The sequence below is a fragment of the Hymenobacter sp. YIM 151858-1 genome (assembly GCF_025979705.1).
Lineage (GTDB): Bacteria > Bacteroidota > Bacteroidia > Cytophagales > Hymenobacteraceae > Solirubrum.
Genome location: NZ_CP110136.1, coordinates 1761623 through 1875699, shown reverse-complemented (window position 1 = coordinate 1875699; position 114077 = coordinate 1761623). Strand labels below are relative to the sequence as shown.

Below are 114077 nucleotides of genomic sequence, written 5' to 3'. Positions count from 1 at the left end.
CCACGGTGCCATCGGCATCGGCTGCCGTTGCCGACAGGGCCAGCGGCTGACCTAGGGTAAGGCTGGCCAAGGCCGAGAGGGTAACCGTAGGAGCCTGGTTGGCTACTGCCGTGTGCTTCCAGACCTCGATGCCCGAAAGGTTGGGGTGGCCGCCGGTGGTGCTCAGGGCAATGCTGCCGTTGCTCACCTCAACCTTAAAAGGACCCACGCGCTGCCAGTTGCCAGCCGAGCCGGTGCTCAGGCCCGACTTCACGGTCTGGCCGTTCAGTACGATGTCGGTGGTTTCCGGCGCGTTGTCTTCCCAGATGTAGGCGTACACCGAGTAGGTGCCAGCGGGCACGCTCGTCAGGGTAGCGCCTACGGTGCTCCCGCCTACAGCGGTGCGCAGCATGGTGGCGCGCTCAGGCTCGGTGTTGGGCGAAAGCGTAACCGAAGGGTTGCTGAAGTTGGTACCCGTTACCTGGAAGTTGGCAGCGCCCGTAGCAGCTTCCCACTTGTTGCCGTCGAGGGTTACGGCCGTGCCGTTGATATCGATGCCGCGGTAGAAAGCAGCGCCTACGGGGCCGGCCATGGGCGTGCTGCCCGTGTTGCCGCCGCCCTCAGTGGGGGCCGGAGCCGGAGTTGGTGCAGGAGCGGGCGAGGTAGGAGTAGTCGGGGTAGGCGAAGTGCCGGTGCCCGAACCACCCACACCTAGGGTGATGCTGTTCTGCTGCAGCTTCTGCTGCCACAGCGTCCACTCGTTTTTCTCCGTGTCAACCGTAATCGGGTTGGGCAGGTGGTTGGTGCTCGTGCAGTTGTTGCAGGCACCGGTGCTCAGGTCGTGGCGGTTGGCGAACGGTACGTTGTAGCCTTCGCGGTAATAACCGATGGTGTTGTTGTCCGTCTGGTTATTATAGAATACGTTGCTCGGTTGCTGGTAGGCGTTGAAGATAGCCGTAGCAGCCCAGGCCGAGGGCAGCTTGGTACCGTCGGGCAGGTAGCCGGCCGTTACCATGCGGTTGTGATGGAAGCGTACATCGTGGCCCGAGGCAATGTTCATCGCCGCGTTACACGTCGAGATGAACTGGTTGTTGTAGGCATCGATGAAGGCAGCCGTAGTCGAGGCCGACGAACCGTCGCCGTCGGTGGTCATGCCGGTGCCCGTGAACTTGCTGGCCGTAGCCGGGATGGGGTACGCACCCTGCACGTAGTTGTCGTGCACGCGCGCCGGGCTGCCCGACACACCACCCGAGTTGTAGAAGTTGATGTTGTCTTCTACCAGCGAGTTGTTGGGCTCGTTGATCACCTGGTTCCAGGCAACTTCGATGTTGCCCACGTTGCGCACCTGGTTCAGGCCCAGAAACTGCACGTACTCGCCACCGCCGTTGCGGAAGCGGCCGTCGATGTTCTTGGCCACGTTGCGGCGCACCGTGAGGGTTTGCGAAGGCGAACCGTCGCCGCTCCACTGGTAAGCTGCAACACCTGAGGTGTGTTCGAAATAGTTGTTTTCAACCAATACCGAACGACCCGAGTTTACCTCCACGAAACGGCCGTGGCGGCGGTTATCCACACTCTGATTCAGGCCGTAACCTTTGTTGTTGCGGATGATCAGCGTGCTACCGCCGTTCTTCGCGTCAATCAGGTCGCCAGCGCCTGCCAGGATACAGTTCTCGATAGTAACCGGTTGGGTAGTCTGGATTCGGATACACGGCGTGTTGGAGTCCGTGCTCTTGAAGTTACCAGAGTAGGTACCACCTTGCGTAATTACGAGGGGTGCCGAATACGTCACATTAGGGGCTTGGCCCTGCGCTAGCGATTCGCTAGGCTGCAGGCCAATCATCGACAGCACGAGCACCACTGAGGGCAGAAAGCGTGCACCAGAGTTTTCACGGTCAAACCGCGGCCGGAATCCAGAGGTTTTTTGCATTCTGTTTTTGTTAGAAAAAAAGGTCCTTTGCAGGAATTGTTGCGGTTTCAACCTGGGTCGGTCACAATTCGTTCCGAGCGCCAGATCTTTAATGTGCAATTGGCGGTTTCCGGATTCATTATCCTCGCACGAGGAAAGAATTCAACCAGAAAATCCATTTTGACCGCAATGCAAACCAGGTTATTGCTTCCGGGCCCAGAGGCTTCGCCTTGTTTGCTTTGTGTCGTTACCAAGCTAAGTAAGCTTTAATTAAAGCTTTTAACCCAACTTCACTACTCTCCGTACTTAGCAGGCAACCACTTATCACCTACTTCCTCCATCGCCCGAATACCCGCTGTACAATCCTGCTGATGCACGGTGTACGCCGTTTAATCAGGTCTTCAACTCAGCTATTACCTGTTAAAAGTGCAATTGCTGGTGCCGGTGTTCACTGCAAATGTATAAAAGTTTTGTAAACACCAAGGGCGGTCGAAAATAAAGTTGAATTGCACTATTTAGATGCGCAGTGGGGCGTTGGCCGTACCGATATAGCGAGTATGGCCCAAGAGGCGCAGATTTTGATAGACCGATTCTAAGTAAGCTCGGCCATAAAAAAAGCACTCCGAAAGGGAGTGCTGCCGAAAAAAAGTTGAAAAACCTTAAAAATCAGCCTAGTTCGGGGCGCAATGCCGGGGGTTTGGCGGTGGTCTGGGGCCCGACCTTGGTGCCCGAGCGGCTTAGCTTATCCAACCAAATCTGCCACTCCCGATTTTCTGTGGCGAGGGTTATCGGGTTGGGTAAGTGCGTGTTGGCAAAGCAAGTGGGGCAATGGCCGGTGCTCAGGTCGTGGCGGTTGGCAAACGGCACGTTGTAGCCGCGCTTGGCAAACCCGATGATGTTGTTATCGACCTTGTTGGCAAAGAACACGCTGCGCGGTTTGTTGTAGGCGTTGTAAACGGAGGTGGCCGCATACGTAGCCCTAAGCGCGCGGCCATCGGGCAACTGGCTGCTGCTTACCATGCGGTTGCGGTAATAGCGCACGTGGTGCCCGGCGGCAATGTTCATGGCCGCGTTGCAGGTAGATACCACCTGGTTCTGAAAGGCCTCGACGTAGGCCGTGCAGGTAAGCGGCGAGCTGCCGTCGCCGTCGGTGGTGATGCCACTGCCGGTAAAGGTATCGGCGGTGGCGGGCACGGGGTAGGCGCCCCGGATAAAGTTGTTGTGGATGCGGATCGGGCTCGTGGGCGTGCCCGAGGAGTTGTGGATGTTGATGTTGTCTTCGACCATCGACTGATCGGGCTCGTTGATGACCTGGTTCCAGGCAATTTCGACGTTGGGCACCCGAAGCACCTGATTCAGCAACACAAAATGCGCCTTGCGGCCGCCGCCGTTGCGGTAGCGCCCGGTTATGTTGTACACCTTGTTGCGAAGAATCCGCAAGGTTTGGCCAGCCGAGCCGTTGCCCTGCCATTTGTACACCACAATGCCGCTGGTTTGGCGCAGCTCGCAGTTGGTTACCGCAAGCGAGGTGGCGTCGTTAATTTCCAGAAACCGGCCCGGGGCTTCATCGTCGTTGGTGGGGGCCAGGGCCACGCCTATGCAGTTCTGCACCGTCAGGCGGGCGCCGCCGTTGCGGGCATCAATCAGCAGGCCGGGGCCTTCGAGCCGGCATTGGCGCAGCACCACGGGCTCGTCGGTATCGATGCGGACGCACGGCTTATCGGGGCTGGTGCTGCGGAACGTGCCCGTGTAAGTGCCGCCGCGTTTGATAACCAGCGTTTCGGCGCCGGGCACTCCGGCCTTCTCGGAGGCGGGCACAGCCAGGCACGAGCCAAACAAAGACCAGCAAATCAGACGAAAAGGCAGCATAGGGGTAGCGTGTGGGTGAAAGTGCGGGTAACATAATGGCTAACGGCACCTGCCGGCGCCGCTGGCAGCGTACCGCACCTAGGGCTTGGTACACTGGCCCATGCTTTTGCCCGCCTCACCACCTAGGGCTGCCTTTGGCGCGCGGTTAGTGCAGGAAATAGCCCACCAGCCGGCGGGCATAGCCATTAACCAAAAACAGCGGCACCAGCGGCGTGGGGCAGTTTTTCAGGGCGAAGTGGGTGAAGTTGCGCAGGTTGCCGCCGCCCCGGATGCCGAACAGGTGCTCGTAGTAGCCGCGCAGGCTTTTTTGCTTGCGGGTAATTTCCTGCCCGCTTTCCTCGGGGTAGGTAAGCAGGTGCGCATCGTAGTTGATGTAGACCGGAAAGCCGTGGCGGCGCGCCACGCTCGTAAAGTCGTAATCGGCCAGGTAGTGGGGCAGGCGCTTCTCATCGAACAAGCCGATGCTGGCAAACACCTGGGCCGGAATAAGCAGCCCCCGGCCGGGCAGGTAGGTTACGGGGTGCAGGCCGCGGCGCTGTTCGGGTTTCAGCACCTCCAGCAAGTCGCTGCGGCGGTGCGTAAGCCAGCTGAACACCTCGCCGCCGTAAATGGGCTGGGTGGTGGAGGCATCGAGCTCCAACGCACCCAGGAGCGCGTCGGGGTGCTTTTGGGCCCACTGCAGCATGCGCTCCACAAAGGCCGCGTCGCAGATTACGTCGTTGTTGAGCGTCATTACGCGGTCGGCGCCGTGCTCCAGGGCGCGGCGGATGCCCATGTTCACGCCGGCCGTCCAGAACAGGTTGCCGTCGCCGTGCAGCACCTCCACCTCCGGAAACTCGCGCGCCAGCACTTCGCTGGTGCCGTCGGTCGAGCCGTCGTCGACCACGATGGTGCGGAAACGGGTGGAGGTTTGCTGCCGCAACGACTGCAGGCAGGCGCGGGTATAGGCCAGGCGGTTGAATACCGGAATGACGATGTACAACATAAGCCTTGGGAGGAGAAAGGTGGAGAAGCTTAAGTGGAAGAGGTTGTGGGCCTGGCACTACCCTAGGGCAGCACCGGAGTATTCGAGGGCAGGGGCCGGCGTGGCGGGCTCGGCAGCTGGCTGCGTTGGCCGAACCGGTACCGGCTCGGCCAGCTCGGCAAAGGCGGGCTCCAGGGCGGCCAGGCGCCCTAGGTGGTGCGCCACCAGTTTGGGCCAGGTGTGCTGGCAGGCATAGGCGTAACTGGCCCGGCCCATGCGCTCCAGCTCGGTGGGGTGGTCGTAGAGGTACTCCACCTGGCGGGCCAGGGCTTCGGCGGTGGCCTCGGGGGTGGTTACGGGCACCTTAATGCCCGCATAGTCCGGAATGAAATCGGTGGCGCCGTGGTGGTCGAGGGTGAGAATGGGCAGGCCCAGGGCCATCGACTCGAGGTACTGCGAGGCGAAGGTGTCGCGCAGGCTGCAGAGCATAAACAGGTCGTGCTCGAGGTAAGCCTGCCGCACGGCACTAAAGGGCACGGCCCCGTGCCAGGTTACCTTGTCCTCGATGCCGGCCGCGGCAATCCAGCCCGGCAGCAGCGGGCCCACGGGCCCGTCGCCCAGAATGTCGAGGTGAAACTTGACGCGCGGATTCACCTTGCCCAAAGCTTCGATAACCAAATGCAGGCCTTTGCGCGGAAACAAACGGGCCAGCCACAAAATGCGCAGCTCGCCGTTGGTGCGTTGCGGCCGCACGGGGTACTCGGCCGGGTAAAACGCCGGAAACTGCCCGGTGCTCATGGCCAGCTCCACGCGTTTGGCACCTAGGCGGCGGGCCAGCTCGGCGGTTTCGCGGTTGGCGGCCAGCACCAGCTTGGCGTGGCGCAACGATTGCCGCACGTTGGGGTCGAAGGTGATGAGCAGCTTGCTGATGAGGTTGCGCATCGTTTCGGTTTTAAACCAATCGGGCAGGTAGCGGCGCAGCGAGGCCGGCGCCTGCATGCCGCCACCCAGCGGCCCCAGGAGCAGCGGCTTGCCCAGGCGCCACATCCAGGAGGCCATTTGCAGGCTGTTGTAGGTGATGTGGTACACCAGGTCGAACTCAACCTGCTTATCCAGCTCCTGCGCCTTGCGCCAGGCGCGGTATTGCCAGTAGATGTAGTGCACGTACACGCCAAACTGCCAGCGGTACAGGTAGTCCACAACCTTGGGCACGTGCACGTTCACCACCCGTATGCGCTGGGCAATGGGGTTGTCGGCGTGCTCGTGCAGGTATTTTTCGATGGAGCCGTTTTTGCCTAGGGGCGTGGTAAAGCACCACACCTGATGGCCCAGCGCGGCGGTTTCCCAAAGGGTATTGAAGCCGTGGCTGTCTTCGCCACCCGAGTTTGGCTGGCATCCGTAGGCTGAGAGCAGGATTTTCATGGGACTAAGCTTGGGGAGCCGGTGAAAGAAGCTCGGCATCGGGTGGAGCCAAGACGGAAGCAGGAGCGGGAGTGGGAGCGGCATGCGACGCGGCGGCGCGGCGCGGAAACAAACGGGACAGCTTGGCCCGGATGCGGCTTTGCAGGAACTCCTGGAAACGCCGCCGGTCGCGCGGCCGGTCGATGAGTACGTGGTGCGGGTGGTGCAGCGGAAACGGCAGCTCCAGGGTGGGCACATCGGCCTGGCTGTCGGCAGCATCCATGGTGTGCGTGCCCTGGGCGCCAAAACCAATGTTGCCCACCAAGTTCACGGCCGGCACAATGCACAGGCCCGAGTTGGCCGCAATGGCAAAGTGCCACTGGTAGTCCCACACATCGGGCGGCTGCGGCAGGCTGAGCACGCTGCGGATTTTGCTGAGGCGGTAGCGCTCCTCCAGCCACGAGCTGTAAATGCCTTTCAGCTTGCCCTGTGCCTCCAGCTCGGGCAGGCGCTGCATCCGAAAATCGAAGTGCTGCCAGGCGCGGCGCCACGTGGCCCAGCCCCAACTGTTCACTTGGTTGGAGAAGTGGTACGACTCGGTGCCCGGTCGGGGTACCTCGGCGGCTTCCGCAGCAAAGTTGTTGCCGCCGATGTGCATCACGCGGGTATCGTGGCGGTAGCGGGCCAGCAGCTCGGCGCAGAAAGGGAAAAAGGAGCGGGCCGGCACGCAGTCGTCTTCCAGGATAATGCCCTCCTCTTCGTGCTGAAAAAACCAGTCGATGGCCGTAGCCGGCGCCACGCCGCAGTTGAGGTTGCTGGCCCGAAACAGGGTTTGCACCGCGCAGGGCCAGTCTACCAGCTCGTGCACCAGGGCGCGGGTTTCGGCGCACAGGGCCTCGTCGGCGGGGCGGTGCGGGCGCGGGCCATCGGCGGCCACGTACAGGCGCGTGGGCCGCACCTGCCGAATGGCCTCCAGCACGCGGCGCGTGGTATCGGGGCGGTTAAAAATGAGGAGCAGCACCGGCGTCTCAAAGCCCGCGCTGGGGGAGTAGTTTTCAGGCATCTGCATGAGCTACGGCGGTGGAGGAAATGGCTTCCTCGGGGCGGCGCGTACGGCGCGGCATCCGAGGCTGGTAACTAACTGGCGCGGCTGCGGGCAAGGGGTCCATAATGGCCAGCGCAAACCCGTAAACGGAGTACATGTAATACGGCCAGTCGTAGGAGAAGCTGTAGAGCAGGCTGCTGCCCAGAAAGGCCAGAAAGGCGGCCGAGTTGGCATCGAGCGGCTCGGGGCTGCGCAGCCTTCGGATAATCAGCTTAACGGGCACCACCAGCACCAGCAGCACCCCGATAACGCCGAAGTAAAACAGGCGGTCGACGTACCAGCTGTGAAAGTGGTGGCCGGTGCCGTCTTTCCACACTTTCAGCTTCGATTCGGTGGAGTAAAACTGAATGGGCAGCTCAAACCCCTTCAGGCGCATGCCGGCCACGGGGTGCTCCAGAATAAAGGGCTCGTACGAGCGGAACTGCTGCAGGCGCCAGCTGCCGGTGCCTTGCTTGTCGGGGTTCTGGATGTCCTCGATGCTGGTTTCGAGGCGGGCCAGCACCTCGGGGTTGTTCAGCACCACGCCAATGCCGCCACCTAGGGCCACCACAATGGGCAGCACAAACAGCGGCGTAAAGCGCTGGAAGGAAAGCGTAACGCCCACCGTGCGGCGCAGCATCAGCACGTTGAGCGTGAGGGCCAGCACGGTGCAAAGCCACACCGTGCGGTGCTGCAGGAACACAATCATGCCCAGGGCCACAAAAAACACCAGCAACCTGGGCAGCCCGCCCTTGGCCATGTACTGGTTGAAGTAGTACAACGCCAGCAGCAGCAGCAGGTACGTCGACTCCACGTTGAAGCCGCGTTCGTTATCGACAAACGAAGCCAGGCTAAGCGCCTCCGGGAAGTTGATAACCAGGCTGGCCGCCAGCCCCACCAGCAAAAAGGCCATCAGCAGACCTAGGGGCGGCATGCCGTAGCGGCGGTAAAACCCGTACACCGCAAACAGCGGCATAATCACCAGCAGCTTGTTGAACACGTGCGGGTACACCATCCAGGTATCCCAGCCGATGCGCGACTCCAGGGCCAAGGCGGCCAGGCACGCCAGCATCACGAAATACCACGTGCGCATCGGGCGGCTGAAGTAGCGCAGGTACAGCGCGCTCAGCCCGATCATGCCGGCCGTAAGCAGCTGCATGCACATCCAAAGCACCGGGTCGTCGGCATCCTCGAACGCAAATGCCGTAAAGGCGCGGTCGGTGAGCAGCACAACCAGCAGTACAATCAGAAAGCGGAACCGCAGGCTGATGATCATGGCGGGTAAGCGGTGAAAAGGTGTTGGTTAGGTGAGTTCGAGCACCAGCGGCTCGGTTACAGCGTCGCGGTAGAGCTGGCGCGTCAGGGCCGTGGTGCGGGCCCAGGTAAAGTCCTGGCTGCGCAACTGGCCGGCTTCGCTGAGGCGCCGCCGCAAGGCTTTATCGGTAAGCACCTGCGCCAGCTGTTCGGCAAGCTGCTGCGGGGCATCGGGCCGGAAGTAAAGCGCCGCCTCCTGGGCAACCTCCGGAAAGCACGAGGCCGCGCTCAGCACCACCGGGCAGCCGTGGGCAAAGGCCTCCAGAATGGGCAGGCCAAAGCCTTCGTAGTGCGAGGGAAACACGAAAGCCGCCGCGTCGCGGTAGAGGTAGGCCAGCTCGGCGTCGGTAAGCGGGCCCAGCTGCAGTACCCGGTCGGTGAGGTGCAAGGTGCGCAACTGCTCCTGCTCGGGCAAGCTGAACGGCCCGCCGCCTGCGCATACGAAATACAGGTCGGGGTGTTGGCGGTGCAGCAGGCTGGCCGCTTCCAGAAAGCAGCCTAAGTTTTTGTACATGCCGCGCGTGCCGGTGTACAGCACGTAGCGCCCCGGCACCGCCGGCCTGGGGCCGGTGGCCTCGGTGGTGGTGGTGCCGTGCGGTATCACCACCACGCGCTCGGCGGGCAGGCCCAGCAAACGCATGGCATCGGCCCGGGTGTTTTCTGAAACCGTGATGATGCGGCTGGCGCGGTCGGCCACGCGCTTCAGATGACTCAGTTCCCGATCGGGGTAATACTCCGGATACAGGTACGGAATCATGTCGTGGATGGTGATGACGAAGGGCTTGCCCGCCGGCATCCGTTCCAGGAAGTAGTCGTCGTCGAACAGCGTGGGGTGAAACACATCAAACGCGGCCCGCTGCAGGGCTTTGCGCGCGGCCCAGTCGTTGCAGGCCTTAATGATGCGCCAGCCGCCCGGGAGGTTCGTGTTCGGGAAAAACGTGCGGTGGCGGGTGTGTTGCCCGTCGCGCAGGTACAGGTTGTTGCTGAACACCACCGGCAGCTCGCACTGCAGCTTGGGCCCGGCGTTGCGCATCAGCTCCCAGAAGTACCGCGACACGCCGCCGTAATTCTGGATGGTGAAGATCTGATGGTCGAATAGAACTCTGGTTCTCATACCAATTCAGCTTCAGGGTCGGGAGAAAGGGCTGCCCGGCGGTGCGCGGGGGCCGGGGCACCTAGGCGCTCAGCAGTTGCGGGGGCGGTAGCCTCGGTATCGGCAGGTGCCTCGGTAGCGGCGGCAGGGGTGGCACCTAGGCGCTGCATTAGCCAGGCGGCAGGCCCCGCGGCCCAGCCCGAGGTAGGCAACGAAAGCTTGCCCAGGATGCGGGCCAACAGCGCGCGCAGCGGCTCGGGCGGCCAGAACAGCAGCAGGCTGCCGGCCGTTACGGCCCCCGTGAGCAGGGCCATGCCAAACCGCACCGGCAACGGCGCGCCGGCCGTGCGCAGGCCGTACAGCACCAGGCCCAGCACCAGCGTCACCACGGCTGCCATGGTGAGGCCGGGCACGTAGGAGCGCAGCACCGCCAGCGGCGTCACGGCCAGCACCCGGTTCATCAGGCTCATGTACAGGATGGTGCGCACCACTTCGCCCATTACCACGGCCGAGGCCACGCCCACCAGGCCGTAGGGTGCCATCATCACAAACAGCAAGGGCAGCAAGGCCGTGTAGCCGATGTTCAGAACAAGCTTGGGCGAAAGCGTGGCCGTAGCATCGCACACCACGCCGGCAAACATGGTAACCATGCTCATCGAAAACGCGACGCACACCATTTGCAAAATGGGCGCGGCCTCCAGCCATTTCGGGCCCAGCATTACCAGCACAATTTCGGGCGCGGCCATGGCCGCGCCGGCGCAGGTAGGCATTACCACGGCCCCGATCAGCATAATGCTGCTCAGGTACACCTCGCGCAGCTTGGGGCGGTCGTGCTGCAGCTGGCTGAACGATGGGAAGATTACCTTGGCAATGCTGCTCGTGAGCAGGTAAATCGGGAGGCCGATGAGCATCCAGGCGCGGCTGTACAGACCCAGGGCTGCCGCGTTCAGCAACCGGCCGATGAGCAGAGTATCGAGCGAGCCGGTAAGAAACTCCAGAAAACTAATGGCCGACATGCGCGAGCCGTACGCCACCAGCGGGCGGTACACCTCCCACCGGAAAATCAGCAACAAGGAGTGGCGCGCCGCCGCGTAGGCCATAATGGTAAGCAGCAGCAGCTGGCCCACTTGCGCGCCCACCAGCGCCCACACGCCAAAACCGGCCCACGCCATTACGATGCCGATGCCGCCGTAGCTCAGCAAGTAAGCGGCTACCTCGATAATGGCCAAAATCTGAAAGCGCATTTGGCGGCGCAGCAAGCTCAGGGCAGTGGCATTCAGGCCCGTCAGCAGCAGACCCAGGGCCAGCACCCGCACCACCGGCACTACTTTGGGCTCGTGGAAAAAGGTAATGGCCAAGGGCGCACCCACCACCAGAATGGCCGCAAACAGCGCCCCCAGCAGGGCCGATGAAGTGAAGGCCGCCCGGACATCCTCGGTGGTGATGTCGGGCTTTTGGATGATGGCCTGCTCCATGCCCATTTGGGCGAAGTAGCTGCCGAACCGGAGAATGACGCCGGCCAAGGCCACCAGGCCAAACTCGGCCGGCGTAAGCAGGCGCGCCATTACGGCGGTGTAGCCTACCTGCAGCAGCGCAGTGGTAATGGAGGCGCCGGTGGTCCACTTCACACCGTGAACCGTGGCGGCAGTTAAACTGCGCGCCGGGGCAGCGGACGAGGCCATAAAGAAAGCAGTAAAAAGGTGGAGGCGGAGGAGCAGCCACGGCCAGCCGGCCGTGGCCTTCCCTAACTGCTATACCCGTAGGTATAGGCTTTCTTCTTGTAGCGGTACTCGTACGTTTTGTTGAAGTGCATGTCGTTGATGACGATGTAGACATGCTTGATCTTCCCCTGGTCGTAGAGCTCGTTGATCTGGCTGATGTACGAGGGGTCGGTGTAGTTCTGGCGCACCACGTAAATGTTGGCGTCGAGGTGGCGCAGCAGCACGAAGTACTCCGACACGTAGCCCACGGGCGGCGTATCGAGCAGCACGTAATCGTACTCCTCGCGCAGCTGCTCCATCAAACTCGTCATGCGCGTCGACTCGAGCAGCTCCATGGGGTTCGGCGGAATGTCGCCGCACATCAGCACATCGAGGTTGGGCACCGAGGAGGCGCGCAGGCACTCACCCAGCGGGCTTAGGTTGGCGAGGTAAGCCGCCAGGCCCGGCGCCTGCGGATCGTAGTTGAAGTAATTGGCCACGGTGGGGCGGCGCAGGTCCGTCTCGACGAGCACCACGCGGCGGCCCGAGTGGGCCAGCTCGGCGGCCAGGTTCACGGCGCAAAAGCTTTTGCCTTCGCCGGGTACCGAGGAGGTTACGCCAATCACTTTTTTATCGAGGCCGGCCGAGAGGTACTGCAGGTTCACCCGAATCGAGCGGAACGACTCGGCAATGGGGCCTTTCGGGTTGTGCAGCATCTCGTTGCGCTCCGCTTTGTTGCCGTGGGCTACCACGCCCAGCATCGGAATGTCGGTAATGCGCGACAGGTCTTCCTTGCTTTGAATACGGCGGTTGGCCTTGTCCATCAGCAACACAATACCCAGGGGCCCGAGCAGGCCGGCCAGCAGGGCCATAAAGCCCACAAACAGCGGCTGCGGGGCCGAGGGGCCGTTGCCGTTCATGGCAGCCCGGTCGATGATTTTTTTATCGGTGGTGTTGGTAGCCAGCTCAATGGCCGCTTCGGCGCGCTTGTCAACCAAAAAGCTGTAGTTCTTGTCGTTGAAATCCGACTTGCTCTTCAGCACGGCCAGCTGCCGCTCGTTTTCGGGCATGCGGCTCATTTCGGAGCGCACCTTGTTTAGCTGGGCCGTGAGGTCGGCCAGCTGAATATCCGTCGAGCGGATCATGCTGCTCAGGTTTTGCTCGAGCGAGGCCCGCGTGTTGCGGATGCGTTCGTCGAGCACCTCCACCAGCGGGTTGTTGGCGCTGGCATTCACCACCAGGCCCGAGCGCTCTTTGTAAAGCTCGGCCATCTGCAAAATCAGGCTGCTCAGCACGGGGTCGTTCACGCCCGAGGCCGAGGCGGCCGTAATGGCGCGGTCGTCGCGCAGCTGGCGTAGCATGCCCTGGTAAAAGCTGCGTTGCGAAGCCAGGCGGGTGCGCTCGGTTTCGAGGGTAGAGGTTTGCTGAATACCCGAGGCCGACTGAGCGTTGACATCGACCACGCCGCGCTCGGCCCGGAAGGTGCTCAGCTCTTCGGCCGATTTCTGGCGGGCCTGGGCCAGCTTGGCAATTTCGTTGTCCAGGAACTCCACCGTTTTCTGGCCCGTCTGGTTTTTCTCGCGCAGGTCAGCAGCGATGAACACGCTCATCAGCGTATCCAGAAACTGCTGCTCTTTTATGGGCACGTTGCCCTTGGTGCGCAGCTCAATAATGCGCGATTCCTGATCGATGGTGCGCACTTTCAGGCGGTCTTGGTAGGCCCCCACCAGGCTGCCCACGTCGTTCAGGGCGAAGAAGTACTTCTCGCCGGGCACCGCCGAGGCGCCGGGCTCGGGCTGGATGGTGATGTTGAGCAGGGCGTGGCGCAGCGGCTCGCCGGCCCGCAGCGTGTGGTCGAGCTCGGTGTCGATTACCTCGCGCACCAACGAGCCGCTTTGCAGGTCAGCGAGTTGGCCTTTGTCTACTTTGGCTTGCACGCGGTAGCGGCCATCGGGCAGCGGCTCCACGCTCACTTTGGTGCCCGTGAGCTGCGGGGCGCCTAGGTCGGGCACTACCCGGAAGGGCAAGGAGCCAGCCGGCCGCTCGCGCACTTGCAGGGTGGCCACCGAGTTGAGCCAGTTTTTGGGGGCCGCGTAGTAGCTTACTTTAAACTCGGGCAGCTTCTCGATGGCCTGGCGCACCATGCCGGCCGAGCTGATCAGCCCGATTTCGTCTTCCATCTGAATGCCGCGCTCCTTCACCTCCAGCAGATTCAGCAACTCCTGGGCTTGCTTGGAGCCTGTGCTTTGGTTGCCCAACAGCATGGTGGCGCGGTAATCGTACACCGGCGACTTTACCTTGAGGTACAAAAACGCCGCGGCACCGGCCAGCAGCAGGCCCAGCAGAAAGTACACCCAGCGGGCCCGCAGCTTGAAGAAAAGTTGATGTAAATCTAAATCGTCGGAGGTGGTAGCGCGTGATTCCATGCCGGTTGGGCTAGGTGTTTGTACGTATGGGAGCAAGCCGGTGCGGGCGCCGGTACCAGCAAACCTAGTTGGCGTTTATATAATTGAGAATCAGGGCCAAGGCCGAGATGCCCGAAAATACCAAGGCTAGGTTGGCCACGTTGGCGCGGTTGGTACGAGCAGCCAGGGGCTCCACGTACAGCGCATCGTTGGGCAACAAAAAGAAGTTGGGCGAGGACAGCAGCTTCGGGTCGGTGAGGTCGAGCAACAGCACCTCGTTGCCTTTGGGCGTGGTCCGGATCAGCTTGATGTTTCGGCGGTTGCCAAACTCGGTCAGGTCGCCGGCCAGCCCCAGGGCCTCCAGCACCGTCGCTTGGCCGTTATACACAAAATGGCGCCCAGGGTTTCTTACTTCGCCCAGCACCGTGATTTTAAACGACAGCAGCTTTACCAGCACGTTGGCATCGCGAACGTAGTTGGCCACCCCGCGCTGAATCTGGGCCTGCGTTTCCTCGATGGTGAGTCCCTGCACCTTCACTTTGCCCACGGTTGGTAGGTTGATGTGGCCGGTGGCGTCGACGTTGTAGCCGGCCAGAAACATGTTGCCCGGGTCGCCCTGAAACACCGCACGCGCATCCGTCACGTTAAAAATCTCGTTGAGCGCGGGCTGTACGCTCTGCACCCGCACCGATAGCACGTCGTTGGGCTGTATGCGGTAGGGTTGGGGCGTGTTGGCCGCCAGCACCGCCGTGCTGGTGTTGTACTTGCCTTGGAAATACGGCAGGTTGCGCTGCGGAACGCAGGCAGCAAACAAAAACGGCAGCACGAAAAGGCACAGCCGCACGCGGTGCAGTAGTAGGAGCATGGTGGTGGAGGAGTTACGCTTCGGTGCCGGCGTATACGCAGCAAACCAAAAGCTGGTGGCGCAGCCCTAGGTCGAAACGTACATCTGGACGAAAGAAGCAGTGGGAGAGCGTTGCCTATAGAATTTTTCCATAAACGTATAGGACGTAAATTTATTAGTCAAGTTAATCTTAAATTATTCTGATAATAATTTGTAATAAGTTTTGCTGCAATAATTCGACCAAACATTTTAAGCCGGGTTGCTATATGCTGTAGGAAAGCCGTAACCGGCTACCTTCGGACAAGTATTTTATCTGCCTATGAAGATTCTGTTGGTTGAAGACGAGCCGAAAGTGGCGGCGTTCCTGCAAAAGGGGCTTAGCGAGCAAACGCACCTGGTTGATATTGCGGCCGACGGCCTGTTGGGGCTGCGGCAGGCCCTCACAACGTCATACGATCTGATCATTCTCGACCAACTGCTGCCCGGGCTAAGCGGGCTGGAGGTGTGCCGGCAGGTGCGGGCCCACAACACGGCGGTGCCCATTCTCATGCTCACGGCCCTAGGTGAAACCGATGATAAGATTCGGGGGCTCGATGCCGGGGCCGACGATTACCTCGTGAAGCCCTTTGCTTTTCAGGAGCTGCTGGCGCGCATCCGGGCGTTGTCGCGGCGCCGGCAGGAGGCTCCCAGCCAGCCCGTGCTGCGCCTCGCCGACCTCGCCCTCGACCCCATGAGCAAGCAGGTAACGCGCGCCGGGCAAACCATTCAGCTAACGGCCCGCGAGTTTGCCTTGCTGCACTACCTGCTGCGCAACCAGGGCCGGGTAGTGTCGCGGGTTGATATTCTGGAGCACGTGTGGGAAACCAGCTTCGATACCGGCTCCAACGTCATCGACGTGTACATCAACTTCCTGCGCAAAAAAATCGACAAGGAGTTTACGCCCAAGCTCATACACACGCTCGTGGGCATGGGCTACGTGGCCAAAGTCAACGAAAGTTAAAGAGTTGGTGAATTAAGAGTTTTGAGTTTGGGAGTTGGTGAATTGGCGAGGTTGGTGGCCTGAGGCCATTGCGCCTACGGGCCCTAGGTGCCCGGCCTACGTTTTACCTAAAGCACCTCTCAACCCTGACCTTTCCAACTCCCAAACTCTTAAACTCCCCAACTCCCAAACTCCTATAACTGCCCCATGTCTATCCGCCTGCGCCTGGCGCTGCAGTTTGCGGCCATTGTGGCCTGCACCTTGCTGCTGTTTTCGGCGCTGATTTACCTTTTCACGTCCCTCTCGCGCAGCCAGTCGTTCGAGGAGAGTTTGCGCAACCGCGCGCTGGTGGTGGCGCACGTGTACTTCGACGGCAGCCAGCCTAAAAACGACGCGCGCAGCCGCGCCCACTACAGCCGCTACCTGCGCCAGTTCTACCGCACCCTCCCCGACGAGGAGGTGCGCATTTACGACCTAGGCGGGCGGTTGATGTTTCGGGAGGGCGAAACCACCAGCCGCGCCCTGCCCGACGGCTGGCTCGGGCAAACCGGCAAGCCCATGGTGCAGAAACTGCCCGACTGGCGCTACACCGTGGGCATGTACTTTGTGGTGCCCGGGCGCGGCCGCTTTTTAATTGTGGCCTGGTCGAAGGATGCCGATAGCGAGCAAAAGCTGGGCACCTTGCGCACGGTACTTATCACGGGCTTCCTGATTTCGCTAGTGGTGACGGGCATTGGCGGCTGGGTGTTTGCGGGGCAGGCGCTGCGGCCCATGCGCCTGGCCGTGCAGGAGATGAGCAGCATTACCGCCTCCGATATGTACCGCCGCCTCTCGGGCGCCGACGGGCAGGACGAGGTGTCGCAGCTGGCGCGCACGTTCAACAGCTTGCTCGACCGGCTGCAAACCGCGTTTGTGGGGCAGCGCACCTTCGTGCGCGATGCGTCGCATGAGCTGCGCACGCCGCTTACGGTGCTCATCGGAGAGCTGGAGGTAGCCCTGCTGCAACCACGCACCGCCGAGGAGTACCAGCAGGTATTACGCAACACCCTCGATGCCGCCCGCCTGCTTAAGGACCTCGCCAACGGGCTGCTGCAGATTGCCCGCGCCTCCGACGACCCCTCGCAGGTGCCCCTGGCTCCGTTGCGCCTCGATGAGCTGCTGCTGCAAGCCCACGAAGAGGTGCAGCGCCGGCACCAAACCTGCCGCATCGACCTCGATTTTCAGCTGCCCGCCGACATTGAGCCCGTGGTAAACGGCAACGAGGCGCTGCTGCTTTCGGCCGCGCTCAACGTGCTCGAAAACGCCTGCAAGTTTTCGCGCGGCGCCCCGCGGCCGGTGCTGGCTACCCTCAGTGCCTCGGCCCGCAAGGTGCGCCTGGAGGTGCAGGACTGGGGCGTGGGCATGCACGAAGCCGACCGGCAGCAGGTGTTCGTGCCCTTCTTCCGGGCCGACAACGCCCGCGGCGTACCCGGCCACGGCATTGGCCTGCCGCTTACCCACCAAATCATGGCACTGCACGGCGGTAGTATTCAGGTAGAAAGCCAGCTGGGCGAGGGCACAAAGGTGGTGCTGGAGCTGCCGCGGCTGTTGTAAGCCCGGCTTTAATTATTCTTTAACTATTTAACCGGGCTTTAATTCGGGTTTAACTCCGTCTTAACACGGGCAGGGGAAATTGCAGCAAATGGAAGTCGTGCGCGCGGTGTTGCGGCGGCGGCTTATCCGGTTGCTATTTATTTCGCCTTCCCCCATGGATACCACAACAGTATCAACCCCGCCCATGCCGGCCATTCCGCCCGCTACGGCTCCGCCGGCAGGCCCCACGCCGTCGTATAAGAATACACTGGCTAAAGATTTGCCGGCCGGTCTGGTCGTATTTCTGGTGGCATTGCCCTTGTGCCTGGGCATTTCGCTTGCCTCCGGAGCCCCGTTGCTCGCCGGCCTGATAGCCGGTATTGTGGGTGGGGTAGTGGTAAGCTGGGTTAGCGGCTCGGCCCTTAGCGTAAGCGGCCCGGCCGCCGGCCTCACCACCATCGTGCTGGCAGGCATTCAGCAAGCCGGCAGCTACGAGGCCTTTCTGGTAGCGGTGGTGCTGGCTGGGGTGCTCCAAATTGCCCTAGGTTCGCTGAAAGCCGGCGTCATCGGCATGTATTTTCCTACCTCGGTTATTCGGGGTATGCTGGCTGCCATCGGCCTCATCCTCATCCTGAAGCAGATTCCGCACTTTTTGGGCGGCGACGAGGACTTTTTCGAAGACCTCAACTTCTTCCAGCCCGATGGCATGAACACGTTCTCGTCGATTGGACGGGCTCTGGGCGAACTGCAGCCGGGCGCTTTGCTCATCGGCCTGTTCTCGCTAACGGTGCTGCTGCTCTGGGAGCGGCCCTTCATCAAGCGCAGCAAGGTGCTGGGCCTGGTGCCGGGGGCGCTCATCGTGGTGGTGTGCTCCATTCTCATCAACCTGGCCCTAGGTAGCCTGCGCCCCGAGTGGCAGGTGAAGACCACGCACCTGGTTAAACTGCCCGTTATCAGCTCCATCAACGATGTGCTGGGCTCCCTGCGCTTCCCCGATTGGAGCGTGCTGCTGAACGGCAACATCTACCTGCTGGCCCTTACCATTGGCATCGTTGCCTCGCTCGAGTCGCTGCTGAGCGTGGAGGCCGTGGATAAGCTCGATCCGCTGAAGCGCAACACGCCCACCAACCGCGAGCTGGTGGCGCAGGGCACGGGCAACATCATTTCGGGCTTGCTGGGCGGTTTGCCGCTCACGGCCGTAATCGTGCGCTCGTCGGCCAACATCAACGCCGGCGGCGCCACGCGCATCTCGGCCTTCTTCCACGGCACGCTGCTGCTGCTGGCGGTGCTGTTCCTCGAAGACGCGCTGAACCTGATTCCGCTCTCGGCGCTGGCCGCCGTGCTGCTGATGGTGGGCTACAAACTCACGAAGCCCGGCCTGTACCTCACGCAGTGGAAGCTAGGTTGGGCGCAGTTCCTGCCTTTCGTAATAACGGTGGGCGTCATCCTGTTCACCGACCTGCTGAAGGGCGTGGGCGTGGGCCTGGCCGTGGCCGCCTTCTTCATCCTGAAAGCCAACGCCGAATCGGCTTACTTCTTCCACTACGAGCCCGACCACCAGCCCGGCACCGTGCACCTCAAGCTGGCCGAGCACGTATCATTCCTGAACAAAGCGGCCATCACCACCACGCTCGACAACTTTAAGCCCGGCACGCGCGTGATTCTGGACGGCTCCGACTCGGTTTCCATCGACTACGACGTGCTCGAGGCCATCGAAAACTTCCGGCAGAGTGCCAAAGACCGCGGCATCGAGCTGGTCCTGCGCGACATCCCGCAGGTGCATGTTTTGGGCCACTAACCTAGGGCAAACACCCACGGTTATTTCCGCGTTACCACCCACTAACTCAGTTTCTCATTCCCGTTTATGCAACACATTCTTGATGGCAACCGCCGCTGGGTGGAGGCCCGCCTGGCCGAAGACCCGGAATACTTCCAAAAACTTTCGCAGGGCCAAAAGCCGCGCTACCTGTTCATCGGCTGCTCCGATTCGCGGGTGCCGGGCTCGGCCATCACCGGCACCAAGCCGGGCGAAATGTTCACGCACCGCAACATTGCCAACATGGTTGTAACCACCGACATGAACATGCTGTCGGTGCTGCAGTACGCGGTGGAAGTGCTTAAGGTAGAGGTGATTCTGGTGGTAGGCCACTACGGTTGCGGCGGCGTGGCTGCGGCCGCCTCCAACAAGCAGCACGGCCTCATCGACAGCTGGCTCACCAACATCCGCGACGTAATTCGCTTGCACGAAACGGAGCTGCTGCGCATTCAGGACGAGGACCAGCGCCTGCGCCGCCTCGTGGAGCTCAACGTGATTGAGCAGGTGCGCAACCTGGCCAAAACCAACATCATCCAGAACGCCCGCACCAAGCCCAACCCGCCGCAGCTGCACGGCCTGGTGTACGACATCAGCGAGGGCATTCTGCACGACCTGGAAGTGGACACCCGCGACATGGACGAGTTCAGCCACATCTACAGCACCATTTCGAAACCCAACGCCGCGCTCGATTCGGCAGTGCAGGCTGAGTTGCAGCAGCAACTGCAGCAGCAGCACGGCGCCGGCAAAGGCAAGAAACAAGAGGCCACGCCGGCCGCCGAACAAAACGGAGCCAAGCAAACCGCCTAGGTTTCGGCTTCGTCTTTTGGGTGCGGCTGATAGCTCGCCGACCCCCATGCAAAACCTCCGGGCCCTTAGCCCGGAGGTTTTTGCGTTTCGGGCAGTTCCGGGGCCTGGTTGGCCCGCCCCAAACGACTTTTTCTCGGCGTATCTTTGTTGATTGCTATGTCGCTGCCGCCCGCCGCGCAGCGGCAGCTTACCGAATCAGCGAGAACCTGCGATAGTGAAAGTCTGCATTGCCGAAAAACCCAGCGTAGCCCGCGAAATAGCCAACGTGCTAGGTGCCAACCGGCGCATGGACGGCTACTACGAGGGCAACGGTTACCAAGTCACCTGGACGTTCGGGCACTTCTGCACCCTGAAGGAGCCCGAGGATTACCGCCCCGAGTGGAAGCGCTGGAGCATTCACGACCTGCCCATGATGCCCGAGCAGTTTGGCATTAAGCTGATGCAGGACGACGGCGTGCGCAAGCAGTTCGCGGTTATCCGAAACTTGCTGAACAGTGCCGAGGAGGTAATCAACTGCGGCGACGCGGGCCAGGAGGGGGAGGTGATTCAGCGCTGGGTGCTTACCGAGGCCAAGTACCGCAAGCCCTTCAAGCGCCTCTGGATTTCGTCGCTCACCGAGGAAGCCATTCGGCAGGGCTTTGCCAACCTGCGCGAGGGGAAGGAGTTCGATCGTCTGTACATGGCCGGCAAGAGCCGCGCCATCGGCGACTGGCTGCTCGGCCTGAACGCCACCCGCCTGTTTACCCTGAAGTACGCCTCGGGCCGTGGGCAGGTGCTGAGCCTGGGCCGCGTGCAAACGCCCACGCTGGCCCTGCTCGTCGACCGCTACCACGAGATTCGCAACTTTAAGCCCGAGCCTTATTGGGTACTGCGCACCGAGTACCGCGGCACCTTGTTCAGCCACGTGGCGCCGCCCAAAAAAGGCAAAGCCGACGACGACGAGCCCGACGAAAAGGCCCGCCTGAAAGCGCGCGGCTACTTCGTAAGCCAGGAGGAAGCCGATGCCGCCATGGCCGCCGTAAAGGATGCGCCCCTGACGGTTACCGGCGTCGAAATTAAGAAGGCGCTGGAGTCGCCGCCTGCCTTGTTCGACCTTACCTCGCTGCAGGTGCAGTGCAACAACCAGCTGGGTCTCTCGGCCGAGGACACGCTCAAAACCGTGCAGAGCCTCTACGAGAAGAAGGTAGTCAGCTACCCGCGCGTGGATACCACCTTCTTGCCCGACGACCAGTACGCCAAAATTCCCGGCATTCTGCAGGGCATCAGCGGGCCGTACCGCACCTTGGTGCAGCCGCTGCTGGCCGACAAGATTCGGAAGTCCTCCAAGGTCTTCAACAACAACAAGGTTACCGACCACCACGCCATCATCCCGACGGGCAACGCGCCCGGCGGCCTCAGCCAGGCCGAGCACAACGTGTACGATATCATTGTGCGCCGTTTTCTGGCTGCGTTCTATCCGGATTGCGAAGTCTCGAACACCACCGTAACGGCCGAGGCGGCGGGGCACCCGTTCCGGGTGCGCGGCCGGCAGATCCTCAACCCCGGCTGGCGCATTGTGTACGGCGACCCCACGCAGCAGCAGGCACCTAGCACGGCCAAAGCCGGCGAGGGCGACGACGACGTGGTGAACACCGTGCTGCCCTCGTTCACGAAGGGCGAATCGGGCCCGCACAAGCCGCGCCTCGATCAGAAAGTAACCCAGCCGCCGCGCGAGTACACCGAGGCCATGCTGCTGCGCGGCATGGAAACCGCCGGCCGCAACGTGGAGGACGAGGAGCTGCGCCAGGCCATGAAGGAAAACGGCATCGGCCGCCCTTCTACCCGTGCCGCCATCATCGAAACACTGTTTAAGCGCGGCTACATCCAGCGCGAGAAAAAGCGCATTGTGCCCACGCCAACGGGGGTGGAGCTGATTGGCCTGATTCGGAACCCCACGCTGAAATCGGCGGAGCTGACGGGCCAGTGGGAGCGGAAGCTGCGCCAGATTGAAGGCGGCAACCTCGAGCCCGATCAGTTTCTGGCCGAGCTGAAAGGCTTGGTGCAGGAGATGGTGCAGGAGGTAAAGCAAGACCGCGCCCGCATGGTGGCCCCGCCGCCCACGGCCACCGAAGCCGCTGCTTCGGCCGCTAAAAACGGCGGCAGCAAACCCGCGCCCGCCAAGTCGGCGGCCCCCGCCACGCCCGGCCCCGATGGTGCCCTAGGTGGTTGTCCGGCTTGCGGCCAGGGCCACGTGCTGAAGGGCAAAACGGCCTTCGGTTGCTCGCGCTTCCGCGAGGGGTGCCAGTTCCGGTTGCCGCTGGTGTTCGAGGGCAAGAAGTTCACCGACAAGCAAGTGCAGGCGTTGCTGAGCAAAGGCCGCACTCCCGTCATCAAAGGCTTCATCGACGACCTAGGGCAGAAGTTCGACGCGGCCATTGGCCTGAACGCCAAGCACCAGCCCGAGCTGCAACGCGCCGCCGAAAGCAAGCCCGCCGCCGACGACAAGCCGCAGCAGATACCCTGCCCGGTGTGCCGCCTGGGTACCATGCTCAAGGGCAAAACGGCCTGGGGCTGCTCGCGCTTCCGCGAAGACTGCCAGTTTCGGGTGCCGCTCGAGCTCTGCGGCCGCCAGCTTACCGATGCGCAAGTGGCCAAGCTGCTGCGCCGCGGCAAATCGGATGTAATCCGGGGCTTTACCTCGCAGCGTACCGGCGCCAAGTTCGAGGCTGCCCTGGAAGTGACGGCCGAGGGCGAGGTGAAGTTTGTGTTCGAGAAGAAGGGCTAGGTGCCGTTAGCCCGCAGAGGACGCAGAAGTTCGGCGCAGAGGGCGCTGAACTCTGCTACTTCTGCGTAAAACCGCTGCCCCCTCCGCGGGAAACCCACATGCACTATGCCTCCGCAACTCGGTAAACTGCTCGTTATTATTGGCCTCGGCGTGGTGGTGCTCGGCGCCATCATCTGGCTAGGTGGCGGCAGCCTGTTCAGCTGGTTCGGGCGCCTGCCCGGCGACATCCGCATCGAGCGGCCCAACTTCCGCTTCTACGCACCCATCGTATCGATGCTGCTGCTTAGTTTGGTGCTGAGTGCGATTATGTGGCTGGTGCGCCGGCTTTAGGTGGCCCTAGGTCATAAGCTGCGGGCGAGCTGCAAGGTGCCCTGCGTGGGCGATTGGCCCGTGCGGAAAGGTGGCTGGTAGTAGGCACTGATGCTCCAGGCATCGCCCAAAGTCAAGTGCGCCTGCCCGAAGAGTTGCGCGGCCTCGTTGTCGAACGACGACGTAGGGAAGGCCACGCCCAGCAGCAACCGGAACTGCCCCTCGGTGCCAAAGCCGCGGCCGGCACCTAGGCGGGCCGAGGGGTTGCCCAGGCCGGTGAGGTCGTGCGCGTAGTCGAGTTGGCCGTGCCAGTTATCGAGGCGGCCGCCGCGCACGCGCAGCTGCGGCACAAAGCGCACGGCCTGCAGCTCGCGGTAGTAGCCCAGCTTGCCCACCCAAACCCCAAACGAGCCACCAAAGTAGCGGCCATCGGCGGCGGCGTAGGGGTTGAGGCCCCACAGGCGCGTGTTGCTGAGCACGGGGTAGCGAAAGTCGCCGGTAAGCCTGCCGAAACCACCGCGCAAACCCACCGTGAAGGTGGTGCTGTAGTCGGCATCGGACTCCTGCCACAGGTTGCGGTGCGCTACGTGCAGCCCGGCGGCCCAGTAGCCGGGGTTGCCAACGGCCAGGTTGGGCTGCTTGCCGAGCAGCGCCTCGGTACCCACCAACCAGCTATTGATTACCTGGCGGCCGGGCGGGGTAGGGGTTTGGGCCTGCACCGGCGCAGCGGCAGCAAGGCAACCTAGGGCTGAAGCAAGGAACACGAGTTTCACGGGGGTAAACATACGCAGCTCGGCCGCAGCGCGTGCACCCTAGGTGGCCGAGGCCGCCGCAGCCGATTGCGGACTGCGGGCGCTGCCGTACTGTACAATGTTCTCGATCATGCCCTTGAAGATGACGAAGTGGAAGGGCACCAGCGAGTACCAGTACAGGCGCCCCGCCAAGCCGCGCGGCCGAAAGGCGGCCAGTTGCTCGAGCGTGTGCGTACCATCGGGGTTATCGAGGATGCGAAACTGCAGCCAGGCTTCGCCGGGCAGCTTCATTTCGGCGTAGAGCAGCAGGCGGCGGCTGGTGCGGTCGGCTACCAGCACGCGCCAGAAATCGAGCGGGTCGCCGGGGCGGAGCGAGGAGGCTGAGCGGCGGCCACGGCGCAACCCTACGCCGCCCACCAGCTTATCGAGCAGGCCGCGCACCCGCCACAGCCAATCTACCTTGTACCAGCCGCGCTTGCCGCCAATGCGCCAAACGTTGTCGAGCACCTCCTCGGGCGGGCGGGCAAAGTGCATTACCTGGCGGTCGAAGAACATGCCGTGCTGCGGTATCTGCACGTAGTCCATGTAGTTCTTATCGGCCACGCCGCTGCTGGCGGCATCCTTCCAGCTGCTGATGACTTCGTTCTGCTCGATGCGCTGGAAAGCCAGCTCCAGGGCTTCGGTGTAGCTCATGCACTGGTGCGGCACGGCTTTACGAATGCTCCGGCGCAAGTCGGCCACGGTGTCGTTTTTCAGCGAATCGACCAGGCTTTGCGCCAGCGAAAACGAGGTGCGCGTAACCAAAAACAACCACCACGACGACAACCGCGGCGTGAGCACCGGCACTGTAAGAATAGGCCGGTGAAAGCCGCGCAGCCGCGCAAAGCCCTGCAGCATTTGCTTGTAGGTAAGCACATCGGGCCCGCCGATATCGAAGGTTTTGCCCAGGCAAGCGGGATTGTCGAGCACGGCGGTGAGGTAGTGCATCACGTCGCGCACGCCAATGGGCTGGCAGCGCGAGTTCAGCCACCTAGGGCCTACCATCACGGGGAGCTTTTCCACCAAATCGCGGATGATTTCGAACGATGCCGAACCCGAGCCGATGATGATGCTGGCGCGCAGTACCGTGGCTTGCGCGTGGGAGGCCTTCTTCAGCTCGCGCTCCACGCCCAGGCGCGAGCGGAGGTGGGTAGAGAGTTTGGTATCGTTGACGATGCCCGAGAGGTAAATCACCTGCCGAATGCGGGTGCCGTTGAGGTACTGCACAAAGTTGCTGGCCGACTGCTGCTCGGCGCGGTAAAAGTCGCGGCCGTTGGTGCTCATCGAGTGCACCAGGTAATACGCCGCGTCGAAGTCCTGGGGCAGGTGGCGCAGGGTGTCGGGTTGGCGCAGGTCAGCTTGCACTATCTGCACGCGGTCGTGCAAGGGGGCGGGCAGCACAAAGCGGCGCGGGTCGCGCACGAGGCAGGTTACCGCGTGGCCGGCTTCTACCAGCAGCGGCAGCAGGCGTTGGCCAATGTAGCCGTTGGCGCCGGTAAGCAGAATGCGCATAAGCCGAAAGAGTTGCGAGCCAGAGTACTTAGGCTAACTAGGGTCGGCGGCAAAGGTTTAGCTGGCCCCGCCAACCGCAGGCCGCCGCGCGGGTATGCGGCGCGCCCCGTATCTTGCCCCGATGAACTACAAGCGGTTGCTGGGCGACGCGAAGCTGCGCCCCTTGTTTTACGCCGGGTTGCTGTGGGTGGTGCTGGGCGTGTGCGTGCCCAGCATGCGCCTGTTCGCCATTTTGGGGGCGGGCCTTATGGTCATCAGCTTCAAGCCCCGAAAAAGCGCCCTCGGCGGGGCCGGCAAGCCCGGTTCCGGGGCCGGCGGCTTGCCCCCGGCCTAGTGCGGTACTGCCCGAGCGCAAAGCAGGCGCTACTTTTACCGGCGTATCTCGTTTCGCTTGCTTATGCCGTCTTTACCCATGTCGTCGCGTTGGTGGTTGTGGTTGCTGCTCCTGGCCCTAGGTGCGGCGTTCTTCGTCAACCTCAACGCTTGGGGCGTGCTCGAAAGCAGCGAGGCCCGCTACGCCGAAATTGGCCGCGAAATGCTGGTGGGGCAGGATTGGCTGCACCCGCGCCTGCTGGGTATACAGCATTTTCATAAGCCGCCCGTTACCTACTGGCTCACGGCGGCCGGGCTGGGTTTGTTTGGCAGCTCGGCGGGGGCCGTGCGGGTGCTGCCGGTACTGGCCGTGCTGGTGCAGGTGGTGCTGATGTACGGCCTGGGTTTGCTGCTGTTTGCCGGCGACCGGCGCCGCGCCATAGCTGCGGCCGTGGTGTACGGCACGTTGCCGGTGGTGCTTATTTCGGCGCTCAACGTTACCACCGATGCCTACCTGGCCACCCTGGAGCTGCTATCGGCTTATGCCTTCGTGCGCTACCACTACACGCCCGCTGGCAAGCCGGCGGCGGCATGGCTGTACCTAGGCTGGATAGCGTTGGGAGTGGGTTTTCTGACGAAGGGCCCGGTGGCGGTGGTGCTGCCGCTGATGGCCGTTATCAGCCTGCACACCAGCCGCGAGGCGCCGCGCCGCCCCTGGAGCGCGCACCATTTGCTGGCCTTTGCGCTGTTTATGCTGGCGGGCCTGAGCTGGTACCTGCTGCTCTGGCTCGACGACCCCAAGTTCTTGCGCTACTTCCTCTTCGAGCACACGGTGCAGCGCTTTGCCAACGCGGCCACGTTCAACCGAGCCAAGCCGTGGTGGTTTTACGTGGTGCTGGCGCCCCTCGGCAGTTTGCCGTGGTCAGTGGTGCTGATTGCCGAAGTGGTGCGCAACGGTTGGCGCGGCCTGGGTGCCCGCTGGCGGCAGGTGCTGCTGTGGTGGGTGCTGGTGCCGCTGGTGTTCTTCTCGCTTTCCAAATCCAAGCTGCTGCTCTACGTGCTGCCCATCTTCCCGGGGGTGGCGCTGCTGACGGTGGAGCTGCTCGGCCGCCGTACCGATGCCGTGCTGTTTCGGTGGTATGTGGGCTTTATGTCGCTGTTTGGCTTGCTGCTGGGGGCCATGTGCTTGCTGCCCATCTTCGGACCTGGCTTCGGCCTGACCATCAGTCCGATTACGGCCATGTGGCCGGCGGCCAGCGTGGTGGTGCTGCTGCTCACGCACTTGTTTTGGGATGAAGTGCGCATCGCGCCCAAGCTGCTGGTGCTCACGGTAGTGTTCACGATGGGCCTGCTGGTTTCGGCCAAGGCGTTCCTAGGTCAGGTAGAGGCGCAGGCCAACGGCAGCCGCCCGGTAGCCGAGCGCCTCAAGCAGCTGAAGCTTACGCAGCGCCCCGTGCTGGTCTACAACGAGCTGTTGCCCTCGTTGGCCTTCGAGCAGCACAAACTGCCCGTTTCGCTTTACGACGGCAACCACAGCCTGCAGCGCGAAACCCAGTTCGAGCGCGATGAGCAGTGGCGCCGCTACCTCATCAACCTGCAGGACGCCGCCGACACCGTAGCCCTAGGTGCCTGGCTGCGCCAACGCCCCGTGGTGCTGGCCAAAAAAGAGTTGCCTGCGGAGCGGCAGTATCTGGTAAAAGGCCTCAGCAAGCAGGAGCACGTGGGACCTTGGACGATTTATTATTGAGGGCTACCTGCCTCATTTCTGGGCCTTGTTGCCTCACCCCCCGGCCCCCTCTCCGGAGGAGAGGGGGAGCTACGGCGGCGCGGACGTCAGCAACGATTGCGGCGACTGCGGCTCACGCCTCCGCCGCCGCCCCTATGTAGCGCGGAAATCCGTTCCGCGACGCGCCAACAGCGCGTAACCGGCACCGCGCCGAAAGGTGCTGTTGTGCACAACCGCATACGCGCCGGCAGCGCGTCGCGGAACCGAAGGTCGGCGCAGCCAACGGATTTCCGCGCTACAATCCCTAGGTGCCGGAAATGCAGCGGGGCCGCCGAACTTAGGTTCGGCGGCCCCGCAATCGTTGCTGAGGTTGCTGATGTCCGCGCCGCCGTGGCTCCCCCTCTCTATGGGAGAGGGGGCCGGGGGAGTGAGGCCCGAATGGCTACACGTACACTGCCGGCGCTTTGTCGCGCAGGTTGTAGTTCGAGGCCATTACCTCGCCGTAGGCGCCGGCCGTGCGCAGCACCACCACGTCGCCGCGGCGGGTTTCGGGCAGGGCAATGCGGCGCCCAAACGAATCGGACGATTCACAAATGGGGCCTACCACGTCGTAAAGCTCCTCGGGGCCCTGGCTCGTGAGGTTCTCGATGCGGTGGTAGCTCTGGTACAGCGCGGGGCGGATTAGCTCCGTCATGCCCGCATCCAGAATAGCAAAGCGGGTTTGCTGGCTTTCCTTCACGTAGAGCACGCGGCTTACCAACGTGCCGCACTGCGCCACCAGGGCGCGGCCCAGCTCCACGTGCACCTGCTGCTCGGGGCGGCGGCGCAGGTACTGGTCGATGGTGCCGAAGTACGCCTCGAAATCCGGAATCAGCTGCTCGTCGGGTTGCTCGTAGTTTACCCCTAGGCCGCCGCCCACGTTCAGGTGGGGCAGCACAATGCCGCGGTGCTCAAACCACTGCTGCAGCTCATTCACGCGGTGGCACAGCGTTTCGAACACCGAGATGTCGGTAATCTGCGAGCCGATGTGCACGTGCAGGCCCACCAGCTCCACGTGCGGCAAGCTGGCCAGCATATCTACCACGCCCGGCAGCTCGGCCATGCCGATGCCAAACTTGTTGGCTTTCAGGCCCGTGGTGATGTAGTGGTGCGTGCGGGCATCCACGTTGGGGTTGAGGCGCAGCGCCACGCGGGCGGTTTTGCCCATGGCGCCGGCCAGCTCGTTCAGCACCTCCAGCTCGGGCCCCGATTCCACGTTGAAGCACCAAATGTCGGCAGCCAGCGCGCGGTTGATTTCCGCATCCGATTTGCCCACGCCGGCAAACACCACGTGGTCGGGCGCAAAGCCGGCCTCGAGGGCGCGCTGCACCTCGTTGCCGCTCACGCAGTCGGCCCCAAAGCCGTGCTCCCGCATAAGCTGCAGCACGGGGTCGTTGGTGTTGGCCTTGAGCGCGTAGTGAACCTGAATGTTGCGCGACTCAGCGGCGCGCTGGGCGGCCAGCAAGGTTTGGCGCAGCAGGCCCAGGTCGTAGAGGTAAAAGGGCGTGGGCCGGGTGGCTAAGTCCGACGGAAGTTGAAGAGACATGGTATCAGAAGGCTTACCCGCAGCCGCCCCCTAGGTGGCGGAGCGGCCGCGCTGCCAGGCAGCAAGCAGGTAAGTGGTTGAAAGCGAAGTGTAAATCAAATGGCAGAGACCCCCAAGCAGTTGGGTCTAGTTCCCTTGGGCCGAAGCCGCCGCGGCCAAGGCCTGCTCGCGCCGGAACAGGCCTTCGTTCAGGGCACGCAGGGCGCGGGCCTTATCGGTGGTGTTGATGAGGATGCTGATGTTGTTGGGCGAACCGCCGTAGCTGATCATGCGCAGCGGTACATCGCGCAACGTATCGAACACCTGGCCCGCGGCGCCGTGCTGCTCCTGCACCAGGTTGCCTACCAGGCAGATAATAGTCAGGTCTGTGTCGATTTCAACGGTGCCAAAGCGGCGCAGCTCCTCCAAAATGGCGGGCAGGTTGCTCGAGTCGTCGATGGTGAGCGACACGGCCACTTCCGAGGTAGTTACCATATCGATGGGCGTACGGTACCGCTCGAACACATCGAAAATGCTGCGCAGGAAGCCGAAGGCCAGCAGCATGCGGCTGCTCTTGATGCGGATTGCCGTGAGGCCATCCTTCGCCGCTACCGCCTTAATGGCCTCCGAGCCGGTTTTGGAGGAAATCAGCGTGCCGGGCGCGTCGGGCTGCATGGTGTTCAGCAGGCGCACCGGAATGCCGTGCTCACGGGCAGGCAGTACCGAACTGGGGTGCAGAATTTTAGCCCCGAAGTACGCCAGCTCGGCCGCTTCATCAAACGACAACTCGCGGATGGGGTAGGTGCCTTCCACCACGCGCGGGTCGTTGTTGTGCAGGCCATCGATGTCGGTCCAAATCTGGATTTCTTCGGCATTGGCGGCCGCCCCAATCAGCGAGGCCGAGTAATCGGAGCCGCCGCGCTTCAGGTTGTCGATGAAGCCCTCGGCGTTGCGGCAGATGTAGCCCTGCGTGATGAACAGGCGCTGGCCCGGGTGCGCGGCGAGTTGCGTGGCCAGATGCTCGCGGATGTAAGCTGCGTTGGGCTCCTCGTCCTGATCGATGCGCATAAACTCCAGCGCCGGCAGCAGCACCGCCTGCTCGCCCAGCACGCGCGTGAGGTACAAATGGAACAGCTGGGTGCTCAGCAGCTCGCCCTGGGCCAGAATCACCTTTTCGCCCGAGGCCGACAGCGGCGTGCGCGTGAGGTTGAAAATGGTTTTGAACGAGTCATCGAGCAGCTTGGTGGCTTCCTGGGCCACGGCGGCATCGGGCAGCAGCTCCCGGGCTACCATGTGGTAGTGCTGGCGCAGAATCTCGGTTTGCGAGGTGGCCGCCGTGATTTCGCCTTCGAACAGCAGCTTGGCAATGGCTACCAGCGCGTTAGTGGTGCCCGACATGGCCGAGAGCACCACAATGCGGGGCTCCTGAGCCTTGATAAGCTCGGCCACGGCACGCATCCGCTCGGCCGACCCGACGGACGTGCCGCCGAACTTGAGAACTTTCATATGAGTAGAGAAAGTGGAGTGACAAGGAATCAACCACTTAAGCAGCGGTTGCTAGGTGAAACGCAAGAAAAAAGCGCCGGTTGGAGGACCGGCGCTAACTAGTTTGTGCAGTACAAGCAAGGTGGGGCGACGCGGTCAGCTGCGGGTATGTTTTACCCGTTTAGCGCACTTGCCCTTTTTGCACACCCCTGCCACCAGCGCCGAAAAGCCCAGGTGGGCCGGAGCAGTAGCCAGGAAAAAGCGCGGTGCCGAAGCTGCCATGTCTGATCTGAAAAAGCCTGACCTAGGGGGTAGGGCTGATTGCGGCGCAAGTACGGACAGATTTGGAGAAATACCAGCGCCGGCCGCAAAAAAGTGCCGTGGCAATTACCCATAGCCGCATTTTGGGGCTGAATGTGCCGGCAAAAGCCCAATTTGTTGCGAACCGTGCAATGCACTGCCTACCCATGCTCAAGGCAAATGAATGGCACGCAGGCAAGGTTATTGCGGGCAGCCGTAAGTTGGCCTCCGGCTGGCAGGCCAGCCCTACGAGGTGAGCAACACGGGTTGGTTCGTTATGGAATTGGCGCGCCTGTGTTTCTTTGCCTTTCCGGACAGTACCCAAACCTTGCTACCGGTCCCGATTTCCCACCAATCCTACGCATGAAACGTTTTCGTACGCTTCTTTTGGCCGGCGGCCTGTGCGGCCTTGCTTCGCTGCCGCTGCAGGCCCAACAACTGCGCCTGCCCGTAATGAGCCCTACCGTGCGCATGCGGCAGGATTTCTCGACTTCCTATATCGAGCTGGTGTACGGGCGCCCTTCCAAGCGCGGCCGCGACATCTTCGGGAAGCTGGAGCCCTACGGCCAGGTGTGGCGCACGGGGGCCAACTCGTCTACCCGCATCAAGTTTGGCGAGGAGGTGAAGTTTGGTGGGCAGGTGGTGCCGGCCGGTACCTACGCCCTGTTCACCATTCCCGACCCCAAGGAGTGGACTATCATCCTGAACAAGGACACCTCGCAGTGGGGTGCCTACGACTACCGCCCCGAGCTCGACCTCGTACGCGTGAAAGCCAAGCCGCGCACCTCCAACACCTCGGCCGAGTCGTTTGCCATTACGCTGGAAAACCTGCAGCCCGCCGCCGCCGATTTGTACCTGCGCTGGGACAAAGTGCGCGTGAGCGTGCCCATCGAGGCCGATGCCGACGCCCGCATCATGGCCCAAATTCAGGAGGCCATGAAGACGGACAAGAAGCCGTACTTCGCCGCCGCGCAGTATTACTACAGCACCGGCAAAGACCTCAACCAAGCCATTGCCTGGCTCGACGAATCCATTAAGCAGCAGCCCAGCTACTACGCCTACTACTGGAAGGGCAAAATGCTGCAGAAAGCCAACCGCAACGCCGAAGCCGCCGAAGCCGTGCGCCAGTCGCTGGCCCTCGTGAAGCAGGAAAAAAACGAGCACAGCCGCGACGAGTACACCCGCCTGAACGAGCAGCTGCTCAAGGAGGTGAAGCGGAGCAAGTAGAATTGATTTTAGCCCGCAGAAGCCGCAGAGGGTTGCGCAGAGGACGCTGAGCTTTGGCGTCTTCTGCGCAACCCTCTGCGGCTTCTTCGAAAAACTGACCTAGGGCCGTACCGCCGGCATCATGCTCACTGCTGCGCCGGCGCTGGCTTATGTTGGGTAGGGCAGTAAATACCCGGGCTGTATATCGGATAAATTTGTCCGTTATGCCGGTTGGTTGTACTTTTGTGGCACGATGGCAATGTTTTCAAAGGCATGTGAGTATGGAATTCGGGCCGCGATTTACGTGGGGCAGCAGTCGGCCGGTGCCGGCGGCCGCGTGGGCCTGAAAGACATTGCCACCGCCATCGGCTCGCCCGAGGCCTTTACCGCCAAGGTGCTCCAGCAGTTGGTGCGCGCTCAGTTGGTAACCTCCGTAAAAGGTCCTTCCGGCGGCTTCGAGCTTACGCCCGAGCAGCTGCGCACCGTCACGCTCCGCCAGGTGGTGGTAGCCATCGATGGGGGCGCCATGCTGCACGGCTGCGCCCTGGGCCTGCCGCAGTGCTCGGCCCGGCAGCCTTGCCCCATGCACTACCAGTTTTTGCCCATCCGCGACCAGCTGAACGAGCTGCTTAGCACCCACACCATCGGCGAGCTGGCCGATAAGGTGCACGATGGCCTGGGCTTTTTGAAACAGTACAGCTGACCTTTTTTTGTTTGAATACCGGACATTTTTATCCGGTAATACTATTTTTTACATGACCCCCGACCAGAAAGTTCTCGTTACGGCCACCGTAAGCACCCTCCGCGAACACGGCGTGGCCCTTACCACGCACTTCTACCGCCGCATGTTCGAGCACAACCCCGAGCTGAAGAACGTCTTCAACATGGGCAACCAGCAAAACGGCAAGCAGCAAATGGCCCTGGCCCTGGCTGTGCTGGCCTACGCCGAAAACATCGACGACCCCTCGGTGCTGGTGCCCGCCGTAACCAAAATCGGCCACAAGCACGTGAGCCTGGATATCCGGCCCGAGCACTACGCCATTGTGGGCCGGCACCTGATTGCCTCCATCGGGGAGGTGCTGGGCGAGGCCGCCACGCCCGCGCTGCTCGAAGCCTGGGCCACGGCCTACGGCGAGCTGGCTCGCCTGATGAGCGGCGTGGAAAGCAACCTGTACCAACACGCCGCCAATCAGCAAGGCGGCTGGACGGGCTGGCGCCCCTTCAGCGTAAAGCGCAAAGTGGCCGAATCGGCGGAGATTACCTCGTTTTACCTCTACCCAACCGACGGCGGCAAAGTAGCCGACTACCTGCCCGGCCAATACGTGAGCCTGCGCCTGTTTCTGCCCGAGCTGAATTTGTTTCAGCCGCGCCAATACAGCCTGTCCAGCGCCCCCAACGGCGAGTACTACCGCATATCGGTGAAGAAGGAAGCCGGTAGCCAGCACCCCGACGGCATGATCAGCAACCGCCTCCACGATTTCGTGGCCGAGGGCGGTTTGGTGGAGCTGGCCGCACCCGCCGGCGACTTCACCCTGGACATCAGCAAATCGACGCCGGTGGTGCTGGTAAGTGGTGGCGTGGGCCAAACGCCCCTGCTCAGCATGCTCGACTACCTGGTGAATACGGGCAGCAAGCGCGAGGTGGTGTGGGTGCACGGCAGCCGCAACCCGCAGGTGCACGCCTTCCGCGAGCCGGTGGCCCAACTGGCCGCCCGCCACGAGCAGGTGCAGCAGCACGTGTTTTACGACGCGCCGGCTCCGGGCCTCGAAGGGCAGGAGGGCCATTACACCGGCATCGTGGACCTGACCAAGCTGAACGGCGGCACCCTGATGCCAAATGCCGACTATTACGTGTGCGGCCCGGCACCCTTTATTCGCAAGCAGGTGCAGGACCTGGCCGCGCTGGGCGTGCCGCGCGAGGCCATTCACTTCGAGGAGTTCGGGCCGGCTACGCTGAGCGTGTAGCCCTAGGTTGTTTTTGCTCTGCCACCAAGGAGCCGGCCTACGGCCCCCAACGCCGGTATAGGCGTTGGGGGCCGTAGGCCGGCTCCTTGGGTATGGGTAAGTTATGGGTTAGGCTCCCGGTGAGTGGCGCAGCTGCCGGGGGCTACTTCGTGGCCAGAGGCTTGATGCTCACGGCCGCGCCGCCGCCAGCGGCCAACTGCAGCTTCAGCACCGATTTGCTGTTCACTTTCAGCTTCCGGATTTGGTACACCATCGGGTTCTTCTCCCAATGGGCGCCTTTGCCATCGGCGTAAATGGTGGCCTCGTAGGTGGTATTGGGCGAAAGGAAATCGAGCTTAACTTGCTGATTACGGGCTTGCTCGTCGGTAATGGCGCCTAGGAACCACTCGTTGCGGCCCTTGGCCTGGCGCGCGATGGTGAGGTAGTCGCCGGGCTCGGCTTGCAGCACGCGGGTATCGTCCCAATCCACGGACACATCCTTGATGAACTGAAAGGCATCGAGGCGCTGCTCGTAGGCTTCGGGCAGGTCGGCGGCCATTTGCAGCGGCGAGTACATGGTTACGTACAGGGCCAACTGCTTAGCGAGGGTGGTGTGTACCTGGCGGCCTTTGTTGCGCTCGGGGTTCCAGCTTTCCAGCTTAATCTGAAAGATGCCGGGCGTGTAGTCCATGGGGCCGCCCATCAGGCGCGTGAAGGGCAGAATGGTTTCGTGCTCGGGCGGGTTGCCCTCGCTCCAGGCGTTGAACTCGTTGCCGCGCGCGGCCTCGTTGGCCAGCCAGTTGGGGTAGGTGCGGTGCAGGCCGGTGGGCCGCACCGATTCGTGCATGTCCACCATAATGCGGCGCTGGGCCATGCGCTCGGCGGTGCGGTTGTAGTGGTTCACCATCCACTGGCCGTCGTGGTGCTCGCCGCGCGGGATGATGCGGCCCACGTAGCCGGTTTTTACGGCGTCGTAGCCGTGGTCTTTCATGAAGCGCAGGGCTTCGTCCTGGCGACGCTCGTAGTTGGTTACCGAGCCCGAAGTTTCGTGGTGCATAATCAGCTTCACCCCCTTGCCCGTGGCGTAGCGCTGCAGCTCCTGCACGTCAAAATCGGGGTAAGGCGTCACGAAATCGAATACCTCCTCCTTCCAGTTGCCGGCCCAGTCTTCCCAGCCTACGTTCCAGCCTTCCACCAGCACACCCTCAATTCCGTGCTTGGCCGCGAAGTCGATGTAGCGCTTTACGTTGGCGGTGTTGGCGCCGTGCCGGCCATTGGGCTTCAACGCGTTCCAATCGGTGGTGGCCAGCTTCAGGTTGCCCGTGTCGGAGTAGTTCCAGGAAGCTTTGTTGACGTGCATTTCCCACCACACGCCCACGAATTTCTGCGGCTTAATCCAGCTTACATCCTGCAGCTTGGTAGGCTCGTTCAGGTTCAGGATAAGTTTCGAAGCCAGTACATCAGCGGCTTTGTTGCTCACCACAATGGTGCGCCAAGGCGTGTGCTCGGGCGTTTGCAGGTAGGCCGCCGCCCCCGTGGCCGAAGGCACCAACTGCGCACCTAGGGTGTAGGTTTTGGGGTCTACGTTCAGCATCATGGCCGGGTAGTTCACCAAAGCTGCTTCGTGGATGTTCACGTACAGCCCCTCGTCCGATTTCAGCATCAAAGGCGTTTGCACCGTGGTGGGCGAGGCTTTCAGCTGAATGGGCGTGATGGGCAGCGTGTTCACCTCGCTCACGCGGGTAGTCTGGTAGGCGTACTCGTTCGAGTCGTAGTCGCCAGGTATCCAGAAGGCTTTGTGGTTGGCGGGCAGGTTGAACTCGGTGCGCTCTTGCTGCACCACGAAGTACTGCAGGTTGGGCTGTTGCGGCCACTCGTACCGGAAGCCCAAGCCGTCATCAAACAACCGGAAACGCACCTGCATCTGGCGCTTCTCGGCACCGGGCTGCTGCAGCGTTACCAGCAGCTCTTTGTAGCGGTTGCGTATCTGCTTTACCTCGCCCCACACCGGGGCCCAAGTTTCATCGGCCTGCGCCGAATCGACTTTGATTACCGTTAGGCCTTTGTCGAACCCGGGCTGCCCCTGCAGCAACACACCTAGGCGGCTGGTTTTCAGCACTTGCTTCGGCCCAAAGCTGAGCTGGTACAGCGGCTCGCCTTCGGGGCTCAGGCGAAAGTCGAGCGCGAGCTTATTAGTAGGAGAGTGAACAGTTTGCGCTAGCGCAGGCCCGGAGGCAAGCAGCGCGGCAGCAATGGCGAGGGCAGCACGGATCATAGTGCCGCAAGGTAACAAGGCTATCTTTCGACACTGCTTTCGTACGCCGACGAAAATATATCGGGAACTTGAGGCCAGCGGGGGAGGCCTTGGATGATCAGTTAAAGCTTAAGTGAGTTTGTACTTCTCGAGTCAGGGCAATCAACTACCATAAGCGGTGCTAAAGGAGTTATTTTTGCGCCTTATGCTGGCCCGGTAAACTAGCTGCATATCCCCTTATTCATCGCCTCTTCAATATGGGCTGGCACCGAGTATTTCAACTTTTCGTAGGCGTTACTGCCTTGGCCTTAGTTATTGAGTTGCCTGCGTATGGCCAAGCGAAACCGCAGCCGCGCCCGTTGCTGGTAAATGGCAAGCCTCTGGACATGAAACAATGTGTACCGCTAGCCACCTTCAAGACAATCACTTTGCCACCAGCTCTTACCGATTCAGCTCGTGTCTCGGTGTTTATTGCTACTGGATCAATGTGTTGGGGAGGGAAGGCTTTCCGTTCTGTTAAGGACTTCAATGCCTTTGACCTAAAAGCTTGGCTATCAGAAGAACGCAATGCTAAAGGCCCATCATTCTCGTGCGCTCTGGATGCCAACGGCAACAGCATGAATAAGAAGAAGGCAGTAGACGGCACACGTATAATACTTACGGTATCCGGTGCTTCTGAGGAGTTCTATGTCTATAGGTTCTGCACGGAAGAAGAGTTGAAGAAGAAATAACCACTACCGTAAGGATCAATATTATCACTCAAAATTGGTATTTATAATTTGGTAGTTTATTACTGGAAATAACATGGTTATGCAATTTTATTATCAATATGTGGATGGGGTAGTTGCATTAATAATGGTTATAACATTTTTTGTTGTCATGGCTTGCTTGGCTGCAGCAAGAAATGAAGACAATAGAGAATATGTCTTTCATTCAAAGATATTTTGGGTAAGTGTTATAAGTTTTGTAGTGCTTCTATTTGTGCACAAATCTTTCGAAAGTGTTCTAGAATTTAGTTTAGAGAGGCGCTTTTTTTCTGCTGTTAAATCTATAAAATCGTCGAATAGGTTTGTTTCAATTGATGGGGTAGATGTTCAAATGCCTTCACAGTTCTTTGCTCAACTACTTCTCAAAGAAGAAGTCAGGGGTAGGTACAGCCCTGATGAAAAAACTACAAAGAAGCTTATTCTAAATACGGATGGCAGAAAATATTTGTATCTAATTTCTAAAGATACATACGATAGTACATCATATCTCATACATACTCCTGATAATGTATCTGCTAAAGATATCGTTTTGTTTAGGGTAAGGATTAGTCAATACGATTGTCTCAAATAAATCTTTGTAGCTACTTCAGCATTTCAATAAGGTAAGTTGACAAACGCTGTTGTGAGAGAGCTCATGTCGAGTTAGCAATTGCAAATGGAAAAACTAAAGGACTTCAGAATTCTGAAGTCCTTTAGTTTCAAAAGGTAGAAACGTATTACCGCACTGGCTTCGGAATTACCGGCAGGCTTTCGTGACCTTGCTCATCCACCGACGCAACGCCGAAGATGAAGTTATCCTTGCTGTGGGGCAGGTCGGCGGTGGTGCCTTGCACGGGGAAGCGCTGCTGCCACACGGGCGAGGAGGTTTCGCGCATCAGCACCATGTAGCCGGCAGGCTTGCGGCCGGTAGCGGGGGCATCCCACTTTAGCTCGGTGCGGTTGGTGAGGTTGGCCGTGAGTACGCCTACGTTTTGCGGGGCGGCAGGAGCCAGGGCCAGGCTAGCCATGGTGGCCAGGTTTACGCCGGTGTTTTTGCGCAGGTACTCATAATCCACAAACTCGGGTAGGTCGCCGTACTGGCGGCCGTTCTCAGTCCGCAGGTCTTGGTGCTGGTGCGTGAAGTCCTCGTTCATCTCGGAGAAGCGCACCGCGGCGTAACCTTGCTGGTTAAAGGGCGTGTGGTCGCCGCCACGCAGGAAGCGGTCGGGGCGGTACTCCAGTGCTACGGTGTGGCCGGCTACGTACTGCTCGCCGGCTTGCTTGGCGTAGCGGGCCAGCTGGCGCGAGGGCGAGTCGTTTTCGGAGGAAAGCTGGCGGCGCAGCTGGGCCTGTTCGGGCGTTTCGTTGGCGGGCACGCCTTCGCTGAACACACGCACCAGGTTGGGCTGGTGCAAGTCGGGGTCGTGGCCGTGCGAGTTACCCACAATGTCGTTGTTGAGCATGCCCACGATGTTCCAGTTGTTGGCCTTGGCTTTGCGGGCCAAGTAGCCCGAGCCAACCAGGCTCTGCTCTTCGCCCTGCACAGCCACGAAAACGAGCGTGCACGGGAATTTACGGCTGCTCATCACGCGGGCCATTTCCATCACCACGGCTACGCCCGAAGCATCGTCGTTGGCGCCGGGGGCATCGGCGGTGCGGTTCATCACGTCGGTTACGCGCGAGTCGAGGTGGCCGCTCACGATAAACACGCGGTTGTCGTTGGGGTCGGTGCCGGGCAGGGTGGCCATTACGTTGGCCATCAGGGTTTTCACGTCGACGCGGCGGCCGTCGGGCTTCACCGTAAAGGTGTCTTGCTCCACCTTCAGGCGGCCGCCGCTGGCCTTGCTGTACTTCTTGAATTCATCCTCGACCCAACGCCGCGCAGCACCGATACCGCGCTTTTTGCTTTTGGTATCGGAGAGGGTGTGGCGCGTGCCAAACGACACCATTTTGTACACGTCGTCCTTGAGGCGGTCGGCCGAAATTTCGGCTACCATTTTCTGGATTTCGGCGTCGGTGGGCGGGGTGGCGGGGGCTTGCGCAAACAGGGCCAGCGGGAACAGGAACGCGGCGGAAGCCAGCAGCGGGAATTTCATGGCGGAGCGATAGGAGAAATGGGGAGCCTAACTTACGCCAGCGGCGGAAGATTTGTGCTGTGGAGGGCGGAAATAGGGGGGCTTGCGGAACCTCGCCCCCCGGCCCCCTCTCCAAAGGGAGAGGGGGAGCCAGACGTCAGCAACGATTCCGCGCTACACTGGGAGCGGCGGCTGCGGCTCGCGCCTTCGCCGCCGCTCCCAGTGTAGCGCGGAAATCCGTTCCGCGAAGCGCCCCGAAGGCGCGTATCCGGCACTGCGCCGAAAGGTGCTGTTGTGCAGAGCCACCTACGCGCTGTTGGCGCGTCGCGGAACGGATTTCCGCGCTACGTGCCCTAGATGGAGAGCCTCGAAAGGCCGGCTGGCACCTGAGGTGTGGGGGTTGCCGAACGACGCGGGCACCTAGGGCTGCAGGCGGATTAGGCGAGCGAAACGATGGCGCTGGCGGCGTTGCCGCCGAAACCGGCCGCGTTTACCATGATGCGGCGCAGCGGTTTGTGCGCGGGATGCTCATTCAGCCACGAGGCGAAGGGCAATGCAGCAGGCGCAGCGCCCAGCAGCAGCTCGCAGGCGAAGTGGAGGCTAAGCGCAGCGGATGCACCCAGGGTATGGCCCACCAGCCATTTGTTGGAGGTGCACGCCGGCAACTGCTCGCCGAATATGGCCTGCACGGCCCGGCGCTCGGCCGCGTCGCCGGCGGCGGTGCCAGGGCTATGCAGCACCAGGGCATCTACCTCGTTGGGCTGGCAGTTGGCTTGCTGCAGGGCCCCGCGCATGGCCCGCTGAAAATGCTGCCCATCGGGCGAAAGGCCGGTTTTGCTGGGTATGGCCTCGAAACCAAAACCTACGCCTTCGAGCACAAGCAGCGGCGCGTTGGGGCGTTGCGCGCGTTCGGCCTGCAGGGCTTCGGGGCTGAGGCGTTCGAGGGCGAAAACGGCGGCGCCTTCGCCCAGCACGAAGGTGTTGGGGGTGCCGGCGCCGGGGCGGCAGGGCCACTCCTCGGCCCCGAAGGGCGAGTAGATACCTAGGGCCTGCATTTGGGCCAGCGTGAAATTGGTGAGCGGGGCCTCGGTGCCGCCGGCCAAAAAGTGCTGCGCCATGCCTGCCCGCAGCCAGGCCACCGCGTTGCCAAGGGCCTGAAACGCGCTGCTGCAGGTGCTGGAGTGGCTGAGCGCGGCGCCCTGGCTGCCGGCATCAAAAGCAACCCAGCTGGCAACGTTGCCCAAGGTAGTGAGGGGCGAGGCCGCGGCGGGCACGCTGCCCTCGGTTAGGTAGCTGTTGTGAAACTCTTCGAATCGGCCCGTAGCGCCGCGCGACGAGCCAATGCTTACCGTGAGTTGAGCGGCGTGCTGATCGGTGGTTGAGTTGCCTGATAATGCATCAGCCGAAATCCAGCCGGCTTGCGTGCGGGCAGCGCGGGCGGCCAACAACCCGAGCAGAACGGTGCGGTCGAGCTGACGGAAAGCGGGTTGCTGCCGGCGCAGGGCCTGAAGCAACTCCTCCTCGGCCGCGGGTATGCTGCCCACGGGTACTGGCTGCGCACCTAGGGCACGGGCTGAAAACGGGGAGCCTGCCGAGTAGGGCGCACCCGCTGCCGTACCCAGGGCCGAAACGCTGCCGCGGCCACGGATTATGATGGCAGCACGGGCGAAATCAGTCATGCGGAAATTCGGGAACGGAGGCAGGCGTGGTTTCGGTAGCGGCGCGCAGTACCAACTCGCGCATGGCCAGCAGGGTATCGTACACCAGGCGCAGCTCGTCGTTGCTGATGCAGTAGGGCGGCAGCACATACACGATGTTGCCGAGCGGACGGAGCAGCACGCCGCGCGAAATGGCCAAGGCGTAAAACTCGTCGCGCAGGCGGCTGAAGTACGAAGTGGCTTCGTCGGGGGCATACTCCACGGCCAGAATGGTGCCGAGCTGCCGCACCTGCCGTATGCCGGGCAAGCCGTGCAGCGCCTTGGCAAACTGCGCGTGGGCGGCGGCAATCCGCTCGCGGTCGGCAAACGACTCGGGCGCCAGCAGCAAATCGAGACTGGCCAGGCCAGCGGTGCAGGCTACCGGGTTGGCCGTGTAGGAGTGCCCGTGGAAGAACGTCTTCGTTCGGTCGCTGCTCAGGAAGGCTTCGTAGATAGCGGCCGAGCAGGTAGTTACACCTAGGGCCATGGTGCCGCCCGTCAGGCCCTTCGACAAGCACATGATATCGGGCTGCTCGCGCAGGTGGTCGGAGGCGAACAGCCGGCCGGTGCGGCCAAAGCCGGTCATTACTTCATCGGCGATGATGAAGATGTCGTGGCGGCGGCAAATGCTCAGCAGCGCGTCGAGGGCTTCGGGCTCGTACATCACCATGCCGGCCGTGCCGAGCACCAGCGGCTCGAAGATGAACGCAGCTACGTCGTGGCGCTGGGCGATGGAGGCCATTTGGGCCATTACCTCGGCTTCGCGGCCGCGCACGGGCACGTCGATAAACTCCACGTTGAACAGCAGCGGGGCAAACGGGGCCGTGAAGGCCGAGCGCGCACTCACGCTCATGGCGCCAAAGGTGTCGCCGTGGTAGGAGTCGCGGAAGGCAATGATGGTGCGGCGCTCCGGCTGGCCCGTGTTGTGGAAGTACTGCAAAGCCATTTTGATGGCTACTTCCACGGCTGTCGCGCCGTTATCGGAGTAAAAAACCCGGCTTTGGGTGCTGGGCAAAATCTGCAGCAGCCCCTCGGCCAGCTCCACGGCAGCCGGGTGCGTGAAGCCGGCAAACATCACGTGCTCCAGGGTAGCCAACTGCTCGCTAACACGCCGGGCAATGTACGGGTGCGCGTGGCCGTGCAGGTTCACCCACCACGAGGCAACCGCGTCGAGGTACCGCGTGCCGTCTTCGGCAATCAGCCAGGCACCTTCGCCGCGCACCACCGGAATGGGCAGCGGCGCGGTTTGCATTTGGGTGTACGGATGCCAGAGTACAGCGGCGTCGCGTTGGGCTAATGACATGGAAATGGGCAGGTGATGAAGCTGCAAAGATGGCGCGGAAACCGGTGGAACTGCGTGTAGCGCGGACTTTGGCTACGCCGACCTTCGGTTGTAGTCCGCGTCCTCAGATAGTAACTTCTAATCGCAAGAACGATGGAGAAATGTATCCGGGGACGCGGACTAGTCCGCGCTACTTCGCGCTACAGCTGCACTTGCTGGGCGTAGCGCGCCACGGCGGCGGCGTCGAGCTGCGCCTCTTGCTGCAGGCGGAAAAGCACCGGTGCGGGCGTGTGGTGCAGAATGGCTTCTTCGGAAGGTGCATCGAGCTGACTGTCGCCGTTGAACACGAGGCCGCGCAACGGAATACCGCGTTGGCGCAGCACCTCCAGCGTAAGCAGCGTGTGGTTGATGCTGCCCAGGTAGTGCCGGCTCACCACCACCACCTCCAGCCCTAGGTGCTTCACCAAATCGGCGACGAGCAGGCCCGGGGCCAGGGGCACGAGCAGGCCGCCGGCGCCCTCTACCACCAAATGGTTGCTGGTAGCAGGCAGCTGAAAATCGTCGAGCTGAATGGTGATGCCCTCGGCGGCAGCGGCGCGGTGCGGCGAGGCGGGCATTTGCAGGCGGTGCCGCTCGGGGTGGAAGTGCGAAGCCGGATTGCTCACAAGGCTGCGCACGGTATCGGAGTCGGTGAAATCGAGGGCACCGGCTTGCACGGGCTTCCAGTAATCGGCACCTAGGGCTTGCACCAGTACGGCGGCGGCAACGGTTTTGCCTACATCGGTACCGATGCCGGTAACAAACAAGCGTTGGGGAGCAACAGGGGTGCTAGGCAGCGGCGAGAGCGGCGCGGAGGGCGTCGGCGAAGGCATCTATTTCGGCAGTGGTATTGTAGGCATGAACAATGGCGCGCAGGCATTGTTGGCCGGCAGGCACCGTAGGCGGCACAATAGCCCGCACATCAAAGCCCGCCTGCTGCACGGCCAGGGCCAGGGCGCGCACCTGCGCCGGGGTGGCATCGGGCAGCCGGATGGGGTGAATCACCTGGCTTTCGGCCGGTACCTGCACGCCCGGCACTGCGGCTAAGCGTTGCCGCAGGTAGGCCGATAGCGCGAACAACTGCTGACGCTCGGCGCCCAGGTGCGGCAAATGCTCGTAGGCGGCAGCCAGGCCCGCCAGCGTGAGCGGCGGCAGTGAGGTGGTGTAGATGAAAGGCCGGCTGAAGTTCAGGAGGTAGTCGCGCAGCACGGCCGGGCCAATTACGGCGGCGCCTTGGCTGCCCAGCGCTTTGCCGAAGGTGACTACTCGGGCCAGTACCTTGTCATCCAGCCCCAACTCGGTTACCAACCCTTCGCCGTTGGGGCCGTGTACGCCTACGCTGTGGGCTTCATCAACCACCAGCTGCGCATCAAATTCGGTGCAGGCTGCGGCTAGGCCAGTTAGCGGAGCAGCATCGCCGCCCATCGAGTACACGGCCTCAACCGCCACGAATACCACGCCGGTGCCTGGCTGCTGACGTAAGCGGCGGCGCAAATCACCTAGGTCGTTGTGCCGGAAGCTGTAGGCCGTGGCAAAAGAGCTACGGATGCCTTCCTTGACGGAGGCGTGCGAAGCTTCGTCGTACAGAATCACGTCGCCGCGGCGCGGCACCGCCGAGAAAAACCCCAGGTTGGCGGTGTATCCCGAGTTGAAAAGCAGGGCTGCCTCGGTGCCGTGAAAGGCGGCAATGCGCGCTTCCAGGGCTTCGGCATCGGCCGAGTTGCCCGTGAGCAAGCGGGCACCGGTGCTGCCGATGTTGGTGGCGTGGGTAGCAGCTTGCCGCACCGCCGCAGCAAGCTGCGGCGAGCGAGCCAGCCCTAGGTAATCGTTGGAGGCAAAATCAACCAAGCCTTGCGCGGGCAAGGTCAAGCGGCGGCGGGTGCCTTCGGCCTCGCGCTGCTGCAGCTGCTGCGCAAGCCGCGAAAGGAGAGGAGAGGCCATGGATACGCGTTGGTGAGAAAGCTACTGGCCAGAAGCTAAGGCTAGTTCCCCTCCTCAGATGAGGAGGGGCTAGGGGTGGTTGACTCTGGCGTTTGAACAACCTATAGATGTAGTTCTTAACTCTAGATTTTCAACCACCCCTAACCCCTCCTCATCTGAGGAGGGGAACTAGCTTGTAGCTCTAAGCTTAAATGCTTTTGATTAAGCTTCTACCGTGGCAGCTTTGGCCAGCACGGTAGCGCCTTCGGGTACGTGGTTCTTGAACGACTGGCGCGGCTTCAGACCCAGGAGGGCGAACATCTCCTTATCGGCGTCGAAGTCGGGGTTGGGCGTGGTTAGCAGCTTCTCGCCCGAGAAGATAGAGTTGGCACCGGCCAGGAAGCACAGGGCCTGCTCCGTTACGGGCATTTCCTGGCGGCCAGCCGAGAGGCGTACCATGGTGTTCGGCATCAGAATGCGGGCCGTGCCGATCATGCGCAGCATTTCCCACACGCTCACGCGGGGTTGCTCGGCCAGCGGCGTGCCTTTCACCGGCACCAGCGCATTCACCGGCACCGACTCGGGGTGGGCCGGCAGCGTGGCCAGGGTGTGCAGCATCTTCACGCGGTCTTCGTCGGTTTCGCCCAGGCCGATGATGCCGCCCGAGCAAACCGACAGACCGGCCTTGCGCACGTTTTCGAGCGTGTTCAGGCGGTCGTCGTAGGTGCGCGTGGTGATGATGTTGGAGTAGTTTTCTTCGCTCGTGTCGAGGTTGTGGTTGTAGGCGTACAGGCCGGCTTGCTTCAGCTTTTCAGCCTGATAGTCGTTTACCATGCCCAGGGTGGCGCACACTTCCAGCCCTAGGTCGTTTACCTGCGAAACCATGTTCAGCACGCGGTCGAAGTCGCGGTTGTCGCGCACTTCGCGCCAGGCGGCGCCCATGCAGAAGCGCGTCGAGCCCGATTCTTTGGCGCGCTGGGCAGCGGCTAGTACCTCGGCGTCGGGCAGCAGCTTGTGGGCTTGCACTCCGGTGTGGTAGCGGGCAGCCTGCGGGCAGTAGGCGCAGTCTTCGGGGCAGCCGCCGGTTTTCACGCTCAGCAGGGTGCACACCTGCACTTCGCCGGTGGCCTGATGCTGGCTATGTACCGCGCTGGCTTGCGCCACCAGTTCCAGTACGGGTTGGTAGTAAATGGCTTTTACTTCGTCGAGCGTCCAGTCGGTGCGGAGCATATGAGTCGGTGGGAAGGGGTTGTGGGCAATCGGAGGAGGGCCGTAAGGGGCAAATCAAACGGCCCACCGCAGCTGCCGGAGCTGCGGTGGGCCGCAAGTTACACGCGAAGCCGGTTTTCAATGCAGTTTTGCCGCGTAGCCCGCCGACAACCGGGCTGCTGGGGCTACTAGTCAGGTCGGCCCAAAGGCTTGCTGGCTCGGAGGCGGAGCCGGCCCTGGCGTGTACCGACTGGGGCTGCAGCCAGCACCATGCCGGGTGCTGCCCTGCCGCCGGCACACGTAGCAGACCTAGGCGCCGCGCTACCGGCTGCCGCTGTGGCGGCCGCCGGGCTTGCTGCCGCGGCCACCGCTTTTGCCACCGGTGGCCGGCTTGGTAGTCTTGCGGGGGCCGTCGGTGCCAGGCTTGGGCTTGGTGCTGCCAGGCCGGTGGCGGCCCTTAGCCTGGGCATCTTTGCCGTAAGTAGGCAATGCTCCGGGTTTGCGTGAGCCCGGCTTACCCGTGCCGGTTGGAGCAGCCGCTTTGCGAGGAGCTTCACTCAGCCATTCTTCGCTGGCTATTTGCTGCGGGGTTTTGGCCCGCGAGCGGCGCTTAGGTGCGGTACCGCTGGAGTGCTCAATGGCCTCGAAAATGCCGGCCAGTTCCTTTTCGGTCAGCTCGCGCCAGTCGCCCACGCCCAGGCCTTTCAGCGTTACGTTCATCACGCGCCAGCGCTCCAGCTGCACCACTTTGTAGCCGAAAAACTCGCACATGCGGCGAATCTGGCGGTTGAGGCCCTGCACCAGGATGATGCGGAAAATGTAATCGGTTTCGCGGCGCACTTCGCACTCGCGGGTCACGGTACCCAGCATGGGCACGCCCTTGCGCATGCCCTCCAGAAACTGCTCCGTAATGGGCTTGTCTACCATCACGATGTACTCCTTTTCGTGCTCGTTGCCGGCGCGCAGGATTTTGTTGACGATGTCGCCGTTGGAGGTCAGCAGAATCAGGCCCTGCGAGTCTTTGTCGAGGCGGCCGATGGGGAAGATGCGCTCCGAGTGCTTGATGTAGCGGATGATGTTGTCCTTCACGCTGCGCTCGGTGGTGCTGGTAATGCCCGGCGGCTTGTTGAACGCAATGTAAATGGCGTCTTCCTCGGCGCGCGGCTCAATGAGGTTGCCGTTCACCATCACGCGGTCGGTGCGGTTTACCTGGTCGCCGATGTTGGCGCGCTTGCCGTTGATGGTTACCTGCCCCATTTCGATGTAGCGGTCGGCTTCGCGGCGCGAGCAAACGCCGCTTTCGCTAATGTATTTGTTAAGACGAGTAGCCATAGCAGCTAAGGGGTTGAGGCAAAAAAAACGGCCCGCCGAAGCACCGGCAGGCCGCAAAGATACGCGAAGCCGGCGCGGCGGCTATTTGGATACCTCGTTGGTTTTGCCCGCCGTTACCTGCACCGCCCACCGGTTGCTGCCCACCACAAACACGTAATTGCCCGCGTTCAGATCGTTGAAGCCGATTTTTACGGTGCCGGGGTTGGCGGTGCTGCCCGCGGCCGGCACCTTGGCTTCGCGCAAGGCACTGGCAGCGTACGGCGCAGCCCACAGTTGCTCCGTGAATAGGTAGCAGGTGGTGCCGCTAATCAGCGAGCTGTTGTTGAATCTTATCACTAGGTTGCCGGTTTGCGGCGCCACTTCTTCTTTTTTGCAGCCCAGTAGCAGGGTAGCTCCCAGCAGAAATGCGGGTGCTCGTCGTAAAGCGTTCCTATACATAAGAATGGGGTAGAAGCACCCAGGGCACGGCCCGGTGTCGTGGGCCATGCCCTAGGTATGGTAGGTTAGCGTAGTGCCGGCAGCACCACCAGCAACAGAATCGGGATAAAAATCAGCAAGCAGATGAGCAGCGGCTTGAGCACGCTTTTGCTGGGGTAGTTGGCCGCATCGGGCACCAGGCGCCGGAAGTAATTGGTGAGGGCCATGCCGCCCGATAGGCCGGTAACTATGCCAATGCTGCCGCCGTCGGGGAAGTTTTCGGGCAGCAAGGTGGCAAGCAGCAGCACCAAAGCCGTGTAGGCCAGGCTGCCCCACAAGGCTTTGCGCGCGGCATCGGGGCGGCCCACCTGCCGGAAGTTATGGGCCATCATCAGGCCACCGGCTACTGCGCTAAACAGCGCCGAAAATACCCGAATGGCCTTGGCCGAATACAGCGCCGGCGCGGCCGCGGTGGTGGTGGAAGAAGCAAGCGGAACGGTGTTGGTAATCACGGGTAAAGGGTGTGGTTAGGTATGAGTTAACTGAAATAGAAGGCGTTACAGCTGCACTTTCTTCTGGCCCTGATCGACGCCCTTCAGGAACTTGATCAGGCCGGTCATGTACGTCTGCTGGTCGTCGTAGAAGCTCATGTGCGAGCCGTTGGGGCAAATGAGGGCTGTGCCGTTTTGCACCTTCCGGGCCACCATGCGCATGTGCTCGGGGTCCATGGTGTCGTGCTTGCCGCCGATGCTGAGCACCGGCACCGCGAGCTTGGGCAAATCGGGCACGCGGTTCCAGTTTACCAGTTTGCCGGCCACGCCAAACTCGCTGGGCCCTTGCATCGTCACGTACAACGACTGGTTCATTTTGGCGAAGGAGCGGTTCACGGGCTCGGGCCACCGGTCGAGCGGCAGGCGCAGGATGTGCTCGGTGTAGAAGTTGGGCAACAGCAGCTCCATGTAGCGCGGGTTCTGGAAGTCCTTTTTGGCCTCGATGGCCCGGATTTCCTTTAGCACCTCCGGTTTCAGCTGCGGGGCCAGCACCTCGTCGGCGTAGCGGCCGTAGGCGGGCACGTCCATCATCATGTTCGAGATGATGAGGCCCTTCAGGTTCTGCTGGTACTTGAGGGCGTATTCGGCGGCCAGAATGCCGCCCCAGCTGTGGCCCAGCAGGTAAAAGTTGTCTTTGTTCAGATTCAGGGCCTGGCGCACCTGCTCCACTTCCTCCACGTAGCGCGGCAAGCTCCACATGGCGGTGTCCTTGGGGTTGTCGGAGTTGCCGCAGCCCAGCTGGTCGTAGTAAATGAACTCGATGCCCTCTTGCGGCAAGAAGCTCTCCATGCACTCGAAGTACTCGTGCGTGGCGCCGGGGCCGCCGTTGAGCAGCAGCAACTTAATGCGCGGGTTGTTGCCGAAGCGCTTCGTCCAGACGTTGAACTTGCCCTTGGCCGTGTTGATGGACACCATTTGCACGCCGCCGTCTTTGATGCGCGTGGTGTCGCCGGCAAAGTAAGTGGCCGGCGCAGCAGCTGTGGTGTCCGCTGCGGTGTCGGTGGTTTGCTGTTGGCAGGCCAACGTACCTAGGGCCAGCAGGGCCGCCCAGAGGGTAGTTTTCAGATGCATGGGAAGGGGGAAGGCGTAGTTGTGGGCCTCAAGTAAGCCACCCGGCAGCAATAAAACCACAGCGGGCCGCCCAAGGTGGGCGGCCCGCTGCCAGCGTAAGCCAGTACAATCGGTAGCAGCGTGGCTACCAGTTCCACTTCAGGGTCTAGCCCAGCGTGTGGTACACGGCCTGCACGTCGTCGTCGTCCTCGAACTTCTCGATCAGGTTCATCACCTCTTCCAGCTGTTCGCCTTCCAGGTGCACGGTGGTATTCGGAATGCGTTGCAGCTGAGCGCTGATGACGTTCAGGTTGCGCTGCTCCAGGGCTTTTTGCATCTGGCCGAAGTCGCTGAACGCGGTTTCCACCACGATGAAGTGCTTTACGTTGCCGTGCTCGTCTTCCTCCGAGTCTTCGTAGATGTCGTCGGCGCCGAAGTCGATTAGCTCCAGCTCCAGCTCGTCGCGGTCGAGGCCCTCGGCGGCCAGCTTAAACACGCCCTTGCGGGTGAAGGTGAAATCGGAAGAGCCGGCGGTGCCCAAGGCGCCGTTGCCGCGGTTGAAGTACATGCGTACGTTGGCCACGGTGCGGGTGGGGTTGTCGGTAGCGGTTTCAACCACAATGGCCACGCCGTGCGGCGCGTAGCCCTCGTACACCACCTCCTGGTAGTTGCCTTCTTCCTTCGAGCTGGCGCGCTTGATGGCGGCTTCCACGCGGTCTTTGGGCATGTTCACGCCTTTGGCGTTCTGCATGGCCGTGCGCAGGCGGGAGTTGGTATCGGGGTTGGCGCCGCCTTCCTTCACGGCAATCACGATTTCGCGCCCGATGCGGGTAAAGTCTTTCGACATCCGGTCCCAGCGCTTCATTTTGCGGCCTTTGCGGAATTCAAACGCGCGTCCCATAGTATGAGTGTTGTGCTAAGTGCTTAAGAGTGAAGGCTTCGGCAGCGGGCGCCTAGGTACCCGCTGCCAAAGGGGCTGCAAGTTAGCCGAAAGCCGAGCCCAGGGCAACCCCAGCCCTAGGTGCCGGGCGGGGCCGGGGACATGGGCAGGGGAGGGTGCCTAGCGCAGAGGGCCGGCGGCCTGCAGCACGTACACCGCCTTGCTGCCCTCCGGAAAGCCCTTGATGGTAAGCTCCAGGGTTTGCTTTTTGGCGTCGTAGCGAAACGTGCCGTTGTCGGCTTTGGGCGTTTGCTGCGCGTCGAGGTAGGCAAAGCTGATGTCGGTGCCGCGCACGGTAAAGCGCCCGCGCTGGCTGAAGGTAACCGGGCCGTTGGGGCCGGTAAGCTGCATGCGCTTTTCGAACAGGCCCGTGGGAAAAAGCTTGAGGGTGCCGCCCACGCCATTGGCCTGCACCGGCTCCTCGCCCGACGAGTGCACCGTGTAGGAGCGGTAGGTGTACGTGCCAAAAAACGAGCTCGGCAACTGCGCCATGCCCACCGAAGTAGGCGGCGTGGCGGGCTTGGCGCCGGGCTGCTGCGCGGCGGCTACCAACGGCGTACCCGCCAGGCAGCCGAGCAAAGCAGTAGTGGTTCGGATAAATGAAAAGGCCATGCAACGAAGGTAAGCATGGCGTTCGGTTGTCAGTTGTCGGCTGTTAGCTATTGGCTGATAGCTGTTAGCTTTCAGCGGGGCAATGTGCACCTCATCAATCCTGCACGTTCAACGAAGCCTCACAACTCACCACTGACAACTGACAACCGAACGCCATGCCCACGTTTCTGCGCGAACTGATTCGCCCCGCCGCCGAGCTGCCCGAAGCCGACGTGTGCCTAGTGGGCCTGCCCCTCGACCACGGCACCGTGCTCGAGGGCGGCAGGGCCGGGGCCGTGGGCGCGCCGGCGGCCATCCGGCGCGAGCTGCGGCGCTACCACAAAACCTACAACCTCGAGCACAACGTGCGCCTCGACGGCCTGCGCATTGCCGATGCCGGCGACATTGCGGGCTCCCAGCCGTACGACCACGCCGCGCACCACCGGCGCATCCGGGAGCGGGTGGCCGAGCTGCTGCGCCAGTACCCGCGCGTGGTGGTGCTCGGCGGCTCGCACGATGGCACTTACAGCACCGTACGGGGCCTCTACGATGCCGCCGGTAGCCAGGCCCTGGGCGGAGTGAACGTGGATGCCCACGCCGATGTGAAAGACCGCGCCGACCTAGGCAGCGGTACGCCCTTCGGCAAGTTGCTGCGCGAAGGGTTTGTGGCGGGCCCGCGCTTCACCGAAATCGGCCTGCACTCCAACCTCAATACGTACGAAGACATCGAGTTTCTGCACCAGCAGCAGGCTACCATTGTGCCCTTGGCGCACGTGCAGAAAGATGGCATGGCCTTGTACATGGAGCGAGCTGTACGCCGCGCGGCTGCCGCGGGTGCGGCCTTTGTAAGCTTCGATACCGATGCCGTGGCCCAGGCGTTTGCCCCGGCCGTAAGCGCCCCCAGCGCCGATGGCCTCACGCCGAGGCAAGCCGTGGAAGCCGCCTTTGAAGCCGGCCGCCACGCCGAGGTGCGCTTGTTTGAGGTGGTAGAATTCAATCCCGTGTTCGACCGCGACTTCCAGACGGCGCGGCTGGCGGCAACCCTCGTCACGGCCTACCTCACGGGCCTCGCTTCGAGGACCTAGGGCGCCGGTGGTGCTGCGCGCCCGAGCGCCGCTGCACACCATTCGCCGGCCGTGGCTGCCACTCGCCGATAAGCATTGGGCGGCCGCAAACGCCTTGGGTAGGTTAGCGCCGAACCCACCCTGCAACGGCCATGCTTTCTGCCCGCTTAACCCTGCCCATTTGGTTTCGGTACCTGCTACTTGTTCCCGCGGTACTTCTGGTAATTGCCCTAGGTGCAGGCGCTTGCCAGCGCCAAGCAGCGCCAACGGCAAGCGTCAGCAGCGGCCCTACCCAGTTCGAGGTGCAAGGGCAGCTTAGCAATGCCACCGAAGGCACGCGCATTGTGTTGGCCGACGGTACCGATCCGGCGTGGCGCCGCCTCGACTCGACCAGCACCGACGCTGCCGGGCGTTTTGCTTTGCGCGGGCAAGTAGCCGAGCCAGCTGTGTACACGCTGCTGGTTGGTCCCAAAGCCGAACCCGTGCCCGTTGCCCTCGATAATACCGCCCGGGTGTTGCTGACTGCCGATGTCAACCAACTGACCAGCACTTCGCAGCAAAGCGGCACTGCCGATGCGCAGGTGTTGCAGCGTTTTCAGGAGGTAATGCGGGGGCACCGGCAACGTACGCAGGAACTCATCAAACAAGGCGAGCAGCGCTCCGGCCCCTGGAACGATGCCTGGAGCGAGCGAATCGTGGGAACGAAGCAGCTGATAACGCAACACCCAACCTCCTTTGTGGCCGCCTACGCCACCGTCGACCTAAGCGGGTATTCGCGCGAAGAGGCCCTGCTCGATTCGCTTACCAACCACTTTGCCGCGGCGCTGCCCAACTCGCGCTACACGCAGGTGCTCCTAGGTCGGCAGCGGGCCCGGCAAGCTACGGCCGTTGGCAAGCCCGCCCCGGAGCTCAGCTTGCCCGGGCCCAATGGGCAGCCTGTTGCCTTATCCTCGCTGCGCGGCCGCTATGTGCTCATCGATTTTTGGGCCTCCTGGTGCAAGCCCTGCCGCCAAGAGAACCCTGCCATGGTAAAGCTGTATCGGCAGTACCAGCCGCGAGGGTTTGAAGTTTACGCCGTGTCGCTCGACGACTCGCGCGAGAAGTGGCTGAAGGCCGTTGACGCCGATCAGCTGCCCTGGATTCAGGTATCCGACCTGCAAGGCTTCAGCAGCCCCAGCGCCGAGGCGTATGATGCCCGCGCCATTCCGCTTACGGTGCTGCTCGACCCCGAAGGGCGCATAGTAGGCAAAGACTTGCGCGGCAAACAGCTGGAAGAAAAGCTGGCGAAGCTGTTTCCGTAACTTACGCCAACACCGCCAACCGCTGCCCCCTCATGGAAGTGGATTTGCTTACCCCGCCTGCCCCCGCACCCCCGGCCTGGGCACCACCCGCAACGGCCGCCGCGCACCCGGGCGCACTGCCGCTTACGCCCGAGCAGCCCGCTCGCCTTACGTGGCGCGGACTGCTGGCCATGGCAGGCTTTTACGTAGGGTTTGCGGTGTTGTATGCCGGCACCATCGCCTACACCGCGCAGGAGGTGCAGCCCGATGCCTTTGCCAATTACCTGCGCCGGGTGCTGTTGTTCGACTACCCGCTCAAAGCCCTCTGGACGCTGCCCGTGTGGTGGCTGTTTTTCCGGACGCCCCTCGAGCGCGCCTCTTGGCCGCTTAAGCTGCTGGCGCACGCAGTGGTGTGGCCGCTGTGGGTAGGAACGTGGTTTGTGAGCTACTACGGGCTGCTGAACTGGTTGGGCGAAGCTACCATGAGCGGCAACGGGCGCGTGTGGGATGTATACATTCCGGCGCTGTTTTACGGGGTGCAGTTTGGCGTGCTGCACGTGCACCGCTTCATTCAGCAGCTGCGCCACCACAACTTGCTTAACCAACAGCTGCAGGCGCAGGCCCACGCCAGCCAGATGGCCGCGCTCAAGGCCCAAATCAATCCGCACTTCCTTTTCAACACGCTCAACTCCATCAGCGCCTCGGTGCCGCCCGAGCTGGAAGGTACCCGCGAGCTGATTGTGCGCCTGGCCCACACCTTCCGCTTTGCCCTCGATGCCTCGCGGCACGAGCAACTGCCCCTGGGCGATGAGCTGCAGTTTTTGCAGAGCTACCTCGAGCTGGAGCAAGCCCGTTTTGGCAATCGGCTGCGGGTAAGTTTTGAGGTAGATGAAAGCCTGCTCGCGGTGCCCGTGCCGCCCATGCTCGTGCAACCGTTGGTAGAAAATGCCGTGCGCCACGGCCTGGCCCCGGCCTTGCAGGGTGGTGCGGTGCACGTGGCCGCCCAGTACCTAGGCAGCAATCAGCTCAAAGTCACGGTGGCCGACACCGGCGTGGGCCTGCCCGCCGGTTGCACGGCGGCAACGCTGCTCAGCTCGGCGCAAGGCGTGGGGCTGCGCACCACCCACCAGCGCCTACTGGCCCTAGGTAGCCCCGGCCTGCACATCGAGGGCAACCAGCCGCACGGCTTGGTGGTGTCGTTTGTGCTGCCGATCTAGCCTGCCAAACTCACTGCTTGCATGACCACGCTCATCATCGACGACGAAGCGCCCGCCCGCACCATCGTGCGCCAGTACCTGGCCGATTTTCCGCAGGTGCGCATCGTGGGCGAGTGCGCCGATGGGCTTGCCGCCGTGGAAAGCATTGCCCAGCTGCAGCCCGAGCTGGTGTTTTTGGATATTCAGATGCCCGGCCTCAACGGCTTCGAGGTGCTCGGGCGGCTCGAGCAGGTGCCGCGGGTAGTTTTCTCCACCGCCTACGATCAGTACGCCCTAGGTGCCTTCGAGGCCGGCGCCCTCGACTACCTGCTGAAGCCCTACGACCGCACCCGGTTTCGGCGGGCCGTGGAGCGCGTGCTGCAGCACACCGCCGCCGATGCCCCCGATGCCAACCTGCAACGCCTGTTGCAGCGCCTCGAGGATGCGCGCACCACCATGCCGGCGCCTGCCGCACCGGCCGCTTTTCCGCCTAGGTTGTTTGTGCCGCAAGGGGCACGGCTGGTGGCCGTGCCCGTCGAAACTATTCGGTGGGTTGAGGCTGCCGGCGACTACGCTACCCTGCATACCACCACCGGCCAGCACCTCAGCAACCTAGGCATTACGGCCCTGCAGAACCGGCTTGATCCGCAGCGTTTTCTGCGCATTCACCGCTCGGTGCTAGTGGCCCTAAACGCCGTAGCAGAGCTGGAGCGCGACGGCAGCGGGGGCTACTATGCCACGCTCGAGGGCGGAAAGGTAGTGCGCGTAAGTCGCTCGTATGCTGATGCTTTGCGGCCCTTGCTTGGGTAGCTAATACAAGAAGTACGAAAAATTTCGTTGTATCTGCAGCCTTTGCTATTTGGCTTTCGTCAGTGAGCTGCACATCTCAACCAAATTGCCTTTCTGAAGCTATGAAACACGTACTAGCTGCCCTGCTGCTCAGCTCCGCCGCCGTGGTTGCCCACGCCCAAACGGTGCCGGCCTTTACCTCTACCTGCCAGGAGGGCAAGTGGGGCAACTCGGAGCAAAAGCGCTACTGCGAAACCCGCGACTTTACCCTGCCCGCCACCAAGGGCGAAAAGCTGACGGTTGATGGCCTGCGCAACGGCGGCATCTCGGTGAAAGGCTACGACGGCAGCGAAATTCGGGTGCGGGCCAAAGTGCAAGCCTGGGGCCGCGACGAGGCCACCGCCAAAACCACCGCCCAGCAAGTAAAAATCAGCACCGAGGGCAACACCCTGCGCGGCGCCGGCCCCGATGGCAGCGGCAGCAACTCGGGCTACGCCATGAGCAACGGCGGCTATGCCGTGAGCTACGAAATCTTCGTACCGCGTAAGCAGGCGCTGGCCCTTACCACCCACAACGGCGGCATCAGCCTCGAAAACGTGCAAGGTCCGGTGAGCTTCGAGGCCCACAACGGCGGCGTAAGCATTACCGGCAGCGGCGGCGACCTGAAAGGCCGCACCCAAAACGGCGGCCTGAACATCAACCTCACCGGCAGCAAGTGGGAGGGAGCCGGCCTCGATGTGGCCACCACCAACGGCGGCATTTCGTGGCAGGTACCCGCCGACTACTCGGCGCAGTTATTCACCAGCACCCAGCGCGGCCCCATCAGCACCGATTTCCCCACCAAAGTGCAAGGCACCATTGGCCGCGAGGTATCGGTGGCCCTAGGTAAGGGCGGTGCTCCCGTAAAGGCCATAACCACCAACGGCGGCGTAACCGTGAGCCGCGCCGGCAAATAGCCAACTTTCTGCTCGCTTAAACAAGTAAGGCTGGGGCTGCAGCGCAGCCCCGGCCTTTGTTAGTATTGTAGCGCGGAAATCCGTTGGCTACGCCGACCTACGGTTCCGCGACGCGCTGAAGGCGCGTATGTATTGATACGATACCTTTCGGCGCGGTACCGGATACGCGCCATTGGCGCGTCGTGGAACCGAAGGTCGGCGTAGCCAACGGATTTCCGCGCTACACCGTGAGCCGCTATAGGCGGTACTCCTTATACCCGTAGGCGCTCGAATCGAGCTCGGGCGGAAGCGTAGTGAGGCCAATCGGGCGTTTGCCGCCGCGCCGCTTGCGGTTCTTGGCCTTGCGCCGGCGGCCAAGCAAAGCCAGCGCACCTAGGGCCAGCGCAGCGCCCGCGCCTACCAAGGCTGCCTTTTGCGGAAGCGTGTCGGCCGGGGCGGGCGGCAGGTACTGCACACCGTCGGCGTCGGCTACGGCGGGTTGCGCCACGTAGCGGCCGTGCAAGGGCATCGGGAAGTTGTTGGCCAAGGCCAGCAAGCCCGCGGCGGCTTCGGGGCCACTGATGACGGGGCCGTGCCCGCAGCCCACCGCCTGCGGTTGCAGCGAGGCCAGCAACTGCACCGATTGCTGCACCTGCTGCCAGTTGTAGTTGAAGGGTGCGCCCGCCACGCTTATTTTGGGCACCTGCATCAGCAACGCCGGCACCGACTCGTGGTTGGCCGTGGCAAAGGCATCGGCGCCCAGCAACGTGCGGTCCGACTCGCGGAACAACGCCACCTGCCCGGGTGCGTGGCCGGGCACGTGCAGCCAGCGCCACTCCGGCAGGTAGGGCACGCTGTTATCCTGCATGGGCAGGGCCTGCACCACGTCGCTCAGCTGAAACGACTGCGGCGGGAAAAACCGCGCCACAAACGCCAGCGAGCCGCCTTTGTCGACGGTGGGGTCGGCGGGCGGGTACACGGCGCGGCCTTGCAAGAAGGGCAGCTCGAGCGGGTGCGCCAGCACCGGCACTTTCCAGTGCTCGGCCAGCTCGCGCGCCGAGCCGGCGTGGTCCATGTGGCCGTGGGTGAGCAAAATGGCCTGCGGGTGGGTGCCGGGGTAAAACAGCTGGTCGGCCGCCGCAATAATGGCCTTGGCCGAACCGGGCAGCCCGGTATCAACCAGCACCCATTCGCCGGCTAAGCCAACTTCTACAAAATACACGTTCACAAAACGTTGAATCTGGAGCTGGTGTACGCCAGCGGCTACCTTGTTCATTGCAGCATCGGTTGGTGAATGATACAGACAGTACGCAAACCGGCGCGGCTAAGTAGGGGCTGCTTGCCGATTATTCGTCCGCCGCACCTAGGGGCAGCCGCTGCCACACCTGCTTGGCCCCCTTGCACCTAGGCAACAAAAAAGCCCTCCGCGGTGGCGGAGGGCTTCAACTTAACCATGTAAGCTGGTGCTTACTGGCCGGTAGTGGTGCCGGTGGTGCCAGCTGCACCCGTGCCGCCGCCCGTAGTTACGGCGCCAGCGGCCGTGGTGCCAGCAGCGGTGGTGCCGGTGGTGGCGGTGCCGGTAGCGGTAGTGGTGCCGCCAGCGGTGCCGGCCGAATCGGCCGTGGCACCGGCTTCGCCGCCGCCCATGTCGGTTACGGTCGTCGAGTCGGTAGCGGTGGTTTCGGTGGTGGCACCTTCAGCGCCGGCACCGGATTCCTGCTGGTTGCCGCACGAAGCGAAGGCGAACGAAGCGGCGGCCAGAGCCAGGAACAGTACTTTTTTCATGTTAGGGGTAGGTGAATGGTGAAGATTGATAAGAAAACTTTCGGCCCGCCGGTACATCAGGGGCAAGCGGGGCGCAAGTAAAGGCACAGCGCAAGTAGTTTCCAAGCTTGAACTTAGCCAAGGATGATATTTCTGCTATATAGCGGCAAAGGCTGCTTCATTGCTCGCTTGCAATAGCTGCGTAAGTTGCTGCCTCACACATACATGCCTGCATGGCTGTCAACCCTGATGCACGACCTGGGGAGCGGGGCTAAAACAACAAAGCCCCCCGCAACGCGGGAGGCTTTGGATAGTGAAACAGGGGAGGGGCCACTAGCGGCCCGTGGTGCCGCCGGTGCCGGTAGTGCCCATGCCGCCGCCAGCGGTTGAGCCGCCGGCCGTGGTGCCGCCGGCAGTGCTGCCGCCCGTAGTGGAGCCCCCGGCCGTAGTGCCGGTAGTAGAGCCCATGGTAGAGCCGCCGGTGGTGCTGGCCGTGGTGGTGCCACCAGCCGTAGAGCCGCCCGTGGTAGCGCCGCCAGCCGTGGAGGCGCCGCCCGTCGAGCCCGTGCCCATGCCGCTGCCGGTACCCATGTCGCCGGTGCCCGAGCCGCCCATGCCGCTGGTGTCGCTGCCCATGCCACCCGACTGATCCATCGAGCCGGTGCCGCCACCCGAGGCCTCGGTGCCGGCGCCGCTGCCCGTACCGCCGCCTTCAGCGCCGCTTTCCTGATTGCCGCCACACGAGGCGAAAGTGAACGAAGCTGCCGCCAGTGCTAAAAAAAGTGCCTTTTTCATGGTGATTGGTTGTAAAGGGTAATATATGAAGTGCCGCAAACCGCCCACCGGATGGTCTGCAAGGGCTTTATACTGATTTGGGAGTGAGGTAACCTGAATTTTATAATAAAATTTCGACAATGTTGAACAATCTCGACAATACGCCGGGTGCAATAGCACTTAACTAATGTCGAGCTTGCGGCCGGTTTTGTCTGCTTTCAGGAAAGAGCTGCGCCTGCTTTCCCGATGCTGGCTGCCTGCGCTTGGCCAGGCAAAACCCACCTAGGGCTGCGCGGGGCGTAGGCAACGGGTGTTTGGGCAAGCAGCCAAAACCCTATCTTGCCGCTCCACCCCAAGCCTGCCATTCGCCCACCCGCCATGCCAAACTCCGCTCTCGAAACCCCCGAGCTCAACCTCGAAGCCACCAGCGCCGCCGACGACGCCAACGCCCCGCAACCCACGGCCAAGCGGCCGATGTACTACGAGTACAAGCCTACTGAAACCGTGCGCGCCCAGCACGGCACCACGCTGCGCTGCAAAACCTGGGAAGCCGAAGCCGCCCTGCGCATGCTCGAAAACAACCTCGACCCGGCCGTTTCGCTGGTGTACGACGAGCTGATTGTGTACGGCGGCGCCGGCCGTGCCGCCCGCAACTGGAAGGAGTACCAAACCATCGTCAGCACCCTAAAAAACCTCGCGCCCGACGAAACCATGCTGGTGCAGTCGGGCAAGGCGGTGGGCGTAATCCGCACCTGGCCGCACGCCCCTAGGGTGCTCATTGCCAACAGCAACCTGGTACCCGCCTGGAGCACCCAGGAGTACTTCGACGAGCTCGACCGCCAGGGCCTGATGATGTACGGGCAGATGACCGCCGGCTCCTGGATTTACATTGCCACCCAGGGCATCTTGCAGGGCACCTACGAAACCTTTGCCGCCGTGGCCGATAAGCACTTCTCGGGCACGCTGGCCGGCACCGTCACCGTAACGGCCGGCCTGGGCGGCATGAGCGGCGCGCAGCCCCTGGCCGTAACCATGAACGACGGCGTGTGCTTGGTTATCGAGCCCATCGACGCCCGCGTGAAGCAGAAGGTGCGCGAAGGCTACGTGGACGAGCAAGCCCGCGACCTGGAGCACGCCCTCGCGCTGTGCGAGCAGTACAAGCAGGCGCGCCAGGGCTGGAGCATTGGCCTGACGGGCAACGCTGCCACCGTGCTGCCCGAGCTGGTGTGCCGCGGCTGGCGTCCCGAGGTGGTAACCGACCAAACCTCGGCCCACGACCTGATGGACTACATCCCCGAAGGCGACATTGCGGAGGTGCTGCAGCTGCGCGAGCAAAACCCCGAGGAGTTCAAGCGCCAGGCCCTGCAAGCCATTGTAAAGCACTGCCAGGCCATTATTGATATGCAGGCCGGCGGGGCAGTGGCCCTCGACTACGGCAACAACCTGCGCGGCCAGGCCGAAAAAGGCGGCCTGCAGGTGCGCGACGAAAACGGCCAGTTTCTGTACCCCGGGTTTGTGCCCGGCTACATCCGGCCGTTGTTCTGCGAGGGCAAAGGCCCGTTCCGCTGGGCCGCCCTCAGCGGCGATCCGCAGGACATCCTGCGCATCGACCGTGCCCTGCTAGAAACCTTCCCCGACAACCAGATGCTGCGCCGCTGGATTGAGAAGGCCCAGGCCAAGGTGCCCTTCATCGGGTTGCCCGCCCGCGTGTGCTGGCTGGGCTACGGCGAGCGGGAGAAGTTCGGACTGGTCATCAACGAACTTGTGGCCCGCGGCGAAGTGAAAGCGCCCATCGTCATCGGCCGCGACCACCTCGACTGCGGCTCCGTGGCCTCGCCCAACCGCGAAACCGAAGGCATGAAGGACGGCTCCGACGCCGTAGCCGACTGGCCCCTGCTCAACGCCCTGGCCAACTGCGCCTCCGGCGCCGACTGGGTGAGTCTGCACAACGGCGGCGGCGTGGGCATCGGCAACAGCACCCACGCGGGCATGGTCATCGTGGCCACCGGCACCCCCGAAAAAGCCGAGCGCCTGCGCCGCGTGCTCACCACCGACCCCGGCATGGGCGTCTTCCGCCACGCCGATGCGGGTTATGAGCTGGCCCAGCAGGTAGCCGAGGAGCGCGGGGTGAAGATTCCGGGGCGGGAGTAGATTGGATCAAAACAATCGAAAGCAGGCGTAAACACCTCCCTAAGTTTGCGCCTGCTTTCTTGTGGTATCTTATGAATTGGCAAGTAGTAGTACCAATTATTGCCTTCTTAGCTCTGTTTATTTGGGCAGTGGTACGAGGGGAACAACATTCTCGAAGATTGCGTGAAGCTGGAGCGAGAACCAAAGGAGTAATCATTGGTAATAAGTTGGATATAGGTCGTATATCGGTCATTAGACCCATCGTTCGATTCGAAACTAATACAGGGAAGATTGTAGAAGCGGAGGATAAAAACGGCGTGGCAACCCTTGTTCCGGCGTATAGGAAGGGAGCTGTTGTGAACGTTGTTTACAATGAAGCCAACCCTCTTGATTTCGAAATTCTGAGCTAAGAATCTACCTGACATAAATCGTGTGCAACTCCCTAAGTAGTTGTGCCAACTAGGGCATCTCAGGTGGCACAGCAACGGATAGCACGCCGACATGAGCTAGCAAGGCATGGTCATATGCCAGCATTGGTTATAAGCAAGCTAATCCGGGCAACCGGTTGTCTATAAAAAGCATTCTGCTGCCGTAGCTGTTTAACTACTTGTGCCGGCACCTCGCCGGCGCGCGAACCAAACAACCCCAACCATGAACATCGGAATCATCGGCGCAGGCCACATCGGCAGCGCCCTGGGCGAGCGGCTTACCGGCCTAGGTCATAAGGTATACATCGCCAACTCCCGCGGCCCCGAGACGCTGAAAGACGTGGCCCAGAAAACCGGTGCTACACCCGTAACGGCCGAGGAAGCGGCCCGGCGCGGCACCGACCTGATCGTGGTGACGATTCCGCTGAAAAACATACCCGACCTGCCCAAAGACCTGTTCGCGGGTGTGCCGGCCGAGGTGCCCGTTATCGACACGTGCAATTACTACCCGCTGCTGCGCGACGGCCAGATTCCGGAGCTGGAAAGCGGCAGTCTCACCGAAAGCGAGTGGGTGCAGCAGCACCTAGGGCGCCCGGTGGTGAAGGTGTTCAATAATATCCACGCCGAGCACATCGTAACGAAGGGGCTGCCCGCCGGCGCCCCCGGGCGCATTGCCCTGCCCGTAGCCTCCGACGATGCCGCCGCCAAGCAAAAGGTAATGGCCCTGGTGGAGGAGCTGGGCTTCGATGCCGTAGATGGGGGCAACCTGCACGCCTCGTGGCGGTACCAGCCCGGCACCCCGGCTTATGGCGAATACAAGCCCGCCGACAAGCTGCGCGAGTACCTGAATGACCTAGGGACGGAACGCTCCGAGGCTCAGCACGCAGAGTTCAGGGCCAACCATGCCAAGCAGGAACAAGCAATAGCTTCGCAGGGCATCAGGCTTTAGCAGCCGTAATTGCCTATCGCTAGCGTCGTTATCAACAGGCGCGAGCTTGCGGCTTGTGCCTGATATGATGAAGCGGAGGGGGCAACCGCGCTTCCGCCTCAGCAGCAAAACTTTAAACGCCGCCCTAGGTAACTGGGGCGGCGTTGGTCGTTACAGGGAGAATGGGAAAGCAGCTAGGGTTAAATACCTCGCACAAGCCCAGGCAATAAGGCAAGCGAGAAATCTGCTGCCATATCAAATGCCAGGACTATATCTAATTGGGCTAATATTGCTGCGTACTAGTTGCCCTGTTTGATGCCGCTACCTATCAAAACTTATCATTACTGGACGGGCCTGTTGTTAGCCGTTTTCGTCTTTATTCACCTGGCCAATCACCTGGTAGCGCTAGGGAGTGCCGAGGCGCATCTCAAAACCATGGCTATGCTCCGCAGCTTTTACCGAAACCCGGTGGTAGAAACGGCCTTGCTGCTGGCTGTTGCGGGGCAAATCGTAACGGGCGCGGCACTGTATTGGCGAAGCCGCAAGCAGCCGGAGCGGCGGTGGGCGGAGCGCATTCAGGTTTACTCCGGCTTGTACCTGGCTTTTTTTCTGCTGGTGCATACTGCCGCTGTGCTTGGTGGGCGGCTTTACCTAGGGCTCGATACCAACCTGTATTTCGCGGCGGCGGGCATCAACACCTTTCCGTTCAGCTTGTTTTTCGTGCCTTACTATTTTCTGGCCGTGGTGGCCATATTCCTGCACGTAGCAAGCCTGCACTATCAGAAAGGCGTTGCGCTATGGGGCGAGGCAAACGCGCGTAGGCAAGCGCTGGGCATTGGTGGCGTAGGCGTGGCAGTGGCACTGCTGATCCTGTTTGCCATGACGAACCGCTTGCAAGGTCTGCCCATACCAGCACCGTACCAACGGGCGTTGGGCCGCTAGAGGCGAGCAGCTCCTGCGCTGGTACCAAGCTTAATGCCTGCCCCAACGCGGGAGCCACCGAACCGAGAGAGGTAGCATTTGACCTAGGCGGTGCGCAGCTTGCTGGCCTCGCGGTAGAGCCAGCCCGAGCCCGCCCACATGGCCACAAACAGCAGGTTGCCGGCCATGCCGTGCAGGTCCATCGGCTCGGAGCGCCAGATGAGCAGCGCAATTACCGGCACCAGGAACTGCACCAGCGCCGCCGCAAACATGGTGTGGGCCATGCCGCGCGGCTGCAGGCGCGCCCGCGCCGAGCCGATGAACGCCGTGGCGAATACCGCCGCAAACAGCAGGTTGGCCGCGTTGGGGCCGCCCCCTATAATGCCCACGGCCAGGTTCACGAACAGCGAGCAAAATCCGGCGGCAACGGCAAGCACGCCGGCCAGGCGGTAGAGGAGCGTGCCCCGTTGGCTAACCAGCAGCTGGCCCACGAGGCCGGTAATGAAAATCAGGGTGCCTACGAGGGCGAAATCGAACCCGGACCAATTCACGCCCGTGCCGAGCTTCATGGCCCCAAACGGAATCAGCAGAAGGAGTGCAGTTACCAGCGCGGTGCCAGCAATGTTTTTGATGCGCAAGGTCATGGGAGTAGGGGGTTGGCGGTTGAAATGCAGTGAAGCGTCAGACAGGCAAATGCTTAGCCCAGGTACGCGGGCAAGGCAGCAGGCCCTAGGCGGCAGTAACGTTGTTGATGCGAAGTAACAGAAAGAACTTTGTGATGCAAAGTGAATACGAAAAAAGTTGTGGTTGGGTCGAAGGTTGCAACCAAACTTCCGGTTGTCCACCGCCACTCTGGCACGCGTTACCGTTGGGCTTAAGCACCGGAAACCGCTATGTTGCGTTGTCAGGCTGCGCCGTTGCTGAAGGGCCAGGCGTAAATGCTTTATTTCTACTAATAGTCCTTGTTACCTGATGCCGCCAAAGCTATTCCTCCCGTTGCTGTTGCTAGCCGCTGTGTCCGGAGCGCAAGCGCAGTCCGAATGCCCCAAACCCGTGGTATCGGTAGTGCGCAACGGCGAAACCATAACGGCTACGGGCGCCGCCATGGCTCCGGCGGTGAGGCTGCAACTGAGCTCGGACCCGGCTTGTGCCGACAAGTTGCGCTACCAATGCCAGTACGCCGAGCTGACGCTGATGCGCGCCGGCCGCCCCGTGTTGCCGGCCATCCGGGCCTACAAACCCAATGTCGACCTATCGGCTTGGGTGCGCGCGGCTAGGCCCAGCGACCGGATTTACGTGTTTGTGCCCTACGCCAACCTCACGGTAGTGGCGCCCGACGGCTCGCGGCAGCCCTACACCCGGCCCGAACCGGCCAAGCCAACCTACCCAGATATGCGCACCGACGCGGCCAAAGGGGTAAGCTTCAGCTGGCAATTGTTGCCCTAGGTGCCGGGCAGCGGCGGCAGCTATTGGCGGGCGGCCAGCACCTCGCGCACCGTGGCGGGCCGGATGTCGGGGTAGCGCTGGTTATCCAGGGGCGCCAGCTTGGGCAGGCCGCTGAACATGTTGTGCAGGTATTGCATACCCTGCCACGCCGGAAACACCTCGCCGTTGTTGGGCGTGAGGGCGCGCGTAAGCTTGGTAAGTACCTCGAAGGCACCCAGGCTACCGGCGCGCAGCAGCTTAAACTCGTGGCCCGTGGCGGCGGCGGCGGCCGCTTGCAGCCCCCGGATGCTGGCCACCTCGCCGGCCACGCGCAGGTACCTAGGGGCGGCGGCATCGAGGGCGGCCGCGGCGGTGTAGGCGGCGGTGTCGTCGAGGGCGGTGAAGTCGAGGGGCTGGTCGGGGTTGCCCCAGTACAGCACCCGCCGCGGGCCGAACAGGATTACCGGTGCCTGGCGGGTAAGCAAATCCGTGAACATGCCGTTGAGCACGGAGGTGGCCCGAATAGGCGCTTTATCGAGCCGCTGGCCGAACTCGCGCCGCAGATCGAGGTTGCGGTTGGAGCCCGCGGGTAGCTTGGTGTAATCGATGCAGTAATCCGAAGGAATAAAGCGCGGCACGCCGGCCTCCACCGCGGCCAGCAACAAGAGGCGTTGCGTGTCCACGATTACCTCGCGCAACCCCGACAGGGCCGACACCACGCAGCCGGCTCCGGCGCACACCCGGGCCACTTGGGCCACGCTGCCGTAGTTTACCTCGTGCACCTCGGCGCCCAGCTGCCGCAGCTCCGCGGCTTCGGGTTTGGCACCGCTGCCCTCGCGCACCAGGGCGCGCACCGTGGCCCCGCGCTGCTGCAGGTGGTAGGCAATGCGCCGACCTAGGGCGCCGGTGGCGCCGGCCAGCACAACAACAGGTGATGCGGAATCGGGAGCAGAAGAAGCCGAAGTAGCCATCAGAGGAGGAGGTAGCAGGAGGAGCGGCGGGCCTGGCTTCGGCGGCAACTAATGCCCCGCAGCCAGCGCCCGAACGTGGACGTAATACCGCAAACCCTTCCGAAAGTTGCCCGCCGGGCGCACCTTGGCCACGTAGCCCGGCAGGTGCGTACGCATATTTATTGCGGGCCGCGGAAAATATTGCCGGTGCATCGGGCCGTTAGCTGCCAGGCGCCGAAACCTTGTTTACAGGGGGCCAGGGGCAATGTTTTCCATTAATCAAGCGCGTTTTGAACTTAAGAAAGCAGGGGCTGGTTAGCTCCCCGTACAACGCTGCCACCCTTGGTACGGATAGTTTTCGCTAGCCAGTCCAAATAAAAGGCTTACGTTTACAGTGTTTAAGGCAAGTTGCCTCGTGTCACCTACCATCATTCGCTTGCAGAATCCAAGTAGTGTTCCGTTGCCAGTTGCTTTCTTTTCATCCATTTCCTAAAGCATCATGTCAACAGGAACCGTAAAATTCTTCAATGAAACCAAAGGCTTTGGTTTCATCAACGACGCCGCCACTGGTCAGGACATCTTCGTCCACGTAACCGGTCTGATCGACGAAATCCGCGACAACGACACGGTACAGTTTGAGGTAGAGCAAGGCCGCAAGGGCCTGAACGCCGTAAAGGTGCGTCGCGCTCAGCTGTAAGCTCCCTCGCTTGCCGAAGTAAAAAGGAGCCCCCAACCGGGGGCTCCTTTTTTGTTGTGCCCGGCGCTTGCCGCCGGCGGTGCTGCGGCCCGCGGCACCTAGGGGTTCGTCGACCACATGCCGGCCTCTTTGATGAAGATGCGGCGGTTGAGCTTGAGCTGCGCGATGATGAACTCGGCCAGGTCGTCGGGCTGCATCACGCGCTCGGGGTTGCCGTCGGTGAGGTTGTTGCTGATGGCCAGCTCGGTGGCTACGGTGCTGGGCGTGAGGGCCGAAACGCGGATGTTTTGCTTGCGCACCTCCTGCATCAGCGACTCGGTGAAGCCCAGCACCGCAAACTTGGAGGCGCTGTAGGCGCTGGTGGTGGCCGCGCCGCGCTGCCCCGCCGTAGAGGCCACGTTGATGATGTCGCCGGCCTGGCGCGCAACCATATCGGGCAGCGCGGCGCGCGTGGTGTAGTAAGTGCCCAGCAGGTTCACCTGAATAATCCGCTCCCATTCCTCCACGGGCATGTCGAGCAGCTTGGCAAACGTGCCGATGCCCGCGTTGTTGATGAGGATATCGATGGGCCCGAGCTGCTGGCGTACCTGCTCCACGGCGGCTTCCACGGCAAGGCGGTCGGCTACATCGGCCGCAACCACGGCGGCTTTTCCGCCCAGGGCGGCAATTTCGCGGGCCACCTCCTGCAGTTGGGTTTCGGTGCGGGCCAGCAGGCCCACGTGGGCGCCTTCTTTGGCCAGCGCTACGGCTACTGCCCGGCCAATGCCTTTGCCGGCGCCGGTTACGAGGGCTACTTTCCCGGTGAGTGATTCCATGGGGTTGATCGGAGTAATGAAAAGATGAGGTGTATAACCAGGCACCGCGCCCTAGGTTGCGCCGGCCGGCCATAAGCATAGGAGCCGGGTGGCGGCCCGGTCTTCAGCGCTTACGCAAGTTGGCCGCGGCGCGGTGGTTTATTGGCAACGGGCTGCTTACTTCGCAGCGGGCTGCCTGCCGCTCCTCATTCCCAAACTCACTGCCTTGAAAACCTTGCTCTCCGAACGCGTAGCGGCCTACGGCATGCTGCTTATCGTCAGCCTGGCGCTGGTATTTCATGGGTTGGTGCTGGCCGGGCTGGTGCCGGCCGATATCGTGTGGGGCGGCGGCAAAAAAGACCCGCAGCAGCTGCTGGTGCTCGAGTCGGTTTCCGTTGCCATCAACCTGCTGATGTGGGCCGTGGTGGCCGAGCGGGTTGGCTGGCTGAAACTCGGCATACACCCAAGGGTGGTGCAGGGCGCGTGGTGGCTGATGGTTGGCCTGTTTTTGCTGAACACGGTTGGCAATTTGCTGTCCGTCAATAGCTTCGAAAAGGCTTTTTTTACGCCCATAACCCTGCTGCTGGCCGTGTTTAGCCTGCGGCTTGCCCTCGGCAGCCCCGCCGGCAAGCGGTCTGCTTCGGCACCTCAGGCCAGGGGCTGAGCGCGAAAACCCCGCACCACAAGCCCTAGGTGCCGGGCCGCCTCCGGTGCCCGGGCACCACTCGGAGCGGCCGGCTTGCGTACGTACCAGAAACACGGGTTTGTCCCGGCTTCCGATACGTACCCATGATGCCACATCCGCCTCCTACCAACGCAGCAGCAACCGCCACCCGGCAAGCCAAGCCGGGCGGCGGCCCTGCCAGGGCCCGGGGCCGCAACCAGCTGGCCGCGGGCCTGTGCGTGTTGCTGCTTGCCGGTGCCTGCTCCGACGATAAGCCACGCACGGCCGGGCAGGGCACCCCGGCCGCCGCAACCGAGCGCGAAGCAGCCCCGGCCCGCCCGCTCCCCACCACCGCCGACGACGACTACGCCCGCAACGACCAGCAGGCCGGGCCGGGCAACTGGTTCCGGGTGGTGGCCGAGCGCGCCTACTTCTTCGATGCGCCGCGGGCCGAGAAGCCCAACGGCCGCTACCTGCTGCGCGGCGACGTGCTGTATGCCGACGACGAGGTGAACCGCTACGTAAAAACCAGCTTCAAGCAGCCCAACGGCGCCTCGGCTGCCGGCTGGCTGAAGCTCGACGACCTAGGGCGCCTGGCCCGCAAGCCCGCCGTAGCGGCCGCCCCCCGAAACACCCAACGCCAGCAGCCCACGCCGCCGCCTGCGCCCGCCGCGGCGGAGGAGCCCTACAGCTACGAGCTGGAGCCCGCTGCCAGCGAGCAGCCCAGGCAACCCAGGCAGCCCCGCGAACAACCCACCGGCGCGGGACGGGCCGTAGTGGCGGCCGAGCGTTCGTATTTCTACAACTCGCCCGACCTCACCGACCGCCGCAAGGCCCATTGCGTGCGCGGCGACAAGGTGCGCCTGGGCGAGGAGCAGGGCGAGGCCGTGTACGTAACGTTTACCAACTGGCAGGGCGTAACCTCGCGCGGCTGGATGCGCAAAAACGCCCTGCAGATCAACCCTTAACGCCGGTAACTAATAGAGCCTGCTTGCCGGCCTGCCCTTTGGGCAAGCCAGCACTTACCCACCTAGGGCCATGCGCTGGGGCGCAGCCCTAGCCACGCTTTCCGCTGCTTAAGCCACCGGGGCAGGGGCCTTTTGTTTCTGCCACTCCGGGGCCAGCATGCTCATCTCCACCAACGACCAGTACTCGCTGCCGTAGCGCACCACATCGCGCAGGGTGCCCTCGCGGTGGAGGCCGCAGCGCTGGTAACAGCGAATAGCAGCTTCGTTGAAGCTGTACACGCCCAAGCTGATGCGGTGCAGCCCCAAGGTTTCGAAGCCAAACTGCAGGGTGGCTTTCATCATGGCGGCGCAAAAACCGCGGCCCCGCGAGGCGGTGTTGCCCACCAGTACGCGGGTAATGCGGGCCGATTGGTTGCTTGGGCTTAGGCTGCCCAGCGAAATGTGCCCCACCACTTGCCCGGAGCGGGTATCCACGGCCTTGAACACAAATGCATCAGAGCTATGCGGGTCGTTGGCGCCCTCGATGTACCAAGTCAGTTTTTCGGGCGTAAGCGGGAAGGAAAACAAAGCGCCCGACCATTCCTTGAGCAGCCGCTCGTTGTCAATCCAGGAAATCAGCTGCGGAAAGTCGGCTTCGGTGAACGGCTGCAGTTCGATCATTGGCAACAGGGCCTGAGCAAGAAAGGGTAGGAAACCGGGCGAAAAGCGCAGCCGCACGTGGTTTGGCCCACCTGCCGCTGCCTGCTTGCCTACGCGGCCGGGTGCTTGGCGGTACGGGCAAAAACCGGCTTTTAGGTGTTTTTCAGCGCAAATTCAGTAACACTACGGCGTGGCTGCGGCGCACTACGGAGGCCCCCGCGCCGCAAATCACCTAGGGCCCCGGCACTGCCCCAACGCCGGGCCCGCAGCGCCAGGGCCCCCGCGCCGAACCTGGCGGCTTGGTTGCCGTTGTTGCAACAGCAGCCGCCCAGCCCATGAGCACGAACCCCAGCCAGCCTTTTTCCGCTAATGCCTTCCGGCGAATTGACGAAGCGCCCGATGCCGAGTTTTACCGGCAGCCGCGCTTTGTAAAGCACATCGACGACGGGGCCATTGCGGCCGTTACGCAGCTGTACCGCGAGTATTTTGCGCCCGGCAGCGCCTTGCTCGATCTGATGAGCAGCTGGGTAAGCCACCTGCCGCCCGAGGTGCCGTACGGGCGCGTGGTGGGCCTGGGCATGAACGAGGCCGAGCTGCAAGCCAACCCCCGCCTGCACGCCTACGTGGTGCAGGATTTAAACCAACAGCCCCAACTGCCCTTCGCCGACGGCGAGTTTGCGGGCGCGGCCATTTGCGTATCGGTTGATTACCTGACGCAGCCCGTGGCGGTAATGCAGGAGCTGGGCCGCGTGCTGCAACCGGGCGCGCCGCTGGTTATTACCTTCTCCAACCGCTGCTTCCCGACCAAAGCCGTTGCCGCCTGGCACCAGCTCAGCGACCAGGGTCACCTGCAGCTGGTAGGGCAATACCTGCAAGCCGCCGGCAACTGGCACGGCATCGAGCTGCTCGACCGCAGCCCCGCCCCGCGCGCATTATCCGATCCGTTGTTTGCCGTGGTGGGCCGGGCCGGCGCCGCGCCCCAGTCCTAGGTGCTAGGTGTGCACCGACATGGCATAGAGCAGGGCGCAGGCCGCAGCCGCGCTCATGATGAGGTAGAGCACAAAATCGTTGCGCTTTACGGCCCGTTCGTACTTGCGTGAGGAATACATGGCCTGATAATCAAAACCTTGTGGCAGCGCCGACTTGCCTGCAGGTGGCGGGCTGGCAACGAGCGGCACTTGCGTTCCAGCACTTTCAGAAGATACGGCTATCCTTTGCTATATGCATCTTGCTGACTGTTAACACTTTGTTATCATTTGCATGCGCTGAGCCGGGCCTGGGCACCGAGCCGATAACCGCCCCGGTTGCTGCACCAGGGCTGGGTGCAGCTAACTGTATTGTCCACATTTTCATGTGGATAGCTGTGGATAAATAGATTTCCGACGATATTGCTGCGCCGGGCTGGGGCCAAGCCGCCCACCTGCCACTGCCACCCATGGAAAACGCCAATACTTACCTCGCGCTCAACCGCGCCCTCTGGAACGCCCGCACCGAGCACCACCTGGCCTCGGCGTTTTACGACGTGGCGGGTTTTCGGGCCGGTAAATCGTCGCTGAACGGCATCGAGCTGGCGCTGCTGGGCGACGTGGCGGGCCAGCGCGTGCTGCACCTGCAATGCCATTTCGGGCAGGATTCGTTGTCGCTGGCGCGGCTGGGGGCGCAGGTAACCGGCGTCGATTTATCCGACGAAGCCATTGCCGCCGCCCGGCGGCTGAATACGGACCTAGGGCTCTCGGCCGAGTTTGTGTGCGCCGATGTGTACGCGCTGCCGCAGCACCTGCCCGCCGAGCCGCCGTTTGATGTGGTGTTTACGAGCTACGGCGTACTCGGCTGGCTGCCCGACCTCGGGCGTTGGGCCGAGGTGGTGGCGCGCTACCTCAAGCCGGGCGGCCAGCTGGTGCTGGTGGAGTTTCACCCGGTGGTCTGGATGTTCGACAACGATTTCCAACGCGTGCAGTACAGCTACTTCAACACCGGCGCCATCGAGGAAACCGAAACCGGCACCTATGCCAATCCGGAAGCGCCCATCGAGCACCAAGCCATTACCTGGAACCACAGCCTGAGCGAGGTAATCGGCAGCCTGCTGGGGCAAGGGCTGCGGCTCACGCACTTCTCGGAATACGACTACTCGCCCTATGCCTGCTTTGCCCACGCGGTGCCCGCCGGCGAAGGCCGCTACCACATCGGGCCCCTGGGTGATAAAGCGCCGTTGGTGTACGCGGTGGTGGCAACCAGGCCGTAGCCTACCTTTGGGCGCATGCAGGCAGCCCGTACCGTATTTGTTGTTCGTCCGGCCCGGTTTGGCTTCAACGCCGAAACCGCCGCTTCCAATTCTTTTCAGCAAGCCGGCACCCACCTGGGGCCCGAGCAAGTGCAGCGGCAGGCCCAGGCCGAGTTTGAGGCGGCCGTGGCCACGCTGCGCGCCCACGGGGTGGAGGTGCTGGTGTTCGACGATACCGCCGAGCCCGCCAAGCCCGATGCCGTGTTCCCGAACAACTGGCTTACGCTGCACCCCGATGGCCGCGCCGTGCTGTACCCCATGTGCACGCCCAACCGCCGCACCGAGCGCCGCCCGGACATTCTGGCGGGCTTGAACAGGCAGTTCGAGGTGCGCGAGGTCATCGACTTATCGGCCCACGAAAACCTGGGGCAGTACCTCGAGGGCACGGGCAGCATCGTGTTCGACCACCGCAACCGCGTGGCCTACGCCTGCCTCTCGCCCCGCACCGATGCGGCGTTGCTAGGCCACGTGGCCGCAATGCTGGGGTACCGCACGGTGGCTTTTCATGCCCACGATGCGCAAGGCCAGGCTATTTACCACACCAACGTGATGATGTGCGTGGGCCCGCAGTTTGCCGTGGTGTGCCTCGAAAGTATTACTGACCCTGCCGAACGCGCTGCCGTAGCCGAAGTCCTGCGCAGCACCGGCCACGAGCTGGTCGAAATCAGCCAGGCGCAGGTGGCGCAGTTTGCCGGCAACATGCTCGCGCTGGAGTCGGACAGCGGCAAGGCCTTGCTGGTGCTTTCGGGGCAGGCGGAGGCGGCCCTTACGCAGGCGCAGCGCGAGCTGCTGCAGCGCTACTGCCAGCTGGTGCCGCTGGCCATTCCCACCATCGAAACCATTGGCGGCGGCAGTGCCCGCTGCATGTTGGCCGAGGTATACCTGCCCCGCCGGTAGCCGTACCGCAGGCTGGGGCTCGGCCGGGTATTTAGGCTGGCCTTAATTTGCTTTAATGTGTGCGGATTGGCAAATTGAAGTGTCATGCCCCGGCGGGCAACGGCGGCAGGGCGTAGCAAGTAGCTGCGGGGCCTGCGGCGGCCACCTTCAGCACAGGTTACGACTATGCACCACATCGTATACCAAAGCACCGCCGTGCAGCCCCTGTCGGCGGAAGCCCTGCACGTGATGCTTGAAAAATCGCGCCGCAAAAACCGCGGGCTGGGCATTACGGGCCTGCTGCTCTACAGCTACGGCAACATCCTGCAGATACTGGAAGGGGAAGAGCCGGCAGTGCAGGGGCTCTACGAAACCATCCGGCAGGATGTGCGCCACACCAACGTGCTGACGCTGGCCGACGGCCCCATTGAGCACCGCATGTTTTCGGACTGGACGATGGGTTTTCAGGACCTGCCCGATCATGACTTTCAGCAGGTGATGTCGGGGGTGGAGGCGCGGCAAAAACAGCTGCCGGCTCCCACGCGCGCCAGGATTGATGAGCCGCTGCTTTGCCTGATTAAATCGTTTGTGGAAGACGAGCAACCCCGCCTCTAGCGGCCTAGGTGCCGCATCCCGCCCATAGCAAAACAGGGCCGCCCGTTAGTAGGCGGCCCTGTTTGTTGGGGTTGTACCTAGGCGGCTTACCGGGCCTCGGTGGGCTCGGCGGCCATCAGGTGCAGCACGCGGCCCGTATACTCGCGGATTTCCTCCACCAGTTGGGGGTTGTCGTGCAGCGACACGCCGTACGACGGAATCATCTCCTTGAACTTGGCCTGCCACTCGGGCGTGCGGGCTTGCTCCGGGAAGCAGCGCTCAATCAGCCCCACCATGATGCTTACGGCCGTGGAGGCGCCCGGCGAGGCACCCAGCAGGGCGGCAATGGAGCCATCGGAAGCGGCCACTACCTCGGTGCCGAACTCGAGTACGCCGCCCGCCTTCTTGTCTTTCTTGATAACCTGCACGCGCTGGCCGGCAATTTCCAGCTCCCAATCCTCGAAGCGGGCTTCGGGCAGGTACTGCTTCAGCGAGGCAAAGCGGTCTTCGGGCGACTGGCGCACCTGGTCGATGAGGTAGCGCGTGAGCGGGATGTTCTTGAGGCCGGCAATGATCATGGGGCGCATGTTGCTGAGCTTAATGCTCAGCGGCAAATCCAGGAACGAGCCTTTCTTCAGGAACTTGGTGGTGAAGCCGGCGTAGGGGCCAAACAGCAGCTCGCGCTTGCCGTTGATCATGCGCGTATCCAGGTGCGGTACCGACATGGGCGGCGAGCCTACCTCGGCCTTGCCGTACACCTTAGCCTGGTGGCGCTCAATTACCTCGGGGTTTACGCACTTCAGCCACTGGCCGCTTACCGGGAAGCCGCCAAAGCCGGCCGCCTCCGGAATGCCCGAGCTGATAAGCAGCGGCAACGAGCCACCGCCCGCGCCAATGAATACGAAGCGGGCGCGCAGCTTCAGGGTGTCGCCGGTGGCGAGGTCTTTGGCCTTGATGCGCCACGAGCCGTCGTCTTTGCGGCGGATTTTGCTTACCTCTTTGTTGAAGTGAAACGCCACGTTGGGCTTCTCCTGCAGCAAATGGAACATGCCGCGCGTGAGCGAACCGAAGTTTACGTCGGTGCCCATATCCATGCAGGTAGCGGCTACCTTCTGGTTGGGGTCGCGGCCTTCCATCACCAGCGGCATCCACTTCAGCAGCTGCTCGCGGTCTTCGGAGTAGCTCATGCCCTTAAAAAGCGGCGACTGGGTGAGGGCCGCGTGGCGCTTGCGCAGGAAGTTCACGTTGTCGTCGCCCCACACAAAGCTGAGGTGCGGAATGTGGTTGATGAAGCGGCTGAGCTCTTTTACCTGGTATTTCTCGGCCAGGAAAGCCCAAAACTGCTTCGACTGCTCGAACTGGTCGGCAATCTTGATGGCCTTGCTCGTGTCGATGGAGCCATCGGCCTTTTCGGGGGTGTAGTTCAGCTCGCAAAAGGCCGAGTGGCCAGTGCCGGCGTTGTTCCAGGCGTCGGAGCTTTCGGCCGCGGCCACGTCGAGGCGTTCCACCACGGCAATGCTCAGCTCGGGCTGCAGCTCCTTGAGCATCATGCCCAGGGTGGCACTCATGATGCCGGCCCCAATGAGCACTACGTCGAGGGATTGTTCGGAGGAGTTATCTATAGATGTCATGAGGCGTTGGGGAAAGCCTTGCAGAATACGTGCAACACGCAAAAAGGTATTTGGTTGGGGCTGCAAACTCGTACGGGGCTGCACGCCAGAAGGCCGCCCACCCGGGCCGGCCGCCGTGGCTTAGCGCGCGTTTAGCCAATGCAGCAACCGGCCACGCGGGCCGTAGCATGCGCCCACAGCCCCCAACAGCACCTTTTCGGGCCGCAAATGTAGAGCATCAAACAAAGAAAAAGCCCGGAGAATTTCCGGGCTTGGCTTTTGCGCTGAGTATCAGGAGGGCGGGGCTAGTACCCCACGGGCGAATAAAGCATGGGGTTGAGCCCCGGCGCCGACGAAGCGCCCTGCACCACGCGCACCCCACCCGACACCGAAATGTTCTCGGTGAGTTTGTAGTCGGCGCGCAGGTTTACGCCCTGCCCTAGGTTGCCGAAGCCCGAGTAGGGGTTGACAGCCGCGCCCAGGTTGGGCAAGCCGGGCGTCAGGTCTTTCCAGGCGCTGCCGGTTAGGGCCAGGCGGGGGCTGAGGGCGTAGGTGCCGCCGCCGTAGAGCAGGTAGCGGTTGGTGCCGTTGCGCAGGCTGGCGCGCGGCGCGCCGCCCTCGGTAGTGGCGGGGTAGTGGGCCGCGCCCGGCATAAAGCGCATAAACGTGCCGCCCGCAAACAGCGTGAGGCGGTTGCTCACCTGAAAATTGGCCTGCGGGCTGAGGTAAGTAGCCGAGCCGTAGCGGCCCGCAAACGAGGCGCCGGCCTGCAGATTGTACGACACCAGCGGCGTGCGCAAACCCAGCGAAGGTGCCTCTTGGACATCTTGCGCCATTATTGCACCGGCCGAAAGCAGCAGGGCACCTAGGGCAACGAAAAAGCGAAATTTCATAAGGCAGCGGGGTAGGGAAGCCGAGCCGGTTGGCACCCACAAGATACGCAATGCGAAACGAACAAGATTGGTGCCGCAGGCCCCCGAAGCGCCCCACACCCAGGGTATGGCGAACGGCGAGCAGGAGGCCGACCTTTACAACTCCGAAGTGCGACGCTTGGCCTTAAGCACCGAAAATGAGGCATTCATTCAAAAAACTAACGACCGGATTTCGGGCCGCAGCCAACAGGTGGTTCAGCAGGTCGTAATGAAAAACCTCTGCCTAAGGCATCCAGGCGTATTAGCGGGGCGGTGGCAGCTTGACCGAAGGGTTAACAGTATATCTTGCGCCCACTATGAAGTATTTGCTACTATCTATCTGCATATTAATTACAGCGCCAGTACATGCCCAAAGCTGGCGTCTAGGGGTGCAAGTTGGCGGCCTACTTAATGTGCCGCTCACCAATCAAGTGCTGCCAAGGGTGCAACTCGTTGACAGGAACGGTAGACCCACAGGGCGATACGCGGAGCTGAGCAGTGATTACCGCTATGAAGGCAAAGCCCGGGCAGGAGCAAGCATTTCTCTAATAGTGGATTATGCCTGGCGACAGCGCTGGCAATTTGGTGCCGAGCTGCGGGGCGCCTACCAGCCCTACGTTGTGCGCGAGATTTACGATCCTACCTCGGGAACGGAGCAACTTGTGATACCTATTGGAGCCTCGGTAATTGATCGGCGATGGGCGGTGAGCCGCCGCCAACTGAATCCTACCGACTACCACTACCAACCCATGGTACTGGAGCTACCGGTACAGGCCCGTTACTATTTAAACGAGCATTGGGGCTTTATGCTGGGCGCCGGGCCGCGCCTCACGCTGCGCCGTAAGACGCGCATTCACTACAAAAACGCCCGGCTTAATAACAATTCCAGCGTAGTCATTTTCAGCCAGTATGAAACAGTGAATGAGCCTTACCTGAAGACGCTTAGTTGGGTTAGCAATGCAGGCGTGTTCTATCGTTTAAGCGCGCAAAACGAACTCAGCTTGCAGTGGGGCTCCACGCTAGGCAGTATTGTGGATACGCGCAACGTGCAAGAATGGGGCAGTTATCAAGAGAAACCGCTTACCCCGACGCGGGTACAATTAATCAGTTTGGGCCTGAGCGCAACCCACTGGCTGAAGTAACGCCGGGGCCGCCGACTAAGCATCAGCTATGCCGACAGCCTTGCCTTGCTCAATTGCCGGCGCATCCACCAGCGTACGGGTTTTGGGCAGGCACTGCGGATAGTGTTGCTGCACAAAGCCGAGCAGCTTTTCGCGCACTTCGCAGCGCAGCTCCCAAATGTCGCCCGAGCTGGCGGCGCTTACCAGGGCGCGCAGCTCCAGGGTGCGGTCTTTGGAGTCGGTGACGTGCAGCACGCACACGCGCTTATCCCAATATTGGCTTTGCTCCACAATACGCTGCAGGGCCGTGCGTACCTCATCAATCGGAATGGTGTAGTCGGTTTGCAGGTGCACGGTGCCGAGCAGCTGCGAGGTGGTGCGCGTCCAGTTCTGGAAGGGTTTTTCGATGAAGTAGTTGAGCGGCAGCACCAGCCGGCGTTCGTCCCAGATGCGCAGCACCACGTAGGTGAAGGTAATTTCTTCCACACGGCCCCACTCGCCTTCCACCACCAGCACGTCGTCGAGCCGGATGGGTTGGGTAAAGGCTATCTGAAAGCCGGCCAGCAAGTTGCTGATGGAGCGCTGCGCCGCAAAGCCCACGATTACGCTGGCAATACCCGCCGAGGTAAGCAAGCCCGTACCGATTTTGCGCACCGTGGCAAAGCTCATCAGCACCAACGCCACGGCCAGAAACACAATCAGCGACACCACAAACTTGCGCACAAACTGCAGCTGCGTGAACAGCTTGCGCACCCGCAGGTTGTCGCCCTCGTCGAGGCGGTAGTGGTGCTGCACCACATCCTGCACCACCCGCACGAGCCGCACCAGGCACCACGCAAACGAGGTAATCAGACAGGTTTCGACAATGCGCCGCAACACCTCGAAGGGCTTGGGCGCCAGCGGGGCCAGCGGCAACACAAACGACAGCACCAGCACGGGCAGAAAGTAGCCGCTCGGGCGCTTCAGCCGCCGCACCACCGAGCGCAGCAAAACCGGGTCGTCGGGGCGGTGGCTGTAGGTACGCAGCACCGCGAAAATGGCAAACTTCAGCAGCAGCCCGGCAGCCAAACCGCCCACCACAACGGCGGCGGTGCGCAGGGCAATATCAAGCTGATAGGGGAGGTTGAGGCCTAGGTCGGACATAAACGGAACAGCATGGGCAGGCCACTGCCGGCCAGCGGCAGGCCTCATGCTGTACCCCGCCGCTGCGGCAAAGGTTGTGGCCGTAGCTAGGGTGGCGGTGCGCTACTCCGGCCAGGGCGCGGCGGCTCGCTGTGCCCTTGGTGCCTCGCCGGCTTAGCCCAGCAGGGTGCTGCTGTGCACGATGCGCCCGCCGCGCCGCGCAATGTCGGCTTTGGCACGCTCGTAGCCCTCGGCCGAAATCGGGCGGGCGGCGTCCTCGATCAGGTACGTCTCGAAGCCTTCCTGCAGGGCATCTTTGGCCGTGAAATACACGCAGTAGTCGCCGGCCAGGCCGGCCACGTACACCTGCCGCACGCCCTTGCCGCGCAGGTAATCGGCTAGGCCCGTGGCCTTCTGGTGGCCGTTGTCGAACAAGCCGCTGTAGCTGTCGATTTCGGGGTTGGTGCCCTTCCGGAAAATGGCCTCGATGCGCTGCGTATCGAGGGCGGGGTGTAGCTCGGCGCCCGCGGTGCCCTGCACGCAGTGCACCGGCCACAGCACTTGCTCCAGCCCGTGCAGCTCGGTGGTTTCGAACTCGTTTTTGCCCGGGTGGTTGGCCGCAAAGCTTTTGTGCGTGCGCGGGTGCCAGTCCTGGGTGGCCACCACCAGCTCGAAGTGCGGTTGCAGCGCGTTGGCCAGCGGAATAACCTGGTCGCCCGCGGGCACGGCCAAAGCGCCGCCGGGTACAAAGTCGTTCTGAATATCAATAAGCAGCAGCGCTTTCATAAGCATCGGATAGGGTGGGGGATGGGGTTGCCCGACAAAGCCCGGAGGTGCCCGGTGCCGCAACCACGCGCAAACCTAGGCGCCAAACGCGAAACTGCGCAGCAGCTCCCAGGGCCCGTTGCGGTAGGCCCACAGCTGCAAGCCCGTGCCTGTGGCCTCAAAAGGCTCGAAGCCGGCGCTCAGCTGCTCGTGCAGCGCGCGGGCCGCGGCGGGCGTTACCTTGTTCTGGATGGTTACGTGGGGCCGGCGCCGCTGCTGATCCTGCGGCGTAAGGTGCGCGCGCCACAGGGCCTGCAGCTCGCGGTGCAAGGCCTCGGCCTCGGGGGCGTCGAGCGCGAAGGCTACCCCGCGCCCCAAAAACTGCAAGCCCGTTACGCGCATGGGCATGGGGCGCTGCGCCTGCGCCCGGGCAACCAGCACCGCGGCAATGTCGTCGTGGGCGGGGCCGGGCAGGTGGTGGAACAGCGTGAAGTGCGCATCGAGGTAGTTGCGCTCCGGCGGAAAGTGCTTCTGACGCAAGGCGTTGAAGTAGCCGAACGTCCGTTCGTCGAGCGAAAGCGTGAGGATAAGCGGGGCATCAATGGCAGGCATATTGGCTAAACTGGCTGGCCATTGCTATGGTTGTGGTTTGATTTGTAAGATGTTACTATTCAGATAAATAATAGGCTATTGTTGAAGCAGAAGTGAAGTTAAAAGTCGAATAGTTAAGCCAGTGCGCTTTCAGGCCTAGGCGAGAAAGCGGTGCCTTGTCAACGCCTACGCCGGCAAACCGGGTACCGAATTGTTGACCTTGCCCCCCGTGCCCTAAGCAGCACATACAAGGGCGGCAGGCTGCGCTTACCTGCACCTTTTCTGTACCAGCGCAAAGGCCAAATTGGCTAAGCCAACCGCCGGTTTCGGATTAACAGACGATAAATTATTTGACGCATAAAACACTGTTAATCAGCTAGAAAATAATATCTGTTTCATGTGTTAGATGGAGCTTATGGCACTGCCCGGGTGTTGTAGCTAATGATGATCGACCAGCTCACCTTACCCGTTCTCAACGCCCCGGCCACGGCCCAGCCCGAGCCATTGGTGCGCACCCACAGCGCCAAGCTCTGGCTGCCCAAGCGCGTGCTTTTCACGCCCGACGCCCTCGACGAGGAGTTCGGCCAGCAGATATACCAGCGCGTGCTGCAGCACGACCTGGAGGTGGAGGTGCTCAAGAGCAACCGCCTTACCGGCGTGCGCGGCACCGATGAGCGCGACACCTACCGCCGCGCCAAAAGTACCCTGGCCGTGGTAAAGGCTCCGCCGAGTGCGCTGCGCCTGCAACCCACGCCCCCCTCGGCCGACTGGCAGATGAACCTGGCCGAGGGCTGCCCCGCGCACTGCCAGTACTGCTACCTGGCCGGCTCGCTGCAGGGCCCGCCGGTGGTGCGCGTGTTTGCCAACTTGCCCACTCTGCTCCGGAACACCGCCAGCTACGAGCAGGCCGGCCGGCTTACCAGCTTCGAGGTGAGCTGCTACACCGATGTGCTCGGCATTGAGCACCTCACGGGCAGCCTGGCCGAGTGCGTGCGCCATTTTGGGCAGCGCGAGGGGGCGCGCCTGCGCTTCGTGTCGAAGTACGACCAGGTAGGCTCGCTGCTCGGTTTGCCCCACCACGGCCACACGCGGGCCCGGGTCAGCCTCAACGCCGAGTCGGTGGCGCGCAAGCTGGAGGGCGGCACCGCCTCCATCGAGGCGCGCTTGCAGGCGTTGCGCCAGCTGGCCTTGCCCAAGGAGCTAGGCGGGGGCGGCTACCCGGTGGGCGTGGTGCTGGCGCCCATTATGCCCATCCCCAACTGGGAGCAGGAGTACCGCCAGCTGTTCGACCGCCTCTCGGCCACGCTCGATTTCGAGTGCGACCTCACGGCCGAGTTCATCAGCCACCGCTTTACGCCCGGCTCCAAGGACGTGCTGCTGCAGTGGTACCCCAACACCTCCCTCGACTTCGACGAAGCCCGCCGCGCCGTTAAGCGCAACAAGTTTGGCAGCCACAAGTACGTGTACCAGCCCGACGATATGCGCCGCCTGAAGGAAGTCTTTTACAGCGAATGGCAGCAGCGCTTCCCGCAGGCCCCGGTTAAGTACTGGACCTAGGGCCGCCGCGCTTTCGGCAACAACCAGCCAGAAATACGCCCAACCGCCGCCGCTGCAAAGCGGTAGCCGTTGGGCGTATCGGGAAGCAAGGGAGGGAGTTACCGTAGAAAGATTGCCGGCGCAAGGCCGTTAGCCGCCCAATCGGCTAAGCGCGGTTCATGTATTCGAGGTAGAACTTCACGAACTCGTCGTACTTGTGCAGCTTGGGGTTGGCGGCCTCCGGTGGGGGCGCGGGCTCGGCAGATGAAGCCACCATAAAGCCCGTGGTTTGGGGCTGGCTGGGCTTTGTGGGCGTGCTAACCTGCGCCTTCAGGGGAATGACAGCCGTTTCGGGCTCGTCGTTGGGCCAGATGGGGCGTTCGGTGGCCTCGTTGGGCAGCGCAGAGACTATCGTGAGCAGGGGCAGCGAGTGGGCGTTTGGTCGCATAGGCTCTTGCGTTTCGGTTCGTGTATAATAATAATCAGATGAGGTATTGAAAACCAAAGACGGGCTGGAAAAAGTATACGAAACTCGTCTTCAGCACTACCAATAACTCATCGGGGTTAACCTCCTCTGTTTCTTAGGGCTATGCAGGCAGTCATTTTCTGCGGAATTCAGGCCACGGGCAAGTCGACGTTCTACAAGCAGCGGTTCTTCAACTCGCACGTGCGCATCAGCCTCGATCTGCTTCGTACGCGCAACCGCGAGCGGCGCCTGCTGCAGCTGTGCCTCGAAACCCAGGCCCGGTTTGCGGTGGATAACACCAACCCCACCGTGGCCGAGCGGCAGGTATACATTGCCGCGGCCCGGCAGGCGGGCTACCGGGTGGTAGGCTACTACTTTCAGTCGGCGCCGCGCGAGGCGCTGCTGCGCAACCAGCAGCGCCCCACCGCCGAGCAGGTGCCGGCCAAAGGTATTTTTGGCACCAGCGGCCGCCTGGAGCTGCCCACCTACGCCGAGGGCTTCGATGAGTTGTACCACGTGCGCATCGGGCCGGGCGGCGGGTTTGAGGTGAGGCCCTGGCAGGCGTAGCGCGGGCGGGCACCTAGGGCGGCACGGCGTTCTTCTGCTACATTCGCCTCATGAAATCAGCCGTCGAGAAAATGCTGCTGAAGCCCGGCACCGTGGTGCTGGTGCTCGGGCTGCCCGCCGATTTGCAACCCATGCTGGCCGACCTGCGGGCCCACTGCACGGTGGTGGGCGATGCAGCAGCTGCCGATAAGGTTGATGCCGCCCTGGTGTTTGCCACCCAACAAACCGAAATCGAGCTGCTGGCGCCGCAGGTAGCCGCCCTGGCCGCCGCCGACGCGGCCGTGTGGTTTGCCTACCCCAAGGGCACCAGCAAAAAGTACCGCTGCGACTTCAACCGCGACACGGGCTGGGCGCCGCTGCACGCCCTCGGCTTCGAGCCCGTGCGCCAAATTGCCATCGATGACGACTGGTCGGCGCTGCGCTTCCGCCGCGTCGAGTACATCAAGCAACTGACGCGTGCCACCCGCCGCGCCAGCCAACCCCAAGCCTAGGTCCTTTTTCCGCTCTGCAGTGCCCGCCACCCAACCTTACTCGCTGCTCATCCGCAACGCGGCGCAGGTGCTCACGCTGGCCGGCCCGGCCACCGATAAACCCCTGGCCGGCGCTGCCATGCACCAGTGGCGCATCCTCGACCTAGGGTACGTGGCTTGCCACGGCAGCACCATTGCCGCCGTGGGTGCCATGGCCGAGCTGGATGAGGCGCTGATCGGCCCCGAAACCCGCGTAATCGACGCCACGGGCCGCGTGGTGATGCCCGGCCTGGTGGAGTGCCACACGCACCTGGTGTTTGGCGGCAACCGCGCCGATGAGTTTCAGCGCAAGCTGCAGGGCGAGTCGTACCTCGATATTCTGGCTTCGGGCGGGGGCATCCTGAGCACCGTGCGCAAAACCCGCGCGGCCTGCGACGACGAGCTGCTCGCCCACGCCCTGCACCACCTCGAGGGCTTCCGGCGCTACGGCGTAACCACCCTGGAGGCCAAAACCGGTTACGGCCTCGATAAGGAAACCGAGCTGCGCTTGTTGCGCGTGGCCCGGCAAGCGGGCCAGCAGCAACCCGTGCGCATCGTCAGCACTTTCCTGGGTGCCCACGTGCCCGGCCCCGAGTACAAGGGCCGCCCCGCCGAATACCTCGATTACCTGGCAACCGAAGTGCTGCCCGAGGTGCGCGGCGCGGCCGAGTTCGTGGATGTATTCTGCGAAGAAGGCGCTTTCGGCGTTGAGGAAGCCCGCCGCTACCTGCAGCGCGCCCGCCACCTAGGGTTTAAGCTGAAAATCCACGCCGAGCAGCTGCACGACCTGGGCGGCTGCCTGATGGCCGCCGAGCTCGGCGCCACCAGCGTCGACCACTGCGACTACCTCACGCCCGCAGGCGCCGCGCAGGTGGCGGCCGCCGGCCAGGGCCGCACCGTGGCGGTGCTGCTGCCGCTGGTGCCCCTGTTTTTGCGCCAGGAAAAATACGCCCCCGGGCGGCAGTTCATTGATGCGGCTTTGCCCGTGGCCATCAGCACCGATTTCAACCCGGGCTCGTGCCCCAGCAAAAACCTGTGGCTGGCCCTGCAGGTAGCCTGCCTGAAAATGGGCATGACGCCGCTCGAAGCCCTGGCTGCCGTAACCCTCAACGCCGCCTGGGCCATCGATCGGCAACACGACTGCGGCTCGCTGGAGCCCGGCAAGCGCGCCGATGTGCTGCTGCTGCACGTGCCCGACTACCGCGAACTGCCCTACTGGCTGGGCGAAAACCCGGTGGCGCAGGTAATAATCGGCGGCGAGCTGGTTTAGGTTGTGTGCGCCGTAGCGCGGAAATCCGTTCCGCGCCACAAGCGCGTATCAGCTTTTGCGCCGAACTACATACGCGCCTTTGGGGCGCGTCGCGGAACCGCAGGTCGGCGCAGCCAACGGATTCCCGCGCTACATGACTTCCTCAAAATCTCGCCCCAGAGGCAATGCAAAGGCCGGCCCCTAGGTACCAGGGGCCGGCCACAATCAAACACCGGAATAAGGGGTAGGTTAAGGCTGATTACAGGGTGCGGATGTCGGCAACCATGGCCGTTACGTCGGCTTCGGTGGGCGTGAGGGTAACGGCCGTGGCGGAGCCCACCACCAGGCTTTGTTTGGCGTAGTACACGCGCTCGTTGTCAACGTGAATGACCAGCACGTTTACCTTGGCCCCAGTGGGCAGTTGGCTGGCCGTGAACTTGTTGCTGCCGTCGCCGCAAATCTGCAGCACTGCGTTCAGCTCATCAAACACCACAAACACGGCCGTTTTGGTTTTGCTGACGTTCGGGGCATTGACCGTGATGGGCAGCGGGGGCGAGGTGGGCAGACCCACGAACCGGTCGCAGTTAATCCAGCCCAGGCCCGCGTTCATCAGGCTGCCCTGCACCGAGCCCGAAAAGCCATTGCCGGTGGGGGCAAAGGCCGCCGTGGGCAGCGGTATCCAGCTAAAGCAACCGGCCGCGCCGCCGCCCACGCCATTGCCCACAAACAACTGCATGCCTTGCTGCGAGTTGAGCACGGGCGGCAGCACCGTCTGGAAGCGCACCCGCGTGGTGTCGTTGATGCGCAGCGGCACGCTGTCCTGCATGGCCTGAATCTGAAACTCGCCCGCCGACTCCAGCAGCTCGCCCTGCTGGGCCACCGTGGGCATGGCCGAAAGCACCATATCGGCTTTGCCCATAATCTCGCGGATGCGCACCCGAATGGGGCTGTTAGATAGTGGTTGGTTATCGGTGCGGATGAAATTGTTGTGCGCGAACGTGAAGCGGTTGCCTTTGGCCGTCACCACGCTCTGAAAGGTGCGCGCCGGCAGCGAGAAAAGCTGAGGGGCGGCGCCGTATCGGGTGGCAAAATCCGCAATGCTGGCGAACTTGGTAGGGGTTGTTACGGGCGGCGTCACACCGCCGTCGACTTCGCAGATAACAATGTCTTCTTTGGCGCAGCCGCACAGGCTAGCCGCCAGCGCGGAGAGGAGAAGGATACGCTTCATAAATCAGCCAGAATTAGTGTTTAGCAATAGCCGGGGCGGGGCGCTTCGGCTCTTTTAAGTTGAAAGACAAACCGGTTTGCAGGCCCACCGACACGGGGCGGCGCTGCAGCAGCCCCGACGAAGGGGCAGTGAGCGAGGTGAGGTGGTATTGCAGCGTGGGGCGGAGCAGAAGGCGCACGTCGGGCGTGAGGTTGTAGTCGACAAAAGCGCCGGCGGTGGCGGCTACCGTAAAGGAGCGGTAGCGGGCGTCGGTGGTGGGGTCGTTGTTTTGCGTGCAGTTGCAGGCGCTGCCCTCGGTGGTGCGGCCGCCGGTGTACACCCCGAGCGTGCCGCCCGCCAGCCAACCCAGGGCGTAGCGGTGGTTGCCGGCGAGTTTGTATTGCATCTGCACCGGCACCACCATAAAGCGGTACACATCGCGCTGATCTATTTTCAGCACGCTGCCGCTGCTCTTTTGCACCTGGTAGCGGTAGCGGGTGGCGTAGTCGGTGTAGCCCAAGCCCACCGAAACCTTCGCCTGGCGGTTGAGGGCGTAAGCCACGTTCAACTGGCCCGAGTAGCCCACGGCCGGGCGCTCGAGGCTGGTAAGCTGCCGTTGGGCCTTGGTGCCGTTGCCCGACAGGTGGCGGTAGGAGTAGGCGGCCCCGGCCAGCATTTCCACGCTCAGGCCTTTGATGATGCGGGCCCGGCGGCTTTGCGGTCTGCGGTTGCTGCGGCGGGTGCGTTGTACTTCCGGCTCCTCGGGCTCGGTTAGCGCCACTTCTGGGGCCGTAGGCTCGAGCGGCAAGCTAGCCCCTCTGATGCGGCCGTGAGTAGCCGTACGAGTCGAGGCGGAAAAACCCGAACCCCCTTCCGAAATGCCAACTGCGGATAAACCCGTTTTCGGGCGAGCGGCGCGGCGCAGGCTATTGCGCGTCAAGCCCGATTCGCGGGAGGCTGCAGCATTGGAGGCCGCGGCCAAAGTGTTGCTGCCTGTTCGGCGGGTAGCTGCCCGGCTGCCCAGGCTTGCCATGCCTTGCTCTTTCCCTAGGCGCCCTGTGCGGCTGCGGGCAGCCGTGCCAGTGCTGGCCGCAGCCAACGCACCCAGGTGCTTCGTCCCGGCCGAGCGCGAAGTGCGGCGGCGGGCTTTGGCATCAGTAACTGCGGCATATCCAGAAGAAGCTGCCGCGGGTGCCAGGCCGTTGCTGACCTCCGAAGCACCTAGGGCGCTACGCGTGCCGGCCGATGCCGAGGCGTTGCTTGCGTAAGCGCCAGCGGTGGCGTCGGCAGTTGCGCTTTCCCGGGTGCCTTGTGCGGCAATGGCTTGTGCATCAGCAGCCCCGGGGTTGGTGGGGCCAGCGGCACCCGGGTTGGTGGGCTGCCCGTTCGGCAATGCGCCAGCTGCTTGGCCTGCTTGCCCGCCGGTGCTGGCCGGGCGTACGGCCACGGGTTGCGCGGAGCGGCCTGCAGCCCCCCCGCCGAAGGGCATGTTGAAGCGGTGAAAACCACCTAGGAGCGCCACGCCCAGCAGCAGGAGGGCAGCTGCGGTGCTGAGGTAAAAAAACAGACGGCGGTCTTTCTTCTGCTGGGGCAGGCGGCTCTGGATTCCCGCCCAGGCATCAGCTGGTGGTTCGGCGCCAAAGTCGTGGAGCTTGTCGTGCAGCTCCCGAAAAAAATCTTGCTGATCGTGCTCAGTCATGGCAATTAGGCGATTTTGTTGGAGGCTACCAGCCGTTCTTCGAGCAAGTGGCGGGCGCGCGACAGCTGCGATTTGCTGGTGCCCTCGGAAATGCCCAGCAGCTCCGCGATTTCGGCGTGCGAGTAGCCTTCCACGGCGTACAGGTTCAGCACGGTGCGGTAGCCCAGCGGCAGCGTCTGCATCAGGCGTAGCACCTCGTTGGCCGAAAGCTGCTCGAGCGGGGTGCCGTCGGGGTGGGCCTGGTCGGCGGCTTCTTCGCAGTCCACGTGCGGGCCGCGCTGCTTGCGCTGGTGGTAGGCGTTGATGGCGGTGGTAACGGCAATGCGGCGCGCCCAGGCTTCAAAGGGGCCCTGCCCGGCGTACTGGTGCAGGTTGCTGAAGATTTTCACGAAGGCATTTTGCAGCGCGTCTTCGGCTTCGGCGCGGGTGGGGCTGTAGCGGAGGCACACGCCCATCAGCCGGTAGGCCAAGTGGTCGTACAACTGCCGTTGGGCCGCCGGCTGCCCGCGGCGGCAGCCGGCTAATATCTCTTCGATTGGCGGCATACGGTACTGATAGAGCGAGGTAGCATGCTGACTATTCCGGAATAAGACAACCTTCTGCACGCTTGACCGGGCACCTGTTTGCGCGGTTGCACGGACTCAGAAATAAATATCCAAAAGCGCTAATGAAGTGATAAAGCGCCGATTTACCACCATAAAGCGCCCATCCGCCGGCGCGGCCGGCGCAAGGCCCAACGGCATACCGCCCGCCCCGGCCCCGACGCCCCGCCGTACCTTCGCTGCCTATGAACCCGCGTCTGCTTCTGGTTATCGGCATCGTCTGCATTTCGCTTTCGCCCATCTTCGTGAAGGGCATGCCGGTGCCCGGGCTCACCTCCGCATTCTACCGCATTGCCGTGGCCTGGGCGGTGCTGGCGTTGTATGTGCTGCTGGCCAAAAAGCTGCAGTCCATCAGCCGCAAGGACTTGCTTATTTCCTTGCTCGGGGGCCTGGTATTCGCCTCCGATATTGCCGTCTGGAACATCTCCATCCGGCTGTCGTCGGCTACGGTGGCCACGCTGCTGGCCAACCTGGCGCCCGTGTGGGTGGGGCTGGGCAGCGTGGTGTTCCTGAAAGCGCGGCCCGGCGTTTCGTTCTGGAGCGGCACCCTGGTTGCCTTGTGCGGCATGGTGCTGCTGGCCGGGCTGCCCGCAATTCTGGCCCTGCAGTTCGACCTAGGCTTTCTGCTGGCCGTGCTTTCCAGCGTCTTCTACGGCATCTACATTCTGCTCACGAAAGACGTACTACGGCGCATCGACACGCTCACGTTCATGTTCTGGAACATGCTGGCGGCCAGTATCTTCTTGCTGCTGCTTTGCCTGGGGTACCAAGAGCCGCTGTGGCATTTCTCAACAGAAACGTGGTTGGGCTTGCTGGGGCTGGGGCTGGTGTGTCAGCTGGCAGGTTGGCTCACCATCAACAAAGCCATTCAGCACCTCGAGCCCACCAACGTGTCGCTGAGCCTCCTGAGCCAGGCGTTTGTAACCGGGCTGATGGCCTGGGTGTTTCTGCGCGAACAGGTTACGGGCACTACCGTTGTGGGCGGGTGCATCGTGCTGCTCGGTATTGCCATTACCTACATCAGGCCCGCGTCGCCTGGGCGGTGGCGCATCCCGAAGCAGGCCCCGAAGGCGCCGCATCCGTGAGCAGGCATGCGGCCACGCGTGTGGGTGGGCCGAAGCCCGCACACCTGCCAGCCAAAAGAATTGCCGCCGGGCAGGTTTGGTGCAAATGCCCGCCAGGGCTGCAACTATGCTGGGCCGGGTGCTACATTAGCCCCGCTTAACCTGCTTTCCCTCGCCCATGACGCTTCCCATCTACCAGGTCGACGCCTTTACCGATAAAGTATTTGCCGGCAACCCTGCCGCCGTGTGCCCGCTCACGGAGTGGATGCCCGCCGAAACCATGCAGGCCATTGCCGCCGAAAACAACCTCGCCGAAACCGCCTTTTTCGTGCCGCGCGCCGGCGCCGCGGCCGAGTACGAGCTGCGCTGGTTTACGCCCGCCGTGGAGGTAGCCCTGTGCGGCCATGCCACCCTTGCCACGGCCCACGTGCTGTTCCGGCACCTAGGCGCCGCCGCCGAGGAGCTTACCTTCTACTCGCAGAGCGGCCCGTTGCGCGTGCGCCAGCAGCCCAACGGCCAGCTCACCCTCGATTTTCCGGCCCAACCGCCGCAGCACCTGGAGCACCACCCCGATGGCTTGCTCGACGGCCTGCGCGCCACGCCCCTGAGCATTCATGCCGGTCCCGATTTGATTGCCGTTTTCGACACCGAAGCCGAGGTGCGCGCCCTGCGCCCCAGCATGACGCACCTGGCCAAAGTAGAGTACCGCGGCGTAATTGCCACCGCGCCCGGCTCCAACGGCGTCGATTTTGTGTCGCGGTGGTTTGGCCCCCGCGTGGGCGTACCCGAAGACCCCGTTACCGGCTCGGGCCACACCCAGCTGGTGCCGTACTGGGCCGGGCGCCTCGGCAAAACCACCTTCCACGCCCGGCAAGTATCGCCCCGCAGCGGCGACCTGTGGTGCGAGCTGCGCGGCGAGCGGGTGCTGATGAGCGGCTACGCCGTTACCTACCTGCGCGGCGAGATTGAGTTCAGCTAGCATGTCGTCGGTGGCAATTCGGCAACCGGTGTTTCGTTTGGTCAGCAGGAGAGGTGCCACTTCGCTCGGCACGCGCAATGACAACTGATGCAGATATATACCTGAAACAATATGTTTCGGCAACTTCTCGCATATTCGGCCCCGAAACCGCTGCTCAGCTTCGGCTGAGAGTTGCTGAAACGTATTCGTTCACCTACTTACTTGTTCATGAAACAGCTTACCCGCTTACTGATCGGTAGTGTTTGCCTGGCCGTAGCGGTGGGTTGCTCCAAAGAAAGCAGCACCAAGCCCGCCGGCCCCAAAGAGTATCAGGTGGAGTACCGCATTAGCTCGCCCAGCGCCGCCAAGGCCGATTTTGTACTGTACGGCAACGAATCGGGCGGCCGCACGCAGCTCACCAGCGTGGCGTTACCTGCCACTTACTCGTTTAAGCGAACCATGAAATACGGCGACGCCGTGAACGTGCTGGCCAGCCTGAACACCAACTCCGCTACGGCCGAAATCACGGCGGTTATTCTGCTCGACGGGCAGGAGAAGAAGCGCGAAACCGGCCGCGGCGTGAATGCGCAAGCCAATACGGTGTTCGTAATCGGGCAGTAAGCGAAATTGCATTACAACACAGCCCCGGTCTGCTTTCGGTGTATGCGGCACCTAGAGCAAGCCGGGGCTGTGTGTTGTTCGTTATTCAGCCGTATTATTCAAAAGGCATGATTACGTTTTGCATATTGCTGGTAATCACATTGCTGAGCGCCGGTGTTGCCGCTCTGGGTTTGCTTTTGCTTGTAACGCTCAGCACTGATGCGCACCAAATCTGGAGCCTGGATGAGTTCCTGATTTATTACCTGTACATCGTTTTTTACGGCGGCTGGGTCTATATGCTGGCCTACCCCGTGCTGAGGGGTTTCACCAAGTCAATAAAAGAACGAACGGCCGCAGAAACCGCTTTAGTGGGTGCCGGCATTGGGGCAGCAGGCAGTTTCCTCGTAGCCCTTCGGAACCTCCGACCTGCCGATAGTTGGATTGAGGTGGTTGGCTACAGCGCCGCTTTTGCGCTCAGCGGTGCCCTGTACGGGCTGCTCTGCCACGTTTGGCTGTTGGAAGAACAAAGCCAGGAGTAAGCCGCAGTCAGCTTCGAAAGACACCTCCTGTTGCCTGGCTAGGCCGGTGTTAGGGCTAAAACCTAGGCCTTGGCCACCGGCTTTGCGCGGGCGGCCACGGCTTTTTTGCCGGCCACGGGTGCAGCCATTTTATCGGGGTTTTCGGCCAGAAACTTGCCCCAGCTTTTGCCGCCGGCTTTCACGTTGTTGCCTTTTTGGTAGTGGTGGCACAGGGCCACGGCCAGGGCATCGGTGGCGTCGAGCAGCTTCGGAGCTTCTTCCATGGGCGGCAGCGTGAGGGTTTGGCGCAGCATGTGGGCCACTTGCTCTTTGCTGGCGGCGCCCGAACCCGTAACCGACTGCTTTACCTTGGTGGGGGCGTACTCCACAAACGGGATGTCGCGCGAGAGGCAGGCAGCAATGGCCACGCCCTGCGCCCGGCCCAGTTTCAGCATACTTTGCACGTTGGCCCCGTAAAAGGGAGCCTCGATGGCCAGCTCGTCGGGGAGGTACTCCTCGATCAGCTGAATCATCCGGTCGAAGATCTTCTTTAGTTTTACTGCGTGATTCGAGCCAAACGCCTTAAGGTTGATGACGTCGTAGCGGAGCACCTGCACCCGCTGGCCGGTGACCTCAATTACGGCGTAGCCCATAATCTGGGTGCCGGGGTCGATGCCCATAATGATCTTGGGCAGGTCGAGCGGAGCGGGGGAGGGGTAAGTAGCCATTCAGTACAAAGCTACACACATAAACCCAGTGCCGGTTCCCGCCGGCGCAACCTTAAGCCGTGGGTGGTGCTCGGCAAGCTGGCCGTAACGGGCCTTACGCTGTGGCTGCTGTGGCAATCGGTAGTGGCCGATGCCGCTACCGCGGCGGCGTGGCGCGGGCTGATTACCGACGCCAAGCGCGGCCCCGCCGTGCTGGCCTTGCTGCTGGTGCCCCTCAACTGGGCCTTGGAAGCCTGGAAGTGGTGGCGCCTGGCGCGGCACCTCGAGCCCGTATCGTTTGCGCGCAGCTTCCGGGCGGTGCTGGTGGGGCTTACCCTGGGTTTCGTAACCCCCAACCGCGTGGGCGATTACGCCGGCCGCCTGCTCGAGCTGAAAAACCGCCGGCCCGAAGCCCTGGGGGCCGTGTTCCTGGGGCGCTACTGCCAGCTGATTATTACGCTGTTGGCCGGTGCGGCGGGCGGGCTCTACTTTGTGGCGCGGGCCATCGGCCACACGTACCCCGCGGTAGTGGGCGGCCTGGTGCTCACGGCCGTGCTGGGCGCGGGCCTGCTGCTGTTGCCGCTCTACCGCAGCCGCTATTTGCTGGAGGCCGTGCTGCAATGGCGGCCCCTGGGTAGGTTTAGGCGCTACGTGGCCAATTTGCCGCACTACCCGGCCCGGGTGCTCCACGAGGTGCTGCTGGTTTCGGGGCTGCGCTACGCGGTGTTCACGGCGCAATTTGGCTTGCTGCTGTGGGCCTACGGCGCGCAGGCGCCCCTAGGTGCCGCGTTGGCCGCCATTGCCGGCACCTTCCTGCTGAAGTCGTTGGTGCCCTCGCTCAACGCGCTTACCGATGTGGGCGCCCGCGAGCTATCGGCCACGCATTTGTTTGGCCTGCTGGGTTTGCCGGTGCTGCCCGTGCTCAGCGCCAGCCTTAGCCTGTGGGTGCTCAACATTGCCTTGCCCAGCGCGGCGGGCCTGCTGTTTGTGCTACGGCTGAAGGTGCTTCGGCGCAACCGCAAGCACCGTAAGCAGCTGCGCGTGGTATGATGCTGCCTCACTGGCTGGCTGCCGTAGTGTGCGTGCCCACGGCTGTTTACGCGGCCGCCTTCTGGCAATACCGCCGCCATTGGTTGCAGCTGCCAGCGCTTGCCAAAGAGCCTGAACCACCTAGGGCGCAAGCCACAACGCAAGGGGAGAAGCCGACTGTCTCGGTGCTGATTGCCGCCCGCAACGAGGCTGCCAACCTGCCGCAGCTCCTCGCCGACCTAGGCCGGCAAACCTACCTGCACGAAGGCGGCCGCTTCGAGGTAATCGTGGTGGACGACCATTCGGCCGACGATACGGCCGCAGTAGTGCAGGCCGCGGCCGCGCGCAGCCAATATCCGCTGCGGTTGTTGCGCCTCGCCGAACAATCAGGCAACCTTACCGGCAAGAAAGCCGCCATCGAAACCGCTATTGCGCAGGCCCGCGCGCCGTGGGTGCTCTGCACCGATGCCGATTGCCGCGTACCCGCGGGGTGGCTGGCGGCTTATGCTCAGGCGTTCAGCAAGGAGCAGCTGCAATTTGTAAGCGGCCCGGTACTGCTTACCGGCAAAGGCCTGTTGGCTGCTTTACAAGGCCTCGAGCTGGCTGCTTTGGTAGGTACTGGCGCGGCCAGCATTGCTGCCGGCGCGCCCACCATGTGCAACGGCGCCAACCTGGCGTACCGCCGCTCGGCTTTCTACGCGGTGGGTGGTTTTGGCGGCAATGCCCACCTGCCCAGCGGCGACGACGAGTTTCTGCTGCACAAAATATCGGCTGCTTACCCACAGGGTATTCGGTTTCTGAAGCACCCCGATGCTACCGTGCGTACCGCCGCGCAGCCTGCCCTAGGTGCTTTGCTGCAGCAGCGGGTGCGGTGGGCCAGCAAATGGCGGCACTACCAAAGCGGGGCGTCGCGGTGGTTGGCCGTGTTGGTGCTGGCGGCCAACCTTAGCTTGTGGGCGTTGGTAGGGCTGCTGTGCTGGCAAGCGGCGGTGTGGCCTTGGGTGCTGGTTGGCTGGGGCCTGAAGCTGGGTGCCGACGTAGCTTTTCTGCGACCGGTGCTGCGGTTTTTCGGACGCCAAAACTGGCTTAAGCTGGTGCCACTGTTGCAGGTGATGTACCCGCCTTACGCACTAGCGGTAGGCCTCCTGGGTCTGCGCGGCGGCTACCGCTGGAAAGGGCGCCAGGTGGCCGTAAAATCCGCCGAAATACCTAGGTCGGCAACGGTCGAAGCAACCAATGAGTAATTTGCCCGGAGCAACTTCGTGGCCTTCGCCAGGCCAGGGGGCTCATGGCTAGCCGCCGCACTTTTTGCCGGTTTGCAGGTAGGTACTGCCGGTGCTTCCATTCGCCTCCGTGACTTTTCCTTCGCATTCAGGTTAGCTGATGATACCTTTGTTAACCATCAGCTGAGCCCTCCGTGACCGACGCCGAATTCGACATCCTCGACGAACTCTACTTCGTCACTTCTTTTAGCGATTTGCAGCAGCGCACCAGCCTATCGGCCAACGAGTTGGAGCAGCACTTGCGCGAAATGCTCGAGCAGGGCCTGGTGCGGTGCTTCTGGCCCGACCCGGATACCGAGCTGGCCTACGAGCCTACCTTGTTTGGCGCCGTTCGGCAGGATTGCTTTTTCCTGGCCAGCAAAGAGGGCCTGCTTCAACACAACACCCGCTAATGGCGGCTCCCGTAGCAACTCACCCGGCCGCGCCGGTGCGCACCCCCGGCTACTACGTTCGGCAGCGGCTGCTCGGCAACACGCCCGCCATGGCGGGGCTGTTGTTTATCGGCCTGTGCACGCTGGTGGCGCTGCTGGGCTACCTCGTGCTGCCCGATGCCACGCCCAACGCCAACAACGGCCTGGTGCAGCTGCAAAAACAGCCGCCGGGTTTCCGGGCTACCATTCTGCGCCTTCCCCTTACCGATTCGGTTGCTGAAAACCCCTCGCTGCTGCAGCGCTGGCTGGGCGGCACGCCCGCCCGCTACGAGGAGGTGCCCATTGGCGGCTGGCGCGTGGCCGGCGATACGCTTATTGCCCAGCCATACCAGGCCAAAGGCGCCTTGGCCGAAGCCCCGCGGCGCTACGTGCTTAGCCAGGTAACCGGCCGCTCCGGGCCCGCCGCCGAGCTGCGCCAGCAGATCGAGCAACAGCACATTATCGAGCGTACCTACTGGCTCGGCACCGACAAAGCCGGCCGCGACGAGCTGAGCCGGTTGCTGCTGGGTACGCGCATCTCCCTGGGTATCGGCCTGGTGGCGGTGCTCATTTCGTTGCTGATCGGGGTGGCCGTGGGCGCCGTTGCCGGTTATACCGGCGGCTGGCTCGATTCGCTCCTGCTTGGGGTAATGACGGTGGTGTGGAGCATTCCGGGCATCATGCTGGTTATTGCTATTTCGCTGGCGTTCGGCTCCAAAGGCGTCTGGACATCCTTTGTGGCTGTGGGACTTACGATGTGGGTAGATGTGGCCCGCGTGGTGCGCGGTCAACTGCTGAGCCTGCGCGAAAAAACCTTCGTGGAGGCTGGCCGCGTATTAGGATTGCCAACCGGCCGGCTGTTGGTGCGCCATCTGCTGCCCAATTTGCTTGGGCCGCTGATCGTAATTGCCACTTCCAACTTTGCCGCGGCCATTTTGCTGGAGGCGGGCCTGAGCTTTCTGGGCTTGGGCGTGCAGCCGCCGGCACCCTCGTGGGGCCTTATGGTAAACGAAGGCTTTCAGCTGCTGGGCACCCGCGCCGGCTTGTGGCTTACGCTGCTGCCGGGCCTTGCCATTAGCCTGCTGGTGCTTAGCTTTAACTTACTTGGCAACGGACTCCGAGACGCCTACGATCCAAAAACGCCCATTCAGTGAGATGAGCAAATGGGTAAATGGGCGGATGAGTAGATTAAGCAATGCTCATTCCACTCATATCTGCTCAACTACTCATCCGCTCCTGCACTCATCCCCGACTATGCCCGATACTTTGCGTCCGCTCACCAAAGAAGAGCACTTGTTGCTCAAGCTCAAGGAGCGGGAGCTGGCTGCGCTGCTGGAAATAACCCAGGCCATCAACGGCGAGCCAAGCGACGAGAACCTCTACAAGATTTTTCAGTTTACGCTGCTCGGCCAGTTGGGCGTGCGGCAGTTGGCGGTGTATGTGGTGGAGGATGCGCAATGGCGCTGCGCCGTGGCGTTTGGCCCGGGCATGCCCGATTTCCGCGGCATTACGCTGCCCGATCAGCTGCAGCGCTTTCCGCCCGAGCACCCCGTTGATGTAATCGACCTGGAGCTGGGCCGCCCCTGGGATTTTTTCGCTACCGTGATGCCCGTGCGGCAAAGCGAGCAGCTGCTGGGCCTTGTGTTTATCGGGCCGTTGCACCAGAACTACACCAGCTCGCTGGAGGCCCGCCGCGAAGCCGTCACGTTTATCGACTCGTTAAGCCAGATTCTGTTCGGGGCGGTGTCGTCGCGGCGGCTGATGCGCCAACAGGTGCAGGCCGCGGCCGTGCGCAAGGAAATTGAAATTGCGCAGGAGGTGCAGGCCATGCTCTTCCCGAGCAAGCTGCCCAACGATGAGCACGTGGCCGTGCACGCCACGTACGTGCCCCACACGGCCGTCGGCGGCGACTTCTACGACGTGGTGCCCATCGACAAAAACCGCTTCCTGTTTTGCGCGGCCGATGTGTCGGGCAAAGGCGTGGGCGCGTCGTTGCTGATGTCGAACTTCCAGGCCGGCCTGCGCACGCTGCTGCGTCAGCAAGCCGATCTGGCCACGGTGGTAGGAGAGCTGAACAACCTGATCTTCCGCAACTCGGGCGGCGACCGGTTTATCACGGCTTTTTTTGGCGAGTACAACCGCACCACCCGCGAGCTGCGCTACGTAAACGCCGGCCACAACGACCCCATGCTGCTGCCCGACCTAGGGCACGGCCCCGTGCAGTTGCTGAAGGACGGCACCATTATGCTGGGCGTGATGGACGAGCTGCCGATGCTGAAAGTTGGTAGCGTGCAGGTGGCCGCCCAAAGTATGCTGCTCTGCTACACCGATGGCCTGACCGAAGTATTTGATGCTCACCACGAAGAGTTTGGTGAAACCGGGGTGCTCGAAACGCTCGAAACCAACCGCTACCTGCCGCTGCCCAAGCTGCACGACGAGCTGTTGCGCCGCATCGAGGCCTTCAACGTCAACGGCAACCACTTCGCCGACGACATCACCATCCTGAGCTGCCGCTTCCGCTAAGCGCCCCGTACGTAGCGCGGACTTGCAGTTCGCGTTTCGCTCGGTAGCAACCGCAATCAACCGGGCCCTAGGTCGAAAAGCAGGCCTGGCCACCTAGGGCCACGAGCCCAAGGCTCGTTGCAGGTTGTTGCCCGTCAGCCGTTACCCTCCCCGGAACGCAAACCGCCCGCTGGCACCTAGGCCAGCGGGCGGTTTGCGTTCCGGGGAGGGTAATAGGCACCTAGGGCTGCGGCTCGGTTTGTGCGGGTGCGTTGCGCAGCCATTCCTGGCACTTCATCAGCACGGCCAGCCCGATGAAGAAGAACGAGCCGATTTTGTCTACCTCAATCAACTCGTTGAGTGTGAGGTGAAATATGATGACGACCAGCGAGAGCGAAGCCGCCAGCACCACCTGCCGTACCTCGGGGCGGCTGGCTGCCCGGTGGTACAGATGCTCGGCCAGCAGCAGCGTGGCCGAGAGCAGCGTTACGAACAGCAGGCAGCCGGGCACGCCCTGCTCGGCCAGCTGCAGCAGAAAGTAGTTGTGCGTGGTGGAGCGCTCCGGGTTGTCCGATACAAACGTGCGGAAGCTCTTGAGGGTGTAGCGCTTGTACTCGGGGTAAAACGTGGCCGGGCCGCTGCCGGTCAGGGGCTTTTCGCTCACCATGCGGGCCGCGGCCACCCAGCGGTACACGCGCTCCATGCCCGAGAGGTCCTGCAGGTTGTACGTAGCGGCAATGTGCTTCCCGAAGTCGTCGCCGTTGAAGATGGTTTTCTCGTAGTCGGGCGCGTACAGCATGAAGTTGTTTTGCTGCACGAAGTACAGCACCCCCGCCGACACGCTCAGCAGCGCAGCAACAAGCGCCACGCGGGTGTAGCGCCACCGCAGCACCAGGTAATACAGTGCTGCAATGGGTATCGACATGATGGAAGCCCGCGTGTAGGACGTAAGCAACCCGAACACCATAACGCCCACCGCCACGCGCCACAGCCACCGCCATACGCCCTGCGTACCGCGCGCCGCGTACCACGCGTAGGGCAGCATCATGGCCAGCACCGTAGCGTAGATTACGTGGTTGATGTAGAAGGGCTGCAGGGCCCAGTTGATGTCGGCGAAGCTGAAGCCCTTGGTGGCGTGCCGAGGCGCGGCGTACAGCACCGTAAGGCAGGCCGAGGCCGTGTGGCAGGCCGCAATACGCCACACATCGGTGGGCGTGCGCACCAGCATCAGCGTAATCAGCAGAAACGGCCCGATGTACCACGTTTTGGCCAGCAGGTACTTAACCGACTTGGTGGTATCAACCGAAAACAGCATCGACACCGCCGACCACAGCAGCATCAGCAGCAGAATCACCACGATGGGGTGGGCAAGCTGCCGCGCCGTGAGGGTGCTGCGCCCGGTAAGCACCGCCACGCCGAGGCAGCCGAGCAGCACCAGCATCATGGGTTCGGAGGGTACGTCGAGGCTAAGGCCGCCGGGCAGCGGAATCTCACGCGAGAAAGCCAGCGTGCACAGCAGCGTGTAGTAAATCCAGCGCCAGTCGACGAGCAGCACCCCCACGCCGATGGCCAGCAGCGCCGGCGCCAGGCCCAGCGGCGACTCGAAGCCCAGGCCAATGGCCCCGCCCAGCACGAGCAGCAGCACAAAGGCCACAAAAACGCGTTCGGCGGTATCGCGCGGGCGCAACCGCGCCAGCAGTTGCATCATAGGGTGTTGGAGAGAACGGGGTCCTCGGTGTAGGTGCGGCGGTTGGCACCTAGGTTACGGCGGTACAGCTCAATCAGGGTAACCGCAATTACCGACAGCACGAACGTAATCAGCACCGACGAGGCCACAATCAGCCAGCGCACCGGCTGCGACTTGCGCGCCGCCGGTATGGCCTTCTGCACCACGTACAGCGACGAGACGCGCCCTTTCAGGGCCAGCTCGGCGTTTTCGTAGGCGGCCTGGGCTTGTACCAGGCGCTGCTGCAAGTCCTCGAAACGGGCCTCCAGGGTGCTGATCGAGTCGGCCCCTTGCACGTAGTTCTCCAGGTTAATCAGGCTGCCGCCGTCGGCCTCGGTAAGGGCCCGCAGCGAGCGGCGCAAGGCCGCGGCGCGGCCGGCGTCGCCGGCGCTTTCGGCGCGGTACATATCGGCCTGCGTCGAGATGATTTCCTGGGCCAGAAAGCGCGATTCGCGGTCCATGCCGAAAATACCGAAGCGTTTGCGGGCCGTAATCAGGGCGCTTTTGGTGCGCGTGTACTCCTTGTTGAGGTAGGTGTAGCGCGTGCGGTACAGATCGAGCACGCGGCGGCGGTTTTCGAGCGTAAGCTGCTGGTTGATCGAGTCGATCATGCCCATCAGGTCGTTGGCAATACGGGCGGCCAGCTTCTTGTCTTCGTCGAGGAAGGTCAGCTCAATGGCGTCGCGCTCGTTGTGCACGATGTCGAGGTTTTCGCTGAACTCCTCCAAGGCATCCTGGTCGTCGAGCTCGTTGCCCGGCGCGCCCACGTCGTAGCGCTTGTGCAGGTCGTATTTCAGAATGATCTGCTCGGCTACGGGCTGCGAGTTGCCGATGGTAATCAGGCGGTCGAGGTCTTCGGGCCGGTTGCTGATTTCGCGCTTGTTGCCTTGCTCCGTAATAAAACGGTCGAGGTCGGAGGTTTCGGTGTTGGTGGGATAAACGGCGTTGGTGGGGTAAAATATAGCCGTCGACTTATAAATATTGGGCAGCAACAGCGCTACCACCAGGCTTACCAGGGCCGCAAAGCCCACGGCCGCTAGTACCAGGCGCTTCCAACGATGAATGATTGGCCAGAGGCCGAGTAACGAATAAGTGCGTGCGGACATGCGGATTATTGAGAGGAAGTAAGCGGCAGCACAAGGGCAAAACCCCTTTTCTAACAAGCAAAGCTACCACAAAAACCGGGTACGAGCGTCTTTTTGGTAGCTTTGCGGCCCACCTAAGCCTACCACACGCATCAAACGCTTTTTCGGAAATATCGGGCTGGCCGTGCTCCTGAACCTGCTGGTGAAGCCGGGTTGGGTGGTGCTCGAGAACGTGGTGCAAGACCGCATCGGGCACGCCGCGTTCGGCACGTTTGCGGCGCTGCTCAACTTTGCTCTGGTGCTGGCCTCGGTATCCGACCTAGGGCTGACGCAGCACACCACCAAGCGCGTAGCCGCCGAGCCGGGTTTTTTGCCCGAGTACTTCCCTACGGTGCTGCCCTTACGCGGGGGGCTGGGGGTGTTGTTTCTGGGGCTGATGGTAGGGGGCGGCTGGCTGATTGGGTACCGCGGGCACACGCTGCTGCTGCTGGCCGTAATTGGCCTGGGGCTGCTGCTCACGCAGTACGCGCAGTTTTTGCGCGGGGCGGTGCAGGCGCATCAGCACTTCAATACCGATGCCTGGCTTTCGGTGCTCGAAAAGCTGCTGCTGTTTGGGCTGGTGCTGGCGCTGCTGCCCATCGGCATCAACCTCGAAAACTACGTAGGCGCCCGCACGGTGGCGGCCGTTTTCACGTTTGTGCTGCTTTATGTGCTGGTAACCAGGTTGTTCGGCAAGCTGGCCTGGCGCCCCAACCGGGTGCACGCCGGCGAAATGCTGCGCGGCAGCATTCCGTTTGCGCTCATCACGTTGCTCTACGGCATGAACGAGCGCATCGACATGCTGATGGTGGAGCGGTTGTCGTCGGCTCGGGAGGCGGGGTATTACGCCGGCGCCTACCGCTGGGTTGATGCCGTAATGATGTACCTCTGGACGGTGCTGCCGCTGTTCTTCGCCAAGTTTGCGCACTCGCTGGGCAACCGCGATGAGCAGAAGGAATTGCTGTGGTTTGGGCAGCGGGTGGCTGCCGTGCCGCTGCTGTTCGTGTGCGCGTTCGTGCTGTTTCGGGGCGAATTGCTCTTCTTCCAGTTCCAGAACAGCAGCTTCGAGGAGCTGCAGCGCATGACGTGGTGCGCCAAGCTGCTCTTCCTGAACGTGCTGGTGCACGCGTTTTTCGCCATCTACAGCACCTTGCTTACCAGCACCAACTTCGAGCGGCCGGTAAGCTGGCTCGTGGCCGGCAGCATAGCCCTCAACATCGGGCTCAACTTCGTGCTGCTGCCTAGGTACGGGGCGGTGGCGGGGGCGCTCAACACGCTCATCTGCGCGGTGGTAATATCGGTGGGGTACCTTTGGCTGGTGCAGTACCGCGCCAACATTGCGGTGCCCTGGGGTTTGCTGGGCCGTTTGCTCGCGGTATTTGTGGGCTTGTGCGCCGGCTGGTATGCGCTGCAAACCTGGGCGGCGCTGCCGTGGCTGGCCGAAAGCGTGGTGGCCGGGCTGGTGTTTGTGGGCTTGCTGTTTGCCGCCGGCGTGGTGCGGGTTCAGGAGCTCAAATCACTGCTCCCGCGCAAGCCTGCGGCGCCCTAGGTGCTGGTGCAGCCGGCCGGCACCTAGGGCGCCGGCCGCACCCAATTTCCAAACGTTCCACTAACCTCCCTTCGCGCGTGCACATAGCCGTAAACACCCGCTTTCTGCTGCCGGGCAACTCGCTCGAAGGCATCGGCCGGTTTACTTATGAAACGCTGCGGCACATGGTGGCCCAGCACCCCGAGCACACGTTTCACTTTCTGTTCGATCGGGCTTTCGACCCGCGCTATGTGTTTGGGCCGAACGTGGTGCCGCACGTGCTGTACCCGCCGGCGCGCCACCCGTTTTTGTTTGTGGCCTGGTTCGAAGGGGCCGTGGCCATGTGGCTGCGCCGGCACAAGCCCGCCGTGTTCTTGAGCCCCGACGGCTTTACCACGCTCAACACCTCGGTGCCGCGCCTCACGGTGGTGCACGATCTGGCCTTCGAGCACTACCCGCAGGATGTGGGTTGGCTGGTGCGCAAGTACTACCGCTACTTTACGCCCCGCTACGTGCAGGCTTCGCGGCGCATCGTGGCCGTTTCGGAGGCTACCCGGCAGGATTTGGTGCGCACTTACGGTACCGATGCCGCCAAAGTAGCCGTGGTGTACAACGCCGCCGATGCGCACTTTCGGCCGCTGCCCGCGCCGGAGCAGCAGGCCGTGCGGCAGCAGTTCAGCGGCGGGCGGCCCTACATTCTGTTCGTGGGGGCGCTGCAGCCGCGCAAAAACCTCGTGAACCTGCTGCGGGCTTTCGACCAGTTCAAGCAGCAAACTGGCTCCGAAACGCAGCTGCTGGTGGTAGGCCGCAAGGCCTGGAAAGCCGGCCCCATCCTCGACGCTTACCAGCAGATGCAGCATCAACAGGCGGTGCACCTCACCGGCCGCGTCACCGACGAGGAGCTGGTGCAGCTGTACGCCGCGGCCCGCGCCTGCGCCTACGTGCCTTACTTCGAGGGCTTCGGTATTCCGATTGTGGAAGCGCAACAAAGCGGTTGCCCGGTGCTCACCTCCAATTGCAGCTCCATGCCCGAGGTAGCCGGCCCCGGCGGTGCCTTACTGGCCGATCCGTTTTCGGTGGCGCAGCTAACCCAGGCGCTGGTGCGGCTCGATTCGGATGCCGGGTTGCGGCAGCAGTTGGCAGAACAGGGCCTGAAAAACGCCGCACGCTTTTCGTGGGCCGAAAGCGCCCGCCGGCTTTGGCAGGCGCTGGAGGCCACGGTAGGGGTAGGATAGCGCGCCCAAATGCTGGTCGGTAAACGTGTTTACGAAATCAGTAAACCCGTTTACAAAGCTGTCAATAAGCTGTTTGCCAGGTTTTTGCGACGCTGGCGGCGTGTGCCCGTACCCCAAGCTCAACCGGCGCGAACAAGGTACCCAAAACCTGGGTTGCTCCCTAGGTGCCGTGCCTGTTTAGGCCGCCAGCCACCTAGGGGCAGGCACAACCGCCAGGCTACCCGCCGGCCCGCTTACTTTTGCATCTTCCACCAGTTTGCTTGCCCATGCGTTTGCACCGTTTGCCCGAAGTCATGCAGCGTTGGCTGCCCGGTGCCGTTTGGCAAGGACCCGCCCCCGCCGAGCCCACCGTGTACCTGACGTTCGACGACGGCCCCATCCCCGACGAAACGCCCTGGGTGCTGGAGCAGCTGGCGGCTTTCGAGGCGAAAGCCGTGTTTTTTTGCGTGGGCGACAACGTGGAGCGCCATCCCGAAATAGCCCGGCAAGTGGTAGCTGCGGGGCATCGGCTGGGCAACCACACCTACCACCACATCAGCGGCTGGTCGAGCGCGCGGGCGACGTACTTCAACGAGGTGGCGCGGTGCCAGCAGGCCATTGATGCGGTGCAGCCAGGCGGCCCAAAGCTGTTTCGGCCGCCGTACGGGCGCATTACGCCGGCCCTGAGCCGCGTGCTGCAGCCCACGTACGACATCGTGATGTGGGACGTGCTTACCTGCGACTACGACCGCAGCTACGAGCCCGAGCGCTGCCTGCGCGATTCGCTGCGCCTCACGCGCTCCGGCTCGGTGGTGGTATTCCACGACAGCCTCAAGGCCAGCCGCAACCTGCGCTACGTGCTGCCGCGCTACCTGGCCGAGCTGGCCGAACAAGGCTACCGGTTCGGGTTGCTCTAGCGGCCCTAGGTGCGGCGCGAGTGGTTTGCCGCAGGCAGCCACATGCAAGCTGCCGACCTAGGCTCCGGCGTTCATCGATGCCAGCACCTGCGCCAGCACGGCGGCCACGCCAAACTCGTCGTTGCTGCGGGCCTGGTAGCGGGCGGCTTGCTTTACCCGGGGGTGGGCGTTGGCCATGGCGTAGCTGAACTGCGCCTGCTGCATCATGTCCAGGTCGTTGAGGTAGTCGCCGAACACCATGGTTTGCGCCGGCGCAATGCCGTATTGCTGCTGCAGCGCGGCCAGGGCGCGGCCTTTGCTGGCCAGGCCGTGCGCAATATCAAGCCAATACTGGCCCGAAACCATTACCTGCAGCTCGCCCTGCAAGTGCGCGAAGTGCGGCAGCAGGTGGGTTTCGGCGCCGCGCGCGTCCCACAGGGCAATTTTCAGAAACTCGTCGCCGGCAACCTCCCGCAAATCGGGCACCAGCTCCACGGCATCGTAAAACTTCTGAATCAAAGCCCGGAACTCGGGCGCGGCCTCCTCGATGTAGGCCGTGCGTTTGCCGCACAGCACCACCCGCACGCCGGCCAGCTGGCGGGCCCGCTCCAGCAAACCGGTAACCACCCCGGGGGCCAGCGCCTGCACCAGCAGCTGCTCATCTTGCCAGACTACGTAGCTGCCGTTTTCGGCGATGAACACCACCCGGTCGGCAATGCTGGCGAAGCGGTTGCGCAGGTTGTGGTACTGCCGGCCGCTCGCCACCGAAAACACCACCTGCCGGGCTTTCAGCTGTTCGAACAGCGCGTAAAAATCGGGGCTAAGCTCATGGCGGGAGTTGAGCAGCGTCCCGTCGACGTCGGTGGCAATCAGTTTGATGTCGGCAAAAGGCATGTACGCGGGGGGATTTCCGGGCAAAGGAACAGCATTTCGGCTGCCCGGCCGGGGTAGCCGGTGGTTTTGCTCGGGCCCGAAGGCAGCTTGGTTGGGCACATGGGCGGCCCGAACGGCGCACAAGCTGCCGGGTGGGCGGGGCATCGGCCTATCTTTGCCTGCTCGGTCAGGCGGCTACTCCCTGGGCCGATGCCTGTTTGTGTATGATGCTGGCTGATCAGCTGTTGCTTGGCTATTTCATTCTGTGGTTTGGAATTCTGCTCACCTCGTGGTGGCTGTTTGCGCGGCGGCGCCCACCCAGGCCGCAGCCGTTGCCCGAGCCGGTGCCGCGCGTAAGCATCCTGATTGCCGCGCGCAACGAGGAGCAAGCCATTGGCCGGTGCCTGCGCAGCATCCGGCAACTGCGTTATCCGCACGAACAATTGGAAGTATTGCTCGGCGACGACGGCAGTCTTGATGCCACGGCCGCCGTGGCCGCGGCCACCATGCAGGGCTTTGCGGGCACGTTTCGGGTAATCCGCATCGAGGAGCACCTGGGCACGGCGCGCGGCAAGGCCAACGTGCTGGCGCACCTGGCCCGCCTCGCCACCACCGATTTTTTCCTTATTACCGACGCCGACATTGCCGTGCCGCCCACCTGGGTGCAGGGCTTGCTGGCGTACTGGCGGCCCGGCATGGCCACCATCACCGGCCTCACGGTGGTGCGCGGCCCTAGGTTGTTCGATCGGCTGCAGGGCCTCGATTGGCTGATGTCGTTGGCTTTGGTGCAAATGGTATCCGACCGCGGCCAGCCCGTTACGGCCATGGGCAACAACATGCTCATCACGCGCGAGGCCTACCTGGCCACCGGCGGCTACGAAAACCTGCCCTTTTCGGTAACCGAGGATTACGAGCTGTTTCAGGCCATTTTGCGCCGCGGCTACGGTTGGCTGAACGTGTACGACCCCGTGGTGCTGGCCGAGTCGCTGCCCATTGCCACGTGGGCCAAGCTGATGCACCAGCGCCGCCGCTGGCTGCGCGGCGTAGAGCAGCTGCCCGCCGGTATTCGGGTGGGGCTGCTGCTGTACGCGGGCTTTTACCCGGCTTGGCTGCTGGCGGTGTGGGGGTGGGGCCTGCCGGTGGCCCTAGGTATACTCGGGGCTAAAATGCTGGCACAAGCCCTGTTGGCTAGCAGTGCTTTCCGGAAAGCCGGCCTGAAAGCGCCCTTGCAGCTGTTGCCGTTGTTTGAGGCGTACACGGTGGGCATAACGGTGGGCATGACGTGGTTCCGCCTCAGCCGCAAGCCCTTCGACTGGAAGGGGCGGATGTATAGGGAGTAGGGTTGAGGTGACATGTTTTGGGTGAAACCCCTAGGTGAAAACCACCTGTCATGTCGAGCGGCCGCGAGACATCTGGGTTGATTCTTGCGTAGCGGTGCCCTGACCCAGATGTCTCGCGGCCGCTCGACATGACAAGTTGCCGCCCTCCTTCAGCACAAGCCTGCGTAGCTTTGCCGCGCGGCTTACGTTCAGTGAAGCCGTGCCTTCCGCTTAACCCGCCCCGTACCCGTGATTCTGACCGATTCCCACGCCCATATCTACGCCGAGCAGTTTAAAGAAGACCGCGACGAGGCCCTCGACCGCGCCTACGCCGCCGGGGTCAGCACCATTCTCATGCCCAACATCGACCACACCAGCATCGATGCCATGCTCGAGACCGAGGCGCGCCACCCGCAGCACTGCTTTGCCATGATGGGCTTGCACCCGTGCCACGTGCACAAAGGCTTTGAGCGCGAGCTGTACCAAGTGGAGGATTGGCTTGGCAAGCGCCCGTTTGCGGCGGTAGGGGAGTGCGGCGTCGATTTGTACTGGGACAAAACCACCCTGGGTTGGCAGCAGGAGGCCCTGCGCGTGCAGCTCGATCTGGCCAAAAAGCACAAACTGCCCATCGTGCTGCACACCCGCGACGCCTTCGCCGAAACCGCCGAGCTGGTAGAGCAAGCCCAGGACGGCACGCTGCGGGGCGTATTCCACTGCTTTTCGGGGACGCGCGAAGAGGCCGAACGTGCCATCAGGCTGGGCTTTAAGCTGGGCATTGGCGGCGTGGCTACCTTCAAAAACGGCGGCCTAGATCAGGTACTGCCCCACCTGGGGCTGGAGCACCTGCTGCTCGAAACCGATTGCCCATACCTCGCGCCCGTACCGCACCGCGGCAAGCGCAACGAGCCCAGCTACTTGCCCCTGGTGGCCAAGCGAGTAGCCGAGCTGATGAAAAAGGACGTGGAGGAAGTGGCCGAGGCTACGACCCGCACCGCCCGCGAACTGTTCAGCCTGTAGCCCGCCGTAGCGCTGAGTACCGCGCCGATTGGGCCCGCAACCGCGCAGTTCCGCCTGGTCGTCTTCGCCGACCGCGCCGCGCTACTTCCTTTCCACCTCATCCATTTGCCTCTTGAAGCCAGAAATAATCGTTGAGCATGCCGCCGAGGGCGCGGGCAATTCAGGCCCCGTGGCCTCGGTGCTGGTGATTTACACCGGCGGCACGGTGGGCATGTCGGTAAACCGCCGCGGCGAGCTGGTGCCCATGAAGTTCGGGCAGATCCAGAAGAAAATGCCCGAGCTGCGCCAGCTGGGCATGCGCGTATCGGTGCTGAGCTTGCCCGAGCCCATCGACTCGAGCAACGTAACGCCCGCCGAGTGGCTGCAGCTGGCCGCCCTTCTGGCGGAGCACTACCCGCACTACGATGGCTTTGTGGTGCTGCACGGCACCGATACCATGGCCTACTCGGCTGCCGCCCTCAGCTACCTGCTCGAGAACCTAGGCAAGCCCGTGGTGTTCACGGGCGCGCAGGTGCCGGTGGGGCGCATCCGTACCGATGCCCGCCGCAACCTCGTTACGGCCCTCGAAATTGCCGCTGCCCGCCACCCGCGCGCTGGCACTGTGCGCGTGCCCGAGGTGTGCGTGTTTTTCAACGATGTGCTGATTCGGGGCACCCGCGCCAAAAAGGTCGAAAGCCAGCACTACTCCGCCTTCAAAAGCGAAAATCTGCCGCCGCTGGCCCGGGCCGGCATCGAGCTGGAATTCAACGACAACCTGGTGCGCCTGCTGCCCGCGGGCCCCCTGCGCGTGCACCAGCACCTCGACGACCGCGTGGCCGTGCTCAAGCTGTTTCCGGGCATCACCGAGCGCATGGTGCGGGCTACCCTAGGTGCCGACGACCTCCGCGGCTGCGTGCTCGAAACCTACGGCTCGGGCAACGCGCCCACCGCGCCGTGGTTTTTGCAATGCTTGCGCGATGCCCACGCCCGCGGCGTGCACGTGCTCAACGTAAGCCAGTGCGAAGAAGGCCGCGTAATCCAGGGCCGCTACGAAACCAGCGCCCACCTCACCGACCTGGGCGTAATCGGTGGCGAAGACATTACTACTGAGGCCGCTATCACCAAACTCATGTTCGTGCTGGGCCTGGGTCTGGATGTGGCCGCCACCCGGCGTTTGCTGATGCAAGACCTGCGCGGCGAAATCTCCCCGAGCCAACCTATGCAGGCCGGGTTGCGTTTCTGAGAAAAGCGGCGTTACTTTGCGCAGCTTTCCGCATCCAGAGAGGTGTCCGAGTGGTCGAAGGAGCACGCCTGGAAAGTGTGTATGGCCCAAAAGGTCATCGTGGGTTCGAATCCCATCCTCTCTGCAGAAAACCCCGTTCCCGACCTAGGGACGGGGTTTTTTGTAAATACTAGATACTTATTATTTCTTCTAGGTTGTTCAGTATTAACCTTACACCCATCATCTTTGCGTCAATTTGGGCTGGTGAATTTATAGTATTTTTAATTAGTGGTAAATAATTTCTTGTAAAAATTTAGCATTAAAATTTTGATTATTAGCAATCAAATGGTTGTATGTTGATTAGAGAATCATATATCTTTGGTATGGGCTAATTGATTATTTGTATTGATTAGTGTTGAAAATATAAATTTCATTTCTGAATCCAAATTTCTCACGTGATAAACCAACAAATTCCTCTTTTGCAAATCAACCAAACCAACAGCAGTAATCATAATGCAAATTTCGATTACTCATTAGAAGCCTTGAGGGGTTTAGCTGCATTCCTAGTAGTGCTAGAGCATGCATATAAGCCAGAAACCTCCTTGGACCCTAACTACAATCTTGAGGGCGTTTGGCAAATTCCGATGCCGGGACACCTTAGTGTGATAGTGTTTTTTATGCTGTCGGGTTATGTGATTGGGCTAGCAAATCGAAAAGCTATTACAACTAACGAGGAGCGTAAATTATACCTTAAGAAGCGTCTTGTTCGGCTCTATCCATTGTATGCTCTTGCAATAATAGCCACGGTTTTAGTCGCGTCATTGCACAATGCATATATTCAATTAAGTTCAGTAGGTGGTTGGGTGTTTTTCTTGCAGGGCTTAGCAGTAGAAGTACCTGCGTTCAACCAGCCTTTATGGTCGCTGAGTTACGAAATAATTTACTATTTACTATTCTTATTAGTTTCCTATAAACAATGGCGGGCTGAGTGGGTAGCACTATTTTTCTTAGGCACTGGTTTAACTATTCATGCTTTGCAACTCAAACCCATGGTGCTTGCTTCATATTCCTATGGAGCTGTTTTTTGGTTTTTAGGATTGTTAATGACCCGGTTCAAAAAAAGCGAAACACCTCAAAAGTATGGAGTGATGCTAGCTTTCTTGCTGCTTATGCTTTGTTTCCATAGGCTCAACTTTGGGGGTATTGTTCTTGCTTCACTTCGTTTAGATGTAAATGAGGTTCAAGCTCCGTATTTTTTTGATCGTGCCATTGTGTTTTCTGATATATCCCTGCTTTGTTACTGTGTTCCTTTACTACTCTGTTTCACCAATCGATTTGTCTTTGGCAAACGTTTTATTGAGTTGATTGCTTTTTCTATTCCTGGATTGTATCTTATGGCATATATCGTTTCTGGTAAGATAAAGCAGCCTGATCTTTATAATACTGTATTCTTTCCTTCTATTTTTTATTTATTATCAATATTGGCATATGTCTTCAGTTCTAATCTGGAGTCTGCTGGAAGATTGATTTTAGATAAGTTGAAGCCTCTAGGTCTAATTTCATATGGAGTTTATATTATTCATGTTCCAATTCTGTCTATTTTTAGTTTAGTGCCGGTGTTTACAGGTACAGTTCTGTCGTTCGCTATAAGATTAATAATTTATTTGTTTATTGTTCTTTTGGTAGGATGGGTTTTAGAACGCAAGGTGCAGCCTTGGTTTAAAGAAAAGCTCATGTAGGTGGCTGCAATACTTACTCGTTAGGCGGTTGTGTACTTGGTAAACCTGGACTTCTGTATTACAAGCTTAACTTGACTTGCCTGAACTGGCCAACGGATAATACACTTTAGTGTGCAATGGGGTAAGCAATAAGCAACAGCGCTATCCAGTAAAAATCAGCAGCACGGAACAGCGCCAAATTGCGCTCGGTCTAGCTAGTATGTCTGCGCTAAGCAAGGAACCCCAGATGTGGGTACCTAAGCAGTAAAGCAAAGAGGGGCCGCCCACGTGGGCGGCCCCTCTTTGCTTTGGCTACCAGTTAGAGCGGCGCAGCTTATCGGGCTGCAGCACCCGAATGGTTTTGTTGGTCAGCTCAATCAGGCCATCGTGCTTGAACTCGCTGAGCGTGCGGATGAGCGACTCGGGCGCGGTGCCCACTACGGCGGCCATGTCGTCGCGCGAGAGTTGGATTACGGCGGCGCCCTCGGCGCTGGGTTGCTCGTGCATGCGCAGCAGCACATCGGCCACGCGGCGCCGGATGCTGTTGTAGGCCATGCCCAGGAGCTGCTGCTCCCGCTCGTTTACGCGGCCGGCTAACAGGCGAATAAACTGCTGGCCTACCTCGGGGTTGCGCAGGAGCAGCTGCGTGAAGTCGTCCTTCGGGATATACACCAGCTCCGAGTCATCCACGGCCACGGCCGAGTCGCCGTGCTTGGTTTGCTCGAGCAGGGCCATGTAGCCGAAAAACTCGCCGGCGTTGTAAATGCCCGTAATCAGCTCTTTGCCGCCGGCGGTGGCCTTCACGGTTTTCACGCGGCCGGCTTTCACGAAGTACAGGCGGGTGGGCTCGTCGCCTTCGGAGTAAATTTCCTGCTTTTTGCGCACGGTGTGCACTTTGCGGTCGGCCGAAAGGCTCTCGAGGTTGCCCACGGCGCGGGCATCGTCGAGGAAGTCGTTCAGGCCGCTTTCGCTCTGCAGGTCGTACTCGGGCTTGAGGTGCTTGAAGCGGTTGAGACGGCCGGTTACGGCGCTCAGCAGCTCGGCCTCGTCGAAGGGCTTGGTGAGGTAATCGTCGGCGCCCAGCTCCATGCCCTTGCGCATGTCGGAGCGCTCGGTTTTGGCCGTCAGGAAGATAAACGGAATGCCGGCCAGCTGCGGGTTCTGGTTGAAGATGTTGAGCACGCCGTAGCCATCGAGCACGGGCATCATAATATCGCAGATGACGAGGTCGGGGCGCGCGGCCAGTGCCTTTTCCACCCCGATTTTGCCGTTTTCGGCCGTGAGCACGTGGTAGCCGGCCAGTTCCAGAATTTCGGCGGTGTTCTCACGAATGAGGTCGTTGTCCTCAATCAGCAGGATGGTTTTCATAGGGAATGGTGATGGTAACGGTGGTACCCACGTTCAGCTCGCTTTCCAGCTCGATGCGGCCGTCCATTAGCTCCAGGTATTTGCCGATAATATAGAGACCTAGGCCCGTACCCGGCACGTTGGTAACGTTGCGGGCCCGGAAGAACCGCTCGAACAGGTGCTCCTGGTCGTCGCGCGAAATGCCCACGCCCTGGTCTTGCACCTTCAGCAGCAGGCGGTTGCCGTTGCAATCGGCCCGCACGGTTACCACCGAGTTTTCGCCGGAGTACTTGATGGCGTTCGACAGCAGGTTGACGAGAATTTTGCGCAGCAGCGAGGGGTCGAGGCGTACGGGGCCGGGGCAGGCCACCGCTTTGTCGATGGTTTGGCCCGCCTTCAGCATGCCCTGCACGTCGGCAATGGTTTCGGTGAGCAGGGTGGCCAAATCGAGGCTCACGGGGCGGGCTTCAATTTTGCCTTCCTCGATTTTGCCTACCGACAAAAACTCTTCGAGGATGTCGTTGAGGTGGTTTACCGAGGCCCGGATGCGCTGCAGGTGCTTCAGGCGCTTGTCTTGCTGGTCGCCGCCGGGGTATTTCTCGATAAGCGTGGCCGAGGTAAGCACGGCCGTGAGCGGGGTGCGAAACTCGTGCGAGGCCATCGAGACGAAGCGCGACTTCAGCTCGCCCAGCTCCTGCTCGGCGGCCAGGGCCTGCGCCAGTTCCTCGGAGCGCTGCTCCAGCTGCTCAAGCGTGCTCAGCAGGGCGTGGGTGCGGTCGGCCACCTTTTGCTCCAGCTCGGCGTTGAGGCGCTCCACGCGTTGGCGCTGCGCCACCAGCTCGCGCTCGGCTTCTTTTTTATAGGTGATGTCGATGATGTACGACACCACGTACAGCTCGTCGTCGAGGTTGAAGTAGCTGAGGCTGACCTCCACCGGAAACACCGAGCCGTCTTTGCGCTGGGCCTCCAGGTCGCCGCGGTGGGCGCCCATGGCCCGCACCGAGGGGTGCGCGTTAAACGACTTGCGCAACGACTCGTGGTGGCGGCTGATGGCGCTGGGCACCAGCATTTCGATGCGCTGGCCCAGCAGCTCGCCGGGCGTGTAGCCGAACAGCTGCTCCGAGAGGCGGTTGGCCGATACGATGGTGCCGCTCCGGTCGCACATAATGATGCCGATGGTGGCGTTGGCTACCACCGCCTCAAAACGGCTTACGCTCTGGGCCAGCTCGCGCTCGGCCTGCTGCAGGCGGCCTTGCTCGCTTAGCCGCACCAGGTGGTAGCGCAGGCCCTCCGCCTCGAAGCAGGTAACCTCCAGCAGCCCGCGGCAGGTTTCGCCCGAGGGGCGCGGCAAGCGGGTTTCGACCTCGAGCGGGCCGTTTTGCTGCGCCTCGTGCAGTAGCATGGGCCACGTGGTGCCGGCCGGCAGCGCCAGGGGCAAGGCCTCGGGGCTGCGCTGCAAAAACTCCTGCTCGGAGGCAAAGCCCAGCAGCCGGGCGCCGGCCTCGTTGGCGCGGACAAACCGGCCTTGCTCCGCGTCATAAATGCCAATGAACTCCTGCGCCTGGTTGATGAGCAGGTCGGTTAGGGCATTGGTATAGGGGTTGTTGGGCATGGGCAGAAAATAAGGCAGCTGCGTAGGGGGTGGCTGCCTGAACACTAGAGTACGAAGGTTTGCCCCAAAATTGCCGAACTGACCCTTGTCAACTGCAAAGCATGACGAATGTCATAGCGAGGCTATGGTGGAAAACCCAATTTTACTTCCGCAATATTACCTAACCAGCAATGACCATCTCCTCATCCAAATCGATGCCCCCGCCCACCGATGCGGCGGTATTGCTGGTGCTGCTGCCGGTGGTTAGTGCTAAAGGCATGCAGCACCACGTTTCGTTACAGGCTTCGCTTGATTTGTTGCAGGGGCAGCTGGGCTCGGCCATCCGGGTGCTGAAAATTGACGAAGTAAGCCACCCCACGGTGGTGCGTAGCTTTCATGCCGCCGAGCTGCCCTCGTGCGTGCTGGTGCGCCGCGGCGTGGAGCTGTGGCGCCAGCAGGGCCTGCCCGATGGCGACGGCGTGGCCGATGTGCTGCTCAGCAAGCTAAGCAATGCCCCGCTCGATGCGCAGCCAGTGCTGTAACACGCAGCAGGCTCCCTAGGTGCGCTGCCGGCCAGCCCGGCCGGCGGCACCGGTAATTCCCGACGTGCGGAGGCCGTTGGCGCAAAGGCGGAAAGCCGGCGCGCCAATGGCCTCCGCGTGTTGCTTCGCGGGCCCGCTGCTGGCAAACCAAGCGCCAGCCGGCACCTAGAGCCGACGGTATCAGTCGGGGGCAGTTGCCCCGACGGGCACCAGCGCCGGGGCCGATTCGCTGGGCTGCCTGGCGGCCGTTTCGGGCGGGGGGGTGGGCGTGCTATGCTTGGCGCCGAGCCGGTGCAGCAACAGCTTCAGGGCCTGCATCAGCACCATGGCCGCACCCGCCGAGCCCACCACCCAGGCCCAGCCCACCGGCGGCAGCGCCTCGATGTGCATCACGGCGCGCACCGGCGGCAGCAGGTAGGTAGCCGCAAGCAGCCCCACCGAGGCTGCCAGGGCCAGCCAGGCATACGGGTTGCGCAGGGTTTGCCAGCCAATGCCCATGTTGAAGATGTGCAGCGTTTGCACCAGCGCCAGCCCGTAAAAAAGGGCCGTGCGCACCACATCCATGCTCGCAACTTGCCGCAGGCCCAGGTAGGCGGCCAGCAAACACGCACTGATGATGAGGGCGAAAGCCCCGGCCAGGCGCCAATCGGCGGCCGAGAGCAGGGGCGTGCCCGGCTTGCGCGGCGGGCGCCGCATCAGGTTGGGGTGGCCGGCGCTTAAGCCCAGCGCCAGCGCCAGAAACACATCGGTAACCATGTTCAGAAACAGCAGCTGCAGAGGGCGCAGCGGCTCGGCCAGGCTGAGCAGGCCCACGGCCGTAACCACCAGCACTTCGCTGAGGTTGCTTGAAACCAGGTAGAGCAGGAACTGCCGGATGTTGTCGAAGATGACGCGGCCCTGGGCAACGGCGGCCACAATGGAGGCGAAGGAATCGTCTTGCAGCACGAGGCTGGCGGCTTCGGCGGCTACGCGCGTGCCGCGCTGCCCCATGGCTACCCCGATATCGGCTTTGCGCAGGGCCGGGGCGTCGTTTACGCCGTCGCCCGTCATGCCCACCACGTCGCCGCGCTGCTGAAAAAGCGAAACAAGGTCGAGCTTTTGAGCCGGGCTCACGCGCGCAAACACCCGGGCCGCGTGCAGGCGCTGGCATTCGGCCGGGCTCAGCTCGGGCAGGGGGCGCAGCTCGGTGCCGTGCACTACGGCCGCGTTGCCGGCCGGCCCTAGGTGCACTTGCCGCGCTATGGCCAGGGCAGTGGCGGGGTGGTCGCCGGTTACCATGGCCACGCTGATGCCGGCCTCGCGGCAAGCCTGCAGGGCCGGTATCACCTCGGCCCTGGCCGGGTCGAGAAAGGCAATCAGGCCCAGTAAGCTAAGCTGCCCGGCCAACGGCGGGTGCGGCGGTTGGGGCGTGGTGCGGCAAGCCAGGGCCAGGGTGCGCAGGCCGTTTTGGGCCAGCTCCTCGGCGCGGGTTTGCCACCGTCCTAGGTCGGCGGCCGAAAGCGGGGTGGGGCCAGCCGGCTGCCAGAGCCCCGTGCACAAGGGCAACACGGCTTCGGGGGCGCCTTTTACGGAGGTCAGAAACGCGTGCGGGCCGAGCTGGTGCACGGTGGCCATCAGGCGGGTATCGGCGCTGAAAGGCTGCTCGGCCACGCGTGGCACGGGCTCCGAGCGGCCGCCTTGCTGCGCCACCAGCTTCAGCAGGGCCACCTCGAGCGGGTCGCCCACTTCGTGGCCCGTGGCGGCATCGTAGTGGGCGTTGTTGCACAGCTGCACTACGCGCAGCACTTGCCCCAAATGGGCCGAAGCCAGCTCAGGGGCGGCGTCGCGCGGAAACCCAATGTTGCCTTCGGGAAGGCACACGAGCACTACCGCCAGCTCGTTGCGGGTGAGGGTGCCGGTTTTGTCGGTGAAGATAACGTTGGTGCCGCCCAGGGTTTCGACGGCCGTGAGCTGCTTTACGATGACCTTGCGGCGGGCCAGCCGCAGCACGCCGTAGGCCAGGGCCAGCGTGGCCACAATCGACATGCCCTCCGGAATGGCGGCCACGGCCAGCACCACGGTGGTTTTGAACAAGCGCAAGGCCGGCTGCCCCTGCAGCAGCCCGCCCACTAAGTACACCGCCGCCAGCACTACCGAAACCCCAATCAGCTGCCGGGCGAGGTGGTTAAGCTTGCTTTCGAGTGGGGTGGCGCTGCGCTCGGCTTGCTGCACCAGCCCCATAATGCGGCCGATTTCGGTTTGCGCGCCGGTGCCGGTTACCAGCGCCCGGCCGTTGCCATCGACCACGGCCGTGCCCTTAAACACGCGGTGGGTTTGGTCGCCCAGGGGGCTGTTGGGGGCGGGCTCGCGCAGGTTTTTCGTTACCGGCACCGATTCGCCCGTGAGGGCCGATTCGTTTACCTGCAGGTTGTTGGCCTCGATCAGCTGCGCGTCGGCGGGCACTACGTCGCCGGCTTCCAGCAGCAGCACGTCGCCGGGTACCAGCTCGGTGGCGGCAATGGTGCGCAGCTGCCCGCCGCGCACCACCTGCGCCACTACCACATCGAGGCGCCGCAGGGCATCGACGGAGGCCCTGGCCTGCAGCTCAAGCCAGAAACCGATAGCCGCATTCAGCCCCACTACGCCCAAAATGGCATAGCCCTCCAGCGCATCGTGCATGGCAAACGAAATGCCCGCCGCCAACGCCAGCACCAGCACGGCCAAGCTGCGCAGCTGGCGCCAGGCCAAGGCCCAAAGGCTTTCGCGCGGGGCATTATCGGCGGCATTAGGGCCGTGGCGGAGCAGGCGTTGCCGGGCCTCGGCATCGGTTAGGCCCAGGTGCGCATCGGTGCCGAGTTGCTGGCTAAGGGCTGATAAGTAGGCAGCAGGCATAGGCTAAGGCACTGATACGGCACCACCTTTATCGTTGGTGCGAAGCGCGGCAGCCCCAAAGCAACGGCTTGGCCCGGGCACCTGCCATGATATTCGTCAGCAATAACTTACGTGTTGGGGCGGGCCCCCGATGCCGGGTTGCCTATTCGGCCGCGGCCGCCAACTCACCTAGGGTAGCGGGCTTCAGCACCCGAATGCCCTGGCGCTCGGTGGTGAGCAGGCCTAGGTCTTTCATGCCG

Annotated in this window: 103 protein-coding genes and 1 tRNA gene (2 of these 104 running past the window's edge); 53 read left to right on the top strand and 51 right to left on the bottom strand. The window is 62.4% G+C overall.

The annotated features are described in order from the left end of the window. The 10 genes from OIS50_RS08360 to OIS50_RS08315 all read right to left on the bottom strand — a co-directional run. Positions 1 to 1768 carry the 5' portion of an Ig-like domain-containing protein gene (locus tag OIS50_RS08360; protein ID WP_264693858.1) on the bottom strand. 1130 nt of this gene lie to the left of the window's left edge, so the window shows 1768 of its 2898 coding nt (coding positions 1-1768); the start codon lies at positions 1766 to 1768; its stop codon lies beyond the left edge, outside the window. A 783-nt stretch (positions 1769 to 2551) separates the two neighbouring features. Continuing rightward, the gene (locus OIS50_RS08355) at positions 2552 to 3754 is read right to left on the bottom strand and encodes a hypothetical protein (protein WP_264693857.1); all 1203 of its coding nucleotides are present in this window, start codon (positions 3752 to 3754) and stop codon (positions 2552 to 2554) included. A gap of 145 nt (positions 3755 to 3899) precedes the next feature. Beyond that, on the bottom strand, positions 3900 to 4739 hold the full coding sequence (locus OIS50_RS08350) for a glycosyltransferase family 2 protein (protein WP_264693856.1): 840 nt from the start codon (positions 4737 to 4739) through the stop codon (positions 3900 to 3902). Between the two features lie 57 nt (positions 4740 to 4796). Beyond that, entirely contained in the window at positions 4797 to 6140 is a 1344-nt protein-coding gene (locus OIS50_RS08345) for a glycosyltransferase family 4 protein (RefSeq protein WP_264693855.1), read from the bottom strand. A gap of 4 nt (positions 6141 to 6144) precedes the next feature. Next, complete coding sequence (locus OIS50_RS08340; RefSeq protein WP_264693854.1) at positions 6145 to 7188, bottom strand: nucleotide-diphospho-sugar transferase; 1044 nt, start codon at positions 7186 to 7188, stop codon at positions 6145 to 6147. Then, positions 7175 to 8479, bottom strand: coding sequence for an O-antigen ligase family protein (locus OIS50_RS08335; protein WP_264693853.1), 1305 nt, complete (start codon positions 8477 to 8479; stop codon positions 7175 to 7177). The genes OIS50_RS08340 and OIS50_RS08335 overlap by 14 nt, the downstream gene beginning before the upstream one ends. 27 nt (positions 8480 to 8506) lie before the next feature. Then, entirely contained in the window at positions 8507 to 9631 is a 1125-nt protein-coding gene (locus OIS50_RS08330; RefSeq protein ID WP_264693852.1) for a glycosyltransferase family 4 protein, read from the bottom strand. Then, positions 9628 to 11292, bottom strand: coding sequence for a lipopolysaccharide biosynthesis protein (locus tag OIS50_RS08325; protein WP_264693851.1), 1665 nt, complete (start codon positions 11290 to 11292; stop codon positions 9628 to 9630). Before OIS50_RS08325 ends, OIS50_RS08330 begins: the two co-directional genes overlap by 4 nt. Positions 11293 to 11354: 62 nt before the next feature. Beyond that, positions 11355 to 13736 carry an exopolysaccharide transport family protein gene (locus tag OIS50_RS08320; RefSeq protein ID WP_264693850.1) on the bottom strand — a complete coding sequence of 794 codons (2382 nt, stop codon included), beginning with the start codon at positions 13734 to 13736 and terminating at the stop codon, positions 11355 to 11357. A 64-nt stretch (positions 13737 to 13800) separates the two neighbouring features. Then, the gene (locus tag OIS50_RS08315; protein WP_264693849.1) at positions 13801 to 14580 is read right to left on the bottom strand and encodes a polysaccharide biosynthesis/export family protein; all 780 of its coding nucleotides are present in this window, start codon (positions 14578 to 14580) and stop codon (positions 13801 to 13803) included. Positions 14581 to 14878: 298 nt separating this feature from the next. Between OIS50_RS08315 and OIS50_RS08310 the strand changes: the two genes are divergently transcribed. From OIS50_RS08310 to OIS50_RS08285, 6 genes are all read left to right on the top strand, one after another. Further along, positions 14879 to 15559: a response regulator gene (locus tag OIS50_RS08310; protein ID WP_264693848.1), complete on the top strand. Its 681-nt coding sequence runs from the start codon at positions 14879 to 14881 to the stop codon at positions 15557 to 15559. A gap of 186 nt (positions 15560 to 15745) precedes the next feature. Next, a complete protein-coding gene (locus OIS50_RS08305; protein WP_264693847.1) occupies positions 15746 to 17131 on the top strand; it encodes a sensor histidine kinase in 1386 nt (461 codons plus the stop codon). A 154-nt stretch (positions 17132 to 17285) separates the two neighbouring features. Continuing rightward, entirely contained in the window at positions 17286 to 18908 is a 1623-nt protein-coding gene (locus OIS50_RS08300; protein ID WP_264693846.1) for a SulP family inorganic anion transporter, read from the top strand. A 66-nt stretch (positions 18909 to 18974) separates the two neighbouring features. Further along, positions 18975 to 19733, top strand: coding sequence for a carbonic anhydrase (locus OIS50_RS08295; protein ID WP_264693845.1), 759 nt, complete (start codon positions 18975 to 18977; stop codon positions 19731 to 19733). 214 nt (positions 19734 to 19947) lie between these two features. Then, positions 19948 to 22497, top strand: a complete 2550-nt coding sequence (locus OIS50_RS08290) for a type IA DNA topoisomerase (protein WP_264693844.1) — start codon at positions 19948 to 19950, stop codon at positions 22495 to 22497. Between the two features lie 105 nt (positions 22498 to 22602). Further along, entirely contained in the window at positions 22603 to 22827 is a 225-nt protein-coding gene (locus OIS50_RS08285) for a DUF2905 domain-containing protein (RefSeq protein ID WP_264693843.1), read from the top strand. Positions 22828 to 22838: 11 nt separating this feature from the next. On the opposite strand, the gene OIS50_RS08280 is transcribed toward OIS50_RS08285, so the two are convergent. Together OIS50_RS08280 and OIS50_RS08275 are read right to left on the bottom strand one after the other, a co-directional pair. Next, positions 22839 to 23570, bottom strand: coding sequence for a hypothetical protein (locus OIS50_RS08280; protein ID WP_264693842.1), 732 nt, complete (start codon positions 23568 to 23570; stop codon positions 22839 to 22841). A 48-nt stretch (positions 23571 to 23618) separates the two neighbouring features. After that, on the bottom strand, positions 23619 to 25109 hold the full coding sequence (locus OIS50_RS08275; RefSeq protein WP_264693841.1) for an SDR family oxidoreductase: 1491 nt from the start codon (positions 25107 to 25109) through the stop codon (positions 23619 to 23621). Positions 25110 to 25230: 121 nt separating this feature from the next. Between OIS50_RS08275 and OIS50_RS08270 the strand changes: the two genes are divergently transcribed. Together OIS50_RS08270 and OIS50_RS08265 are read left to right on the top strand one after the other, a co-directional pair. Further along, entirely contained in the window at positions 25231 to 25443 is a 213-nt protein-coding gene (locus OIS50_RS08270) for a hypothetical protein (protein WP_264693840.1), read from the top strand. Between the two features lie 63 nt (positions 25444 to 25506). After that, on the top strand, positions 25507 to 27168 hold the full coding sequence (locus OIS50_RS08265) for a glycosyltransferase family 39 protein (protein WP_264693839.1): 1662 nt from the start codon (positions 25507 to 25509) through the stop codon (positions 27166 to 27168). A gap of 421 nt (positions 27169 to 27589) precedes the next feature. Here the strand turns inward: OIS50_RS08265 and lysA are convergent, their stop codons facing one another. After that, positions 27590 to 28732 (bottom strand): diaminopimelate decarboxylase, encoded by a 1143-nt coding sequence (gene lysA, locus OIS50_RS08260; protein ID WP_264693838.1) that lies wholly within the window; start codon positions 28730 to 28732, stop codon positions 27590 to 27592. Between the two features lie 126 nt (positions 28733 to 28858). Beyond that, positions 28859 to 30217 carry an aspartate kinase gene (locus OIS50_RS08255; protein ID WP_264693837.1) on the bottom strand — a complete coding sequence of 453 codons (1359 nt, stop codon included), beginning with the start codon at positions 30215 to 30217 and terminating at the stop codon, positions 28859 to 28861. A 642-nt stretch (positions 30218 to 30859) separates the two neighbouring features. Here OIS50_RS08255 and OIS50_RS08250 point away from each other — a divergent pair. The 3 genes from OIS50_RS08250 (at position 30860) to hmpA (ending at position 33666) form a co-directional block, all read left to right on the top strand. Then, positions 30860 to 31723 (top strand): DUF2911 domain-containing protein, encoded by an 864-nt coding sequence (locus OIS50_RS08250; RefSeq protein ID WP_264693836.1) that lies wholly within the window; start codon positions 30860 to 30862, stop codon positions 31721 to 31723. Positions 31724 to 31955: 232 nt separating this feature from the next. Beyond that, complete coding sequence (locus OIS50_RS08245) at positions 31956 to 32405, top strand: RrF2 family transcriptional regulator (protein WP_319805327.1); 450 nt, start codon at positions 31956 to 31958, stop codon at positions 32403 to 32405. A gap of 52 nt (positions 32406 to 32457) precedes the next feature. Then, positions 32458 to 33666 carry an NO-inducible flavohemoprotein gene (gene hmpA, locus OIS50_RS08240; protein ID WP_264693835.1) on the top strand — a complete coding sequence of 403 codons (1209 nt, stop codon included), beginning with the start codon at positions 32458 to 32460 and terminating at the stop codon, positions 33664 to 33666. A 142-nt stretch (positions 33667 to 33808) separates the two neighbouring features. Here the strand turns inward: hmpA and OIS50_RS08235 are convergent, their stop codons facing one another. Then, positions 33809 to 35920 (bottom strand): glycoside hydrolase family 97 protein, encoded by a 2112-nt coding sequence (locus OIS50_RS08235; protein WP_264693834.1) that lies wholly within the window; start codon positions 35918 to 35920, stop codon positions 33809 to 33811. Positions 35921 to 36201: 281 nt separating this feature from the next. Here OIS50_RS08235 and OIS50_RS08230 point away from each other — a divergent pair, with 281 nt between their 5' ends. Both OIS50_RS08230 and OIS50_RS08225 read left to right on the top strand, forming a co-directional pair. After that, positions 36202 to 36630 (top strand): hypothetical protein, encoded by a 429-nt coding sequence (locus OIS50_RS08230; RefSeq protein ID WP_264693833.1) that lies wholly within the window; start codon positions 36202 to 36204, stop codon positions 36628 to 36630. 73 nt (positions 36631 to 36703) lie between these two features. Then, positions 36704 to 37237: a hypothetical protein gene (locus OIS50_RS08225; RefSeq protein WP_264693832.1), complete on the top strand. Its 534-nt coding sequence runs from the start codon at positions 36704 to 36706 to the stop codon at positions 37235 to 37237. Between the two features lie 145 nt (positions 37238 to 37382). Here OIS50_RS08225 and OIS50_RS08220 read toward each other — a convergent pair whose 3' ends face one another. From OIS50_RS08220 to OIS50_RS08165, 12 genes are all read right to left on the bottom strand, one after another. Further along, the gene (locus tag OIS50_RS08220; RefSeq protein ID WP_264693831.1) at positions 37383 to 38741 is read right to left on the bottom strand and encodes a M28 family peptidase; all 1359 of its coding nucleotides are present in this window, start codon (positions 38739 to 38741) and stop codon (positions 37383 to 37385) included. A gap of 416 nt (positions 38742 to 39157) precedes the next feature. Further along, complete coding sequence (locus OIS50_RS08215; RefSeq protein WP_264693830.1) at positions 39158 to 40399, bottom strand: beta-ketoacyl synthase N-terminal-like domain-containing protein; 1242 nt, start codon at positions 40397 to 40399, stop codon at positions 39158 to 39160. After that, positions 40392 to 41720, bottom strand: coding sequence for an adenosylmethionine--8-amino-7-oxononanoate transaminase (bioA, locus tag OIS50_RS08210; RefSeq protein WP_264693829.1), 1329 nt, complete (start codon positions 41718 to 41720; stop codon positions 40392 to 40394). Before bioA ends, OIS50_RS08215 begins: the two co-directional genes overlap by 8 nt. A gap of 179 nt (positions 41721 to 41899) precedes the next feature. Then, entirely contained in the window at positions 41900 to 42505 is a 606-nt protein-coding gene (gene bioD, locus OIS50_RS08205; RefSeq protein WP_264693828.1) for a dethiobiotin synthase, read from the bottom strand. A 22-nt stretch (positions 42506 to 42527) separates the two neighbouring features. Further along, complete coding sequence (locus OIS50_RS08200) at positions 42528 to 43679, bottom strand: aminotransferase class I/II-fold pyridoxal phosphate-dependent enzyme (RefSeq protein WP_264693827.1); 1152 nt, start codon at positions 43677 to 43679, stop codon at positions 42528 to 42530. A 201-nt stretch (positions 43680 to 43880) separates the two neighbouring features. Continuing rightward, on the bottom strand, positions 43881 to 44888 hold the full coding sequence (gene bioB / locus OIS50_RS08195; RefSeq protein WP_264693826.1) for a biotin synthase BioB: 1008 nt from the start codon (positions 44886 to 44888) through the stop codon (positions 43881 to 43883). 300 nt (positions 44889 to 45188) lie between these two features. Beyond that, positions 45189 to 46199: a 23S rRNA pseudouridine(2604) synthase RluF gene (rluF, locus tag OIS50_RS08190; RefSeq protein WP_264693825.1), complete on the bottom strand. Its 1011-nt coding sequence runs from the start codon at positions 46197 to 46199 to the stop codon at positions 45189 to 45191. Between the two features lie 81 nt (positions 46200 to 46280). Next, entirely contained in the window at positions 46281 to 46637 is a 357-nt protein-coding gene (locus OIS50_RS08185) for a hypothetical protein (protein WP_264693824.1), read from the bottom strand. Positions 46638 to 46702: 65 nt separating this feature from the next. Continuing rightward, positions 46703 to 47128 (bottom strand): hypothetical protein, encoded by a 426-nt coding sequence (locus tag OIS50_RS08180; protein ID WP_264693823.1) that lies wholly within the window; start codon positions 47126 to 47128, stop codon positions 46703 to 46705. Between the two features lie 45 nt (positions 47129 to 47173). Beyond that, positions 47174 to 48238 carry a proline iminopeptidase-family hydrolase gene (locus OIS50_RS08175; RefSeq protein WP_264693822.1) on the bottom strand — a complete coding sequence of 355 codons (1065 nt, stop codon included), beginning with the start codon at positions 48236 to 48238 and terminating at the stop codon, positions 47174 to 47176. Positions 48239 to 48383: 145 nt separating this feature from the next. Further along, positions 48384 to 49118: a YebC/PmpR family DNA-binding transcriptional regulator gene (locus tag OIS50_RS08170; protein WP_264693821.1), complete on the bottom strand. Its 735-nt coding sequence runs from the start codon at positions 49116 to 49118 to the stop codon at positions 48384 to 48386. A 159-nt stretch (positions 49119 to 49277) separates the two neighbouring features. After that, positions 49278 to 49769 (bottom strand): hypothetical protein, encoded by a 492-nt coding sequence (locus OIS50_RS08165; protein ID WP_264693820.1) that lies wholly within the window; start codon positions 49767 to 49769, stop codon positions 49278 to 49280. Between the two features lie 155 nt (positions 49770 to 49924). Here OIS50_RS08165 and OIS50_RS08160 point away from each other — a divergent pair, with 155 nt between their 5' ends. The 5 genes from OIS50_RS08160 (at position 49925) to OIS50_RS08140 (ending at position 55033) form a co-directional block, all read left to right on the top strand. Next, entirely contained in the window at positions 49925 to 50833 is a 909-nt protein-coding gene (locus OIS50_RS08160) for an arginase family protein (protein WP_264693819.1), read from the top strand. A 131-nt stretch (positions 50834 to 50964) separates the two neighbouring features. Continuing rightward, positions 50965 to 52113 (top strand): TlpA disulfide reductase family protein, encoded by a 1149-nt coding sequence (locus tag OIS50_RS08155; RefSeq protein ID WP_264693818.1) that lies wholly within the window; start codon positions 50965 to 50967, stop codon positions 52111 to 52113. A gap of 32 nt (positions 52114 to 52145) precedes the next feature. Further along, the gene (locus tag OIS50_RS08150) at positions 52146 to 53309 is read left to right on the top strand and encodes a sensor histidine kinase (protein WP_264693817.1); all 1164 of its coding nucleotides are present in this window, start codon (positions 52146 to 52148) and stop codon (positions 53307 to 53309) included. Positions 53310 to 53330: 21 nt separating this feature from the next. Then, positions 53331 to 54098 carry a LytR/AlgR family response regulator transcription factor gene (locus OIS50_RS08145; protein ID WP_264693816.1) on the top strand — a complete coding sequence of 256 codons (768 nt, stop codon included), beginning with the start codon at positions 53331 to 53333 and terminating at the stop codon, positions 54096 to 54098. 101 nt (positions 54099 to 54199) lie between these two features. Further along, positions 54200 to 55033, top strand: coding sequence for a DUF4097 family beta strand repeat-containing protein (locus OIS50_RS08140; protein WP_264693815.1), 834 nt, complete (start codon positions 54200 to 54202; stop codon positions 55031 to 55033). Positions 55034 to 55268: 235 nt separating this feature from the next. On the opposite strand, the gene OIS50_RS08135 is transcribed toward OIS50_RS08140, so the two are convergent. The 3 genes from OIS50_RS08135 to OIS50_RS08125 form a co-directional block, all read right to left on the bottom strand. After that, positions 55269 to 56288 (bottom strand): MBL fold metallo-hydrolase, encoded by a 1020-nt coding sequence (locus OIS50_RS08135; RefSeq protein ID WP_264693814.1) that lies wholly within the window; start codon positions 56286 to 56288, stop codon positions 55269 to 55271. A 191-nt stretch (positions 56289 to 56479) separates the two neighbouring features. Then, positions 56480 to 56797: a hypothetical protein gene (locus OIS50_RS08130; RefSeq protein WP_264693813.1), complete on the bottom strand. Its 318-nt coding sequence runs from the start codon at positions 56795 to 56797 to the stop codon at positions 56480 to 56482. A 312-nt stretch (positions 56798 to 57109) separates the two neighbouring features. Further along, positions 57110 to 57571, bottom strand: coding sequence for a hypothetical protein (locus OIS50_RS08125; RefSeq protein WP_264693812.1), 462 nt, complete (start codon positions 57569 to 57571; stop codon positions 57110 to 57112). A 357-nt stretch (positions 57572 to 57928) separates the two neighbouring features. Between OIS50_RS08125 and hutU the strand changes: the two genes are divergently transcribed. The 4 genes from hutU (at position 57929) to OIS50_RS08105 (ending at position 61978) form a co-directional block, all read left to right on the top strand. After that, on the top strand, positions 57929 to 59701 hold the full coding sequence (gene hutU / locus OIS50_RS08120) for a urocanate hydratase (protein ID WP_264693811.1): 1773 nt from the start codon (positions 57929 to 57931) through the stop codon (positions 59699 to 59701). Between the two features lie 71 nt (positions 59702 to 59772). Continuing rightward, positions 59773 to 60090 carry a DUF3592 domain-containing protein gene (locus OIS50_RS08115; RefSeq protein ID WP_264693810.1) on the top strand — a complete coding sequence of 106 codons (318 nt, stop codon included), beginning with the start codon at positions 59773 to 59775 and terminating at the stop codon, positions 60088 to 60090. A 199-nt stretch (positions 60091 to 60289) separates the two neighbouring features. Further along, on the top strand, positions 60290 to 61057 hold the full coding sequence (locus OIS50_RS08110; protein ID WP_264693809.1) for an NADPH-dependent F420 reductase: 768 nt from the start codon (positions 60290 to 60292) through the stop codon (positions 61055 to 61057). A 294-nt stretch (positions 61058 to 61351) separates the two neighbouring features. Then, positions 61352 to 61978 carry a succinate dehydrogenase/fumarate reductase transmembrane subunit gene (locus tag OIS50_RS08105; RefSeq protein ID WP_264693808.1) on the top strand — a complete coding sequence of 209 codons (627 nt, stop codon included), beginning with the start codon at positions 61352 to 61354 and terminating at the stop codon, positions 61976 to 61978. An 83-nt stretch (positions 61979 to 62061) separates the two neighbouring features. Here OIS50_RS08105 and OIS50_RS08100 read toward each other — a convergent pair whose 3' ends face one another. Continuing rightward, positions 62062 to 62601: a hypothetical protein gene (locus OIS50_RS08100; protein WP_264693807.1), complete on the bottom strand. Its 540-nt coding sequence runs from the start codon at positions 62599 to 62601 to the stop codon at positions 62062 to 62064. A 370-nt stretch (positions 62602 to 62971) separates the two neighbouring features. Between OIS50_RS08100 and OIS50_RS08095 the strand changes: the two genes are divergently transcribed. Next, positions 62972 to 63403, top strand: coding sequence for a hypothetical protein (locus OIS50_RS08095; RefSeq protein ID WP_264693806.1), 432 nt, complete (start codon positions 62972 to 62974; stop codon positions 63401 to 63403). A gap of 20 nt (positions 63404 to 63423) precedes the next feature. On the opposite strand, the gene OIS50_RS08090 is transcribed toward OIS50_RS08095, so the two are convergent. Then, the gene (locus OIS50_RS08090; RefSeq protein ID WP_264693805.1) at positions 63424 to 64353 is read right to left on the bottom strand and encodes an NmrA family NAD(P)-binding protein; all 930 of its coding nucleotides are present in this window, start codon (positions 64351 to 64353) and stop codon (positions 63424 to 63426) included. Positions 64354 to 64831: 478 nt separating this feature from the next. On the opposite strand from OIS50_RS08090, the gene OIS50_RS08085 reads away from it, so the two are divergent. After that, entirely contained in the window at positions 64832 to 65029 is a 198-nt protein-coding gene (locus OIS50_RS08085; protein ID WP_264693804.1) for a cold-shock protein, read from the top strand. A 98-nt stretch (positions 65030 to 65127) separates the two neighbouring features. Here the strand turns inward: OIS50_RS08085 and OIS50_RS08080 are convergent, their stop codons facing one another. Continuing rightward, positions 65128 to 65844 carry a 3-ketoacyl-ACP reductase gene (locus tag OIS50_RS08080; RefSeq protein ID WP_264693803.1) on the bottom strand — a complete coding sequence of 239 codons (717 nt, stop codon included), beginning with the start codon at positions 65842 to 65844 and terminating at the stop codon, positions 65128 to 65130. 205 nt (positions 65845 to 66049) lie between these two features. Between OIS50_RS08080 and OIS50_RS08075 the strand changes: the two genes are divergently transcribed. Together OIS50_RS08075 and OIS50_RS08070 are read left to right on the top strand one after the other, a co-directional pair. Further along, complete coding sequence (locus OIS50_RS08075; RefSeq protein ID WP_264693802.1) at positions 66050 to 66487, top strand: hypothetical protein; 438 nt, start codon at positions 66050 to 66052, stop codon at positions 66485 to 66487. A 125-nt stretch (positions 66488 to 66612) separates the two neighbouring features. Beyond that, positions 66613 to 67455, top strand: coding sequence for a hypothetical protein (locus OIS50_RS08070; protein ID WP_264693801.1), 843 nt, complete (start codon positions 66613 to 66615; stop codon positions 67453 to 67455). A 108-nt stretch (positions 67456 to 67563) separates the two neighbouring features. Here OIS50_RS08070 and OIS50_RS08065 read toward each other — a convergent pair whose 3' ends face one another. After that, entirely contained in the window at positions 67564 to 68115 is a 552-nt protein-coding gene (locus tag OIS50_RS08065; protein WP_264693800.1) for a GNAT family N-acetyltransferase, read from the bottom strand. 314 nt (positions 68116 to 68429) lie between these two features. Between OIS50_RS08065 and OIS50_RS08060 the strand changes: the two genes are divergently transcribed. From OIS50_RS08060 to OIS50_RS08045, 4 genes are all read left to right on the top strand, one after another. Further along, the gene (locus OIS50_RS08060) at positions 68430 to 69083 is read left to right on the top strand and encodes a class I SAM-dependent methyltransferase (protein ID WP_264693799.1); all 654 of its coding nucleotides are present in this window, start codon (positions 68430 to 68432) and stop codon (positions 69081 to 69083) included. 446 nt (positions 69084 to 69529) lie between these two features. Next, entirely contained in the window at positions 69530 to 70336 is an 807-nt protein-coding gene (locus OIS50_RS08055; protein ID WP_264693798.1) for a class I SAM-dependent methyltransferase, read from the top strand. A gap of 15 nt (positions 70337 to 70351) precedes the next feature. Continuing rightward, positions 70352 to 71272, top strand: a complete 921-nt coding sequence (gene ctlX / locus OIS50_RS08050; protein ID WP_264693797.1) for a citrulline utilization hydrolase CtlX — start codon at positions 70352 to 70354, stop codon at positions 71270 to 71272. Positions 71273 to 71437: 165 nt separating this feature from the next. Continuing rightward, on the top strand, positions 71438 to 71866 hold the full coding sequence (locus OIS50_RS08045; RefSeq protein WP_264693796.1) for a BLUF domain-containing protein: 429 nt from the start codon (positions 71438 to 71440) through the stop codon (positions 71864 to 71866). 86 nt (positions 71867 to 71952) lie between these two features. Here OIS50_RS08045 and OIS50_RS08040 read toward each other — a convergent pair whose 3' ends face one another. Next, on the bottom strand, positions 71953 to 73476 hold the full coding sequence (locus tag OIS50_RS08040) for a malate:quinone oxidoreductase (RefSeq protein ID WP_264693795.1): 1524 nt from the start codon (positions 73474 to 73476) through the stop codon (positions 71953 to 71955). A gap of 284 nt (positions 73477 to 73760) precedes the next feature. Next, positions 73761 to 74348 (bottom strand): hypothetical protein, encoded by a 588-nt coding sequence (locus OIS50_RS08035; RefSeq protein WP_264693794.1) that lies wholly within the window; start codon positions 74346 to 74348, stop codon positions 73761 to 73763. Positions 74349 to 74683: 335 nt separating this feature from the next. Between OIS50_RS08035 and OIS50_RS08030 the strand changes: the two genes are divergently transcribed. Further along, complete coding sequence (locus OIS50_RS08030) at positions 74684 to 75508, top strand: outer membrane beta-barrel protein (RefSeq protein ID WP_264693793.1); 825 nt, start codon at positions 74684 to 74686, stop codon at positions 75506 to 75508. Positions 75509 to 75523: 15 nt separating this feature from the next. Here the strand turns inward: OIS50_RS08030 and OIS50_RS08025 are convergent, their stop codons facing one another. From OIS50_RS08025 to OIS50_RS08015, 3 genes are all read right to left on the bottom strand, one after another. Next, positions 75524 to 76630, bottom strand: coding sequence for a mechanosensitive ion channel family protein (locus OIS50_RS08025; protein WP_264693792.1), 1107 nt, complete (start codon positions 76628 to 76630; stop codon positions 75524 to 75526). Between the two features lie 153 nt (positions 76631 to 76783). Then, positions 76784 to 77395, bottom strand: a complete 612-nt coding sequence (gene pncA, locus OIS50_RS08020) for a bifunctional nicotinamidase/pyrazinamidase (protein ID WP_264693791.1) — start codon at positions 77393 to 77395, stop codon at positions 76784 to 76786. Between the two features lie 75 nt (positions 77396 to 77470). After that, positions 77471 to 77986: a 2'-5' RNA ligase family protein gene (locus tag OIS50_RS08015; protein WP_264693790.1), complete on the bottom strand. Its 516-nt coding sequence runs from the start codon at positions 77984 to 77986 to the stop codon at positions 77471 to 77473. Positions 77987 to 78406: 420 nt separating this feature from the next. On the opposite strand from OIS50_RS08015, the gene OIS50_RS08010 reads away from it, so the two are divergent. Then, positions 78407 to 79522 (top strand): spore photoproduct lyase family protein, encoded by a 1116-nt coding sequence (locus tag OIS50_RS08010; protein ID WP_264693789.1) that lies wholly within the window; start codon positions 78407 to 78409, stop codon positions 79520 to 79522. A 145-nt stretch (positions 79523 to 79667) separates the two neighbouring features. Here OIS50_RS08010 and OIS50_RS08005 read toward each other — a convergent pair whose 3' ends face one another. Continuing rightward, complete coding sequence (locus tag OIS50_RS08005) at positions 79668 to 79949, bottom strand: hypothetical protein (protein ID WP_264693788.1); 282 nt, start codon at positions 79947 to 79949, stop codon at positions 79668 to 79670. A 141-nt stretch (positions 79950 to 80090) separates the two neighbouring features. On the opposite strand from OIS50_RS08005, the gene OIS50_RS08000 reads away from it, so the two are divergent. Genes OIS50_RS08000 through hutI form a run of 3 tightly spaced genes read left to right on the top strand, consistent with a single transcriptional unit; the run spans position 80091 to position 82313 of the window. Next, entirely contained in the window at positions 80091 to 80534 is a 444-nt protein-coding gene (locus tag OIS50_RS08000) for an ATP-binding protein (protein ID WP_264693787.1), read from the top strand. 50 nt (positions 80535 to 80584) lie between these two features. Next, positions 80585 to 81025 carry a hypothetical protein gene (locus OIS50_RS07995; RefSeq protein WP_264693786.1) on the top strand — a complete coding sequence of 147 codons (441 nt, stop codon included), beginning with the start codon at positions 80585 to 80587 and terminating at the stop codon, positions 81023 to 81025. 19 nt (positions 81026 to 81044) lie between these two features. Beyond that, a complete protein-coding gene (hutI, locus tag OIS50_RS07990; protein WP_264693785.1) occupies positions 81045 to 82313 on the top strand; it encodes an imidazolonepropionase in 1269 nt (422 codons plus the stop codon). Between the two features lie 238 nt (positions 82314 to 82551). On the opposite strand, the gene OIS50_RS07985 is transcribed toward hutI, so the two are convergent. Genes OIS50_RS07985 through OIS50_RS07975 form a run of 3 tightly spaced genes read right to left on the bottom strand, consistent with a single transcriptional unit; the run spans position 82552 to position 85743 of the window. Then, positions 82552 to 83520 carry a hypothetical protein gene (locus tag OIS50_RS07985; RefSeq protein ID WP_264693784.1) on the bottom strand — a complete coding sequence of 323 codons (969 nt, stop codon included), beginning with the start codon at positions 83518 to 83520 and terminating at the stop codon, positions 82552 to 82554. A gap of 13 nt (positions 83521 to 83533) precedes the next feature. Continuing rightward, complete coding sequence (locus tag OIS50_RS07980) at positions 83534 to 85198, bottom strand: PorT family protein (protein ID WP_264693783.1); 1665 nt, start codon at positions 85196 to 85198, stop codon at positions 83534 to 83536. 5 nt (positions 85199 to 85203) lie between these two features. Further along, positions 85204 to 85743, bottom strand: coding sequence for an RNA polymerase sigma factor (locus OIS50_RS07975; protein WP_264693782.1), 540 nt, complete (start codon positions 85741 to 85743; stop codon positions 85204 to 85206). 242 nt (positions 85744 to 85985) lie between these two features. Here OIS50_RS07975 and OIS50_RS07970 point away from each other — a divergent pair, with 242 nt between their 5' ends. The 4 genes from OIS50_RS07970 to OIS50_RS07955 all read left to right on the top strand — a co-directional run bounded on the left by OIS50_RS07970 (position 85986) and on the right by OIS50_RS07955 (position 88961). Then, positions 85986 to 86885 carry a DMT family transporter gene (locus OIS50_RS07970; RefSeq protein WP_264693781.1) on the top strand — a complete coding sequence of 300 codons (900 nt, stop codon included), beginning with the start codon at positions 85986 to 85988 and terminating at the stop codon, positions 86883 to 86885. A 157-nt stretch (positions 86886 to 87042) separates the two neighbouring features. Further along, the gene (locus OIS50_RS07965) at positions 87043 to 87843 is read left to right on the top strand and encodes a PhzF family phenazine biosynthesis protein (RefSeq protein ID WP_264693780.1); all 801 of its coding nucleotides are present in this window, start codon (positions 87043 to 87045) and stop codon (positions 87841 to 87843) included. Positions 87844 to 88050: 207 nt separating this feature from the next. Beyond that, entirely contained in the window at positions 88051 to 88443 is a 393-nt protein-coding gene (locus tag OIS50_RS07960; protein WP_264693779.1) for a hypothetical protein, read from the top strand. 38 nt (positions 88444 to 88481) lie between these two features. Beyond that, on the top strand, positions 88482 to 88961 hold the full coding sequence (locus OIS50_RS07955; RefSeq protein WP_264693778.1) for a hypothetical protein: 480 nt from the start codon (positions 88482 to 88484) through the stop codon (positions 88959 to 88961). Positions 88962 to 89023: 62 nt separating this feature from the next. Here OIS50_RS07955 and ruvC read toward each other — a convergent pair whose 3' ends face one another. Beyond that, on the bottom strand, positions 89024 to 89668 hold the full coding sequence (gene ruvC / locus OIS50_RS07950) for a crossover junction endodeoxyribonuclease RuvC (RefSeq protein WP_264693777.1): 645 nt from the start codon (positions 89666 to 89668) through the stop codon (positions 89024 to 89026). A gap of 63 nt (positions 89669 to 89731) precedes the next feature. On the opposite strand from ruvC, the gene OIS50_RS07945 reads away from it, so the two are divergent. From OIS50_RS07945 to OIS50_RS07925, 5 genes are all read left to right on the top strand, one after another. Beyond that, positions 89732 to 90697, top strand: a complete 966-nt coding sequence (locus OIS50_RS07945) for a flippase-like domain-containing protein (RefSeq protein ID WP_264693776.1) — start codon at positions 89732 to 89734, stop codon at positions 90695 to 90697. Further along, positions 90694 to 91920, top strand: coding sequence for a glycosyltransferase (locus tag OIS50_RS07940; protein WP_264693775.1), 1227 nt, complete (start codon positions 90694 to 90696; stop codon positions 91918 to 91920). Before OIS50_RS07945 ends, OIS50_RS07940 begins: the two co-directional genes overlap by 4 nt. Before the next feature lie 173 nt (positions 91921 to 92093). Beyond that, positions 92094 to 92351 (top strand): helix-turn-helix domain-containing protein, encoded by a 258-nt coding sequence (locus OIS50_RS07935; RefSeq protein WP_264693774.1) that lies wholly within the window; start codon positions 92094 to 92096, stop codon positions 92349 to 92351. Continuing rightward, positions 92351 to 93523 carry an ABC transporter permease gene (locus OIS50_RS07930; RefSeq protein WP_264693773.1) on the top strand — a complete coding sequence of 391 codons (1173 nt, stop codon included), beginning with the start codon at positions 92351 to 92353 and terminating at the stop codon, positions 93521 to 93523. Before OIS50_RS07935 ends, OIS50_RS07930 begins: the two co-directional genes overlap by 1 nt. A gap of 100 nt (positions 93524 to 93623) precedes the next feature. Further along, complete coding sequence (locus tag OIS50_RS07925) at positions 93624 to 94892, top strand: PP2C family protein-serine/threonine phosphatase (protein WP_264693772.1); 1269 nt, start codon at positions 93624 to 93626, stop codon at positions 94890 to 94892. A 220-nt stretch (positions 94893 to 95112) separates the two neighbouring features. On the opposite strand, the gene OIS50_RS07920 is transcribed toward OIS50_RS07925, so the two are convergent. Then, positions 95113 to 96579, bottom strand: a complete 1467-nt coding sequence (locus tag OIS50_RS07920; RefSeq protein ID WP_264693771.1) for an O-antigen ligase family protein — start codon at positions 96577 to 96579, stop codon at positions 95113 to 95115. Next, positions 96576 to 97703 (bottom strand): GumC domain-containing protein, encoded by a 1128-nt coding sequence (locus OIS50_RS07915; RefSeq protein WP_264693770.1) that lies wholly within the window; start codon positions 97701 to 97703, stop codon positions 96576 to 96578. Before OIS50_RS07915 ends, OIS50_RS07920 begins: the two co-directional genes overlap by 4 nt. Positions 97704 to 97866: 163 nt before the next feature. On the opposite strand from OIS50_RS07915, the gene OIS50_RS07910 reads away from it, so the two are divergent. From OIS50_RS07910 to OIS50_RS07900, 3 genes are all read left to right on the top strand, one after another. Continuing rightward, positions 97867 to 99270: an oligosaccharide flippase family protein gene (locus OIS50_RS07910; protein ID WP_264693769.1), complete on the top strand. Its 1404-nt coding sequence runs from the start codon at positions 97867 to 97869 to the stop codon at positions 99268 to 99270. A 77-nt stretch (positions 99271 to 99347) separates the two neighbouring features. Beyond that, positions 99348 to 100484, top strand: coding sequence for a glycosyltransferase family 4 protein (locus OIS50_RS07905; protein ID WP_264693768.1), 1137 nt, complete (start codon positions 99348 to 99350; stop codon positions 100482 to 100484). Between the two features lie 266 nt (positions 100485 to 100750). Further along, on the top strand, positions 100751 to 101380 hold the full coding sequence (locus tag OIS50_RS07900; RefSeq protein WP_264693767.1) for a polysaccharide deacetylase family protein: 630 nt from the start codon (positions 100751 to 100753) through the stop codon (positions 101378 to 101380). A 57-nt stretch (positions 101381 to 101437) separates the two neighbouring features. On the opposite strand, the gene OIS50_RS07895 is transcribed toward OIS50_RS07900, so the two are convergent. Continuing rightward, positions 101438 to 102253: an HAD family hydrolase gene (locus OIS50_RS07895; protein ID WP_264693766.1), complete on the bottom strand. Its 816-nt coding sequence runs from the start codon at positions 102251 to 102253 to the stop codon at positions 101438 to 101440. A 203-nt stretch (positions 102254 to 102456) separates the two neighbouring features. Here OIS50_RS07895 and OIS50_RS07890 point away from each other — a divergent pair, with 203 nt between their 5' ends. The 5 genes from OIS50_RS07890 (at position 102457) to OIS50_RS07870 (ending at position 107508) form a co-directional block, all read left to right on the top strand. Beyond that, on the top strand, positions 102457 to 103572 hold the full coding sequence (locus tag OIS50_RS07890) for a glycosyltransferase (protein ID WP_264693765.1): 1116 nt from the start codon (positions 102457 to 102459) through the stop codon (positions 103570 to 103572). Positions 103573 to 103800: 228 nt separating this feature from the next. After that, positions 103801 to 104568 (top strand): TatD family hydrolase, encoded by a 768-nt coding sequence (locus OIS50_RS07885; protein WP_264693764.1) that lies wholly within the window; start codon positions 103801 to 103803, stop codon positions 104566 to 104568. Positions 104569 to 104680: 112 nt separating this feature from the next. Then, the gene (locus OIS50_RS07880; RefSeq protein WP_264693763.1) at positions 104681 to 105790 is read left to right on the top strand and encodes an asparaginase; all 1110 of its coding nucleotides are present in this window, start codon (positions 104681 to 104683) and stop codon (positions 105788 to 105790) included. Between the two features lie 36 nt (positions 105791 to 105826). Further along, a tRNA-Ser gene (locus OIS50_RS07875) sits at positions 105827 to 105914 on the top strand. A gap of 310 nt (positions 105915 to 106224) precedes the next feature. Then, a complete protein-coding gene (locus OIS50_RS07870; protein WP_264693762.1) occupies positions 106225 to 107508 on the top strand; it encodes an acyltransferase family protein in 1284 nt (427 codons plus the stop codon). A gap of 291 nt (positions 107509 to 107799) precedes the next feature. On the opposite strand, the gene OIS50_RS07865 is transcribed toward OIS50_RS07870, so the two are convergent. Together OIS50_RS07865 and OIS50_RS07860 are read right to left on the bottom strand one after the other, a co-directional pair. Continuing rightward, on the bottom strand, positions 107800 to 108855 hold the full coding sequence (locus OIS50_RS07865) for a response regulator (RefSeq protein WP_264693761.1): 1056 nt from the start codon (positions 108853 to 108855) through the stop codon (positions 107800 to 107802). After that, positions 108833 to 110446 (bottom strand): sensor histidine kinase, encoded by a 1614-nt coding sequence (locus OIS50_RS07860; protein ID WP_264693760.1) that lies wholly within the window; start codon positions 110444 to 110446, stop codon positions 108833 to 108835. The genes OIS50_RS07865 and OIS50_RS07860 overlap by 23 nt, the downstream gene beginning before the upstream one ends. 170 nt (positions 110447 to 110616) lie before the next feature. Between OIS50_RS07860 and OIS50_RS07855 the strand changes: the two genes are divergently transcribed. Continuing rightward, positions 110617 to 110967 (top strand): thioredoxin, encoded by a 351-nt coding sequence (locus OIS50_RS07855; protein WP_264693759.1) that lies wholly within the window; start codon positions 110617 to 110619, stop codon positions 110965 to 110967. 180 nt (positions 110968 to 111147) lie between these two features. Here OIS50_RS07855 and OIS50_RS07850 read toward each other — a convergent pair whose 3' ends face one another. Further along, positions 111148 to 113838: a cation-translocating P-type ATPase gene (locus OIS50_RS07850; RefSeq protein WP_264693758.1), complete on the bottom strand. Its 2691-nt coding sequence runs from the start codon at positions 113836 to 113838 to the stop codon at positions 111148 to 111150. A 142-nt stretch (positions 113839 to 113980) separates the two neighbouring features. Then, a protein-coding gene (locus OIS50_RS07845; RefSeq protein WP_264693757.1) for a Crp/Fnr family transcriptional regulator crosses the window boundary here: on the bottom strand, positions 113981 to 114077 show its 3' portion. The gene runs 605 nt beyond the window's last position; 97 of the gene's 702 nt are visible here — the last part of the coding sequence; the start codon falls outside the window, past its right edge — the gene reads right to left on this strand; its stop codon occupies positions 113981 to 113983.

Coding starts and splice junctions, on each gene's coding strand:
- OIS50_RS08170 (WP_264693821.1), bottom strand. CDS start 49,118: ATGGGACGCGCGTTTGAATTCCGCAAAGGCCGCAAAATGAAGCGCTGG.
- OIS50_RS08220 (WP_264693831.1), bottom strand. CDS start 38,741: ATGAAATTCCCGCTGCTGGCTTCCGCCGCGTTCCTGTTCCCGCTGGCC.
- lysA (WP_264693838.1), bottom strand. CDS start 28,732: ATGTCTCTTCAACTTCCGTCGGACTTAGCCACCCGGCCCACGCCCTTT.
- OIS50_RS08010 (WP_264693789.1), top strand. CDS start 78,407: ATGATGATCGACCAGCTCACCTTACCCGTTCTCAACGCCCCGGCCACG.
- OIS50_RS07970 (WP_264693781.1), top strand. CDS start 85,986: ATGAACCCGCGTCTGCTTCTGGTTATCGGCATCGTCTGCATTTCGCTT.
- OIS50_RS08080 (WP_264693803.1), bottom strand. CDS start 65,844: ATGGAATCACTCACCGGGAAAGTAGCCCTCGTAACCGGCGCCGGCAAA.
- OIS50_RS08090 (WP_264693805.1), bottom strand. CDS start 64,353: ATGGCTACTTCGGCTTCTTCTGCTCCCGATTCCGCATCACCTGTTGTT.
- OIS50_RS08250 (WP_264693836.1), top strand. CDS start 30,860: ATGAAACGTTTTCGTACGCTTCTTTTGGCCGGCGGCCTGTGCGGCCTT.
- OIS50_RS07850 (WP_264693758.1), bottom strand. CDS start 113,838: ATGCCTGCTGCCTACTTATCAGCCCTTAGCCAGCAACTCGGCACCGAT.
- OIS50_RS08340 (WP_264693854.1), bottom strand. CDS start 7,188: ATGCAGATGCCTGAAAACTACTCCCCCAGCGCGGGCTTTGAGACGCCG.
- OIS50_RS07925 (WP_264693772.1), top strand. CDS start 93,624: ATGCCCGATACTTTGCGTCCGCTCACCAAAGAAGAGCACTTGTTGCTC.
- OIS50_RS08350 (WP_264693856.1), bottom strand. CDS start 4,739: ATGTTGTACATCGTCATTCCGGTATTCAACCGCCTGGCCTATACCCGC.
- OIS50_RS08160 (WP_264693819.1), top strand. CDS start 49,925: ATGCCCACGTTTCTGCGCGAACTGATTCGCCCCGCCGCCGAGCTGCCC.
- OIS50_RS08315 (WP_264693849.1), bottom strand. CDS start 14,580: ATGCTCCTACTACTGCACCGCGTGCGGCTGTGCCTTTTCGTGCTGCCG.
- OIS50_RS07895 (WP_264693766.1), bottom strand. CDS start 102,253: ATGCCTTTTGCCGACATCAAACTGATTGCCACCGACGTCGACGGGACG.
- OIS50_RS08085 (WP_264693804.1), top strand. CDS start 64,832: ATGTCAACAGGAACCGTAAAATTCTTCAATGAAACCAAAGGCTTTGGT.
- OIS50_RS07995 (WP_264693786.1), top strand. CDS start 80,585: ATGAAATCAGCCGTCGAGAAAATGCTGCTGAAGCCCGGCACCGTGGTG.
- OIS50_RS08105 (WP_264693808.1), top strand. CDS start 61,352: ATGCCGCTACCTATCAAAACTTATCATTACTGGACGGGCCTGTTGTTA.
- bioB (WP_264693826.1), bottom strand. CDS start 44,888: ATGCTCCGCACCGACTGGACGCTCGACGAAGTAAAAGCCATTTACTAC.
- OIS50_RS08130 (WP_264693813.1), bottom strand. CDS start 56,797: ATGAAAAAAGTACTGTTCCTGGCTCTGGCCGCCGCTTCGTTCGCCTTC.
- OIS50_RS08310 (WP_264693848.1), top strand. CDS start 14,879: ATGAAGATTCTGTTGGTTGAAGACGAGCCGAAAGTGGCGGCGTTCCTG.
- OIS50_RS08200 (WP_264693827.1), bottom strand. CDS start 43,679: ATGGCCTCTCCTCTCCTTTCGCGGCTTGCGCAGCAGCTGCAGCAGCGC.
- OIS50_RS08255 (WP_264693837.1), bottom strand. CDS start 30,217: ATGAAAGTTCTCAAGTTCGGCGGCACGTCCGTCGGGTCGGCCGAGCGG.
- OIS50_RS08355 (WP_264693857.1), bottom strand. CDS start 3,754: ATGCTGCCTTTTCGTCTGATTTGCTGGTCTTTGTTTGGCTCGTGCCTG.
- OIS50_RS08325 (WP_264693851.1), bottom strand. CDS start 11,292: ATGGCCTCGTCCGCTGCCCCGGCGCGCAGTTTAACTGCCGCCACGGTT.
- OIS50_RS08305 (WP_264693847.1), top strand. CDS start 15,746: ATGTCTATCCGCCTGCGCCTGGCGCTGCAGTTTGCGGCCATTGTGGCC.
- OIS50_RS07915 (WP_264693770.1), bottom strand. CDS start 97,703: ATGTCCGCACGCACTTATTCGTTACTCGGCCTCTGGCCAATCATTCAT.
- OIS50_RS08285 (WP_264693843.1), top strand. CDS start 22,603: ATGCCTCCGCAACTCGGTAAACTGCTCGTTATTATTGGCCTCGGCGTG.
- OIS50_RS08060 (WP_264693799.1), top strand. CDS start 68,430: ATGAGCACGAACCCCAGCCAGCCTTTTTCCGCTAATGCCTTCCGGCGA.
- OIS50_RS08175 (WP_264693822.1), bottom strand. CDS start 48,238: ATGCATCTGAAAACTACCCTCTGGGCGGCCCTGCTGGCCCTAGGTACG.
- OIS50_RS08055 (WP_264693798.1), top strand. CDS start 69,530: ATGGAAAACGCCAATACTTACCTCGCGCTCAACCGCGCCCTCTGGAAC.
- hmpA (WP_264693835.1), top strand. CDS start 32,458: ATGACCCCCGACCAGAAAGTTCTCGTTACGGCCACCGTAAGCACCCTC.
- OIS50_RS08015 (WP_264693790.1), bottom strand. CDS start 77,986: ATGCCTGCCATTGATGCCCCGCTTATCCTCACGCTTTCGCTCGACGAA.
- OIS50_RS08185 (WP_264693824.1), bottom strand. CDS start 46,637: ATGTATAGGAACGCTTTACGACGAGCACCCGCATTTCTGCTGGGAGCT.
- OIS50_RS08330 (WP_264693852.1), bottom strand. CDS start 9,631: ATGAGAACCAGAGTTCTATTCGACCATCAGATCTTCACCATCCAGAAT.
- OIS50_RS08070 (WP_264693801.1), top strand. CDS start 66,613: ATGATGCCACATCCGCCTCCTACCAACGCAGCAGCAACCGCCACCCGG.
- OIS50_RS08145 (WP_264693816.1), top strand. CDS start 53,331: ATGACCACGCTCATCATCGACGACGAAGCGCCCGCCCGCACCATCGTG.
- OIS50_RS08100 (WP_264693807.1), bottom strand. CDS start 62,601: ATGACCTTGCGCATCAAAAACATTGCTGGCACCGCGCTGGTAACTGCA.
- ruvC (WP_264693777.1), bottom strand. CDS start 89,668: ATGGCTACTTACCCCTCCCCCGCTCCGCTCGACCTGCCCAAGATCATT.
- OIS50_RS08275 (WP_264693841.1), bottom strand. CDS start 25,109: ATGCGCATTCTGCTTACCGGCGCCAACGGCTACATTGGCCAACGCCTG.
- OIS50_RS08235 (WP_264693834.1), bottom strand. CDS start 35,920: ATGATCCGTGCTGCCCTCGCCATTGCTGCCGCGCTGCTTGCCTCCGGG.
- OIS50_RS07920 (WP_264693771.1), bottom strand. CDS start 96,579: ATGATGCAACTGCTGGCGCGGTTGCGCCCGCGCGATACCGCCGAACGC.
- rluF (WP_264693825.1), bottom strand. CDS start 46,199: ATGGCTACTCGTCTTAACAAATACATTAGCGAAAGCGGCGTTTGCTCG.
- OIS50_RS08165 (WP_264693820.1), bottom strand. CDS start 49,769: ATGGCCTTTTCATTTATCCGAACCACTACTGCTTTGCTCGGCTGCCTG.
- OIS50_RS08150 (WP_264693817.1), top strand. CDS start 52,146: ATGGAAGTGGATTTGCTTACCCCGCCTGCCCCCGCACCCCCGGCCTGG.
- OIS50_RS08040 (WP_264693795.1), bottom strand. CDS start 73,476: ATGACATCTATAGATAACTCCTCCGAACAATCCCTCGACGTAGTGCTC.
- OIS50_RS07855 (WP_264693759.1), top strand. CDS start 110,617: ATGACCATCTCCTCATCCAAATCGATGCCCCCGCCCACCGATGCGGCG.
- OIS50_RS08320 (WP_264693850.1), bottom strand. CDS start 13,736: ATGGAATCACGCGCTACCACCTCCGACGATTTAGATTTACATCAACTT.
- OIS50_RS08140 (WP_264693815.1), top strand. CDS start 54,200: ATGAAACACGTACTAGCTGCCCTGCTGCTCAGCTCCGCCGCCGTGGTT.
- OIS50_RS08030 (WP_264693793.1), top strand. CDS start 74,684: ATGAAGTATTTGCTACTATCTATCTGCATATTAATTACAGCGCCAGTA.
- OIS50_RS08115 (WP_264693810.1), top strand. CDS start 59,773: ATGAATTGGCAAGTAGTAGTACCAATTATTGCCTTCTTAGCTCTGTTT.
- OIS50_RS08335 (WP_264693853.1), bottom strand. CDS start 8,479: ATGATCATCAGCCTGCGGTTCCGCTTTCTGATTGTACTGCTGGTTGTG.
- OIS50_RS07985 (WP_264693784.1), bottom strand. CDS start 83,520: ATGAAGCGTATCCTTCTCCTCTCCGCGCTGGCGGCTAGCCTGTGCGGC.
- OIS50_RS08125 (WP_264693812.1), bottom strand. CDS start 57,571: ATGAAAAAGGCACTTTTTTTAGCACTGGCGGCAGCTTCGTTCACTTTC.
- ctlX (WP_264693797.1), top strand. CDS start 70,352: ATGCAGGCAGCCCGTACCGTATTTGTTGTTCGTCCGGCCCGGTTTGGC.
- OIS50_RS08265 (WP_264693839.1), top strand. CDS start 25,507: ATGCCGTCTTTACCCATGTCGTCGCGTTGGTGGTTGTGGTTGCTGCTC.
- OIS50_RS07980 (WP_264693783.1), bottom strand. CDS start 85,198: ATGACTGAGCACGATCAGCAAGATTTTTTTCGGGAGCTGCACGACAAG.
- OIS50_RS08155 (WP_264693818.1), top strand. CDS start 50,965: ATGCTTTCTGCCCGCTTAACCCTGCCCATTTGGTTTCGGTACCTGCTA.
- OIS50_RS08005 (WP_264693788.1), bottom strand. CDS start 79,949: ATGCGACCAAACGCCCACTCGCTGCCCCTGCTCACGATAGTCTCTGCG.
- OIS50_RS07930 (WP_264693773.1), top strand. CDS start 92,351: ATGGCGGCTCCCGTAGCAACTCACCCGGCCGCGCCGGTGCGCACCCCC.
- OIS50_RS08245 (WP_319805327.1), top strand. CDS start 31,956: ATGGCAATGTTTTCAAAGGCATGTGAGTATGGAATTCGGGCCGCGATT.
- OIS50_RS07900 (WP_264693767.1), top strand. CDS start 100,751: ATGCGTTTGCACCGTTTGCCCGAAGTCATGCAGCGTTGGCTGCCCGGT.
- OIS50_RS07865 (WP_264693761.1), bottom strand. CDS start 108,855: ATGAAAACCATCCTGCTGATTGAGGACAACGACCTCATTCGTGAGAAC.
- OIS50_RS08000 (WP_264693787.1), top strand. CDS start 80,091: ATGCAGGCAGTCATTTTCTGCGGAATTCAGGCCACGGGCAAGTCGACG.
- OIS50_RS08045 (WP_264693796.1), top strand. CDS start 71,438: ATGCACCACATCGTATACCAAAGCACCGCCGTGCAGCCCCTGTCGGCG.
- OIS50_RS07965 (WP_264693780.1), top strand. CDS start 87,043: ATGACGCTTCCCATCTACCAGGTCGACGCCTTTACCGATAAAGTATTT.
- bioA (WP_264693829.1), bottom strand. CDS start 41,720: ATGTCATTAGCCCAACGCGACGCCGCTGTACTCTGGCATCCGTACACC.
- OIS50_RS08215 (WP_264693830.1), bottom strand. CDS start 40,399: ATGACTGATTTCGCCCGTGCTGCCATCATAATCCGTGGCCGCGGCAGC.
- OIS50_RS08065 (WP_264693800.1), bottom strand. CDS start 68,115: ATGATCGAACTGCAGCCGTTCACCGAAGCCGACTTTCCGCAGCTGATT.
- OIS50_RS07960 (WP_264693779.1), top strand. CDS start 88,051: ATGAAACAGCTTACCCGCTTACTGATCGGTAGTGTTTGCCTGGCCGTA.
- OIS50_RS07975 (WP_264693782.1), bottom strand. CDS start 85,743: ATGCCGCCAATCGAAGAGATATTAGCCGGCTGCCGCCGCGGGCAGCCG.
- pncA (WP_264693791.1), bottom strand. CDS start 77,395: ATGAAAGCGCTGCTGCTTATTGATATTCAGAACGACTTTGTACCCGGC.
- OIS50_RS08225 (WP_264693832.1), top strand. CDS start 36,704: ATGGTTATGCAATTTTATTATCAATATGTGGATGGGGTAGTTGCATTA.
- OIS50_RS08270 (WP_264693840.1), top strand. CDS start 25,231: ATGAACTACAAGCGGTTGCTGGGCGACGCGAAGCTGCGCCCCTTGTTT.
- OIS50_RS08025 (WP_264693792.1), bottom strand. CDS start 76,630: ATGTCCGACCTAGGCCTCAACCTCCCCTATCAGCTTGATATTGCCCTG.
- OIS50_RS07940 (WP_264693775.1), top strand. CDS start 90,694: ATGATGCTGCCTCACTGGCTGGCTGCCGTAGTGTGCGTGCCCACGGCT.
- OIS50_RS08135 (WP_264693814.1), bottom strand. CDS start 56,288: ATGAACAAGGTAGCCGCTGGCGTACACCAGCTCCAGATTCAACGTTTT.
- OIS50_RS07890 (WP_264693765.1), top strand. CDS start 102,457: ATGATGCTGGCTGATCAGCTGTTGCTTGGCTATTTCATTCTGTGGTTT.
- OIS50_RS08035 (WP_264693794.1), bottom strand. CDS start 74,348: ATGAAATTTCGCTTTTTCGTTGCCCTAGGTGCCCTGCTGCTTTCGGCC.
- OIS50_RS08300 (WP_264693846.1), top strand. CDS start 17,286: ATGGATACCACAACAGTATCAACCCCGCCCATGCCGGCCATTCCGCCC.
- OIS50_RS07860 (WP_264693760.1), bottom strand. CDS start 110,446: ATGCCCAACAACCCCTATACCAATGCCCTAACCGACCTGCTCATCAAC.
- OIS50_RS08295 (WP_264693845.1), top strand. CDS start 18,975: ATGCAACACATTCTTGATGGCAACCGCCGCTGGGTGGAGGCCCGCCTG.
- OIS50_RS08345 (WP_264693855.1), bottom strand. CDS start 6,140: ATGAAAATCCTGCTCTCAGCCTACGGATGCCAGCCAAACTCGGGTGGC.
- hutU (WP_264693811.1), top strand. CDS start 57,929: ATGCCAAACTCCGCTCTCGAAACCCCCGAGCTCAACCTCGAAGCCACC.